This is a genomic window from Streptomyces sp. NPDC046465 (assembly GCF_040646035.1).
GTDB lineage: Bacteria > Actinomycetota > Actinomycetes > Streptomycetales > Streptomycetaceae > Streptomyces.
In genome coordinates, this window is the sequence record NZ_JBEYZK010000001.1 from 565,404 (window position 1) to 656,490 (window position 91,087).

The 91,087-nt window shown below is 71.3% G+C and carries 70 protein-coding genes and 2 tRNA genes (1 of these 72 running past the window's edge); 24 read left to right on the top strand and 48 right to left on the bottom strand.

Translation table 11 applies throughout. The features are described from left to right. From ABZ953_RS02555 to ABZ953_RS02620, 14 genes are all read right to left on the bottom strand, one after another. Positions 1-3,216: the 5' portion of an Rne/Rng family ribonuclease gene (locus tag ABZ953_RS02555; protein WP_361715384.1), read on the bottom strand. Its footprint begins 840 nt before the window's first position; the window shows 3,216 of its 4,056 coding nt (coding positions 1-3,216); its start codon is at positions 3,214-3,216; the stop codon falls past the left edge of the window. A gap of 233 nt (positions 3,217-3,449) precedes the next feature. Then, positions 3,450-4,250: a TIGR03936 family radical SAM-associated protein gene (locus tag ABZ953_RS02560; RefSeq protein WP_361715387.1), complete on the bottom strand. Its 801-nt coding sequence runs from the start codon at positions 4,248-4,250 to the stop codon at positions 3,450-3,452. Positions 4,251-4,297: 47 nt separating this feature from the next. After that, positions 4,298-5,662, bottom strand: a complete 1,365-nt coding sequence (locus ABZ953_RS02565) for a hypothetical protein (RefSeq protein ID WP_361715390.1) — start codon at positions 5,660-5,662, stop codon at positions 4,298-4,300. 6 nt (positions 5,663-5,668) lie between these two features. Continuing rightward, positions 5,669-6,229: a GNAT family N-acetyltransferase gene (locus ABZ953_RS02570; RefSeq protein ID WP_361715393.1), complete on the bottom strand. Its 561-nt coding sequence runs from the start codon at positions 6,227-6,229 to the stop codon at positions 5,669-5,671. Positions 6,230-6,270: 41 nt separating this feature from the next. Beyond that, entirely contained in the window at positions 6,271-8,193 is a 1,923-nt protein-coding gene (locus ABZ953_RS02575; RefSeq protein ID WP_361715396.1) for a TIGR03960 family B12-binding radical SAM protein, read from the bottom strand. 50 nt (positions 8,194-8,243) lie between these two features. After that, positions 8,244-9,848 (bottom strand): CYTH and CHAD domain-containing protein, encoded by a 1,605-nt coding sequence (locus ABZ953_RS02580; RefSeq protein ID WP_361715399.1) that lies wholly within the window; start codon positions 9,846-9,848, stop codon positions 8,244-8,246. An 80-nt stretch (positions 9,849-9,928) separates the two neighbouring features. Then, positions 9,929-11,125, bottom strand: a complete 1,197-nt coding sequence (gene rodA, locus ABZ953_RS02585; RefSeq protein WP_361715402.1) for a rod shape-determining protein RodA — start codon at positions 11,123-11,125, stop codon at positions 9,929-9,931. Beyond that, positions 11,125-13,305 (bottom strand): penicillin-binding protein 2, encoded by a 2,181-nt coding sequence (gene mrdA, locus ABZ953_RS02590; RefSeq protein WP_361715405.1) that lies wholly within the window; start codon positions 13,303-13,305, stop codon positions 11,125-11,127. Before mrdA ends, rodA begins: the two co-directional genes overlap by 1 nt. Positions 13,306-13,403: 98 nt before the next feature. Beyond that, positions 13,404-14,078, bottom strand: coding sequence for a rod shape-determining protein MreD (gene mreD, locus ABZ953_RS02595; protein WP_361715408.1), 675 nt, complete (start codon positions 14,076-14,078; stop codon positions 13,404-13,406). Positions 14,079-14,090: 12 nt separating this feature from the next. Continuing rightward, positions 14,091-15,044 (bottom strand): rod shape-determining protein MreC, encoded by a 954-nt coding sequence (mreC, locus tag ABZ953_RS02600; RefSeq protein WP_361715411.1) that lies wholly within the window; start codon positions 15,042-15,044, stop codon positions 14,091-14,093. A gap of 145 nt (positions 15,045-15,189) precedes the next feature. Beyond that, a complete protein-coding gene (locus ABZ953_RS02605) occupies positions 15,190-16,209 on the bottom strand; it encodes a rod shape-determining protein (RefSeq protein ID WP_030362602.1) in 1,020 nt (339 codons plus the stop codon). A 336-nt stretch (positions 16,210-16,545) separates the two neighbouring features. Further along, positions 16,546-16,959, bottom strand: a complete 414-nt coding sequence (gene ndk, locus ABZ953_RS02610) for a nucleoside-diphosphate kinase (protein WP_361715415.1) — start codon at positions 16,957-16,959, stop codon at positions 16,546-16,548. 155 nt (positions 16,960-17,114) lie between these two features. Continuing rightward, the gene (locus ABZ953_RS02615; protein WP_361715418.1) at positions 17,115-17,459 is read right to left on the bottom strand and encodes a DUF4233 domain-containing protein; all 345 of its coding nucleotides are present in this window, start codon (positions 17,457-17,459) and stop codon (positions 17,115-17,117) included. A gap of 5 nt (positions 17,460-17,464) precedes the next feature. After that, a complete protein-coding gene (locus tag ABZ953_RS02620; protein WP_361715421.1) occupies positions 17,465-18,985 on the bottom strand; it encodes a folylpolyglutamate synthase/dihydrofolate synthase family protein in 1,521 nt (506 codons plus the stop codon). A gap of 166 nt (positions 18,986-19,151) precedes the next feature. Between ABZ953_RS02620 and ABZ953_RS02625 the strand changes: the two genes are divergently transcribed. Next, on the top strand, positions 19,152-20,168 hold the full coding sequence (locus ABZ953_RS02625; protein ID WP_361715424.1) for a rod shape-determining protein: 1,017 nt from the start codon (positions 19,152-19,154) through the stop codon (positions 20,166-20,168). Between the two features lie 371 nt (positions 20,169-20,539). Here ABZ953_RS02625 and ABZ953_RS02630 read toward each other — a convergent pair whose 3' ends face one another. Continuing rightward, a complete protein-coding gene (locus tag ABZ953_RS02630) occupies positions 20,540-21,706 on the bottom strand; it encodes a histidine kinase (protein WP_361715427.1) in 1,167 nt (388 codons plus the stop codon). Between the two features lie 169 nt (positions 21,707-21,875). Here ABZ953_RS02630 and ABZ953_RS02635 point away from each other — a divergent pair, with 169 nt between their 5' ends. Next, on the top strand, positions 21,876-22,502 hold the full coding sequence (locus tag ABZ953_RS02635) for a hypothetical protein (RefSeq protein ID WP_361715430.1): 627 nt from the start codon (positions 21,876-21,878) through the stop codon (positions 22,500-22,502). A gap of 78 nt (positions 22,503-22,580) precedes the next feature. Here ABZ953_RS02635 and ABZ953_RS02640 read toward each other — a convergent pair whose 3' ends face one another. Continuing rightward, positions 22,581-25,205, bottom strand: coding sequence for a valine--tRNA ligase (locus ABZ953_RS02640; RefSeq protein WP_361715433.1), 2,625 nt, complete (start codon positions 25,203-25,205; stop codon positions 22,581-22,583). A gap of 136 nt (positions 25,206-25,341) precedes the next feature. On the opposite strand from ABZ953_RS02640, the gene ABZ953_RS02645 reads away from it, so the two are divergent. The 3 genes from ABZ953_RS02645 (at position 25,342) to ABZ953_RS02655 (ending at position 28,715) form a co-directional block, all read left to right on the top strand. After that, positions 25,342-26,286: a hypothetical protein gene (locus ABZ953_RS02645; RefSeq protein ID WP_361715436.1), complete on the top strand. Its 945-nt coding sequence runs from the start codon at positions 25,342-25,344 to the stop codon at positions 26,284-26,286. A gap of 210 nt (positions 26,287-26,496) precedes the next feature. Next, positions 26,497-27,546 carry a hypothetical protein gene (locus tag ABZ953_RS02650; protein ID WP_361715439.1) on the top strand — a complete coding sequence of 350 codons (1,050 nt, stop codon included), beginning with the start codon at positions 26,497-26,499 and terminating at the stop codon, positions 27,544-27,546. A gap of 119 nt (positions 27,547-27,665) precedes the next feature. After that, complete coding sequence (locus tag ABZ953_RS02655; RefSeq protein ID WP_361715442.1) at positions 27,666-28,715, top strand: hypothetical protein; 1,050 nt, start codon at positions 27,666-27,668, stop codon at positions 28,713-28,715. A 109-nt stretch (positions 28,716-28,824) separates the two neighbouring features. Here ABZ953_RS02655 and clpX read toward each other — a convergent pair whose 3' ends face one another. The 5 genes from clpX to ABZ953_RS02680 all read right to left on the bottom strand — a co-directional run bounded on the left by clpX (position 28,825) and on the right by ABZ953_RS02680 (position 33,655). Beyond that, positions 28,825-30,111: an ATP-dependent Clp protease ATP-binding subunit ClpX gene (gene clpX / locus ABZ953_RS02660; RefSeq protein ID WP_361715445.1), complete on the bottom strand. Its 1,287-nt coding sequence runs from the start codon at positions 30,109-30,111 to the stop codon at positions 28,825-28,827. A gap of 167 nt (positions 30,112-30,278) precedes the next feature. Continuing rightward, positions 30,279-30,974: an ATP-dependent Clp protease proteolytic subunit gene (locus tag ABZ953_RS02665; RefSeq protein ID WP_361715447.1), complete on the bottom strand. Its 696-nt coding sequence runs from the start codon at positions 30,972-30,974 to the stop codon at positions 30,279-30,281. Positions 30,975-31,035: 61 nt separating this feature from the next. Next, a complete protein-coding gene (locus tag ABZ953_RS02670; RefSeq protein WP_361715683.1) occupies positions 31,036-31,641 on the bottom strand; it encodes an ATP-dependent Clp protease proteolytic subunit in 606 nt (201 codons plus the stop codon). Between the two features lie 422 nt (positions 31,642-32,063). Next, entirely contained in the window at positions 32,064-33,452 is a 1,389-nt protein-coding gene (gene tig, locus ABZ953_RS02675; RefSeq protein ID WP_361715450.1) for a trigger factor, read from the bottom strand. Between the two features lie 126 nt (positions 33,453-33,578). Beyond that, positions 33,579-33,655 (bottom strand) — tRNA-Pro (locus tag ABZ953_RS02680). Between the two features lie 142 nt (positions 33,656-33,797). On the opposite strand from ABZ953_RS02680, the gene ABZ953_RS02685 reads away from it, so the two are divergent. The 3 genes from ABZ953_RS02685 to ABZ953_RS02695 all read left to right on the top strand — a co-directional run bounded on the left by ABZ953_RS02685 (position 33,798) and on the right by ABZ953_RS02695 (position 36,990). Continuing rightward, positions 33,798-33,868, top strand: a tRNA-Gly gene (locus ABZ953_RS02685). A gap of 394 nt (positions 33,869-34,262) precedes the next feature. After that, positions 34,263-35,651, top strand: a complete 1,389-nt coding sequence (locus tag ABZ953_RS02690) for a family 2B encapsulin nanocompartment shell protein (protein WP_361715453.1) — start codon at positions 34,263-34,265, stop codon at positions 35,649-35,651. Continuing rightward, complete coding sequence (locus tag ABZ953_RS02695) at positions 35,644-36,990, top strand: cysteine desulfurase (RefSeq protein WP_361715686.1); 1,347 nt, start codon at positions 35,644-35,646, stop codon at positions 36,988-36,990. Before ABZ953_RS02690 ends, ABZ953_RS02695 begins: the two co-directional genes overlap by 8 nt. Positions 36,991-37,103: 113 nt before the next feature. On the opposite strand, the gene ABZ953_RS02700 is transcribed toward ABZ953_RS02695, so the two are convergent. Then, positions 37,104-37,298: a hypothetical protein gene (locus tag ABZ953_RS02700; protein ID WP_361715456.1), complete on the bottom strand. Its 195-nt coding sequence runs from the start codon at positions 37,296-37,298 to the stop codon at positions 37,104-37,106. Positions 37,299-37,881: 583 nt separating this feature from the next. On the opposite strand from ABZ953_RS02700, the gene ABZ953_RS02705 reads away from it, so the two are divergent. After that, the gene (locus ABZ953_RS02705) at positions 37,882-39,093 is read left to right on the top strand and encodes an acyltransferase family protein (protein ID WP_361715459.1); all 1,212 of its coding nucleotides are present in this window, start codon (positions 37,882-37,884) and stop codon (positions 39,091-39,093) included. A 9-nt stretch (positions 39,094-39,102) separates the two neighbouring features. On the opposite strand, the gene ABZ953_RS02710 is transcribed toward ABZ953_RS02705, so the two are convergent. The 3 genes from ABZ953_RS02710 to ABZ953_RS02720 are packed head-to-tail and all read right to left on the bottom strand — an operon-like array spanning position 39,103 to position 42,844. Beyond that, on the bottom strand, positions 39,103-39,564 hold the full coding sequence (locus ABZ953_RS02710) for an HD domain-containing protein (protein WP_361715462.1): 462 nt from the start codon (positions 39,562-39,564) through the stop codon (positions 39,103-39,105). Then, positions 39,561-42,017, bottom strand: a complete 2,457-nt coding sequence (locus ABZ953_RS02715) for an FtsX-like permease family protein (RefSeq protein ID WP_361715465.1) — start codon at positions 42,015-42,017, stop codon at positions 39,561-39,563. Before ABZ953_RS02715 ends, ABZ953_RS02710 begins: the two co-directional genes overlap by 4 nt. Beyond that, positions 42,017-42,844, bottom strand: coding sequence for an ABC transporter ATP-binding protein (locus ABZ953_RS02720; protein WP_361715468.1), 828 nt, complete (start codon positions 42,842-42,844; stop codon positions 42,017-42,019). The genes ABZ953_RS02715 and ABZ953_RS02720 overlap by 1 nt, the downstream gene beginning before the upstream one ends. Positions 42,845-43,261: 417 nt before the next feature. Between ABZ953_RS02720 and ABZ953_RS02725 the strand changes: the two genes are divergently transcribed. Then, a complete protein-coding gene (locus tag ABZ953_RS02725; RefSeq protein WP_361715470.1) occupies positions 43,262-44,473 on the top strand; it encodes a cation:proton antiporter in 1,212 nt (403 codons plus the stop codon). A gap of 33 nt (positions 44,474-44,506) precedes the next feature. On the opposite strand, the gene ABZ953_RS02730 is transcribed toward ABZ953_RS02725, so the two are convergent. Then, positions 44,507-45,691, bottom strand: coding sequence for a PP2C family protein-serine/threonine phosphatase (locus ABZ953_RS02730; protein ID WP_361715473.1), 1,185 nt, complete (start codon positions 45,689-45,691; stop codon positions 44,507-44,509). 151 nt (positions 45,692-45,842) lie between these two features. Here ABZ953_RS02730 and ABZ953_RS02735 point away from each other — a divergent pair, with 151 nt between their 5' ends. Next, positions 45,843-47,072: a GNAT family N-acetyltransferase gene (locus ABZ953_RS02735; RefSeq protein ID WP_361715476.1), complete on the top strand. Its 1,230-nt coding sequence runs from the start codon at positions 45,843-45,845 to the stop codon at positions 47,070-47,072. Between the two features lie 38 nt (positions 47,073-47,110). Here ABZ953_RS02735 and ABZ953_RS02740 read toward each other — a convergent pair whose 3' ends face one another. After that, positions 47,111-47,923, bottom strand: coding sequence for a DNA-formamidopyrimidine glycosylase family protein (locus ABZ953_RS02740; RefSeq protein WP_361715479.1), 813 nt, complete (start codon positions 47,921-47,923; stop codon positions 47,111-47,113). Between the two features lie 180 nt (positions 47,924-48,103). Beyond that, positions 48,104-48,589, bottom strand: coding sequence for a ribose-5-phosphate isomerase (locus tag ABZ953_RS02745; RefSeq protein ID WP_361715482.1), 486 nt, complete (start codon positions 48,587-48,589; stop codon positions 48,104-48,106). Between the two features lie 184 nt (positions 48,590-48,773). Here ABZ953_RS02745 and ABZ953_RS02750 point away from each other — a divergent pair, with 184 nt between their 5' ends. Next, positions 48,774-50,303 carry an amino acid permease gene (locus tag ABZ953_RS02750; protein WP_361715485.1) on the top strand — a complete coding sequence of 510 codons (1,530 nt, stop codon included), beginning with the start codon at positions 48,774-48,776 and terminating at the stop codon, positions 50,301-50,303. A gap of 234 nt (positions 50,304-50,537) precedes the next feature. Next, positions 50,538-51,797: an FAD-binding oxidoreductase gene (locus ABZ953_RS02755; RefSeq protein ID WP_361715689.1), complete on the top strand. Its 1,260-nt coding sequence runs from the start codon at positions 50,538-50,540 to the stop codon at positions 51,795-51,797. Positions 51,798-51,810: 13 nt separating this feature from the next. Here the strand turns inward: ABZ953_RS02755 and ABZ953_RS02760 are convergent, their stop codons facing one another. After that, positions 51,811-52,389: a biotin transporter BioY gene (locus tag ABZ953_RS02760; RefSeq protein ID WP_361715488.1), complete on the bottom strand. Its 579-nt coding sequence runs from the start codon at positions 52,387-52,389 to the stop codon at positions 51,811-51,813. 369 nt (positions 52,390-52,758) lie between these two features. Between ABZ953_RS02760 and ABZ953_RS02765 the strand changes: the two genes are divergently transcribed. The 3 genes from ABZ953_RS02765 to ABZ953_RS02775 all read left to right on the top strand — a co-directional run bounded on the left by ABZ953_RS02765 (position 52,759) and on the right by ABZ953_RS02775 (position 56,498). Further along, entirely contained in the window at positions 52,759-54,075 is a 1,317-nt protein-coding gene (locus ABZ953_RS02765; RefSeq protein ID WP_361715691.1) for an amino acid permease, read from the top strand. Positions 54,076-54,210: 135 nt separating this feature from the next. Beyond that, entirely contained in the window at positions 54,211-55,635 is a 1,425-nt protein-coding gene (locus tag ABZ953_RS02770; RefSeq protein WP_361715491.1) for an amino acid permease, read from the top strand. A gap of 212 nt (positions 55,636-55,847) precedes the next feature. After that, complete coding sequence (locus ABZ953_RS02775) at positions 55,848-56,498, top strand: superoxide dismutase (protein WP_361715494.1); 651 nt, start codon at positions 55,848-55,850, stop codon at positions 56,496-56,498. 186 nt (positions 56,499-56,684) lie between these two features. Here ABZ953_RS02775 and ABZ953_RS02780 read toward each other — a convergent pair whose 3' ends face one another. After that, complete coding sequence (locus ABZ953_RS02780) at positions 56,685-57,326, bottom strand: DsbA family protein (protein ID WP_361715497.1); 642 nt, start codon at positions 57,324-57,326, stop codon at positions 56,685-56,687. Between the two features lie 157 nt (positions 57,327-57,483). On the opposite strand from ABZ953_RS02780, the gene pepN (ABZ953_RS02785) reads away from it, so the two are divergent. Further along, complete coding sequence (gene pepN / locus ABZ953_RS02785; RefSeq protein ID WP_361715500.1) at positions 57,484-60,060, top strand: aminopeptidase N; 2,577 nt, start codon at positions 57,484-57,486, stop codon at positions 60,058-60,060. Positions 60,061-60,268: 208 nt separating this feature from the next. Next, entirely contained in the window at positions 60,269-61,312 is a 1,044-nt protein-coding gene (locus tag ABZ953_RS02790) for a hypothetical protein (protein WP_361715503.1), read from the top strand. Between the two features lie 137 nt (positions 61,313-61,449). Here ABZ953_RS02790 and ABZ953_RS02795 read toward each other — a convergent pair whose 3' ends face one another. From ABZ953_RS02795 to ABZ953_RS02810, 4 genes are all read right to left on the bottom strand, one after another. Further along, a complete protein-coding gene (locus ABZ953_RS02795; protein WP_361715506.1) occupies positions 61,450-62,451 on the bottom strand; it encodes a serine hydrolase domain-containing protein in 1,002 nt (333 codons plus the stop codon). 239 nt (positions 62,452-62,690) lie between these two features. Further along, entirely contained in the window at positions 62,691-63,956 is a 1,266-nt protein-coding gene (locus ABZ953_RS02800; protein ID WP_361715509.1) for a serine hydrolase domain-containing protein, read from the bottom strand. Between the two features lie 129 nt (positions 63,957-64,085). After that, on the bottom strand, positions 64,086-65,942 hold the full coding sequence (locus ABZ953_RS02805; RefSeq protein ID WP_361715512.1) for a TIGR03767 family metallophosphoesterase: 1,857 nt from the start codon (positions 65,940-65,942) through the stop codon (positions 64,086-64,088). 257 nt (positions 65,943-66,199) lie between these two features. Beyond that, on the bottom strand, positions 66,200-66,676 hold the full coding sequence (locus ABZ953_RS02810) for an NUDIX hydrolase (protein ID WP_361715515.1): 477 nt from the start codon (positions 66,674-66,676) through the stop codon (positions 66,200-66,202). A 302-nt stretch (positions 66,677-66,978) separates the two neighbouring features. Between ABZ953_RS02810 and ABZ953_RS02815 the strand changes: the two genes are divergently transcribed. After that, positions 66,979-70,263 carry a S8 family serine peptidase gene (locus ABZ953_RS02815; RefSeq protein WP_361715518.1) on the top strand — a complete coding sequence of 1,095 codons (3,285 nt, stop codon included), beginning with the start codon at positions 66,979-66,981 and terminating at the stop codon, positions 70,261-70,263. Between the two features lie 88 nt (positions 70,264-70,351). Here ABZ953_RS02815 and ABZ953_RS02820 read toward each other — a convergent pair whose 3' ends face one another. Together ABZ953_RS02820 and ABZ953_RS02825 are read right to left on the bottom strand one after the other, a co-directional pair. After that, complete coding sequence (locus ABZ953_RS02820; protein ID WP_361715521.1) at positions 70,352-71,122, bottom strand: hypothetical protein; 771 nt, start codon at positions 71,120-71,122, stop codon at positions 70,352-70,354. 1 nt (position 71,123) lies between these two features. Beyond that, the gene (locus ABZ953_RS02825; protein WP_361715694.1) at positions 71,124-71,591 is read right to left on the bottom strand and encodes a sigma-70 family RNA polymerase sigma factor; all 468 of its coding nucleotides are present in this window, start codon (positions 71,589-71,591) and stop codon (positions 71,124-71,126) included. A gap of 299 nt (positions 71,592-71,890) precedes the next feature. Here ABZ953_RS02825 and ABZ953_RS02830 point away from each other — a divergent pair, with 299 nt between their 5' ends. After that, complete coding sequence (locus ABZ953_RS02830; RefSeq protein WP_361715524.1) at positions 71,891-72,913, top strand: aspartate-semialdehyde dehydrogenase; 1,023 nt, start codon at positions 71,891-71,893, stop codon at positions 72,911-72,913. Positions 72,914-72,989: 76 nt separating this feature from the next. On the opposite strand, the gene ABZ953_RS02835 is transcribed toward ABZ953_RS02830, so the two are convergent. Next, positions 72,990-74,219, bottom strand: coding sequence for an MFS transporter (locus ABZ953_RS02835; RefSeq protein WP_361715527.1), 1,230 nt, complete (start codon positions 74,217-74,219; stop codon positions 72,990-72,992). A 144-nt stretch (positions 74,220-74,363) separates the two neighbouring features. Here ABZ953_RS02835 and ABZ953_RS02840 point away from each other — a divergent pair, with 144 nt between their 5' ends. Further along, positions 74,364-75,233, top strand: a complete 870-nt coding sequence (locus tag ABZ953_RS02840; RefSeq protein ID WP_361715530.1) for a LysR family transcriptional regulator — start codon at positions 74,364-74,366, stop codon at positions 75,231-75,233. On the opposite strand, the gene ABZ953_RS02845 is transcribed toward ABZ953_RS02840, so the two are convergent. Further along, complete coding sequence (locus ABZ953_RS02845) at positions 75,230-75,772, bottom strand: DUF1203 domain-containing protein (RefSeq protein ID WP_361715533.1); 543 nt, start codon at positions 75,770-75,772, stop codon at positions 75,230-75,232. The genes ABZ953_RS02840 and ABZ953_RS02845 overlap by 4 nt on opposite strands. Before the next feature lie 205 nt (positions 75,773-75,977). Then, positions 75,978-77,255, bottom strand: coding sequence for a flavin-dependent oxidoreductase (locus ABZ953_RS02850; protein ID WP_361715536.1), 1,278 nt, complete (start codon positions 77,253-77,255; stop codon positions 75,978-75,980). 278 nt (positions 77,256-77,533) lie between these two features. Between ABZ953_RS02850 and pepN (ABZ953_RS02855) the strand changes: the two genes are divergently transcribed. Continuing rightward, the gene (pepN, locus tag ABZ953_RS02855) at positions 77,534-80,101 is read left to right on the top strand and encodes an aminopeptidase N (RefSeq protein WP_361715539.1); all 2,568 of its coding nucleotides are present in this window, start codon (positions 77,534-77,536) and stop codon (positions 80,099-80,101) included. 60 nt (positions 80,102-80,161) lie between these two features. Here the strand turns inward: pepN (ABZ953_RS02855) and ABZ953_RS02860 are convergent, their stop codons facing one another. From ABZ953_RS02860 to ABZ953_RS02880, 5 genes are all read right to left on the bottom strand, one after another. Then, complete coding sequence (locus ABZ953_RS02860) at positions 80,162-81,031, bottom strand: methyltransferase (protein ID WP_361715542.1); 870 nt, start codon at positions 81,029-81,031, stop codon at positions 80,162-80,164. A gap of 113 nt (positions 81,032-81,144) precedes the next feature. Then, a complete protein-coding gene (locus ABZ953_RS02865) occupies positions 81,145-81,726 on the bottom strand; it encodes an XRE family transcriptional regulator (RefSeq protein WP_361715544.1) in 582 nt (193 codons plus the stop codon). Positions 81,727-81,755: 29 nt separating this feature from the next. Next, on the bottom strand, positions 81,756-82,685 hold the full coding sequence (locus ABZ953_RS02870) for a LysR family transcriptional regulator (RefSeq protein ID WP_361715547.1): 930 nt from the start codon (positions 82,683-82,685) through the stop codon (positions 81,756-81,758). Then, positions 82,682-83,587 (bottom strand): DMT family transporter, encoded by a 906-nt coding sequence (locus tag ABZ953_RS02875; protein WP_361715697.1) that lies wholly within the window; start codon positions 83,585-83,587, stop codon positions 82,682-82,684. The genes ABZ953_RS02870 and ABZ953_RS02875 overlap by 4 nt, the downstream gene beginning before the upstream one ends. Positions 83,588-83,816: 229 nt before the next feature. Next, positions 83,817-85,280, bottom strand: coding sequence for an FAD-dependent monooxygenase (locus tag ABZ953_RS02880; RefSeq protein WP_361715550.1), 1,464 nt, complete (start codon positions 85,278-85,280; stop codon positions 83,817-83,819). Positions 85,281-85,379: 99 nt separating this feature from the next. Here ABZ953_RS02880 and ABZ953_RS02885 point away from each other — a divergent pair, with 99 nt between their 5' ends. Further along, on the top strand, positions 85,380-86,021 hold the full coding sequence (locus tag ABZ953_RS02885; protein ID WP_361715553.1) for a TetR family transcriptional regulator: 642 nt from the start codon (positions 85,380-85,382) through the stop codon (positions 86,019-86,021). A 95-nt stretch (positions 86,022-86,116) separates the two neighbouring features. On the opposite strand, the gene ABZ953_RS02890 is transcribed toward ABZ953_RS02885, so the two are convergent. The 4 genes from ABZ953_RS02890 to ABZ953_RS02905 all read right to left on the bottom strand — a co-directional run bounded on the left by ABZ953_RS02890 (position 86,117) and on the right by ABZ953_RS02905 (position 89,521). Continuing rightward, positions 86,117-86,350, bottom strand: coding sequence for a hypothetical protein (locus ABZ953_RS02890; protein WP_361181082.1), 234 nt, complete (start codon positions 86,348-86,350; stop codon positions 86,117-86,119). A 20-nt stretch (positions 86,351-86,370) separates the two neighbouring features. Beyond that, positions 86,371-88,530: a 4-alpha-glucanotransferase gene (malQ, locus tag ABZ953_RS02895; RefSeq protein WP_361715556.1), complete on the bottom strand. Its 2,160-nt coding sequence runs from the start codon at positions 88,528-88,530 to the stop codon at positions 86,371-86,373. Then, a complete protein-coding gene (locus tag ABZ953_RS02900; RefSeq protein ID WP_361715559.1) occupies positions 88,530-88,772 on the bottom strand; it encodes a hypothetical protein in 243 nt (80 codons plus the stop codon). The genes malQ and ABZ953_RS02900 overlap by 1 nt, the downstream gene beginning before the upstream one ends. Positions 88,773-88,984: 212 nt before the next feature. Then, complete coding sequence (locus tag ABZ953_RS02905) at positions 88,985-89,521, bottom strand: HNH endonuclease (protein WP_361715562.1); 537 nt, start codon at positions 89,519-89,521, stop codon at positions 88,985-88,987. Between the two features lie 316 nt (positions 89,522-89,837). On the opposite strand from ABZ953_RS02905, the gene ABZ953_RS02910 reads away from it, so the two are divergent. Continuing rightward, complete coding sequence (locus tag ABZ953_RS02910; RefSeq protein ID WP_361715700.1) at positions 89,838-90,908, top strand: mechanosensitive ion channel family protein; 1,071 nt, start codon at positions 89,838-89,840, stop codon at positions 90,906-90,908. Positions 90,909-91,087: the final 179 nt, after the last annotated feature.

The window sequence follows — 91,087 nt, forward strand, 5'->3', positions numbered from 1 at the left end:
GCCGGCCGGAGCCGATGCCCGCCGGGTCGCCCGGCGCCGCGAGCGGCCACCGCGGGAAGCGGCTGCCTCCGCCTCGGCCGCGCTGCTGTACAGCTCCTCGTCCGCGACGAACTCGGGCTCGGGCAGCGCCACCGGGGCGGCCACCTCGGCCTCGACCTCGGCAGCGGACTCGGCGCTCTCGGCGTTCTCGGAGTAGGGCACCTCGTGCTCGTGCTCGTGCTCGTGACCGTGGTCCTGCTGGTCCGAGCCGCCGCGCCCGCGCTTCTTGCGCTTGCCGCCGCCACCGGCGGAGGTCGGCTGCTCCATGTGCACGATGACGCCGCGGCCGTTGCAGTGCACGCAGGTCTCGGAGAAGGACTCGAGGAGCCCCTGGCCGACGCGCTTGCGGGTCATCTGGACCAGGCCGAGCGAGGTGACCTCGGCGACCTGGTGCTTCGTACGGTCGCGCCCGAGGCATTCGAGCAGGCGCCGCAGGACCAGGTCCCTGTTGGACTCCAGGACCATGTCGATGAAGTCGATGACGACGATGCCGCCGAGGTCCCGCAGCCGCAGCTGCCGCACGATCTCCTCGGCCGCTTCGAGGTTGTTCCTCGTCACGGTCTCTTCGAGGTTGCCGCCCTGGCCGGTGAACTTGCCGGTGTTGACGTCGACGACGATCATCGCCTCGGTCTTGTCGATCACCAGCGAACCACCGCTCGGCAGCCAGACCTTGCGGTCGAGCGCCTTGGCGAGCTGCTCGTCGATGCGGTACGTCGCGAAGACGTCCACCTCGGACGTCCACCGGGAGAGGCGGTCCGCCAGGTCCGGCGCCACGTGCGAGACGTAGCCGTGGATGGTCTGCCACGCGTCGTCGCCGCTGACGATGACCTTGGAGAAGTCCTCGTTGAAGATGTCGCGGACCACCCGGACGGTCATGTCCGGCTCCCCGTACAGCAGGCTCGGGGAGCTGGTGGTGGACATCTTGGCCTTCTTCTGGATGTCCTCCCACTGCCCCTGGAGCCGCTCGACGTCACGGCGCAGCTCGTCCTCGCTCGCGCCCTCGGCCGCGGTGCGCACGATGACGCCCGCGTCCTCGGGGACGATCTTCTTGAGGATGGTCTTCAGCCGCGCGCGCTCCGTGTCGGGCAGCTTGCGGCTGATGCCGGTCATCGAGCCCTCGGGCACGTAGACCAGGTAGCGGCCGGGCAGCGAGACCTGGCTGGTGAGGCGGGCGCCCTTGTGGCCGATCGGGTCCTTGGTGACCTGCACGAGGACCGACTGGCCGGACTTCAGGGCGGATTCGATGCGACGGGGGCCGTTGGCCATCCCGAGCGCCTCGAAGTTGACCTCACCGGCGTACAGGACGGCGTTGCGGCCCTTGCCGATGTCGATGAACGCGGCCTCCATGGACGGCAGCACGTTCTGGACCTTGCCCAGGTAGACGTTGCCGACGTACGAGGTGGCCTGCTCCTTGTTGACGTAGTGCTCGACGAGCACGTTGTCCTCGAGGACGCCGATCTGGGTGCGCTCGCCGTTCTGGCGGACGACCATCACGCGCTCGACGGCCTCACGGCGGGCCAGGAACTCGGCCTCGGTGATGATCGGCACGCGGCGGCGGCCCTGCTCGCGGCCCTCGCGGCGGCGCTGCTTCTTGGCCTCGAGACGGGTCGAGCCCTTGATGGACGTGACCTCGTCGACGCCGGTGCCGAGCTCGCGCTCTTCCTTCTTGCGCGGCTCACGGACCTTGACGACCGTGCGCTCGGGGTCGCTGTCGCCCGGCTCGCCCTCGGCGGAGTCTCCGGCGCGACGACGGCGACGGCGGCGGCGACGGCTGCTGCTCGAGCCCGAACCGGAGTCCGCGGAGTCGTCGGCGTCCTCGTCGTCCTGCTCGGCGGTGTCCGCCGCGTCGTCGTCGCCCGCGCGGTCCGCCTGCTCGGCGGCGTCATCGGACTCGCCCGACGCGTCGTTCTGCTCGCCGTCCTGGTCGGCGGAGTCACCGCGGCGGCGGCGACGGCCACCACGACGACGGCGACGGCCCTGGCGCTCGCCGGAGTCCTCCGTGTCGTCGTCGGACTCGGCCTGCTCGACGGGGTCGGTGTCGGTGTCCGCGGGAGCGTCGGCCTGCTGATCGGCGGCGGCCTTGACGGGCTCGCGCTCCTCGGCGGCCGCGGGCTGCTCGTCGGCGGCCCGACGGCGACGGCGACGGCGCGGGCCCTGCTCCTCCTCCGCCACGGGGGCGGCGGGGGCGGCGGGAGGCGCTGCGGCGACGGGCGCGGCGGGTTCCGGCTCCGGCTCCGCGGCCGCGGCGGCGGCCGCCGCCGCGGCGCGCTCCGGGGTCTGGAACATCGGCTCGGCGAACACGGGGGCCTGGAAGACGGCGACGGCCGGGCGGGGCTTGCGACCGCCCTCATCGCCGGACTCGTCGTTGTTCCGGGCCTTACGGGCCTTCTGTCCCGCGGGGGCCGAGAATCCGGCGGCCGCGGTCTTACGGGTGGCGCGGCGACGGCGCGGGGCAGGTGCCCCGTCCTCGGCGGCGGCTTCCTCGGCGGGGGCCTGCTTCTCGGCGGCCACCGGCTCCGGGGCCTTCTTCGCGGCCTTCTCCGGCGCCTTGCCTGCGGGCTTCTCCTCCGCGGCGGCCTGCGGCTCACCGGCGGGCGCGGAGGCGCCACGGGTGGCACGGCGGCGCGCACGGCGCGGTGCGGCCTCCTCGGCGACCGGCTCGGGCGTGGTCTCGGGCTCGGCCGCGGCGGGGGCTTCCGCCACCGCGGGTGCCGTCTCCTCGGTGGCGGCCTGCGGCTCACCGGCGGGCGCGGAGGCGCGACGGGTCGCACGACGGCGCGCACGCGGCGCCGGAGCGGCCTCGGCCTCGGGCTCGGCTGCTACCTCGGCGGGCGCGGGGGCCTGGGCCGCCGCGGGCTCCGCCACCTCGGTGGCGGCCTGCGGCGCACCGGCCGGAGCGGAGGCCCTGCGGGTCGCACGGCGGCGCGCACGCGGCGCCGGAGCGGCCTCGGCCTCGGGCTGCGCCGGAGCCTCGGTGGACTCGGCCACCTCTTCGGTCTCTTCGGTGTCTTGGATGTCTTGGGCGGCGGGGGTGGCCGGTATGGCCGGAGCCGCTGCTGCGGCGCCCGTCGGCGGGCCCGCGGGACGCGAGGCGGCGCGGCGCCTGCGGCGCGGCGGCAGGGTGTCGCTGGGGGTGTCGTTCTGCGAGCCCTCAGTGGGTTCGTTCGGCTCAAGCATGCGGGCGGTTCTCCCGTCACGCTCCCGGGCGCCGCGCCTGGTCCGGTGATGGCCGCGGCTCGCGCTAGATGCGCGGGGCCGCCATCCGGGGCGTGGGCGCCGCACGGGAGCTCTCTGTCTTGTCTCGCCGGTTCCGTACGCCCAAATGCGGACGGCCTGGCGAAAGTCTCGGTCAGTGCGCTGCCCGACCCAGGTGGCTCCCGAGTACGAGGGCTGCGCGGTGACGTACGTCCTTACCGGGGGCCTTCCGGCGCCGGCACCTTCGCGGCGGCAGTTACGGCGGCCGTGGATGATGCGGCCGTGACTGCCTCGCGGTCGGGCGCGAGCGGGTCGGTCACCGTGCCGGTCTCTTCATCGAAAAGCCCCTGCGCCAGCCTGGTCACCGCTGCGGGGACCGGCGGCGCCAGGTCGGCCACAGCTCGGAGACCGGACAGGACGTCGTCAGGTCGTACGGCAGGTGTCACGTGCCGAACAACCAGCCGCAGTATCGCACAGGGCTTGTCGGTCGGCCTATCAGCGTCGGCCGTGATCGGTTCACCGTCGGTGACCGTCGCCAGGCTCACGACGGCCTCGCGGGCGTCGAAGGTGCGCATGCCGTTCTTCGTGCGGCGCTCCACCTCGACCTGCTCGGCAGCCGTGAACAGCTCGGCGGCACGCTCGGCCGTCGCGGGCTCCACACCGTCCAGACGCAGTTCCCAGACGGACGCCGTCAGCCGGTCGGCGAGTCCGGACGTGCGGGACTCGACGGCGTCGACGATGTCGAGCCCGGTGGGCATCGATTCGTCGAGGAGCTCACGGAGCTTGTCCGGGTCGCGCTGCGCGGTGAGCGCGATCTCCAGATACTCGGCTTCACTGCCCGTGCCGGTGGGTGCGGCATTGGCGTACGACACCTTCGGGTGCGGGGTGAACCCCGCCGAGTACGCCATGGGCACCTCGGCGCGGCGCAGCGCACGCTCGAAGGCGCGCTGGAAGTCACGGTGGCTGGTGAACCGGAGGCGGCCGCGCTTGGTGTAGCGCAGTCGGATTCGCTGCACCGCGGGTGCGGGCGGCGGGCCTACGGGCTGTCGCTTGCCCAGTTCTCTCAGTCCTTCGTGAGTGCGGTCGTACTGCTACCTAGAGTACGTGTCGGCGGCGCCGCAGGTTCCCGCCGGGCCACCGGTACCGGTGCCGGCTCCTTCGGCGCCCCGAAGAGCATCCGCCGCACGTCGGCCCGGGCCTGGCGCACGCTCTCCCGCGCCGAGGCGACCGCCTGCCGTGCCGTGCGGCCGACGCTGCGGGCGGCCGCGGCGGCGGGGCGCCACACCGCGTCGCGGAGGACGTGCCCGACGGGCGTGAGCACCGAGCGGTAGGCCCACCGCACCGGCTCGACGAAGATCCACCGAAGGAGTCGGCCGAGGAAGCGGCCGACGACGAGGGAGATGTGCCCTGCGATGCGCCAGGCGTGGCCGAGGGCGTCGCCGATCTCCCGCGCGACGACGGCGACCGCACGGCCGAGGGGGGCGAGCACCCACCGCCACACGGCGACGGCGGGCACGACGAAGATCCAGCGAAGGAGCGTGGCGCAGACGGTCCAGATGCCGTGCGCCAGCCATCCGATCCCGGCGCCGATGCCGCGCGCCAGCCAGGCGATGCCGTGTCCGATGGGGGTCAGCACGCGCGCGTAGAGCCACACCGCGGGGATGACGAGCAGCATCCGGCCCAGCCAGCCGAGGCCCTTGCCGATCGGCACCACCACGTACCGCCACAGGCCCACCCACGGCCAGACGAACACCGCCTTGAACAGCCAGACCAGGACGAGTCCGATGCCGCGTCCGGCAGCGGCGGCTCCGGTGCCGAGTCCCCGGGCCAGCCAGGCGATGCCGTGCCCGATCGGCGTCAGCACGCGCGCGTACAGCCACACCGCGGGGACCACGAGCAGCATCCGGCCCAGCCAGGCGAGGCCCTTGCCGATGCCGATCACCACCGCGGTGACGCTCTCCCTGAGCCGGCTGATCCCGGCGCCGAGCCCCCTGGCCACCCAGGCGATGCCGTGCCCGATCGGCGTCAGCACGCGCGCGTACAGCCACATCAAGGGGATGACGAGCAGCATCCGGCCCAGCCAGCCGAGACCCTTGCCGATCGGCACCACCACGTACCGCCACAGGCCCACCCACGGCCAGACGAACACCGCCTTGAACAGCCAGGTCAGTACGGCGGCGATGCCGCGTCCGACCGGGCGCAGCGCGTTCTTGTACAGGAACTTGCCGCAGACGGCGAGCGCGTCCCAGACCAGGCGCACGGGCACGACCAGGACGAGCACCACGATCCGGACCGGGATGCGGATCGCGACGGCGAGACAGCCCTCTGCCTGATGGTGCGCGGGCGCCGAGGGCCGCGCGGCCACCTGTTCGGGCGGCTGGTGAGGCTGCTGAGGCCGTTTTTCCAGGTCCATGTTGTCCAGGTCCATGTTGTCCTAGACGCCCGAGGCGCCGGTTCGGATCCTTCCCGTCGCGATCCAGTACCGCAGCTTTCCGCCCCGCTCGTCCTCGAAGGTGCCGCCCACCGCCTCGATGACCTTGCGCGAGCCGGTGTTGTCGGTGTCGCAGGTCACCAGGACGGATTCCAGGCCCAGTTCGGCCGCGTACGGGAGGCAGGCGCGCAGCATGTCGGTGGCGTGGCCGCGGCGGCGGGCGGTGGGGCGGACGTCGTAGCCGATGTGGCCGCCGTACTCGCGCAGGAAGCGCGTGGCGACGCTGTGCCGGATGGTGATGCGGCCGAGGTAGTGGGTGCCGTCGACGTACCAGAGGGTCGTGACGGGGACGGCGAGCGGTTCGGCGGGGTAGGCGGCGGCGCGGACCTCGGCCACGTACGACGCGAAGACGGCGCGGTCCCGCCAGCGGGTGCCGTACTGGCGCAGGGTGCTGCCGAGCGTCGTGTCGTCGCCGGGCCCGCCCTGCCCCTCGGCCCGGAGCTCCTCCATCGCGGCGATGTAGGAGCGGTGCACCAGGGCGGTGGGCAGGACGAGACGGGGCATCTGCGGGCCGCTCGACGCGTCGGCTTCGGTACCGGTCTCCGCTACTTCACGACCGTCAGCGGCAGGAGCTTCTTGCCGGTGGGGCCGATCTGGATCTCGGTCTGCATCTGCGGGCACACGCCACAATCGAAGCACGGCGTCCAGCGGCAGTCCTCGACCTCGGTCTCGTCGAGCGAGTCCTGCCAGTCCTCCCAGAGCCAGTCCTTGTCGAGACCGGAGTCCAGGTGGTCCCAGGGCAGGACCTCTTCGTACGTGCGCTCACGCGTCGTGTACCAGTCGACGTCGACGCCCACCTCGGGCAGCGTCTTCTCGGCGCAGCGCATCCAGCGCTCGTAGCTGAAGTGCTCGCGCCAGCCGTCGAAGCGGCCGCCGTCCTCGTAGACCGCGCGGATGACGGAGCCGATGCGGCGGTCGCCGCGCGAGAGCAGGCCCTCGACGATGCCGGGCTTGCCGTCGTGGTAGCGGAAGCCGATCGAGCGGCCGTACTTCTTGTCGCCGCGGATCTTGTCGCGCAGCTTCGCGAGGCGGGCATCCGTCTCCTCGGCCGACAGCTGCGGGGCCCACTGGAAGGGCGTGTGCGGCTTGGGCACGAAGCCGCCGATGGAGACCGTGCAGCGGATGTCGTTGCCCGCGACCTCGCGGCCCTTGGCGATGACGTTCGCCGCCATGTCCGCGATCTGCAGGACGTCCTCGTCGGTCTCGGTGGGCAGGCCGAGCATGAAGTACAGCTTGACCTGGCGCCAGCCGTTGCCGTACGCGGTCGCGACGGTGCGGATCAGGTCCTCTTCGGAGACCATCTTGTTGATGACCTTCCGCATCCGCTCGCTGCCGCCCTCGGGCGCGAACGTCAGACCCGAGCGGCGGCCGTTCCTCGTCAGCTCGTTCGCCAGGTCGATGTTGAAGGCGTCGACGCGGGTCGAGGGGAGGGACAGACCGATCTTGTCCTCCTCGTACCGGTCGGCGAGGCCCTTCGCGACGTCGGCGATCTCGCTGTGGTCGGCGGAGGAGAGGGAGAGCAGGCCCACCTCTTCGAAGCCGGTCGCCTTCAGACCCTTCTCGACCATGTCGCCGATGCCGGTGATGCTTCGCTCCCGCACGGGGCGCGTGATCATGCCGGCCTGGCAGAAACGGCAGCCGCGGGTGCAGCCGCGGAAGATCTCCACGGACATGCGCTCGTGGACGGTCTCGGCGAGCGGGACGAGGGGCTGCTTGGGGTAGGGCCACTCGTCGAGGTCCATGACGGTGTGCTTGGACACGCGCCACGGCACACCGCTGCGGTTGGGAACGACGCGGCCGATCCGGCCGTCCGGGAGGTACTCGACGTCGTAGAACCCCGGGACGTAGACCGAGCCGGTCCTGGCGAGCCGGAAGAGGACCTCCTCGCGGCCGCCGGGGCGGCCCTCGGCCTTCCAGGCGCGGATGATCTCCGTCATGTCGAGCACGGCCTGCTCGCCGTCGCCGATGATCGCGGCGTCGATGAACTCCGCGATCGGCTCGGGGTTGAAGGCGGCGTGGCCGCCGGCGAGCACGATCGGGTCGCCCAGGGTGCGGTCCTTGGCCTCCATGGGGATGCCCGCGAGATCGAGGGCGGCCAGCATGTTGGTGTACCCGAGCTCGGTGGAGAAGCTGAGGCCGAAGACGTCGAAGGCGCCGACGGGGCGGTGCGAGTCGACGGTGAACTGGGGGACCCGGTGCTCGCGCATCAGGGCCTCCAGGTCGGGCCAGACGCTGTAGGTGCGCTCGGCGACGACGCCCGCGCGCTCGTTGAGGACCTCGTAGAGGATCTGGACGCCCTGGTTGGGCAGCCCGACCTCGTACGCGTCCGGGTACATGAGCGCCCAGCGGACGTCACAGCTGTCCCACGGCTTGACGGTGGAGTTCAGCTCACCGCCGACGTACTGGATGGGCTTCTGCACATGCGGGAGCAGAGCTTCGAGCTGTGGGAAGACCGATTCGGCAGACATCGCGGACCTTCATGAGCTGGCAGGGGTGACCATCAAGCGTACCCCGCTGCTCAGCCGCCCAACGCCGCCCGCACCTTCTTGCGGGCGGCCGCGGCCCAGGTCTCTGGCAGTTCCCGCTCCCGGTCCGCGCCCGCCGCCTCCTCCTGGCCGTACAGAAGCCCCCAGGTGAAGGCGGACTCCCCGGCCAGATGGGCCTGGATCGCCAGCGCCCGCAGGGCCTCGCGCGCGACCACGCTGTCCTGGTGGTCGCCGAGGACGCTCTGCACGGCCTTCATCCTTTTGGCGAACCGTTGCGCGGGCTTGCCGAGCGCGGGGACCGCCGACTCGCCCGCGTACCTGGCGCGCTTGGCGGCCTTGCGGGCGGCGTGCAGGGCGAGGTCGCGCTCGTGGCCCGGGGGCAGTTCCAGGGCGTGTTCGATACGGGTGGCCAGGCGGGCGTAGTCCTTGAGTGCCGCCTTGGGCAGCGCCTTCTTGGGCGCTGTGGCGGCGGCGGGGCGCAGCGGGGGTGCGGCGAGCAGGGCGTCGAGCGTGTCCAGGAGCGCGAGGTAGCGCTTGCTCTCCAGGACGGTGACCGTCCGGTGCCGCGCGCCGGTGCGGCGCGCCACGTCCCAGATGCGCAGCCGTCCGCGCACCGGGCCGAGGACGAGGGTCCGCGGCAGCGCGCCGACGCGGGCGGCGAGCCGTTCGTTGAGGACTTCCTGGTCGCGGGCGACGCCCAGTTCGCCCGCGAGCCATTTGAGTTCGTCGCCCACGGGGTCGGTGGCCGTGCGGTCGAGGATCTTCCGGTACGACTTGAAGGCGCTGCGCAGCCGCCGGGTGGCGACCCTCATCTGGTGTACGGAGTCGGGCAGTTCGCGGCGGACCGCGGGGTCGAGCGAGACGATCGCGTCGCGCTGGGCGCGGAGGTAGGCGAGGACGTGGTCCCCGGTGCGGCCGGGTCCTTCGCCGACGGTCTCGTGCACCTCCGCGGCCACGGCCTCGCCCTTCCCGGCCTTCTTGCCCCTGCGCACGGACGTCTCGGGCCGCGCCTTGGCGGCGGTGTGCTCCCGCGGCTCGGTCTCGGCGAGTGCCCTGGCCAGCTTCGAGGTCGCCGCGGAGCGCCGCACGCCCGCCTTCTTCAGCTTCTTCTCGACCTTGTCGAGGAGCGCGGGGTCACCGCCGTCCGCCAGCTCCACCTCGGCCTCGGTCCAGTCGACGGTGCCGACGCCGCCGGCGAGCCGCTCGGCGATGACCCGGTCGACGCTGACCTCGGCGAGCAGGGCGCCCGACGCGTCGAGGAGGTGGCAGCGGGTCCTCGCGGTCAGCAGCCGTACGACGGGGACGAGTTCGGCCCCGCGCACCCGGGAGTGGACGAGGCCGGTGAGCTCGCGCGGCACCGTGTCCGAGAGCGGCGCCTGGATCTCGTCGCGCACGCCCTCGGCGAGCGACACGGGCAGTTTCAGGTGCCAGCCCTCGTCGGCGCCGCCGGTGCGGCGCCGCAGCGTGACCGATCCCGCGGCCAGGCGCTGGTCGGTGGTGTCCCAGTAGACGGCGTCCAGTTCGACGACGCCTCTGTCGACGGCGTCCGCGACCCCGGCGACCCCGGACAGGTCGGGCAGCGTCGCGTCAGGCCCGATGTCGTACTTCCGCTCGATCTCGCGCTTCGTCTCCGCCATGAATTGAATCTAGACGCGAAATGCGAGGGCAAACATGTCTACGACAGGACCTTGGCCGACCCAGGCCGGTCCAGGCCGCTCTAGGCCGACATCGGACGCTGCACCTTGATCGACTGGAGTAGCCCCACGGCCACCCAGACCGCGAACATCGACGAACCTCCGTACGAGACGAAGGGCAGCGGGAGACCGGCCACCGGCATGATGCCGAGCGTCATGCCGATGTTCTCGAAGGCCTGGAAGGCGAACCAGGCGATGATCCCGGCGGCGACGATCGTGCCGTACAGCTCGGTCGTCTCACGGGCGATGCGGCAGGCGCGCCACAGGACGAGGCCGAGCAGGAGCAGGATCGCTCCCGCGCCCACGAAGCCGAGCTCCTCCCCCGCGACCGTGAAGACGAAGTCCGTCTGCTGTTCGGGGACGAACTGGCCGGTGGTCTGGGAGCCCTTGGTCAGCCCGGTGCCGGTCAGGCCGCCGGAGCCGATGGCGATGCGCGCCTGGTTGGTGTTGTAGCCGACGCCCGCCGGGTCGAGCGCGGGGTTGGCGAAGGCGGCGAAACGGGCGATCTGGTAGTCGTCGAGGACGCCGAGCTGCCATATGGCGACGCCACCGGCGACGCCGGTGCCGAGCAGTCCGAACACCCAGCGGTTGGAGGCGCCGGAGGCGAGCAGCACACCGAGCACGATCATCGCCATGACCATGACCGAGCCGAGGTCCGGCATGAGCATCACGATCGCCACCGGCACGGCGGCGAGGCCGAGCGCCTGCACGACCGTCCGCTGGTCCGGATGCTCCCGGTCGCCCGCGTCGACGCGGGCCGCGAGCAGCATCGCCATCCCCAGGATGATCGTGATCTTCACGAACTCGGAGGGCTGGAGCGAGAAGCCGCCGCCGAGCACGATCCACGCGTGCGCGCCGTTGATCGTCGCGCCGAGCGGGGTGAGGACGAGCAGCACGAGGAAGACGGAGAGGCCGTAGAGGATCGGCACGGCCGTGCGCAGCGTGCGGTGGCCGAGCCAGACGGTGCCGATCATCAGGGCGAAGCCGATGCCGGTGTTCAGGACGTGCTTGAGCGCGAAGGACCACGGGTCGTCGCCGACGAGCTCGGTGCGGTTGCGGGTCGCGGAGTAGACGAGGGCGGTGCCGATCCCGGAGAGCGCGATCGCCGCGAACAGCATCGGCCAGTCGAGCCGGCGCACTATCGAGTCGCGGGCCAGGAGCCGCGACATCCCGGAGCGCTCGGGTCCGTACCCGGAGACGGAGAATCCGCTGCCGGTCATCAGTCCCGCCTCCAGTTCTCGGCCGGTGGCCCGGCCAACTGCTGCTCCTCGGCCGGCGGCTTGGGCGCCTCGGGCTTGTACGGCTTGATCCTCGGGGAGTCGATGGAGCCGTCGGTCTCGATCTTCGGCAGCTTCTTCTGCGGTTCGGGCAGGAGGGCCTTCTTCATGTCCTGCTTGCCCTCGTCGTCGAGGCCGTAGATCGCGTTGTAGATCTGCCGGACCGCGGGCCCCGAGGCGCCGGAGCCGGTACCGCCCTGGGCGATCGTCATGACGATCGTGTAGTCCTTGGTGTACGTCGCGAACCACGAGGTGGTCTGCTTGCCGTAGACCTCGGCGGTACCGGTCTTGGCGTGCATCGGGATCTTCTTCTGCGGCCAGCCCTGGAAGCGCCAGGCCGCCGTGCCGCGCGTGGCGACGTCGGCGAGGGCACCGTCTATTTTCTTCTGCAGCTTGGCGTCGAAGGGCAGCTTGCCGTGCGACTTGGGCGCGATCTCCTCGACCTGCTTGCCGTCGGCGCTGACGATCGCCTTGCCGACGGTGGGGTCGTGGAGGGTGCCGCCGTTGGCGATGGCGGAGTAGATCGTGGCCATCTGTATCGGCGTGACGAGGGTGTCGCCCTGTCCGATGGAGTAGTTGACGGAGTCACCGGCGCGCATCTTCATGCCTTCGAGGCAGTTCTCGTAGGCGATGCGCTCGGCGTAGTCGCCGCCGCTCTTCTTGCCCTGCCTGCACCAGGCGTCCTTGTTGGCCTTCCAGTAGTCCTTCTTCCACTGGCGGTCGGGGACGCGGCCGGTGACCTCGTTGGGGAGGTCGATGCCGGTCTCCTTGCCGAGGCCGAACTGGTGAGCGGTCTTGTAGAACCAGTCCTTGGGGTGCGCCGCCGGCTTGTTCCCGCCGTCCTTGCGCCACTGGTCGTGCGACAGCTTGTAGAAGACGGTGTCGCAGGAGACCTCGAGGGCCTGGCCGAGGCTGATGGAGCCGTGGCCCTTGGACTCGTAGTTCTTGAAGGTCTGGCCGCCGACGGAGTACGAGCTGGGGCACGGGTAGCTGCCGTCGAAGTCGTAGCCCGCGTTGACCGCCGCGGTCGTCGGGATGACCTTGAAGATCGAGCCGGGGGCGGCCTGGCCCTGGATGGCGCGGTTGAGCAGCGGGTAGTTGGACGTCTTGCCGGTGAGGCGCGAGTAGTCCTTGCCGGAGATGCCGCCGACCCAGGCGTTCGGGTCGTACGACGGGTTGGAGGCCATGGAGACGACGCGTCCCGTCTTGTTCTCCATGACGACGACGGCGCCCGCGTCGGCCTTGTAGTTCTCGCTGGTGTTCTTGTCGAACTCCTTGCGGGCCTTCTTCATCGCGTCGTTCAGCCAGTACTCGGAGACGGCCTGCACGCGCGCGTCGATGCTGGTGACGACGTTCGCGCCGGACCTGGCGTCGTCCGACTCGGCCTTGCCGATGACGCGGCCGAGGTTGTCGACCTCGTAGCGGGTGACACCGGCCTTGCCGCGCAGCTGCTTGTCGTACGTGCGCTCCAGGCCGGAGCGGCCCACCATGTCCGAGCGCAGGAACGGCGAGTCGGTGTTCTCGGCCTTGTTGATCTCTTCGTCGGTGACGGGCGAGAGATAGCCGAGGACCTGCGCGGTGTTGGACTTGCCGGGGGCGGCGTAGCGGCGCACGGCGGTGGGCTCGGCGGTGATGCCGGGGAAGTCCTCGGAGCGCTCGCGGATCTGCAGGGCCTGGCGGGGCGTGGCCTCGTCGGTGATCGGGATGGGCTGGTAGGGCGAGCCGTTCCAGCAGGGCTGCGGGGTCTTGGCGTCGCAGAGGCGGACCTTGCCCGCGACGTCCTCGGGCTTCATGTCGAGGACGTCGGCGAGCTTGGCGAGGACCGCCTTGCCGTCGTCCTTCATCTTCATCAGGTCCGTGCGGGACGCGGAGACGACCAGGCGGGTCTCGTTGTCGGCGATCGGCACGCCGCGGGCGTCCAGGATGGAGCCGCGCACTGCGGGCTGGACGACCTGCTGGACGTGGTTGCCGGAGGCCTCCTCGGCGTACTCGTCGCCGTTGCGGACCTGGAGGTACCAGAGGCGGCCGCCGAGGGTGAGCAGGAGGGAGACGACGAGGATCTGGATGACGATGAGGCGGATCTGGACGCGTGGGGTCCGTCCGGTCTCGGGGATGTTGGTCACTGCTGCTGCCTCCCCCTCTCAGTGTGCGTACGGGTAGTACGTGTACACGCCCAACCTGTGCGTGTACGCAGGCGCTCGCGGGTCCTGCCGGGTGGCGTTCACAGGCGCTTGACCCCCTTGATGCGTCCGGCGCGGGCGACTCTGGCCTTGGCCGCCTTCGCCCGCAGGCCGCCGCCGCGCTGGTTGCCGATGCTCAGCCCGGTGCCGGAGGAGAGCCAGCCGGAGGAGACGTCGGCCGCCTTGTTCACGGGCGAGTTCTCCCCGAGCGGGTCGTTCTCGGCGCGCCGGGCGACCGCGATGATCAGCGGCACCGTGAAGGGCGCGAGCAGCAGGTCGTAGAGCGCGGCGGTGAACAGGAGCCCGATCAGGCCCACGTGGCGGGCGGCGGTGTCCCCGACGAGGGAGCCCACGCCCGCGTAGAGCAGCGTCGATCCGATGGCGGCGCTGACGACCACGACGAGCGGCCCTGTGGCGGAGCGGAGCCGGCCGTTGTCGGGCTTGGCGAGGCCCGCGAGGTAGCCGACGACGCAGAGCACGAGCGCGTACCGCCCGACGGCGTGGTCGGCCGGCGGCGCCAGGTCGGCGAGCAGCCCGGCGCCGAAGCCGACGAGGGCGCCGCCCACGTGGCCGTAGACGAGGGCGAGACCGAGGACGGTGAGCAGGACCAGGTCCGGCACCGCGCCCGGCAGTTGGAGCCGGGCCAGGACGCTGACCTGGATGACCAGGGCGACGACGACGAGGGCGGTGGACAGCAGGATTCGGTTGAGGCGCATGGGTCCGGTCTCCTACTGCTCGTCGCCGGTGTCGGCGCCTTCGGCGGGCGGCCGGCCTGACGGGGTGGCCGTGACGGTCACCGTCGGGGTCGGCTTGGGCTTCTCGGGCTTCTTCGGCAGGACCGTGTCGCGCGGGTCCTCGCGGGGCGCCTCGACCACGACACCGACGATGTCGAGCTTGGTGAACCCGACGTACGGCTTGACGTAGACGTTGCGGGTGAGGTCACCGCCCGAGGGGTCGACGCGGACGATCTCGCCGACCGGTACGCCCGGCACGAACGGCTTGTCCTTGCGCGAGCCGAAGGTGACCAGGCGGTCGCCCTTCTTGACCTTGGCCTTGCCGTTGAGCAGCTGGACGGAGAGCGGACGGTCGCCCTGGCCGGTGGCGAAGCCGAGCTCGTCGGTCTTCTCCATGCGGGTGCCGACGGTGAAGTCGGGGTCGTTGGCGAGCAGGACGGTGGAGGTGTTCGGGCCGACCGTGGTGACGCGGCCGACCAGACCGTCGCCGTTCAGGACGGTCATGTCGCGCTTGAGTCCGTCGTTGGCACCGGCGTCGATGGTGACGGTCCAGGAGAAGCCCTGGGCCGCTCCTATCCCGATGACCTCGGCGCCCTTGATGCCGTACTGGCCGGCTCCGGCCTTCTTCAGCATGCTGTCGAGCTGCTGCACCCGGCTGCGGTTGCGGTCGTCGCTGCCGAGCTTCGCCTTCAGGGCGGCGTTCTGGCGTTCCAGTTCGGCGATGCGGCTGTGGCGCTCTCCGGAGTCGCGTACCGCGCCGATGGCGTTGCCGATCGGGTCGACGGCGGAGGACATGCCCTCCTCGACCGGACCGAACACCGTCGCGGCGGCCCGGCGGGCACCGTCGACCGGTGAGTCCTCGCCGCCGCGGATGTCCACCGTGATCAAAGCGAACGCGATGGCGACCAGCAGCACCAGGAGCAGCCGGCTCTCTCGTGTGTCCCTCACGTGCGGCGGCGTGCCTTCCTCAATCGGATTCCGTGGAGTCTGCGGGTTCCACGGGTTTATGGGGAATTCTTCTGCCTTGCCTCTATATCAACGATCCGCCGCACGAGATGGCAGGCACTCGTACGGCGGATGTCGGCGCGTCAGATCATCTGCGCGGCTGGGCGTCAAGCACCTGCTGCAACGCCTCGAACTCCTCGACGCACTTTCCGGAGCCCAGCGCCACGCTGTCGAGCGGGTCCTCGGCGATGTGGATCGGCATGCCGGTCTCCCGGCGCAGCCGCTCGTCGAGGCCGCGCAGCAGGGCGCCGCCACCGGTGAGAACGATGCCGCGGTCCATCACGTCACCCGAAAGTTCCGGCGGGCACTTGTCGAGGGTGGTCTTCACCGCGTCGACGATGGCGTTGACCGGCTCCTCGATGGCCTTGCGGACCTCGGCGGCGGAGATGACGACGGTCTTGGGCAGCCCGGAGACCAGGTCACGGCCGCGGATCTCGGTGTGCTCGTCGGCGTCCATGTCGTACGCCGAACCGATGGTGATCTTGATCTGTTCGGCGGTGCGCTCGCCGAGGAGGAGGGAGTACTCCTTCTTGATGTGCTGGATGATCGCGTTGTCCAGCTCGTCGCCCGCGACCCGGATGGACTGCGCCGTGACGATTCCGCCGAGCGAGATGACGGCGACCTCGGTGGTGCCACCGCCGATGTCGACCACCATGTTGCCGGTGGCCTCGTGGACCGGCAGACCGGAGCCGATGGCCGCGGCCATGGGCTCCTCGATGATGTGCACCTGGCGCGCACCGGCCTGCGAGGAGGCCTCGATGACGGCGCGGCGCTCGACGCCCGTGATGCCCGAGGGCACGCAGACGACGACGCGCGGGCGGGCGAGGTAGCGCCGCTTGTGGATCTTCAGGATGAAGTAGCGGAGCATCCGCTCGGTGATCTCGAAGTCGGCGATGACGCCGTCCTTCAGCGGGCGCACCGCGACGATGTTGCCGGGCGTGCGCCCGATCATCTTCTTCGCCTCGGCGCCCACCGCGAGGATGCCACCGGTGTTGGTGTTGATCGCGACGACGGACGGCTCGTTGAGAACGATCCCCCGACCCCTGACGTACACCAGCGTGTTGGCGGTCCCGAGGTCGACAGCCATGTCACGGCCGATGAACGACATGTTGTTCCCCATGAGGATGCGTCTGGCCTTCCCTATTGGAGCGTTTGATGGCTTTTTAGGTAGGCGAGGTGGGTGCTGTGTGGCAGTGGAGGCTTCCATCGTAGTCTCGGCTGCGCGAACACGGCGCTAGGGTCTTCGCCATTGTCAGCAGATGATGCGCCGCCCCGCCTTTTCAGACGTGCCATCGGAGGCACGGGTTCCCCCGATTGGGGTTGCATATGCCAAGGGACGGCCGAATTCCTCCGGCCGTCCCCGTGCTGGTCCGACTCCGTCCTGACGCCGCGTCAAGAAACCATGACGAAGCCTTTGCGGATCAGCGGATCGCGGATCAGCGGATCAGACGGCGTCCGGGAAGAAGATCTTGAACTCGCGCTCGGCGGACTCCTCGGAGTCCGAGGCGTGAATCAGGTTCTCCCGGACGATCGTGCCGAAGTCGCCGCGGATCGAGCCCGGCGCCGCGGCGATCGGGTCCGTCGGACCGGCGAGCGCGCGCACACCCTCGATGACCCGCTCCCCCTCGACGACGAGCGCGACGACGGGACCCGACGACATGAAGGCGACCAGCGGCTCGTAGAAGGGCTTGCCCTTGTGCTCGCCGTAGTGCTGCTCCAGGGTCTCCTGGTCCAGCGAACGCAGCTCCAGCGCGGAGATCGTCCAGCCCGCCTTGCGCTCGATGCGGCCGATGACCTCTCCGATCAGCCCGCGACGGACGGTGTCGGGCTTCAGCAGGACGAGGGTGCGCTGGCTCATGTGCGGCTCCAAGAGGTGTTCTTCAAGAAGTGTTCTTCAAGAGGTGTTCTTACGATCTTTACGATCACGAGGGGTTGCCCGGCACGATACCGAGCCGCCGCGGCCGGGCGTGCCGCAGGGCAGGACGCCGGTCTCGGTGACCGGAACCCGTACGGTCAGGCCGTCTCGGCAGCCTGCGCCGCGAACCTCGCCTTTGCCTCGTCGATCTTGCGGCCGAAGTGGACCGACGCCCACCACAGGGCGGCGAACACCGCGCCGAGGAAGAACATCGTCGGCACCACGAAGCCGCTCACGATCAGGGCGATCTGCAACGCCCAGCCGAGCTGCACCCCGCCGGGCCGGGTGATCATTCCGCAGAGCAGCACGGACACCGCCATCGCGATGCCGCAGACCGTCCAGACCGTGCCCATGGACAGGTCATCGTCCTTCATGGCGACCAGACCCGCGAAGCCGATGACGAAGAACTCGCCGATCAGCGTCGAGGCGCAGAGCGTACGCACAGGAATCAGCCTCTCCCCAGGAGCAGTCGGGCCTCGCCGACCGTGATGACGGAACCAGTGATGAGCACGCCGCCGCCCGCGTACTCCCCCTCTTCCTCGGCGAGGGTGATCGCTGCCTCCAGGGCGTCGTCGAGGCGCGGCTCGACCTGCACGCGGTCGTCGCCGAACACCTCGACGGCCAGGCCCGCGAGCGTGTCCGCGTCCATCGCACGGTGGCTGGAGTTCTGCGTGACGACGACCTCGGCGAAGATCGGCTCGAACGCTTCGAGGAGCCCCTTCACGTCCTTGTCGTCGCTCGCGCCGACCACACCGATCAGCCGGCTGAAGTCGAACGCCTCACTGACCGCGGCGGCCGCGGCGCGCGCGCCCGCCGGGTTGTGCGCGGCGTCCACGACGACGGTGGGCGAGCGGCGCATCACCTCGAGGCGGCCGGGCGAGGCCACCGTCGCGAAGGCCTTGCGGATCGTGTCGATGTCCAGCGGGCGCGCGTGCTGCGAGCCGATACCGAAGAAGGCCTCGACCGCGGCGAGCGCCACCGCGGCGTTGTGCGCCTGGTGTTCGCCGTGCAGCGGCAGGAAGATCTCCTCGTACTCACCGCCGAGGCCGCGCAGCGTCATGAGCTGGCCGCCGACCGCGACCTGGCGGGCGACGACGCCGAACTCCAGGCCCTCGCGGGCCACCGTCGCGTTGGTCTCCACGGCCTTCTTCAGGAGCACCTGCGCGGCGTCCACCTGCTGCTGGGCCATGATCACCGTCGAGTCCGGCTTGATGATGCCGGCCTTCTCCTTGGCGATCTCGCCGGGCGTGGAGCCGAGGCGGTCCGTGTGGTCCAGGTCAATGGGGGTGATGACGGCCACCGAGCCGTCGATCACGTTCGTCGCGTCCCAGCTGCCGCCCATGCCGACCTCGACGACGGCGACGTCCACCGGGGCGTCCGCGAAGGCCGCGTACGCCATGCCGGTGAGCACCTCGAAGAAGGAGAGGCGGTACTCCTCCTTGGCGTCGACCATCTCCACGTAGGGCTTGATGTCGTTGTAGGTCTCGACGAAGCGCTCGGCCTCGACGGGGTTGCCGTCCAGGCTGATCCGCTCGGTGATCGACTGGACATGGGGCGAGGTGTAGCGCCCGGTGCGCAGGTCGAAGGCGGAGAACAGCGCCTCGATCATGCGGGCCGTGGACGTCTTGCCGTTCGTCCCCGTGATGTGGATCGAGGGGTACGCGCGCTGGGGCTCGCCCAGGACGTCCATCAGCGCGGCGATACGGCTGACGGAGGGCTCCAGCTTCGTCTCGCCCCAGCGGCCGGCGAGCTCCGTCTCCACCTCGCGCAGCGCCCTGTCCACCTCCGGGTCGGTGGGGCGGGCGGGGATGTCGCCCTGCGGCGGCCCCGCCTGGGCGCGCAGAGTGCGGCTGCCGGCCTCGATCACCGCGAGGTCGGGGTCACGGTCCGTCTCGGCGCCGACGATCTCCTCGAAGGCGTCGTCGGGCTCGGCGGGTCGGTCGTCGTCGTTCGGGGGGAGGTCACTCACGTACGCCAGTCTACGGAGCGGTGCCGACACTCGCCGTCAGGACCTCCACGTAGGGCCCAGGGACCTTCGCCGTAGGGCCCAGGTACCTTCGTCGGGACCTTCGGCCCGTCCGATTCGGGACCTTGGTCCCTCCGCTTCGCGGCGCCGCCGGGCAAACTTGGCGATCATGGACATAGGTATCGACCTCGGCACTGCGAACACCCTCCTCTACGTGCGCGGCAAGGGGATCGTGCTCAACGAGCCGTCGGTGGTCGCCGTGCGCGCGGCCAGGGGCGGCAAGAGCGGGGTGCTCGCCGTGGGGGCGGAGGCCAAGGAGACCATCGGGCGGACGCCCGGGTCCATCACCGCCATCCGTCCGCTGCGGGACGGCGTGATCAGTGACTACGAAGCCGCCGAGGAGATGATCCGGCACTTCGTGCGCAAGGCCGTGCCGGGACGCCGTCCCCGTACGCGCATGGTCGTGTGCGTACCGAGCGGGGTCACGCCCGTCGAGCGGCGCGCCATCGTGCACGCGTCGCAGCGGGCCGGGGCGCGGGCCGTGCATCTCGTGGAGGAGCCGATGGCCGCCGCGATCGGCGCGGGCCTGCCGGTCGCCGAGCCCCGCGGGTCGATGGTCGTCGACATCGGGGGCGGCACGACCGAGGTCGCGGTGATCTCCCTGGGCGGCATCGTCACGGCCCAGTCCCTGCGGGTGGGCGGCGACCGGCTCGACGCGGCCATCACCGACTTCGTACGCAAGGAGCACGCGCTGCTCATCGGTGAACGCACCGCCGAGGACATCAAGGTCGGCATCGGCTCCGCGTGGCCCGTGCCGGGTGAGGACACGCTGGAGATGCGGACGTTCACCGTGCGGGGGCGGGAGAAGGTGGGCGGTCTGCCCAAGACGGTGGACCTGACGACGCGTGAGGTGCGGGCGGCTCTGGACGAGCCGGTCGAGCAGATCATCACGGCGGTCAAGGCGACCCTGGAGGAGTGCCCGCCTGAGCTGTCCGGCGACATCATGGAGCACGGGATCGTGCTGACGGGCGGCGGCGCGCTGCTCCCCGGCCTCGACCTCCGGCTCGCCTCCGGTACGGGGATTCCCGTCTTCGTCGCCGACGATCCGCTGGACAGTGTCGCCATGGGGTGCGGGAAGTGTGTCGAGGACTTCGACGGTCTTGAGCGGGTGATGTCAGCGGCGTAGGCCTACCGGCCGGGGGGGGGTGATTCGTCTGCGGGTCGGCGAGGGCTGGTCGCGCAGTTCCCCGCGCCCCTTGAACGGCACGGGTGGGTGTTTCGTCTGCGGGGCTGTGGGGGCTGGTCGCGCAGTTCCTCGCGCCCCTTGAACGGCACGGGTGGGTGTTTCGTCTGCGGGGCTGTGGGGGCTGGTCGCGCCGTTCCCCGCGCCCCTTGAACGGCACGGGTGGGTGTTTCGTCTGCGGGGCTGTGGGGGCTGGTCGCGCCGTTCCTCGCGCCCCTTGAGCGGCGTCTTCGGTCGACGGCGAGGCAGGGTCACTCAGGGGCGCGGGGAACTGCGCGGCCCGCCCCCACCGGCCCGCGGTGGCGGACGCGCCCTCAGGGGGCCGTCAGTTCGCCCGCCGACAGCGTCGCCCGGACCTCGTACACGTCCCCCCGCGGCCCCGCCGCGAACGTGCCGCCGACCGCCCGGATCCGTTCCGCCATGCCCGTCGTGCCCGTGCCCGCCGAGACCGGGGCGGCGGGTGGGGCCGCGGCGGGAAGCGGGTTGGTCACCGTGATGTCCAGGCGGCCCGCGCGCAGGGCCACGCGGACCGTCACCTTCTCGCCCGGCGCGTGCTTCGCCGCGTTCGTCAGGCACTCCTGGACCACCCGGTGGACCGCCGCCTGGCGGAGCGGGGAGAGCCGGTGGGCCTCGTCGGCGATCAGGAGGTCGACGGGGCTGCCCGCGCGGCCGCTGCGCTCCGCGAGGCCGGGGAGCGCGTCGAGGCCCGGGGTCGGCGTCCCGTCCGTACCGCGCTGCACGATGATCTCGTTCAGCATCCGGTGCGCGCTGCGTGCCGTCTCCGAGAGGTCCTCGAAGTCGTTCTCGAAGGCACCGCCCTCGGCCCGGCGCGCAAGCACCTGGGAGCGCACGCTCAGCAGCGTGAGCTCACGGCCGACGAAGTCGTGCACGTCCCGCGCGATGCGGACCCGCTCCTGCTGGACGGCGTGCAGCGTGTCGGTCTCCGCGCGCTGCGCCGCAAGGGCCCGGACCAGGTCCTGCCGGTTCGCGGCGACGCCGACGCCCGCCGCGAGCACCCCGATCGGCACGACCAGGCTGAGGAACGAGCCGAGCGTGGACCCCCGGTGCACCGGCCAGCCCGGCAGGCTGAACATCACGTACGCGAAGGCGACGTACCCGATGACGCCGAGCGTCCCGGCCACCCGGCCCCGGTAGCGCGCCAGCGAGTAGAGCACGAACTGGGCCAGCGTCAGCTCGTGCAGCCAGCCCAGGAAGAGCAGCGCGACCCCGTACGTCACCCAGGGCAGCCTGCGCCGCAGCAGCAGCGTGGACGCGCCGGCCGCGAGGGTCAGGACGGCGAGCGGGCCGTTGAGGGAGTTGTCCGCCTCGGCGAGGCCGGGGACGTCCAGGCTCATCAGCGCGAAGGCGCTGACCGCCGTGAGCGCGTCCTGGGCCCGCGGCGCCTGGGACCAGCGCCCGCAGAGGCGGACGGCCGAGGCCGCCGCCTGGCGAATCGCCTGGGCGGCGGGCAGGTTGCGCATGCCTTCCATCATGCAAGGTCTTTCGGCCCGGCCCACCGGACTTAGGTCCTTGATTTGGTGATTTGCCGCACCCCGGTCGTTTGCGGGCGAACCATCGGGTGTGCACACAACGGGTGTACTTTCGGCGCGGCTGCCCGGCCCCGGGGCGCCCCGGGGGTCAAATCGGACCATGTGGTATGCCCAGAACCCCGCCAGGCGGACCCATCAGCTCGCCGGTGACGCCGGCATCCTCCTGTGGACCGCGCTGTGGGCCACGGCCGCCGTCCTCACGTACCGGCTGGCCTGCCTGCTCGCGGTCCCCCGTGCCCTGCAGCAACACAACGCGCCCCTGCCGCTGGTCGGCGGCCGCGTCGACACCGCGCTGCGCCGCGTCGCGGACGTCGTCGACGCCATGGATCCGGTGGCCGTCCGGACGGCCGTCGCCGTGGGCGCCCTCGCCCTCTTCGTCCTGCCCGTCGGCCTCGTCCTGGCCGCCTGGCTGCCGCGCCGGCTGCGCTGGGTCCGGCAGGCGGGCGCGGCCCGCGATCTCGCCGCCTCCGACGACGGCCGCGAGATCCTCGCCCTGCGCACCCTGCTCAGACCGCTGCACGAGGTGGCGGCGACCGCGACGAACATCGCGGGCGCCACCCCCGGCAGCCTCGCCGAGGGCTGGCGCAACGGCGATCCGCAGACCCTGGCCGCGCTGGCCGAGGCGGAGCTCGAACGGCTCGGCCTCGATCTGCTGCCGCGCGTCCCGGAGGAGCTCGGCCCCATCGGGCGGCAGGCAACGGGGCCGGTCGCCGAGTCCATCACGTAGCCGTACGCGTTTGCGTAGCCGTACGCGCGAAGGCCCCGGGACCGATGGACGGTTCCGGGGCCTTCGGGGTGTGCGGTGCTACGCGGCCGGCAGGGCTTCCAGTTGCGCCCGCAGCCGTGCGATGTCGGCCTCCGCCTTGGTGAGGCGGCCGCGGATCTTGTCGACCACGTTGTCCGGAGCCTTGGCGAGGAACGCCTCGTTGCCCAGCTTCGCCTCGGCCTGTGCCTTCTCCTTCTCGGCGGCGGCCAGGTCCTTGGCGAGGCGCTTGCGCTCGGCCGCCACGTCGATCGTGCCGGACAGGTCGAGCGCGACCGTGGCGCCCGAGACCGGCAGCGTCGCCGTCGCCGTGAAGGCGTCGCCCTCCGGCTGGAGGCGCAGGAGCTGGCGGATGGCGGCCTCGTGCGGGGCGAGCGCCGTGCCGTCCAGGGTCAGGCGGGCCGGCACCTTCTGGCCCGGCTGCAAGCCCTGGTCGGCGCGGAAGCGGCGGACCTCGGTGATGACCTGCTGGAGCGTCTCGATCTCGCGCTCGGCGCCCGCGTCGCGGAAGCCGCTGTCCGAGGGCCAGTCGGCGATGACGAGCGACTCGCCGCCGGTCAGCGCCGTCCAGAGCGTCTCCGTCACGAACGGGACGATCGGGTGGAGCAGGCGCAGCGTGACGTCGAGGACCTCGCCGAGGACGCGCGCCGAGACCTTCGCGCCCTCGCCGCCCGCCATGAACGTCGTCTTGGAGAGCTCGACGTACCAGTCGAAGACCTCGTCCCACGCGAAGTGGAAGAGGGCGTCCGAGAGCTTGGCGAACTGGTAGTCGTCGTAGAGCGCGTCGACTTCGGCGACCGTCGCGTTGAGCCGGGAGAGCACCCAGCGGTCGGTGGCGGACAGCTGCTCGGCCGGGGGCAGCTCGCCCTCGATCGTGGCGCCGTTCATCATCGCGAAGCGCGTGGCGTTCCAGATCTTGTTGGCGAAGTTGCGCGAGCCCTGGACCCAGTCCTCGCCGATCGGCACGTCGGTGCCGGGGTTGGCGCCGCGGGCGAGCGTGAAGCGCAGGGCGTCCGAGCCGTACTTGTCCATCCAGTCCAGCGGGTTGACCGCGTTGCCGAAGGACTTCGACATCTTCTTGCCGAACTGGTCGCGGACCATGCCGTGCAGCACGATCGTGTGGAACGGCGGGGTGCCGTCCATCGCGTACAGGCCGAACATCATCATCCGGGCGACCCAGAAGAAGAGGATGTCGTAGCCGGTGACCAGGACGGAGTTCGGGTAGAACTTCGCGAGCGAGTCGGTCTGCTCGGGCCAGCCCAGCGTGGAGAACGGCCACAGGCCCGAGGAGAACCACGTGTCGAGCACGTCGTGGTCCTGCGTCCAGCCCTCGCCCGTGGGCGCCTCGTCGTCGGGGCCGACGCAGACGACCTCGCCGTTCGGGCCGTACCAGACGGGGATGCGGTGGCCCCACCAGAGCTGGCGCGAGATGCACCAGTCGTGGAGGTTGTCGACCCAGTCGAAGTACCGCTTCTCCATCTCCTGCGGGTGGATCTTGACCTTGCCGTCGCGGACCGCGTCACCGGCGGCCTTCGCGAGCGGGCCGACCTTGACCCACCACTGCATCGACAGGCGCGGCTCGATGGTGGTCTTGCAGCGCGAGCAGTGGCCGACGGAGTGCGTGTACGGGCGCTTCTCGGCGACGATGCGGCCCTCGGCGCGCAGCGCGCCGACGATGGCGGAGCGGGCCTCCAGGCGGTCGAGGCCCTGGAAGGGGCCGGGGACCGTGATGACCGCGTGCTCGTCCATGACCGCGATGTTCGGCAGCGAGTGGCGCTGACCGATCTCGAAGTCGTTCGGGTCGTGCGCCGGGGTCACCTTGACGGCGCCGGTGCCGAACTCGGGGTCGACGTGCTCGTCGGCGACGACCGGGATCGTGCGGTCGGTCAGCGGCAGCTTGATCTGCTTGCCGACCAGGTGCTTGTACCGCTCGTCCTCGGGGTGGACCGCGACGGCGGTGTCACCGAGCATCGTCTCGGCGCGGGTGGTGGCGACGACGAGCGTCTCGTCCCCCTCGCCGTACTTGATCGAGACCAGTTCGCCGTCGTCGTCCTGGTACTCGACCTCGATGTCCGAGATCGCGGTCAGACAGCGCGGGCACCAGTTGATGATGCGCTCGGCGCGGTAGATCAGCTCGTCGTCGTAGAGCTTCTTGAAGATGGTCTGGACGGACTTCGAGAGCCCCTCGTCCATCGTGAACCGCTCACGCGACCAGTCCACGCCGTCGCCGAGACGGCGCATCTGCCCGGAGATCTGCCCCCCGGACTCCCCCTTCCACTTCCACACGCGCTCGATGAACTCCTCGCGCCCGAGGTCGTGGCGGGACTTGCCCTCCTTGGCGAGCTCGCGCTCCACCACGTTCTGCGTGGCGATGCCCGCGTGGTCCATGCCGGGCTGCCAGAGCGTCTCGTGGCCCTGCATGCGCTTGCGGCGGGTGAGGGCGTCGATGAGCGTGTGCTCGAAGGCGTGGCCCAGGTGGAGCGCGCCGGTCACGTTCGGCGGCGGGATGACGACAGTGTACGGGGGCTTCTCGCTCTTCTCGTCGGCGGAGAAGTAACCCCGTTCCACCCAGCGCTCGTACAGCGGCCCCTCTACCTCGGCCGGCGCGTACTGGGTCGGCAGTTCGGGAGTGGTCGCTGGGGGCTGCTGCTGAGCGTTCTCGGTCACGCGGTCAGTTTAGAGGGGTCACGGAGCGGTCCAGAAACCGGAATCTTCGATAACGGTTGCCGTCGGGCTCCCCACAAGGTCACGGCTTCGTCCAGGATGTCCCGGACACATCAATATTCACGGGGGGACCCACGTCATGAGCGACCACCAGCCGGGCCCGTACGGGCAGCAGCCACCGCAGCCAGGACCGTACGGACAGCAGCCGCAACAGCCCCAGCAGTCGCAGCAGCCTCAGCAGAGTTACGGCCAGCCCGGTTACGGTCAGTCCGGTTACGGCCAGCCGCAGCCCGGATACAGCCAGCCCCAGCAGCCGGGCCCCTACGGTCAGCCGCCCCAGGCCCCCTACGGCCAGCAGCAGCCTTACGGTCAGGTCCCGCCCCCTCCCCCGCCCGCGGGGGGCGGTGGCAAGAAGAAGACCGGCATCATCATCGGCGCGGTCGCCGTGGTCGCGGCGCTCGGCGTCGGCGCGTACTTCGTCTTCGGCGGCAGCGACTCGGTGTCGGTGGAGGACGACGGCGCGCACAAGCTGGTGCCGCCGTCCTCCGTGGACGCGTACAAGAAGGGCAGCGATTCGAGCGCCCCCGGCGACGGCCCGCTCGGCTCCGGCGACAAGAAGAACGCCGAGGCCATCGGCATCAAGAACCCCGAGAACGTATCGGCCTCCTACGAGTCGGGCGCAGCCCTCAAGGGGAAGCAGATGAGCTTCCAGGGGATGTACGGCGACATCGAAGACCCGGAGCGCGCCGTCGACGACGGCTTCGCCAAGGCCGACGAGAACACGGAGAAGGAGTCGGGCAAGTCCACCGACGCCGGTGATGAGGTCGATCTCGTCGGCAGCCCCGAGACCGTCGAGCCCGACGGCCTCGACAACGCCGTCATGAAGTGCCAGACCGCCAGCATCAAGGACGACGGCGACGAGACGAAGCTGCCGATCTGCATCTGGGCCGACCACAGCACGTACGGCATCGTGTTCGGCATCGACTTGGCGGCGATGGCGAAGGGCAAGGGCGGCGGCATGGTCGTGGACGACGTCGCCGAGTTCGCCGCCCACCTGCGCAAGGCCGCCCGCGTCAAGGCGTAGCGGAGCATCTGGGGAGGAAGGGCCCGGGGCGGTGCCACCGTCCCGGGCCTCGTATGTCCACCCACACATCCGCCCGCACGTCCGCCCGCACGTCCGGCCTCTGGCACAGCCCTTCAACAACTCCGCATCGATCCGACCCTAGGGCCCAACCCCGAGCGCCCATCCGACAGGATGTTCGGAACACATAAGCATCGGGAGGGACCCCCAGTAATGAGCTACAACCAGCCGGGCCCGTACGGCGGGCAGCAGCCCCAGCAGCCCGGGCCGTACGGCCAGCAGCCGCAGCAGCCTGGCCCCTACGGCCAGCCGCCGCAGGCTCCCCAGCCCGGCTACGGCTACCCCCAGCAGGCCCCGCAGGCCCCGCAGCAGGCCCCCCAGCAGGGCGGCTACAGCCAGCCCCAGCAGCCGGGCCCCTACGGGCAGCCGCCCCAGGCCCCCTACGGCCAGATGCCTCCGCAGGCCCCGTACGGGCAGGTCCCGCCGCCGCCCCCGGGTGGCGGCAAGAAGAAGACCGGCATCATCATCGCCGCCGTCGCCGTGGTCGCCGCCGCCGCCGTCGGCGGCTACGTCCTCCTCGCGGGAGGCGACGACGACAAGGGCGGCAAGAACGGCGGCTCCTCGGACGTCGCGGGCGGCGGAGGCGACGACGGCGGCATCAAGGACGACGGGCCGCACAAGCTGACCACGCCGATGACCGTCCTCGTCGACTACAAGAAGGACGCGGAGCAGTCCAGCGGCCTCAACAGCATCGACCTCGACAAGGCCGAGGCGGCGGGGGTGAAGAACCCCAAGGACGTGCACGCCGGGTACCAGTCGGGCTCCAAGGAGAACCCGATGGCGCAGAAGATCCTGAGCTTCGGCGGCGTGTACGGGGACATCGAGGACCCGGAGGGGGTCGTCGACCACATGTTCTCCAACGCCAAGAAGAAGAACGAGACGTCCGGCAGCGGCACCGGCCAGAAGGTCACGCTGGTCGGCGAGCCCAAGGAGTACAAGCCCGCAGAGCTCGACGGTGCCGTCCTGAAGTGCCAGGAGATGAAGATCGCGATGGGCAGCGGGGCGGGTACGTCCGGCTCCTCGGCCGGGTCCTCGGGTCCGAGCGAGATGTCCGCGGCGACCTGCATCTGGGGCGACCACAGCACCATCGGCTACGTCGTCACCACGGACGTCGCGAGTGCGGTGTCCGGCGCCGCCGCCGACCTCGACGAGGCCTCGACCACCACGGCCAAGTTCCGCGGGGAAGTCCGCGTCAAGAACTGACGCCCGCCGGGCGGTGGGTGGGCCCGGCAATTGCGAACGTATCGGGGCCCGGTCATGCGACCGGGCCCCGTTGCGTCAGGATGTCGGAAACACATAAAGCGTTTCGGAGGGGAACCCCCATGAGCTACAACCAGCCGGGCCCGTACGGCGGGCAGCAGCCCCAGCAGCCCGGCCCGTACGGCGGCGGGCAGCCCCCGCAGCCGGGGCCCTACGGGCAGCCCCCACAGCAGCCCGGCCCCTACGGCCAGCCGCCGCAGGCGCCCCAGCCCGGCTACGGCTACCCCCAGCAGGCACCCCCGGCGCAGCCCCAGCCCGGCTACGGCTACCCCCAGCAGGCCCCGCAGGCCCCGCAGCAGGCCCCCCAGGGCGGCTACAGCCAGCCCCAGCAGCCGGGCCCCTACGGCCAGTTCCCCCAGCAGGCCCCCTACGGGCAGGTCCCGCCGCCGCCCCCCGGCGGTGGCAAGAAGAAGACCGGCATCATCATCGCCACCGTCGCCGTGGTCGCCGCGGCCGCCGTCGGCGGCTACTTCCTCCTCGCGGGAGGCGACGACGACAAGGGCGGCAAGAACGGCGGCTCCTCGGACGTCGCGGACGTCGGCATCAAGGACGACGGACCGCACACGCTGACCACGCCCAGCAGGCTTCTCGGCGAGTACGAGAAGAACGAGGGCGACAGCGGCGGCTTCAACTCCAGCGACCTGACGGCCGCCGAGAAGGCGGGCGTCAAGAACCCCCAGGACGTGGACGCCGCCTACAAGGCGGGCGACGACAGCAACCCCCTGGCGCGGAAGGCGATCCAGTTCATGGGCGTCTACGGCGACATCGACAAGCCCGAGAAGGTCGTCGACGCCATGTTCGCCAAGCTCAAGGAGGACTCCCAGGGGAAGAGCTCGGAGACGGGCGAACTGGTCGGCAGCCCCAAGGACTTCAGCACCGGCGACGCGGCCCTCAAGTGCCAGGAGTCGGTGATCGAGAACGACAGTGCGAGCGGCGGGTCGTCCTCGGGGCCCAAGGAGATCCGGATGCCGGTCTGCATCTGGAGCGACCACAGCACCCTCGGCGTCGTGGTCCCCGTCGAGGTCGCGAACGCCATGGCGGGCAAGGTCTCGCTCAGCGGCGCCTCGGCCACCGCGCTCAAGGTCCGCAAGGAAGTCCGCGTGAAGGCCTGACCTCGTGTTGCACGCCTGACCTTGTTTGTGCACATGAGTACGCCGAAGGGGGCGCCCCGCGAGTGATCGCGGGGCGCCCCCTTCGGCGTACTGCGCAACCGGCGTGCGGTTACGCGGACTTCTGCTCGCCCGCGCCCGGACCGCGCGCCTCGCGCGGCACCAGCGTCGGGTTCACGTTCGAGCGGACGACGTCCGCCGTGATGACGACACGGGCTACGTCCTTGCGGGACGGCACCTCGTACATCACCGATTGCAGGACCTCTTCCATGATGGCGCGGAGCCCTCGGGCGCCGGTCTGCCGCAGGATCGCCTGGTCCGCGATGGCTTCGAGGGCCTCGCGCTCGAACTCCAGCTCCACGCCGTCGAGTTCGAACAGGCGCTGGTACTGCTTCACCAGTGCGTTGCGCGGCTCGACGAGGATCTGGAGCAGGGCCTCGCGGTCGAGGTTGTGGACCGAGGTGATCACGGGGAGGCGGCCGATGAACTCGGGGATCATCCCGAACTTCACCAGGTCCTCCGGCATGATGTCCTCGAACTGGTCCTTCTCCTCCATCTCGCGCTTGGAGCGGATGGTGGCGCCGAAGCCGATGCCCTTCGCGCCCGCCCGCGACTCGATGATCTTCTCGAGGCCGGCGAAGGCGCCGCCCACGATGAAGAGCACGTTCGTCGTGTCGATCTGGATGAACTCCTGGTGCGGGTGCTTGCGGCCGCCCTGCGGCGGTACGGAGGCCGTGGTGCCCTCCAGGATCTTCAGCAGAGCCTGCTGCACACCCTCGCCGCTGACATCGCGGGTGATCGAGGGGTTCTCGCTCTTGCGAGCCACCTTGTCGATCTCGTCGATGTAGATGATCCCGGTCTCGGCCTTCTTGACGTCGTAGTCAGCCGCCTGGATCAGCTTGAGCAGGATGTTCTCGACGTCCTCGCCGACATAGCCCGCCTCTGTCAGAGCCGTCGCGTCCGCGATGGCGAACGGGACGTTCAGCATGCGCGCGAGCGTCTGCGCGAGGAGCGTCTTGCCGGATCCCGTCGGGCCGAGCAGCAGGATGTTGGACTTCGCGAGTTCGATCGCGTCGTCGCGGCCCTGTGCGCCGCCGTTCTCTCCGGCCTGGACCCGCTTGTAGTGGTTGTACACCGCTACCGAGAGGGCCTTCTTCGCGGGCTCCTGGCCCACGACGTAGCCCTCAAGGAATTCGTAGATCTCGCGAGGCTTGGGCAGTTCCTCCCAGCGCACCTCGCTCGTCTCCGCGAGCTCTTCCTCGATGATCTCGTTACAGAGGTCGATGCACTCATCGCAGATGTACACACCGGGGCCTGCGATGAGCTTCTTGACCTGCTTCTGACTCTTTCCGCAGAACGAGCACTTGAGCAGATCGCCGCCGTCACCGATGCGTGCCACGAGGTGCTTCCCCTTCGCCTGGGAGACGCCACGTTCAGCGGCTCCTGGTGCCTCATATCCGACGGTACCTTGCCGGGCCCCCCGTTCGGGCCCCCCTTGGCACGGTTCACTTCGACGTGAGTCGTGCACAAACCATGCCAAGGAGCGGCAGATGCTACAGCGCTGGGTCAGGCGACCGAGGCGTTGTTCATCTTCCGGGTGGAGATGATCTGGTCGACCAGGCCGTACGCGAGCGCGTCCTCGGCCGTGAGGATCTTGTCGCGCTCGATGTCGTCGCGGATCTTCTCGATCGGCGTCGTGGAGTGCTTGGCCAGCATCTCCTCCAGCTGCGCACGCATCCGGAGGATCTCGTTGGCGGCGATCTCCAGGTCGGAGACCTGGCCGCGGCCGGTCTCGCTGTAGGGCTGGTGGATCAGCACGCGCGCGTTCGGCAGGGCCATGCGCTTGCCCGGCGTACCGGCCGCGAGGAGCACGGCGGCGGCGGAGGCGGCCTGGCCCATGCACACCGTCGAGACGTCCGGCTTCACGAACTGGATCGTGTCGTAGATGGCCGTGAGGGCGGTGAAAGAGCCGCCCGGGCTGTTGATGTAGATCGAGATGTCGCGGTCCGGGTCCATCGACTCCAGGCACAGGAGCTGCGCCATGACGTCGTTGGCGGACGCGTCGTCGATCTGCACGCCGAGGAAGATCACGCGCTCCTCGAACAGCTTCGCGTACGGGTCGTACTCACGCACGCCCTGCGAGGTGCGCTCGACGAAGCGCGGGATGATGTAGCGGGACTCGGCGCTGGCGCCGGTGAACTCGGCCTGGCCGCTCTCGGCCTGCGCGCGTCCGTAGAGGCCGCTGCCGGGGAAGTTGTTCATCTCTGGTTCTCCTGAGAAGGGAGGGGCTTGGGTGTCGGCTGCGGGACGCTGAGCACGGGGCTCAGGCTCCGGTGCCGCCCCCGCCCGGCATGCCGGCGGCGCTGGACATGATGTCGTCGATGAGGCCGTACTCCTTGGCCTCCTGCGGGTCGAACCAGCGGTCGCGGTCCGAGTCGCGCGTGACCTGCTCGACGGACTGGCCGGTGTGGTGCGCCGTGAGGTCGGCCATCTTCTTCTTGGTGAGCAGCAGCCGCTCGGCGTGGATCTTGATGTCCGACGCGGAGCCGGCGAGGCCGGCGGACGGCTGGTGGATCAGGATCTCGGCGTTCGGCAGGGCGAAGCGCTTGCCGGGCGTGCCGGCGCTGAGCAGGAACTGGCCCATGGAGGCCGCCATGCCCATCGCGATCGTCACCACGTCGTTCTTGATGTACTGCATGGTGTCGTAGATCGCCATGCCGGCCGTGATCGAGCCGCCGGGGCTGTTGATGTAGAGGAAGATGTCCTTGTCCGGCTCTGCCGCGAGAAGCAGCAGCTGCGCGGTGATCTTGTTGGCAATGTCGTCGTCCACGGCCTGGCCGAGGAAGATGATCCGCTCGCCGAGCAGCCGGTTGTAGACCTGGTCGCCGAGGCCACCACCGATGGAGGGGTCGCCGGCGGCGGAGGGCATCAGATTCGTCACGTATCCACCTGCTCGTCTTACGACGGCGCCGGGCCGTCTCACGTCTTCTTGGGACCTGGGACCCCGCGTGCTCGCCGCTCCGGGGCGGCTTCGGGGACTCCCCTGCCCTCGTATTCATGGACCCTAACGCGCGGGCCCCTTCGGGGAATCCCGGAGAGCTTGCTGTTCGCTGTGAGCGCAGGTTGCCGCGCTCGGCCTGGGCGGGCGGGTGACGGTGCCCCGTCAGGGGCGCGGGGAACTGCGCGGCCAGCCCCCACCGGGGTGCGGACGCGTCTGCCCGCCGCCGGCCTCACTGCGGGTGCGGCTTGTCGCTGGTTGCTCGCGCAGTTCCCCGCGCCCCCAAAAAGACACGGGGTCCCCGGAACCAGGCGGTTCCGGGGACCCCGTTGCGTTCAGCCGAGCGCGAGCGCTTACGCCTCGGTCTTCTCGGCCGGGGCGTCGGTCTGCTCGGCCTCGGCCTGCTCAGCCTCGGCGGCAGCCGTCTCGTCCTCGTCGTCGAGGTCCACGACCTCGCCGTTCGTGTCCTTGACCGTGGACGCCTCGACGACGACCGCGAGGGCCTTGCCGCGGGCGACCTCGCCGACCAGCATCGGGACCTGGCCGCCTTCGACGACGGCCTGGGCGAACTGGTCGGGGGACATGTTGGAGGACTGCGCGCGACGCATGAGGTGCTCGGTGAGCTCCTCCTGGTTCACGTTCAGCTTCTCCTTGTTGACGAGCTCGTCGAGGACGAACTGCGTCTTGATGCCCTTCTCGGCCTGCTCCTTGGTCTCGGCGTCGAACTCTTCCTCGGTCTTGCCCTGGATCTCCAGGTACTTCGCGAGGTCGAGGCCCATCTGGCCGAGCTGGTGGTTCACCAGGTTGTGCTTGCGGGTCTGGATCTCGTCCGCGAGGAGCTTCTCGGGGACGGGGACCTCGACCAGCTCGAGCAGCTTCTCCAGGACACGCTCCTGGGCCTGCGTCGCCTGGTCGTACTGCTTCATGTTCTCGAGGCGCTTGCGGCTGTCGGCCTTCAGCTCGTCGAGGGTGTCGAACTCCGACGCGAGCTGCGCGAAGTCGTCGTCCAGGGACGGCAGTTCACGGGCGGCGACCTGGGTGACCTTGACGGTGACCTCGGACGCCTTGCCCGCGGCGGAGCCGCCCTTGAGCTCGGAGGTGAAGGTGGCCTCGCCACCGGCCTCCAGGCCCTTCACGGCGTCGTCGATGCCCTCGAGGAGCTCGCCGGAGCCGATCGTGTAGGAGACGCCGGACGCGACGCCGTCCTCCAGGACCTCGCCGTCGACCTTGGCCTCCAGGTCGATCGTCACGACGTCGCCGTCCTCGGCGGCACGCTCGACCGGGGCCGTGGAGGCGAAGCGCTCGCGCAGCTCCTCGACGGCCTTGTCGACGTCCTCGTCGCTGACCTCGACCGCGTCGACCTCGACCTCGATGCCGGAGTAGTCCGGGATCTCGATCGCGGGACGGATGTCGACCTCAGCGGTGAAGTTGAGGGTCTCGTTGTCCTTCAGCTCGGTGATGTCCACCTCGGGCTGGCCCAGGACGTTGAGCTCGGCCTCGTTCACGGCCTCGGTGTAGAACTTCGGGAGCGCGTCGTTGACGGCCTCTTCGAGGACGGCGCCGCGGCCGAACCGCTGGTCGATGACACGGGCCGGGATCTTGCCCTTGCGGAAGCCCTTCACCGTGACCTGCTGGTTGATCTTCTTGTAGGCCGCGTCGAGGCTGTCCTTGAGCTCCTCGAAGGGCACCTCAACAGTGAGCCGAACCCGGGTCGGGTTCAGGGTCTCCACGGCGCTCTTCACGGTTCGGTCTCCTTGGGGCTGACTTCTTGGGATTGAGCCCGGCTCAGAGACACACGGGCACACAGCTTGCATAGTAACGGCAAGCGGAGGCCGACCCACAATGCGATCTTGTGAGGGAGATCGTGCTGGTCGGGGTGGCGGGATTTGAACCCACGGCCTTCCGCTCCCAAAGCGGACGCGCTACCAAGCTGCGCCACACCCCGTCGGTGCGACACGTAGGGTACATGCCCGCAGGCAGTGCGGCCCCCGGTTAAACGGGGGCAGTGAGGGGGGCGTGCGGCGAAGGCCCGCGACCCGCTACGATGCTGTGCGTGCCGCGGCTTCCCCGTCGTTGGCGCGATCTGTGCGGGTGTAGCTCAATGGTAGAGCCCTAGTCTTCCAAACTAGCTACGCGGGTTCGATTCCCGTCACCCGCTCTCGCGAGAAACCCCAGGCCGGACACGGTCTGGGGTTTTCTGCGTGCCGGACACCCACCGGACGCCCACCAGGCACCCACCGGACAACCACCGGACCGGCGCGGAGCACCGGAGGGCGCGGGTCCGTGAGAGGTCTTTGCGCCCCGCCCCATAACGGCTTCTTTGAGGGGCGCTAAGCCCGCCCTCAGGGACGTATCACGCCGGATACGCGGCCTTCGGAAGGGCCGCGTCCGGGTCCGCGACGGCAGCTGTGCCGCTCAGCGGGGCCGGGCCCCCGCGCCGACCGGCCGTTTCCGGCCTGTCGCCCTCAATCGTGACAAATGCCCCCCTTGTGGCTCGGGGATCACCCTCGGACGATCGGTCCGGCTTTCCCCCTACCCGCAAGGAGAATCCGATGACCGACCGCCTGTCCCTCGGACCGGATGCCGCACGGCAGCTGGCGACCGCGACCAAGACCGTTCCGCAGATGCGCGGCATCACGCCGCGGTACCTGCTGCGGGCGCTGCCCTGGGTCGACGTGGACTCCGGCGTCTACCGCGTCAACCGCCGCCGTACCTACGTACTCGGCGACGACCGCATCACCACGTACGACGAGAGCGGCACCGCGCGCGTGGTGCCCGGCGACTTACGCGAGGTGCCGTACCTGCGGGAGGCGGACGACGCCACCGTCGCCGAGCTGGCCGACGCCTTCACGGAGGTGACCTTCGAGCCCGGTCAGGTGCTCGCCCAGGAGGGCGACCCCGCCGACCGGCTGTGGATCATCGTGCGGGGGCGGGCCGAGAAGCGGGTCACCGGGCGGTACGGCGAGGACGCGCTGCTCGACGTCGTCGGCGACGGGCAGTTCTTCGACCTCGCCGCGTGGACGGCCGAGGAGCCGCTGCCGTACCGCGTGCAGGCCCTCACCCGCGGCACCGCGCTCTGCGCCGACCGCGCGGCGCTCACCGCGATCACCGAGCGCGACGAAAAGACGTGTACGGCGATGGCGGCCTATGTCGCCGACGACGGATCGCTGCCGGGCGGCGAGGTGCCGGTGGATCTGGCCTCGGGGCACGTGGGCGAGCCCGACCTGCCGGGGACCTTCGTCGACTACGAGGACGCGCCCCGCGAGTACCACATGACCCTCGCCCAGACCGTGCTGCGCGTGCACACCCGCGTCGCCGACCTCTACAACGGCCCCATCGACCAGACCCGGGCGCAGGCCAACCTGACCATCGCGGCGCTGCGGGAGCGGCAGGAGGCCTCGCTCCTGAACCACCCGGAGTTCGGCCTCTTCAACAGCGTCAGCGCCGGGCAGCGCGTGCAGGCCCGCACCGGGGCGCCCACCCCCGACGACCTGGACGAACTCCTGGCGAAGGTGTGGAAGCAGCCCGGCTACTTCCTCGCCCACCCCAAGGCGATAGCCGCGTTCGGGCGGGAATGTACGCGGCGGGGCGTGCCCCCGGTGACGGATACCCGGTTCGGCAGTCCGCTGCTGACCTGGCGCGGGGTGCCGCTGCTGCCGTCGGACAAGGTGCGGTTCAGCAACGGCGTGGGCGCCCACACGGGCACCACGGAGATCCTGCTGATGCGGATGGGTGAGGCCGAGCAGGGCGTGGTGGGGCTGCGTCCTGCCGAGGTCCCCGACGAGGTCGAGCCCGGCCTGTCCATGCGGAACATGGGCGTCGACAACAAGGGCATCACGTCCCACCTGATGACGGCGTACTTCAACACGGCGGTGCTCGTGGAGGACGCGATCGCCGTCCTGCAGAACGTCGAGGTGGGCAACTACCATGACTATGCGTGATCTTGTGAGTTCGGTGGGCTCGGCGGGATCGGTCAGCTCGGTGGCCGCGCCCGGCTCCGCACCACCGGCCGTCACGGAGCCCGTCGCCGCCCCGCAGGCCGCGGAGCCCGCCACCGCACCGGGCGCCTTCTCCGCCGAGGCGGTACGCGAGGACTTCCCGATCCTGCACCGCACGGTCAACGGGCACCCGCTCGTCTGGCTCGACAACGCCGCCACCACCCAGAAGCCGCGCCAGGTCATCGAGGCCCTCACCGCGTACTACAGCGTCGCCAACTCCAACATCCACCGCGGCGCCCACACCATGGCCCGCGAGGCGACGGAGCTGTACGAGGGCGGGCGGGCCGCCGTGGCCTCGTTCCTGGGGGCCGAGTCGCCGGAGACCGTGGCGTTCACGCGCGGCACGACCGAGGCGATCAACCTGGTCGCGCAGAGCTGGGGGCGGGCCAACCTCGGCCCCGGCGACGACATCCTCGTGCCCGTCCTCGAGCACCACTCCGACATCGTCCCCTGGCAGCTGATCGCCAAGGAGACCCGGGCCAGGGTGGTGCCCGTCCCGCTGGACGCCGACGGGCAGATCGACCAGGCCGCCTACGCCGATCTGCTGTCCTACCGGACCCGGCTCGTCGCGGTCAGCCACGCGTCGAACGTGCTCGGGACCGTGCCGCCGGTCAAGGAGATGACCGCGCTCGCCCACCGCTACGACGCCAAGGTGCTCGTGGACGGCGCCCAGGCGGTCGCCCACCTGCCGGTCGACGTGCAGGACCTGGGCGCGGACTTCTACGTCTTCTCCGGGCACAAGCTGTTCGCGCCCACGGGCATCGGCGCCCTCTACGCGAAGCCGGAGGTCATGACGGCCCTGAAGCCGTGGCAGGGCGGCGGCAACATGATCGAGTCCGTCTCCTTCGACCGGACGGTGTTCGCTCCCGCGCCGCACCTCCTGGAGGCGGGCACCGGGCACATCTCCGGGGCGGTCGGTCTGCTCGCGGCGCTGAACTGGCTGACCGGTTTCGACCGGGACGCCATCGCGTCGTACGAGAACGCGCTCATGGCGTACGCGCAGCAGGCCATGGCCACCGTGCCGGGGCTCTCCCTGCTCGGCGCGGCGCCCGACCGCATCGCGGTGCTGACCTTCACGCTCGCGGGCCAGGACCCGGCCACGGTCGCCGACTGGCTGGACCGCGACGGCATCGCCGTCCGCGCGGGCCACCACTGCGCGCAGCCCGCTCTCGCGCACTACGGCCTGGAGTCGGCGGCCCGTGCCTCGCTCTCGCTCTACAACACGTCGGAGGAGGTGGACCGGCTGGTGGCCTCGCTGCGGGGTCTACAGGAATCGTCCTGAAAGAAAAGTGCCGACGGCGCCGGGCCGTCCCGGGACACGACCGGGGCGGAACCGGCACCGCCCGGCGGCCCGCGCATGTCTTCACACGCCTCCGCGCGTCTTCCCGAAAGGCCTCAGAAGCTGATCGAGTTGATGGTCTGCGCCACTTCGTTCAGGAAGCGGTTTATGGAGGGCGCCATACCGGTCGAGGCGAGGAAGAAGCCGAAGAGCACCGCGACGATCGCCGGGCCCGCCTTGAGCGATCCCCCGCGGATCAGCACCACAAGGATGATCGCCAACAGCAGCACGACTGACAGCGAAATGGCCACACTGATCACACCCTTGGTCGGTCGCTCTCCCGGCCCGGGGGGTACGGCCCCGCACACCCCCGCCAGGGACCATCGTGCCACCAACAGGCCCGCTGTATGCGGCCGGTGACACATCGTCGGCCACGGCTTTCCGGATCACCGGTGCGCGGGCCGGGAATTCAACGCGATCGTTGCCGTCACCACACACAACGTTCGCAGGAAATTCGAATGGTAGCCAGAAACACACCCCGCAGGCGTAACATCACCGAACTCCCCGCCCGGCTCCCCCGCCTACCGGACATTTCACCAGAGTCCCCCGCAGGCGTTATGCACCATTTAAATCGGATGAGTGGTGACGTAACGGGCAGAATATGGCCGCATACAGCCGCATCTCACTGTCAACTCGGCCGATTCCCGGGCACCCGGTACCGGTTAAGTGGGATTCGCCTCCGCGATCGACAGAGATTGCGAAGACGAAAGCAACGAGGGTTTTACGAATACACCGCCCCGCCGCTAGGGTGCCTCAGATGTTCCACGCTGCCACCATCCCCCCAGGCGCAGTGCGGTCCCGGGTCGTCTCACCGAGCTCTAGGTGGGAGGGCCTGTGACCAACTCGGTGCACCCGCACGGACGCCACCGGGCGCCGCTCCCCCCGGTCCAGGTGCCGGTGGACGGAGTCCCGACTCCCCGCGCCCATCATCCGACCCCGCAGGCCGCCGCGGCTCCCCCCATCCCGAGCGGCCAGAGCACCACCCAGAGCGGATCGAAGCCCGCCAAGCAGCGCGACGCGTTCTTCGACAACGCCAAGTACCTGGCGATCGTCCTCGTGGCGATGGCTCACGCATGGGAACCGCTGACGGATCACAGCCGCGCCGCCGAGGCGCTGTACATGACCGTCTACACCTTCCACATGCCCGCGTTCATCCTGATCTCCGGCTACTTCTCGCGCAGCTTCGACATGCGGCCCGACCGCCTCAAGCGGCTGGTCACCGGCGTCGCCGTGCCGTACGTCATCTTCGAGATCGCGTACTCCCTCTTCAAGCGCTGGGCGGACGACGACCCGAGCCAGCCGATCAGCCTGCTCGACCCCTGGTACCTCACCTGGTTCCTGGTGGCGCTCTTCGTGTGGCGGCTCACCGTGCCGCTGTGGAAGATCGTGCGCTGGCCGGTGCCGCTCGCACTGGCCATCGCCATGCTCGCCGTGATCTCACCCGACATCGGCGACGACCTCGACCTGCAGCGCGTACTGCAGTTCATGCCGTTCTTCGTGCTCGGCCTCTTCATGAAGCCCGAGTACTTCCAGCTGGTGCGCCGCCGCGAGGTGCGGATCCTGTCGGTGCCGGTCTTCGCGGGCGCGCTGCTCCTCGCGTACTGGGCCGCGCCCCGGATGACCTCCGTGTGGTTCTACCGCCGGGACAGCGCCCAGGAGTTGGGCGTTCCGTGGTGGGTCGGCATCGTGATGACGCTGGCGCTCTTCGGCTGCTCCGTGGTCCTCACCGCGTGCTTCTTCGCGTGGGTGCCGCGCCGCAAGATGTGGTTCACGGTCCTCGGCGCCGGCACGCTGTACGGCTACCTGCTGCACGGCTTCATCGCCAAGGGCTCCCGCTTCTGGGGCTGGTTCGACACCTACGACTGGCTGCACCAGCCGGCCGGTGAGATCTTCGTGACGGTGGTCGCCGCGAGCGTGGTGACCCTCCTGTGCACGCCTCCGGTGCAGCGGATGTTCCGTTTCGCGATGGAGCCCAAGATGGAGTGGGCCTTCAAGCGGGACGCGGCGGCGCTGGCCCGGGAGCGGACCAAGACAAAGGTGACGTAGCGCGCGGCGCTACAGACCCAACAGGGCGCGCATGGCGGTGTACTTCACCGTCAGGCGCGCCCTTGTCGTCGCGTCGAGGACCGCGAGGCGGGCCGGGTCCGCGTTGTGCGCCAGGTCCGCCTCCTTCACGAGGCGGGCGCCGTCCGTCGCGAGGATCCGCGCGGCGTACGCCTCCTGGGGTTCGCCCGCGAGCTTGGTGAGCGCCAGGACGATGTCCTTCGTACGGCGGCTGAGCGGGGCGTCCCGCAGCCACCGCTCCGACAGGGCGTCGTCCTCGATGGCGTCGTGCAGCCAGGCCGCGGCGATCTGGTCGGCGTCGCCGCCCCGCGCCTCGACCCCTTCGGCGACGGCCTGGAGGTGTTCGGCGTAGGGGCGCCCGGCCTTGTCGGCCTGGCCCGCGTGGGCCGCACGGGCGAGAGCCGCCACCTCGGACAGAGGCAGCGGCTCCGGGTCGTTTTCCTCGGGTGTCATGTCGCCGACTTTAGGGCCGCCCTCGCCGGAAGAGTCGTCGCGGCGAGGCCGAGGACAAGGACCGCGGCCACGAACGACCCGTACAACATCGGTGGGATGTACGGGGATTCGCCCGTCAGGCCGTTCATCATCGGGACGAGCGTGGCCAGCGCGATGGCCGAGCCGATGACGATGCCCGCGCAGGTCACGAGCAGCGCCTCCCAGCGGATCATCCGCATCACCTGGCGGCGCGTGGAGCCGATCAGGCGCAGGGTGCCGAGTTCGCGGCGGCGGTCGAGGACCGTCATCACCAGGGTGTTGACCGCGGCGACGGCCGCGAAGCCGCCGAGGACGGCCGCCATCGTGGTGTTGGCCCAGGCGTTGAGCTCGCGGTCCAGGGACTGGGCGGTGGCGTAGCCGTCGCGGTCCTGGAGGGTGCCGAGCCCGGCGAGGGCCTGTGCGGAGCCGCCCCTGGTCCAGATCTCACCGGTGAAGGACGAGGTGAGGTGCTGCTTCAGGTCGGCCGCGGGCATGGTCACCTGGGAGAGGCCGAGGCCCCTGCCGTACGTCGCCACGATCTTCGGCGACGCCTTGGTGCCGTCGGGCATGCGGACGTCGACGCGGTCGCCCGTCCGTACGTGGGCGGAGTCGGCGAGGCGGGTGTCGATCGCGATCTCGCCCTTGCCGAGGGCGAGGGCGCCCGTCTCGACCTTCAGGTCCTGGACCCTCGCGAGGTCGGCGGCGGAGCCGGTGACGCCCTGCGTCGAGGCCGACTCCAGCCAGCGGTCGCCGCCCGAGCCGACCGGGACGAGGACGGACGTCTTGAGCAGGCCGACGGCCGAGGTGACGCCGTCGGCGTGCGCGGCCCTGGCCACCGTGCCGGGGGCGAGGCCCGCGTCGGAGGTGACGATGTGGTCCGCGGTGATGCCCGCGCGCTGCTGGTCGGCGGCGACCCTCTCCTCGCTGGTGTGCATGAAGACGAGGACGCTGGAGAAGGCCATGGCGAGCACGATCGGGGTGATCGCGGAGGCCAGGCGGCGGGCGTTCGTACGGGAGTTGGCGGCGGCCAGCGAGGCGGCGGCGCCCGCGCCGCGCAGCGGGAGCCCGAACAGGGCGGCGCAGCCGCGCGCCACCAGCGGGCCGAGCAGGGCCACGGCGAGCATGAAGAGCATGACGACGCCGAGCGCCGCGTTCGCCGCGTCGTCGCCGGTGTTGTTCGCGGCGAACCCGGCGAAGACCGCGCCGCCGGCCGCCGCTGCGATGCCGAGCGGGGTACGGATCCAGCCGAGCGGCATGCGTTCCGTGGCCGCCTCGCTGAGCGCCTGGCCCGGCTTGATGCGGGAGGGGCGGCGGGCGGCCAGGTACCCGGCGCCGAGCGCGGTGAGGAGGGAGACGCCGACGGCGGAGACGAGCGGGATGAAGGAGACCGACAGGTCCACGCCCTCGGGGACGGCGCCCTTCTCCTTCAGCTGCCCGAACCACCAGCTCGCCAGGGCGATGCCGGGCAGCACGCCGACCGCTCCCGCGAAGGGCGCGACGAGCAGCGTCTCGGTGGCGACGGTGCGGCGGACCTGGCGCGGGGTGGTGCCGATGGCGCGCAGGAGCGCGTACTCGCGGGCGCGCTGGCCGACGGAGAGCGCGACGGTACCGGCCGCGGTGAACACGGCGGTCAGGGCGGCGATGCCGCCGAAGGAGCCGCCGAGCGCGGTGAGGAGCTCCTTGGCGTAGGCGAGTTCGGAGCCTTCGGCGGCGCTGCGGTCGTCGCCGGTGTGGACCGTGGCCTTGCTGCCGAGGACCTTCGCCACCTGCGCCTTGAGGTCGTCGGCCGAGACGCCGCCCTTGGGCAGTACGGCGACGGCGTCGATGCGTCCGGGGTGGCCGGAGATACGGATGGCCTCGGAGTCGGCGAACCAGGCGGTGGGCGGGGCCTGTCCGCCCGTTACGGTGCCGGACACGCGGAAGTCGCGCGGTCCGTCCGCGGTGGTGAGCGTGGCGCGGTCGCCGACGTCGGCGCCGGGCGCGGCGAGGACGACCTCGCCGGGGTGCGGGGCGCGGCCCGCGGTCAGCTTCTCGCCGGTGAAGGCGGTGGAGGCCCAGCCGTGGGCGGTGACGTCCTTGCCGCCGGACTGCACGGGGAAGGTGACGTCGGGCACGGCGGTGCGCGCGCCGGGCACCGAACCCGCCTTGCCGACGAGGGAGTCGTCGATCCGCGCCCGGTCGGGCAGGGGCGTGTCCGACTCGGACTTGCTGTCGCCGCTGCCGGTGACGAAGTGGACGGACTGGTCGGCGGCGGCCACCACGGGGGCGCCCGCGTAGCGGGTGGGCGGCACGGTGGCGCGCAGGCCCGTCTCCAGGAGGATTCCGCAGGCGGCCACGATCAGCGAGGCCATCATCAGGGCGACGAAGGTTCCGGCGAACGCGGCGGGTTTGAAGCGGACGGCGGCGCGGGCGAGGCCGTTGGGCACGTACGCCATTACGCGGCCACCCCCGCGTACGCCGGGGCGGTCAGGCTCGTCATCCGGGCCGCGATCTGCGCGGCGGAGGCGCGTTCGAGGCGGTCGACGAGGGAGCCGTCGGCGAGGAAGAGGACGCGGTCGGCGTAGGCCGCGGCGGACGGGTCGTGGGTGACCATGACGACGGTGGCGCCCATCCCGTCGACGGCGGAGCGCAGCAGGCCGAGGATCTCGGTGGCGGTGGTGGTGTCCAGGGCGCCGGTCGGCTCGTCGGCGAAGATCACGTCGGGCTCGGTGACCAGGGCGCGGGCGATGGCGACGCGCTGCTGCTGGCCGCCGGAGAGCTGTCCAGGACGGCGGCGTCCCTTGTCACCGAGGCCGACGCGGGTGAGCATCTCGGCGGCCTTGCGGCGGTCGGGGCGGTGGCCCGCGAGGCGCATCGGCAGGACGACGTTCTGCTCGACGGTCAGCGAGGGCAGCAAATTGAAGGCCTGGAAGACGAAGCCGAGGCGGGTGCGGCGCAACGCGGTGAGCTTGTTCTCGCTCATGCCGGTGATCTCGGTGCCGCCGAGGTGGACGGTGCCGGTGCTCGGCCGGTCCAGGCCCGCGGCGCATTGCAGGAAGGTGGACTTGCCGGATCCGGAGGGGCCCATGACGGCGGTGAAGCTGCCGCGGGGCAGGGCGAGGTCGATGCCCGCGAGGGCGTGCACGGCGCCCGCTCCCCGGCCGTACTGGCGGCGGACTCCGCGCAGCTCGACGGCCCAGTCGCCGGGCATGCCGGTCGGCATCGGAGGCAGCGTGGCCGCCGTCGTGCCCTCTTCGGCCCGGTTCTTCCGTCGCAGCCCCATGGCTGTGCCCGCCTTCCGTTCGTACGCCGCCCACCGGCGTGCCCTGTCGATGTCTCGAACGTACGGATCAGGGGGTGGTGTGGACCATGAGGGCGGCTGGCGAAACGGGGGTGGGGAGAACCCCACCCCGGCCGTACGGAAAAGCCGGGCGCGGTCGGGCGAGGGGCCCGGCGCCGTACGGCAAGGGGCCCGGCGCCGTACGGCAAGGAGCCCGGCGCCGTACGGCAAGGAGCCCGGCGTCGTACGGCAAGGAGCCCGGCGTCGTACGGCAAGGAGCCCGGCGTCGATCGTTTGGTAACCTAAGTATTGACGCGTTCTTGACGTTCCCTTTGCCAAGGACGCTTCTTTTGCCCTGCCGACTCGCACCGACCCCACAGGAGGAACGGGCCCATCGGACACGCAGACACCTTGATAGCCATGGGCGGCGCCTTTCTCGCCGCCGCCGTCCTCGCCCGCCTGGGCGGCCGTATCGGACTCCCCACCATCCCCCTCTTCATCCTGGCCGGGATCCTCCTCGGCCCCCACACCCCCGGCGTGGTCCTGGTCTCCGACCCCCACGACCTGGAGATGCTCTCGGCGCTCGGCCTGGTCCTGCTGCTCTTCTACCTGGGCCTCGAGTTCCACCTGGACGACCTCAAGACGGGCGGCCGCAAGATGGCCCTCGCCGGAGGCACCTACCTCGCCCTGAACGTCGGCGCGGGCCTGGGCTTCGGATTCGCGCTCGGCTGGGGCACCTCCGAAGCGCTGGTCCTCGCCGGGGTCCTCGGCATCTCGTCCTCAGCGATCGTCACGAAGGTCCTGGTCGACACGGGCCGGCTCGGCAACCCGGAGACCAAGCCGATCCTCGGCATCATCGTCGTCGAGGACATCTTCCTGGCGCTCTATCTGGCGGCCCTGCAGCCCGTGCTCTCCGGCGCCGACAGCCTCGCCGCGGCGGTCATGGACGGCGGCAAGGCGTTCGGCTTCCTGCTGCTTCTCGCCCTCGTCGCACGCTTCGGCACGAAGGTCGTCGGGCGGCTCATGGACACCCGGGACGACGAGCTGCTCGTCATCTCCTTCCTCGGCGCCGCGGTCTTCGTCGCCGGAGTCTCGGAGTGGTTCGGCGTCGCCGACGCGATCGGCGCGTTCATGGTCGGTCTGATGGTCGGCAGCACGGCGTCCGGCGAGCGCGTCCGCAAGCTGGTGCATCCATTGCGGGACGCCTTCGGCGCGATCTTCTTCTTCGCGTTCGGCCTCTCCATCGACCCCGGCGACCTGCCGGTGGTGCTGTGGCCGGTCCTCGCCGCGGTAGCGCTGACACTCCTGATGAACGTCCTCGCCGGACTCGGCGCGGCCCGCGTGTACGGCTTCGGGGCGGGCCCCGCGGCCAACATCTCCACGACCCTGCTCGCCCGCGGCGAGTTCGCGCTGATCCTCGCCACGATGGCCGCGGGCGCGGGCCTGGACGAGCGGCTCTCCCCCTTCATCGCGGGCTACGTACTCCTGCTCGCGGTCCTCGGACCGCTGGCCGCGGGCCGGTCGGAATGGCTGGCCCGGGTGCTGCCCGGCGGCCGCGACTGCGCGGTGACCGCGGGCGGCCCCAGCTCATCCGGAAAGGAAGAACGGGCCTCGGCGAACAGCGTGCCGTAGTCGTTCAGGAGCCGCCCGCCGCGGAGTTGCCGCTCACGCCTCCCGGCAGATCAGCAGCAGCGCCCTGTCGTCGTTCACGTCCTTCGCCACCGCCTCGATGAGGTGCCATGCCGCGCCGTGGAAGCCGCCCGCCACATAGCGGTCGGCCTCCCCCGTCAGGCGGTCCATGCCCTCGGAGATGTCGCGGTCGGAGGTTTCCACCAGGCCGTCGGTGAAGAGCATCAGGACGTCGCCGGGGCGCAGGACGCCCTTGACGGGGTCGAACTGCGCGCCGTCGTAGACGCCGAGGAGCGGGCCCTGGCCCGTCTTCTCCTCCCAGCGGCCGCTGCCCGCGCTGAGCTGGAGGCCCGGCGGGTGGCCCGCCGAGAAGAGTTCGTAGTCGCCGGTCTCCAGGTCGAGGACGAGGTGGATGGAGGTCGCGAAGCCCTCGTCCCAGTCCTGGCGGAGCAGATAGCCGTTGGCGGCGGGCAGGAAAGCGTGCGGGGGCAGGGAGCCAAGGAGGCCGCCGAACGCACCGGACAGGAGCAGCGCACGCGACCCCGCGTCCATGCCCTTGCCCGAGACGTCGGTGAGCACGGCCTCCAGGGTGCGGCCGCCGTTCGTACGGGCGGCGACCACGAAGTCCCCGGAGAAGGACTGACCGCCTGCCGGGCGCAGCGCCATCTCGCGGTGCCAGCCGCGCGGCAGCTTCGGCAACTTGCTCTGGACGCGGATGCGTTCGCGCAGGTCGAAGAGCATCGTGCCGCCGCCTCGCCAGGGCACGCCGACCCGGCTGCGGAACTGGGCGATGAGGAGGCCGAAGAAGCCGCAGGCGGCGACCACGAGGACGGTGCCCGGGGTGACCCGGGAGACGCCCTCGGTGTACGGGCCGAGCTGGACGGACTCGACGATGAGGGCCACCGCCGACGCCGCGTACAGACCGAGCAGGCTCGCGGGGCGCAGGAGGAGGCCGCCCGCGACGATGGGCAGCACGAGTGCGGTCGGCGCGCACCATATGTTGTTGACGATCGTGCAGAACGTGATCACGGGGATGGTCAGGAGGAGGCCCGCCAGGGCGATCCAGTCGGAGCCGTCGCCGCGGAAGTAGTCGACCCCGGATTTGCGCAGCACGATGCGGACCCGGTGCAGACGCTTCTTCATCCGGGCCGTGAACGTCTCGGCTTCCGCACGCCGCTCGCCACGCTCGCGCCGTGCGCGCCCTTCTCTTCGTACCGCCATTGCTCGTGGACCTTATCCAGCGGGCCGCGCACTTCGCACGGGAGGTCCCAGTTGTCCCCCGTCACCGGCGCGCCGGGGACGGGCGGCGACAGGCTCTGTGGAGCGTGGAAATCCTGTCGCTACAGACCTGTTGCCCTGGTAGTCATGGCATATGACGACAGACGTGCGGGTGCTCGCCGAGGGCGACTGGGAGACGTGGTACAGGGCTCTGGAGGTCGCGTTCGGCGGCGTCGCCGAGTCGGACGACGAGCGGGAGCTGTGGCGCGTCCTCACCGAGCACGCCCGGTCGATCGGCGTGTGGGACGGAAAGGCGTGCGTGGGGACGGCGGGGGCCTTCTCCTTCCGTCTCGCGGTGCCGGGCGGCGCCCTGGTGGACGCGGCGGGCGTGACGATGGTCGGCGTCGCGGCCACGCACCGGCGGCGCGGGATCCTGACGTCGATGATGCGGCGGCAGCTGGACGACGTACGTGCGTGGGGTGAGCCGCTCGCCGTGCTCACCGCGTCGGAGCCGGTCATCTACGGCCGGTTCGGGTACGGCGCGGCCGCCCTGGAGATGAGGGCGGAAATCGACACGAGCCGGGTGAATCTGTCCGTCCCGGCAGGTACGGACGACGTACACCTTCGGTACGCGGAGCCCGCCGATGTCCACGACGCGTGTGAGGCGCTCTACGCACGCCGGGTAACGGGCCGCCCCGGAATGCTGGCCCGGCAGCCCGGCTGGGAGCGCCTCGGGCTCCTCGACCCGCCGGGCGAGCGGAGCGGCGCCTCACCGCTGCAGTGCGTGGTCGCCGAGCGGGCGGGCGAGCTCGTCGGGTACGCGCGGTACGCGGTGAAGCCCGAGTGGCACTGGCAGGGCCCCAAGGGCGTGGTCCAGCTGCGCGCTCTGGAGGCCCTTGACCCGGCGGCGTACGCGGCGCTGTGGCGGTTCCTGTTCGGCATCGACCTGACGACCTCGGTCCTCGCCCGCAACCGCCCGGTGGACGACGCCCTGCTGCAACTGGTCTCGGACGTCCGCCGCTGCGACATCTCGGTGCGCGACTCGCTGCACGTGCGGCTCGTGGAGGTGGGCGCGGCACTGGAGGCGCGCACGTACCAGACGCCGCTGGACGTGGTGTTCGAGGTCGAGGACTCCTTCTGCCCCTGGAACGCGGGCCGTTGGCGGCTCACCGGCGACGTGAAGGGCGCGTCGTGCGAGCGCACCGAGGACGCGGCCGATCTCGCCCTGTCCGTACGGGAGTTGGGCGCCGCCTATCTCGGCGGCGTGTCCCTCACGTCACTGGCGGCCGCGGGCCGGGTCCGGGAGCTGCGCCAGGGGGCGCTGTCCGAGGCCTCGGTGGCCTTCGGCTCTGACGTGGCGCCCTGGCTGCCGCACAACTTCTAGCCGGGGCGCGGAGCCTGTCTCCGCTGGGCCTGCGGCGCTCAGGCGGGCCGTTGGCAGGCCGGGCACCAGAAGAGGTTGCGGGCCGCGAGGTCCGCGGTGCGGATGTCGCCGCCGCAGAGGTGACAGGGCTGGTTCGCCCTGCGGTAGACGTACACCTCGCCGCCGTGGTCGTCGACGCGCGGCGGGCGGCCCATCGCCTCGGGGGTGTGCTCGGGCCTGACGGTGTCGATGCGGTTGAGGCGTACGCCCTCGCGCATCAGCCCGACGAGGTCCGCCCAGATCGCGCCCCACTGCGCCTCGGTGACGTCCTTGCCGGGGGTGTACGGGTCGATGCCGTGCCGGAAGAGGACCTCCGCGCGGTAGACGTTGCCGACGCCCGCGATGACCTTCTGGTCCATGAGGAGGGCGGCGATCGTGGTGCGGCTGCGGGAGACGCGGCGGTAGGCCTTCTCCGGGCCGTCCGTGCCCCTCAGGGGGTCAGGGCCGAGGCGGTCGTGTATCGCCTGCTTCTCGTCGTCCGTGATGAGGGCGCAGGTGGTGGGGCCGCGGAGGTCGGAGTGGTACGCGTCGTTCAGGAGCCGGAGGCGGACGGTGTCCGTGGGGGGCGGGGCGGGGGTCGCGCCGAGGGTGTACTTGCCGAAGAGGCCGAGGTGGATGTGGATCCACCCGGTGTCGGCGAACCCGAGGAAGAGGTGCTTTCCGTGGGCCTCCGCGGTGTCCATCACCTGCCCGGTGAGCAGGGCGGCGCTGTCGCTGAACTTGCCTTGCGGGCTCCGCACGGTGAGCGGTCCGCCGGCGAACCGCTCCCTGTGGTCGGCCGCCAGCCGGTGAATCGTGTACCCCTCCGGCACGGGTCCCTCCGGGGTTGCGCAGTGAAAAGAATCGCCTTCAGGGCTCGTCCTCAAACGCCGGACGGGCTGAACCACTGCGGGTCGGCCGCGGTGGTTCAGCCCCTTGGGGGTCCCCCCTGCTCCTTAAGAGCTTGGGGGAGATTGAGGAGCGGGGTCCGGGGCGGAGCCCCGTGGCGTCAACTACTGCTGGGGGTGCCCAGCGGGGATCGGGGGCAGCTCGCCGGACTCCTCGTACGCCGAGAGCATCTCGATGCGCCGCGTGTGACGCGCCTCACCCGAGTACGGCGTGCCGAGGAAGATCTCGACGAACTTCGTCGCCTCTTCCTCCGTGTGCATGCGGCCGCCGATCGAGATCACGTTCGCGTCGTTGTGCTCACGGCCGAGCGCCGCGGTCTGCTCGCTCCAGGCCAGGGCCGCCCGCACACCCTTCACCTTGTTCGCGGCGATCTGCTCGCCGTTCCCGGAGCCGCCGATGACGATGCCGAGTGCCTCCGGGTCCGCGGCGGTCTTCTCCGCGGCACGCAGGCAGAACGGCGGGTAGTCGTCCTGGGCGTCATAGATGTGGGGCCCGCAGTCGACGGGCTCGTGGCCGTGGCTCTTGAGCCATTCGACCAAGTGGTTCTTGAGTTCGTAGCCGGCATGATCCGAGCCGAGGTACACGCGCATGGGTCCGAGTGTGGCACGCCGGGAGGCGGGTAGCCGCGACCGGGGCAGGTCCTTGATCTCCCAGGTCGGGACTTTGGTCCAGGCCTTTCGTCGTAATACAACGATCCGGATTCAGGACTTCCGTCCCGTTCACCCCTGAGTTTGAATGCGGGGGCTCGTGACCCGAGAACTTAAGGATTCGTCCATGACCTCGCAACCCTCCCTTGCGAAGGCAGACAGCACCCCCCGTTCCCCTGGGGATCCGCGGTCTGGCGACAGTGGTGACAACGGCGACGGCCTGAAAGCGGGTCTCAAGAACCGCCACCTCTCCATGATCGCCATCGGTGGTGTGATCGGCGCCGGCCTCTTCGTCGGCTCCAGCTCCGGCATCGCCGCCGCCGGGCCCGCCATCCTCATCTCGTACGCCCTCGTCGGCACGATGGTCGTCCTCGTGATGCGGATGCTCGGCGAGATGGCCGCCGCACGGCCCGCCTCCGGCTCCTTCTCCACCTATGCCGACCAGGCGCTCGGCCGCTGGGCGGGCTTCTCCATCGGCTGGCTGTACTGGTTCTTCTGGGTCGTCGTCCTCGCGGTGGAGGCCACCGCGGGCGCCGTGATCCTGAACGGCTGGATACCCGCCGTCCCGCAGTGGGGCTGGGCCCTCATCGTGATGCTGGTGCTCACCGCCACGAACCTCGTCTCGGTGGGCTCCTACGGCGAGTTCGAGTTCTGGTTCGCCGGGATCAAGGTCGTCGCCATCGGCGGCTTCGTGATCATCGGTCTGCTCGCCGTCTTCGGCGTGCTGCCCGGGTCCGACAACCCCGGCGAGGGATTCGCGCACCTCACGGACGCGGGCGGCTTCATGCCCAAGGGCGCGGGCGCCATCCTCACGGGTGTGCTCATGGTCGTCTTCTCGTTCATGGGCTCCGAGATCGTCACACTGGCCGCCGGTGAGTCCGAGGACCCGCAGCGCGCGGTCACCAAGGCGACGAACAGCGTCATCTGGCGCATCGGTGTCTTCTACCTGGGCTCGATCCTCGTCGTCATCACCCTCCTGCCGTGGAACGACAAGTCGATCACCAAGGACGGCAGTTACGTCGCCGCGCTGAACTCGATCGGCATCCCGCACGCCGGTCAGGTCATGAACGTCATCGTGCTCACCGCCGTGCTCTCCTGCCTCAACTCGGGCCTCTACACCGCCTCCCGCATGGCCTTCTCGCTCGGCCGGCGCGGCGACGCGCCCAAGGCCTTCGCGCGGACCAACTCCCGCGGTGTGCCGCAGACCGCGATCCTCGGCTCCGTCGTCTTCGGCTTCGTCGCCGTCTGGTTCAACTACCAGTGGAAGGACACCGTCTTCGACTTCCTGCTCAACTCCTCGGGCGCGGTGGCCCTCTTCGTGTGGCTGATGATCAGCTTCACGCAGCTGCGGATGCGCGGGATCATCCTGCGCGAGGAGCCGGAGAAGCTCGTCGTGAAGATGTGGCTCTTCCCGTATCTGACGTGGGTCACGATCGCGATGATCTCGTTCGTGCTCGTCTACATGCTGACCGACGAGACCGGCCGCAAGCAGGTCCTCCTCTCGCTCCTCGCGGCCGCGTTCGTGGTCGCCTTCTCGCTCGTACGGGAGAAGGTCAGGCCCCGGGAAGCCGTCGCCGGAGCGGGTGTGGGCGCGGCGGCCACCGAGCAGGGCGCGGGCCTTGCCGGGGACCAGGCCGCCGACCAGACCGACTTCTGACCCGTCCACCGCTCTCCGCCCTCCGCCCTCCGCCCTCCGTCCTCCGTCCTCCGTCCACCGGAATTCCGGTGGAGTCACGGAGGAGTTGGCGGCAGGGCGCTGTGCCGGTGAGTAATGCTTTCCGTGTCGGACCAGACTGTGTCGGACCAGACAACGGAGGCTCCCGTGGACTTCACCGCACAGCGACTCGTGTTCCGGCCGGGCGAGGACGGGTACGACGACGAACTCGCCGGAATGCAGACCGGTTTCGTGACGCGGCCCGCCCTCGTGTTCGGCGCGGAGAGCGCCGATGACGTCGTCGCCGCGGTGTCGTACGCCGCCGGGGCCGGTCTGCCCGTCGGCGTGCAGGCCACCGGGCACGGCGTCCCGGGGCCCTCGAAGGGCGGCCTCCTGATCAACACCCGGCGGATGGACTCGGTCCGGGTGGACCCCGAGGCGCGCACCGTCACCGTCGGCGCGGGCGCCCGCTGGGGCCAGGTGGCCGAGGCCGCCGCTCCGCACGGCCTCGCCCCGCTGAACGGCACCGCGCCGAGCGTCGGCGTCGTCTCGTACACGCTCGGCGGCGGACTCGGCATCCTGGGCCGGGAGTTCGGGTACGCGGCCGACCACGTCCGCTCCGTCGACGTCGTCACCGCGGACGGCGTCCTGCGCCACGTCACGCGGGACAGCGACCCGGAGCTCTTCTGGGGCCTGCTCGGCGGCGGCGCGAACCTCGGCGTGGTCACGGGCCTGGAGATCGGCCTCGTGCCGGTGGCCAGGCTGTACGGCGGCGCCCTCACCTTCGACGGCACCGTGGTCGACCCGGCCGCCGTGCTGCGCGGCTACGAGGAGTGGACGAGGACCCTGCCCGACGAGCTGACGTCGTCGCTCGCCGCGCTCGTCTACCCGGACCTGCCGCAGCTCCCGCCCCATCTCAAGGGCCGCTACCTCGTCCTGATCCGGGTCGCGTTCACCGGCTCGCAGGACGAGGGCGAGCGCCTCGTGGCGCCGCTGCGTGAGCTCGGGCCCACGGTGTCCGACACGCTGCGCGAGATGCCGTACGCCGAGAGCCCCACCATCCACGGCGACCCGGACTTCCCGCACGCCTTCTACGGCGACAACGCAGTCCTGAGCAGCCTCGACGTGGCGGCGGCCGGGAAGATCCTCGCGCTGGCCGGGCCCCGTGCGGCCTCGATGCACATCCTTCAGGTCAACCACCTGGGCGGCGCCCTCGCGCGGCCCGCGCCGAACGCGGTCCCCTACCGCGAGGCGGGGTGGCTGATCCGGCTCCTGTCGCCGCTGGACGAGGCGGGCGTCGAGGTTCCCCGGAAGGTGCACGCGGAGGCGTTCGGGCTGCTCGCGCCGCAGATCCTGGGGCGCTCGCTCAACTTCGTCTTCGGTGGCAACGACCGGACGGAAGGGCTGTACGACCCGGAAACGCTGAAGAGGCTCGCCGCGTTGAAGGCCACGTACGACCCGGCGAACCTCTTCAGGAACAACTACGACATCGGCTGAACGGAGTGCGCGCTCAGCGGTCGAGGAACTTCCACGCCGTGGGCAGCGCGCCCATCGCGAGCGCGGCCTTCAGGGCGTCGCCGATCAGGAAGGGCGTGAGCCCGGCGGCGACGGCCTGGGTCAGCGACATGCCGGTGGCGGCGGCCAGGTAGGGGACGCCGACCGCGTAGATGATCGCGGAGCCGAGCACCATCGTGCCCGCGGTGCGCAGCACGGAACGGTCGCCGCCGCGGCGGGCGAGGGCGCCCACCACCGTGGCGGCGAGCAGCATGCCGAGGACGTAGCCGAGGGAGGGCGCGGCGGCGCCGGAGCCCGCCTGCGCGAACCACGGCATGCCCGCCATGCCCACGAGGGCGTACACCGCGAGGGAGAGGAAGCCGCGGCGGGCGCCCAGCGAGGTGCCGACGAGCAGCGCGGCGAAGGTCTGCCCGGTCACCGGCACCGGGGAGCCCGGCACGGGCACCGCGATCTGGGCGGCGATCCCGGTGAGCGCGGCGCCGCCGAGCACGAGAGCCGCGTCCTTCACGCGGGACGCGGGCAGCAGGTCGGCGAGGACCTGGCCGGGGCGATTGGTGGCAGCGGCGATGCTCATCGGGGACTCCGCGGGGACGTGGGCAGGTGGGACGCGTTGACGCTATCCCAGGCGCCGCCGCGGCAACACGGTCACCGGGTGACAACCCCGGGGCCGGGCCTTGGTGGGCTCCGTACAAAAGAATTCATGTACACCTCGGACGGCGTGATGCTCGTCACGGAGGTCGGCGGGTGGGTGCCCCGTTTTGCGCGAGGGGCCGCCACCCGGGGAGACTGTGGAGTCCCACCAAAGTCTTGTGATCCCGAGAGCAGCCTGAGCGACATGCACGACGCACCACCCGACGGACCGGTCAGCGCACTGCCGGATGCCGGTCCGGCCGAGGGTGGACGCGAACCGCTGTCCGGCGGCCTGAAACAGCGCCACCTCACCATGCTCGGCCTCGGCGGCGTGATCGGCGCCGGGCTCTTCGTGGGGTCGGGCGCCGGGATCTCCGTCGCCGGCCCCGGCATCGTCGTCTCGTATCTGATCGCGGGCGCGCTCGCGATGTGCGTGATGCGGATGCTCGGCGAGATGTCGGCCGCGATGCCCGCCTCGGGCTCCTTCTCCGTGCACGCCGAACGCGCGCTCGGCCGCTGGGCCGGTTTCAGCGTCGGCTGGCTCTACTGGTTCCTCCTTGTGGTCGTGCTCGCCGTGGAGGCGACCGGCGCCGCGCAGATCGCGAACGGCTGGGCGCCCGCGGTGCCGCAGTGGGCCTGGGTGCTGATCTTCATGGTCGTCTTCACCGGGGCCAACCTCGCCTCGGTGAAGAACTTCGGCGAGTTCGAGTTCTGGTTCGCGACCCTGAAGGTCTTCGCGATCATCGCGTTCCTGGTGCTCGGCCTGCTCGCCGTCTTCGGGGTGCTCCCCGACACGGACCCGGTGGGCCTGACGAACCTGACCGGGCAGGGCGGTTTCCTGCCGCACGGCTGGTCGGGCGTCGTCTCGGGCGTCCTCGCCGTCGTCTTCGCGTTCGGCGGCCTGGAGGTCGTGACGATCGCCGCGGCCGAGTCCGACGACCCGGTGCGCTCGGTGGCCCGCGCGGTGCGCAGCGCGGTCTACCGGATCCTCTTCTTCTACGTCGGCTCGATGCTGGTCATCGTGACGGTGCTGCCCTGGACGGCGCAGCGGGCCGGGGCCAGCCCGTATGTGACGGTCCTCGACTCGATCGGGGTGCCGTCCGCCGGGACGGTCATGAACATCGTGGTGTTCGTGGCGCTGCTCTCGGCGCTCAACGCCAACCTCTACGGCTCGTCCCGGATGGTCTTCTCGCTGGCCGAGCGCGGCGAGGCGCCGAGGGCCCTTCTGAAGGTGTCCGGGGGCGGGGTGCCGCGCCGGGCGGTCCTCGCGTCCGTCGCGTTCGGCTTCGTGTCAGTCGTGCTCAATCTGCGGTGGCCGGACTCCGTCTTCCTCTACATGCTCAACGCGGTCGGCGCGGTGCTCCTCTTCGTCTGGGCGCTGATCGCGCTCTCGCAGCTGCGCCTGCGCCGGCGCATCGAGCGCGAGGCGCCGGAGCGGCTCGTGCTGCGGATGTGGGCGTTCCCGTACCTGACGTGGGCGGCGCTGGCCGCGATGGCCGCCGTGCTCGTGCTGATGCTGACGGACGACGCGGCGCGGCCGCAGTTGCTCTGGTCGGCGGGGGCGACGGGGCTGGTCCTCGCGGTCGCGGGGCTGCGGGAATGGCGCGAGACGCGCATTAACAACAGGTGAACTTGTTGTGCGTATTCCTTCACAACGTGTGAGCGTCGTGTCCGTATAGCGGTCAGCTGTTCCCTGTCAGCGGTGCCGGAGCTCAGACTGTGGGCCGCTCTCTCCCCCGTCTCGGCTACTGAACAGGGCACGCCCATGTCTCGGACGTCCACCCCTCAGGACACTGCACCTGACGCAGCACCCAAGGCCGACTCCCCGCTCGTCCACGGCCTCAAGCAGCGGCATCTTTCCATGATCGCCCTCGGTGGCGTGATCGGCGCCGGACTCTTCGTGGGCTCCGGGGCGGGCATCGCCGCGGCAGGACCCTCGATCGTCCTCGCCTACGCGGTGTCCGGCGCGCTCGTCATGCTCGTGATGCGCATGCTCGGCGAGATGTCGGCCGCGAACCCCGCGTCGGGCTCGTTCTCCGTCCACGCCGAGCGGGCGATCGGCCCCTGGGCGGGCTTCACCGCCGGCTGGGGCTTCTGGTTCCTGCTCTGCGTGGCCGTCGGCCTGGAGGGCATCGGCGCCGCGAAGATCATGGTCGGCTGGTTCCCGGACAGCCCGGAGTGGGCGTGGGTCGCCCTCTTCATGGTGGTGTTCTGCGTGACGAACCTGACGGCCGTGAAGAACTTCGGCGAGTTCGAGTTCTGGTTCGCCGCCCTCAAGGTCGGCGCCATCACGCTCTTCCTCGGCATCGGCCTCCTCGCGATCCTCGGCATCCTGCCCGGTTCGGACACCTCAGCGCCCGGCCTCGGCAACCTCACCGGCGAGGGCGGCTTCATGCCGAACGGCACGGACGGTCTGATCATCGGCCTCCTCGCCTCCGTCTTCGCGTACGGCGGTCTGGAGACCGTCACGATCGCCGCCGCCGAGTCCGAGAACCCGGTCAAGAGCGTCGCCAAGGCCGTGCGCACGGCGATGTGGCGCATCGCCGTCTTCTACGTCGGCTCCATGCTCGTCGTCGTGACGCTGCTGCCGTGGGACAACAAGGAGGTCGTCGCCAAGGGCCCGTACGTCGCCACGCTCGACCACCTGGGCATCCCCGCCGCGGGCGAGATCATGAACGTCATCGTCCTGGTCGCCCTGCTCTCCGCGATGAACGCCAACATCTACGGCGCCTCGCGCATGTCGTACTCCCTGATCGAGCGCGGTCAGGGCCCCCGGGCGCTCGGCAAGGTCTCGGGCGGCGTGCCGCGCCTCGCGGTGCTCGCCTCCTCGGTCTTCGGCTTCGTCTGCGTGCTGCTCAGCTACTGGCGCCCGGACGACGTCTTCCCCTGGCTGCTCAACATGATCGGCGCGATGATCCTGATGGTCTGGATCTTCATCGCCGTCTCGCAGCTGATCCTGCGCCGCAGGACGGAGCGCGAGGCGCCCGAGTCGCTGGTCATCAAGATGTGGGCGTTCCCGTTCCTGACGTGGGTGGCGCTGGCCGCGATGGCGTACGTCTTCTATCTGATGACCGACCAGCCGGACACGCGCAAGCAGCTCCTCGCCACGGGCGCGCTGACGCTGGTGCTCGCCGTGATCGGCATCGTGCGGCAGAAGACGGCGGAGAAGCGGGCGGCGGCGGCCGTCTAGCCGCCGAACTGCCGACAGAGCCCCGGACCGCACGGTCCGGGGCTCTGTCGTATGCGCCGAAATTCCCGCCCGGACCTAGGACAAAGGGCTGATCAACTTCGCGCCGTTCCTGCTGCTAGCCTGCAGTTGCGAAAGACTTGCAATAAGTTGAGCAACGCAACAGTGCCACAACAGTGCACCACAGCAGAGCAGCAGTCGGAGGGCTCGGACTCATGGCCATTTACACGCTTCCTGAACTTCCGTACGACTACGCGGCGCTCGAACCTGTCATCAACCCGCAGATCATCGAGCTGCACCACGACAAGCACCACGCGGCGTACGTGAAGGGCGCGAACGACACCCTTGAGCAGCTGGAGGAGGCTCGCGACAAGGAGACGTGGGGCGCCATCAACGGCCTGGAGAAGAACCTGGCCTTCCACCTCTCCGGTCACATCCTGCACAGCATTTACTGGCACAACATGAACAGCCCGAAGGACGGCGGCGGCGGCGAGCCGACGGCCGCGGACGGCGTCGGTGACCTCGCGGACGCGATCACCGAGTCCTTCGGCTCCTTCGCCAAGTTCAAGGCCCAGCTGACCAAGGCCTCGGCGACGACGCAGGGTTCGGGCTGGGGCGTGCTCGCCTACGAGCCGCTCAGCAACCGCCTCATCGTCGAGCAGGTCTACGACCACCAGGGCAACATCGGCCAGGGCTCGACGCCGATCCTGGTCTTCGACGCCTGGGAGCACGCCTTCTACCTGCAGTACAAGAACCAGAAGGTCGACTTCATCGAGGCCATGTGGGAGGTCGTCAACTGGCAGGACGTGGCCAAGCGCTACGCCGCCGCCAAGGAGCGGGTCAACAGCCTGCTGCTGGCTCCCTGAGACACGGCCGTCGCCGAGCTTCCCCCGGCGACGGCCGTCGAACGTCCTGCCTCGTGATCGTCTTCTCAACCTTCCCGGGGCGGGCGGATGGAGGAAAGGCCCCCGTGAGGACATGACTCACGGGGGCCTTTCTGTTGCGCACTCACTTCTGTTGCGCACTCACTTCTGTTGCGCACCCCTCGGGGCTCACTCGAAGTTGGGGCCCTCGGTCCGGGTCCGCTTGATCTCGTAGAAGCCCGGCGTCGAGGCCACGAGCAGCGTGCCGTCCCAGAGCCGTGCCGCGGCCTCGCCCTTGGGCGCGGGGGTCACGACGGGGCCGAAGAAGGCGATCTGCGAGCCGTCGGCGCCGGGGACGGCGATGACCGGCGTGCCGACGTCCTGGCCGACCTTGTCGATGCCCTCCTTGTGGGAGGCGCGCAGCTCCGCGTCGTAGGTGTCCTTGTCCATGTGGTCGACGAGCTCCGCGGGCAGGTGGACGTCCTTGAGAGCGCCGACGACGGCCTCGCGGGTCACGCCCTCGCCCCGGTTGTGGAAGCGGGTGCCGAGCGCGGTGTAGAGCTTGCCGGTGATCTCCTCACCGTGCTCCTGCTGGGCGGCGATGACGACGCGGACGGGGCCCCAGGCCTTCGTCTCCAGCATCTCGCGGTACTCGTCGGGGAGCTCGTCCAGCCTGTTCTCGTTCAGGACGGCGAGGCTCATCACGTGCCAGCGGACCTCCACGTCACGGACCTTCTCGACCTCGAGCATCCAGCGCGACGTCATCCAGGCCCAGGGGCACAGCGGGTCGAACCAGAAGTCGACGGGGGTCTTGCTGCCGTTCTCGGACATGTCTCTCCCTAGGGAATGCGTTCGCATCTGGCCGGGAAAACGTCAGTGGCACACCGGGGCATTCCCGGATGTCGGCGGCAGACGGCACGTGCGAGGATCGTAGACATTCGTACGAGTCATGCGAGTCACACATGCGAGTCACAAGGGAGTGCCGCCCGTGCCCGGTGAGAATCTGTCCCGCGACGAGGCCCATGAGAGGGCCGCGCTGCTTTCCGTCGACGGATACGAGGTCTTCCTCGACCTGCGGTCGGCGGTCGGCGAGAGCGGTCAGGAACCGCGCACGTTCCGGTCGGTCACCACGATCCGGTTCCGCTGCGCGGAGCCGGGCGCCGCGTCCTTCGCGGACCTGATCGCCCCGAGCGTCACGGCCCTCTCCCTCAACGGCAGGGACCTGGACCCCTCCGAAGTCTTCGACGGCACCCGGATCGCCCTGGAGGAGCTGGCCGAGGAGAACGAACTGGTGGTGGACGCCCAGTGCGCCTACAGCCGCACCGGTGAGGGCATGCACCGCTTCGTCGACCCCGAGGACGGCGAGGTCTACCTCTACACGCAGTACGAGCCCGCGGACTCCCGCCGCGTCTTCGCCAACTTCGAGCAGCCCGACCTCAAGGCGCCCTACCGCTTCCAGGTACAGGCTCCCGAGGGGTGGACCGCCTGGTCCAACGGCGTGGGCGAACTGTCCGACGGCGTCTGGAAGTTCGCCGAGACGAAGCCGATCTCGACGTACATCACGGCGGTCGTCGCCGGCCCCTACCACTACGTGACGGACTCCTATGAGCGGGTCCTCGACGACGGCACCCGCCTGGAGATCCCCCTCGGCGCGATGTGCCGCAAGGGCCTCGCCCCGCACTTCGACGCCGACGACGTCTTCCTCGTCACCAAGCAGGGCCTGGACTTCTTCCACGACAACTTCGACTACCCGTACCCCTTCGGGAAGTACGACCAGGCGTTCGTCCCTGAGTACAACCTGGGCGCGATGGAGAACCCGGGCCTGGTGACCTTCCGCGAGGAGTTCATCTTCCGCGGCAAGGTGACCCAGGCGTCGTACGAGCGCCGGGCCAACGTGATCCTGCACGAGATGGCCCACATGTGGTTCGGCGACCTCGTCACCATGCGGTGGTGGGACGACCTGTGGCTCAAGGAGTCCTTCGCCGACTTCATGGGCTCCTTCTCCATGGTCGATGCCACCCGCTTCACCAACGGCTGGATCACCTTCGCCAACAACCGCAAGGCATGGGCCTACCGCGCCGACCAGCTGCCTTCCACCCACCCGGTCACGGCCGACATCCGCGACCTGGAGGACGCCAAGCTCAACTTCGACGGGATCACGTACGCCAAGGGCGCCTCGGTCCTCAAGCAGCTCGTGGCGTACGTCGGGCGTGACGCTTTCCTGGAGGGCGCCCGGCGCTACTTCAAGCGGCACGCGTACGGCAACACGGTCCTCGGCGACCTGCTCTCGGTCCTGGAGGAGACCTCCGGGCGCGACATGGCGGCCTGGTCGCGTGCTTGGCTACAGACGGCGGGCGTCAACTCCCTGACTCCGCAAGTCATTCTGAACGCGGAGGGCCGCATCACCGAGCTCTCCGTCCTCCAGGAGGCCGCCGAGTCCCACCCCGAACTGCGCCCGCACCGCGTGGCCGTGGGCCTGTACCGCAGGGCGGCCGGTGGCGAGCTCGAGCGGTACGCCCGCGCGGAGGCCGACGTCGAGGGTCCGCGCACCGTCGTCACCGAGCTGGCCGGTGCGGAGGCCCCCGAGCTGGTCCTGGTCAACGACGACGACCTGACGTACTGCAAGAGCCGCTTCGACGAGAACTCCCTCGCGACGCTGCGCGGCCATCTCGGCGACATCACCGACCCGTTGGCCCGCGCCCTGTGCTGGTCCTCGCTGTGGAACCTCACGCGGGACGGCCTGATGCCCGCCCGTGACTTCATCGGCCTGGTGCTGCGCTTCGCCGGGCGCGAGAGCGACATCGGCGTGCTCCAGATGCTGCACGCCTGGGCCAACTCCGCCCTCACGCACTACGCCGCGCCCACCTGGCGCGAGGAGGGCGGCCGGGACCTCGCCGAGGGCGCGCTGCGCGAGCTGCGTATCGCCGAGCCGGGCAGCCAGCACCAGCTGACATGGGCGCGGTTCTTCGCCACCGTGGCGTCGTCGGCGACCGATCTGCAGCTGCTGCAGGGCCTCCTCGAAGGCACCGCCAAGATCGACGGCCTGGACGTCGACCAGGAGTTGCGCTGGGCGTTCCTCTCGCCGCTGACCTCGCACGGCGTCGCGGGCGAGGACGTCCTGGCGGCCGAACTGGCCCGCGACGACACGGCTTCCGGCAAGCGGCACCAGGTGCGGTGCCTGGCCGCGCGCCCCTCGGCGGCGGTCAAGGCGCAGGCGTGGGCCTCCGTGGTGGAGTCCGACGCGCTCTCCAACGCGCTGGTGGAGGCGACGATCTCGGGGTTCGCACGGCCCTCGCAGCGGGAGCTGACGGCGCCGTACGTCTCCAAGTACTTCGCCGCCATCGAGCGGGTGTGGGCCGAGCGGTCCATCCAGATCGGCATGGACGTGGTGAAGGGCCTCTTCCCGCATCTGCAGGGCGACGAGGCGACGTTGGCGGCGGCGGACGAGTGGCTCACCGCCCATGAGTCCGGCGCGCCCGCCCTGCGCCGCCTCGTCCTGGAGGCGCGGGACGACCTGGCCCGTTCGCTGCGGGCCCAGGCCTGTGACGCGGGGGCCGCGGTCTGAGTGACGGGGTGCGGGGAGGGTTCAGGACGCGGCTCGGGTCGCGGCTCAGGAGGCCCTCCCCCGCCCCGGCGGCGCAGGTCAGGGCGGTGTCGCGCGCGGGAGCTCATCGGCAGTCGAACGTCCGTGCTTTAGGGCGAGCTTGTCCGGGTTTGTCGACGGGCGTGTAACACCGGTTAGCGGGGCGGCCGGGCGCGGGAACGACCGGGGCATGAACCACAACGCCCCGCTCTCACCCCTCCCCCTCCAGCACCTCGCCGACGTCCAGCTTCGCGTCATGAGCACCGCCCAGCTCGGCGAGCACGGCGTCACGGCGGCGGACGCCGGAACGCACTGCCGACCCGGCGGGCCCTGGCAGCAACTCCTCCCGGGCGTCTGCCTGTTGCACCCGGGCCCGCCGACCAGCGAGGAGCGGCTGCACGGCGCCCTGCTGTACGCGGGGCGCCCGCCGGTCCGCCCCGCCAGAGCCGTGCCCGCCCAGCCCCGCGCGGGCGAGGCCCACGCCCCGTACGCGGACGCGATGATCACGGGCCTCGCCGCCCTCGCCCTGCACCGCTTCTCGTCCGCTCCCCCGCTGCTCTCCCTGGACCGCGTCGACGTCCTGGTGCCCCGTACCCGCCGCCTGCGGTCCGTCGGCTTCGCCCGGCTCGTACGCAGCCAGGTGATGCCGACTCCGCAGCAGATCACGGGAGTTCCGGTGGCCCCGGTGCCGCGAGCCCTCGCCGACGCCGTGGCACAGCTCACCGACGCGGGCGCCGTGCGGCGGCTGCTCACCGAGGCGGTGCGCGGCGGGCACTGCGAACCGGCGGCCGTCGTACGGGAGTTGCACGACGCGGGGCTGCTGACCCGCCCGCACGTCGTGGACGCCGTCGACTCCCTGCTCGCCGAGGGGCGCGCCATCGCCGAGGACCGGCTGTACCGGATGGTCAGCGAACACGGTCTGCCCGACCCACTCTGGAACGTCGACCTGCGGCTGCCCGGCGGCCCGCAGCTGGGCGGCGTCGACGCCTACTGGCCCGACCACGCCGTCGCCGTGGAGCTGGACACGCGGGCGCCGCGCCAGGACGAGGACGCGATGTGGTCGGAGTACGTCCGCAAGCGCGAGCACCTGGAACGGCTCGGCATCACCGTCGTGCACCTCACCCCGAAGAAGCTCAGGGACTCCGCCGAACAGCAGGCGGCCGTGGTGCGGACCGCGCTGATGGCGTCGGTCGACCGTGACCCGGCGGCGTATGTGGTGGTGCTGCCGAGATAACGCGGGCGCGGACCGCCATATCGCAGGACCGCAGGACCGCAGGACCGCAGGACGGGGAGTGAAGGGGCGGAACGCCGTGAGGTCACGGGTTCCGCCCCTTCGCCGAGGCCCGACGGGAAGGTTTCCCGCCCGCTGTGTCACGTGCCGCAGAACTCCGCCGTCAGGACCGGGGCGTGGTCCCCCGCCCAGTCCCCGTTGAAGTTGTACGCCAGCGCGTGCCTGCCGTCCGGCGTGCTCACCGCGAAGGTCGAGCTGCCGTGCATATTGCCGTCGTGGCCCCAGAGCACCTTGCCGCAGGGCAGCTTGCGGCGTTCGAGGCCCAGGCCGTAGCGCGACCCGGGCGGGGTGCCCTCGCCCGTCGGAACGCCCTCCTTCATCTCGGCCAGTTGCTTCGCGGGCAGCAGCTTTCCCCGTAGCAGCGCCGTGTAGAAGCGGTTCAGGTCGGCGGCGTCGGAGATCATTCCGCCCGCCGAGCCCGCCAGGGAAGGGTTGAGCTCCGTCAAGTCGTACGTCCTGTCCTGCGGTTTTCCGTGCAGCTTCGAGTACGCCCTGCTGTGCGGACCCGGCAGGGTGGGGTCGGTCACGGGGGCGCTGGTGGACTTCAGGCCGAGCGGTTCGATGATGCGCTGCCTGATCTCGTCGCCGTACTCGTTGCCCGTCACCTTCTTGATGACCATCCCGGCGACAACGTAATTGGTGTTGGAGTACCGCCAGCTCGTGCCGGGCGCGAAGACGGGCTCGTGGCGCATGGCGATCTGCACCTGCCGCTCAGGCGTCCACGTCTCGTAGCGGTGCCGGAGGAACTCCTCGGTGAACACCGTCCGTCGGAACTCCGGGTCCGCCGAGACGTCGAAGATCCCACTGGAGTGGTTGAGGATCTGCCGGACCGTGATCCGGTCCCCGTCATGGCCGTTGCCCTCGACGACTCCCGGCAGCCACGTGCCCACCGTGTCGTCCAGGTCGATCCGCCCCTCGGCCTCCAGCTGGAGAAGGACCGTCGCCACGAACGTCTTGGTGATGCTGGCGACGCGGAAGCGGTCGTTGTCGCCGCGCGGCGTCCCGCGTTCCAGGTCCCCGAGGCCCGAGGTCCCCTTCCACTTCCCGTACGTGTCGCTCGCCTCGCCGGTGACTCCGGGCACGCCCTCCTCCACGGCCCCGTTGAACGCCCGTTGGGTGGCCTCGTGCCGGTGGCCGCCGTGTCCGTGTCCGTGTTCGTGTTCGTGTCCGTGTTCGTGTTCGTGTCCGGGGCGCGGTGACGCGGCGGACGCTGGGGCCGCGAGGGCGCCCGCCGCCAAGGCCACCGCCAGTGCCGCTGCCGCACCTGTCAGGCCTCTGTGCGCGCTGTGCCCTCTGAGCGCGCTGTGCCCTCTGTGCGGGGTCACGCGTCTCCCCCCTCGCCGCAGAACTCCGCCGTCACCACCGGGTCGACGTCACCCGCCCAGTCGCCGTTGATGTTGAGCGCCAGCGAGTGGCGGCCGTCCGGGGTCGTCACCGCCAGGGACGACGAGCCGTGGATGCCCCCGTCGTGGCCCCAGACCGTCCCCTCGCAGGGCAGCTTGAGGACCGAGATGCCGAGCCCGTATCCGGCGCCCTTGTCGCCGACGGGGACCGTCGTCTTCATCTCGGCGAGCTGCGCCTCGGGCAGCAGCCTGCCGCCGAGCAGCGCCGCGTAGAAGCGGTTCAGGTCCGCCGAGTCGGAGATCATCTCACCCGCCGAGCCCGCCCCCGACGGGTTGAGCTCGGTGACGTCGTAGACCTTGGCCTCGGGGTCCGCGGGGAGCTTGCCGTAGGCGCGGGAGCTGGGCTGCGGCACGGTGGGGCGGGTGCCGGGGACCGTGGTGGCGGTCAGGTGGAGAGGAGCGATGACGCGCCGCCTGATCTCGTCGCCGTACGCGTTCCCCGTCACCTTCTTGATGATCATCCCGGCGACGATGTAGTTGGTGTTGGAGTAGCTCCAGTCCGTGCCGGGCTCGAAGGTCGGCTTGTGGCGCATGGCGAGGTTCACCAGTCGCCGGGGCGTCCAGGTGTCGTAGCGGTGCTTGAAGAAGCCCTTGCCGAACACCTTCCGTAGGAACTCGTCGTCCGTGGTGTAGTCGGCGATCCCGCTGGTGTGGTTGAGGAGCTGCCGGACCGTGATCCTGTCCCCGTCGTGCCCGTGCCCCTCGACGACGCCCGGCAGCCACTTCCCCACCGTGTCGTCCAGATCGATGCGGCCCTCGGCCTGCAGTTGCAGCAGCACGGTCGCCACGAACGTCTTGGTGATGCTGCCGACGCGGAACCGGTCGTGCTCGCCGCGCGGGGTCTGCCGCTTGAGGTCACCGAGGCCCGAAGCGGCGTTCCAGGGCCCGTTCCCGTCCCGCACCTGGGCGGTCACCCCGGGCACGCCCTCGGCGACGATGCCGTCGAGCGCCCGCTTCGTCGCCTCGTGCCGGTCCGGCTGCGCGGCGGCGGCAAGGGCGGCTGAGGCAGGGGCAGCTGAGGCAGGGGCGGCTGAGGCAGGGGCAGCTGAGGCAGGGGCGGCTGAGGCAGGGGCGGCTGAGGCAGGGGCGGCTGAGGCAGGGGCCGTGAGCGCCCCCGCCGTCATCGCCAACGCCGTGGTCGTCATCGCCGCCGCACCCAGCAGGCGGCTTCTGCGCACTGACATGTGATGTCCCCTCGTTGTCGAACATGGTCGATCGCGCTCGATCGCGGTCGATCGTGGTCGACAGGGGGGACTGGGCGGCCCCGGGCCGAGGTTGAGACCGGTGCGCGGGTTGGGCGTGTTTCAGCCGACTCAGCCCTTCTTGAGGATCAGCTCCGTGTTCCTGTCCCCCGGCTCGCCGCCCAACGTGGCCCTCGCGCCGGGCGCGTTGAAGGACAGCTCGCGGTAGAGCGCGGCCAGGCCGGTCTGGGAGAGGTCGGCGAAGTCCGTGCGGTGCGGGGCCGCGGATTCGATGAGGGTGGTGAAGACGGAGATCGTTCCGTCGTGGTTGTCGCTGATCTCCACCACCCGCGCGAGCTGCGGGAAGTCGATGTGCGAGGCGGTGGAGACCTCCCAGAAGGAGCCGTGCGCGGTGCGGTGCGGGGTGATGGCGTTCTTGTGGCTGTGGCCGTTGACCCAGGCGAGGACGGAGGGGAAGCGGCCGAGCAGCGTCACGAGCTCGTCGCCGCCGTGCCGGGCCTCGCCGGGGCGCGCCGGGTCGTCGCGGAGGTTGCGCATGCTCTTGCTGGTGTGGTGGCTGAGGACGACGACGTACGACGGGCCGCCGTCGCGCTCCTCGTTGGTCTTCAGCTCCCGCTCCAGCCAGCGGAGTTGAGCGGTGCCGAGCGAGCCCTCGTAGTGGCCGCCGGGGTCGGTGGTGTCCAGGCTGATGCCGAGCACGTCGTCGCTGATGCGGAAGGAGTAGTACTGCGTGGCGGCGGCGAGGTTCTCCTGCGTGTAGCCGTGGCCGACGGGGCCGGGACCGGTGTGCGCGGGGTCGAGGTGCGCCTGGAGGTACTCGGCGGGCGTGAAGGGCGCGCGGGACGCGTCCGGCGTGACGGACCACATGCGGCGCGCCTCGCTCTTGAGGAGCTCCTTGAAGTGCGCGCCCTTGGGGTCGCGGCCCTTCTTCACCGCCTTCCACAGGGCGGCTCCACGCGCCTCGTCCAGAGACATCAGCTTCTTCCCGCCGGTGGCGAATTCGGTGAAGTACGGGTCTCTGGGCGCCCAGCAGCCGCCGGGCAGGGCGTCGTGGTTGCCGACCGTGGAGTACCAGGGCAGGCCGAGACCCGGGCTGTTGACCTCGCTGATCGCCGCGTCGAGGAAGCCGTGCAGGCGCGGGAAGCCGAGCCCCTTGTCGGCGTCGCGCAGGGCGTCGTCCGGGTGCCAGTACAGCTTGAGGCCGCTGCTCTGCACGCCTTCGTAGTGGCGCGGGTCGCCGGTATTGGGTGTGATGCGCCCGCCGCTCATCACCTTGAGGAACCAGTCCAGTTCGGACCGGGAGTTGTTGTCGGTGTTGTCGCCGGTCGTCACGACGCAGTGCAGGGGCGCGCCGGTGGCGGGCGCGCCGCGCAGGGCGTTGACCCGCTCGACGAGGGCGACGGCACCGGCCACGGAGAGGGACTCGTGGGGCCGCCAGGCGCTGGCGGTCTGGGCGCGCAGGTACTCGTAGCGCAAGGGGTGCTGGACGTCGACGAGGTGCAGGTCGGTGAATTGCACGAAGGCGGCGAGCGCGGTCCGCCGGTTCTCGCGGCCCGCCCCGGCCGCCGCGAGATCGCCCCGGACGACGCGGCGCCAGGCGGGCCCGTCGCCGAGCCGCCGGTAGCCGGTGCTGCCGCGCGGTGCGGCGACGGTGAGCAGAGTGGTGCCGTTCTTGTACGGCATGAGGGGCGCGGCGGGCGCCGGGCGGGAGCGCGGGACGGTGGCGTGGCCCGCGGGCGCGGCGTTGCCGGAGCCCGCGCCGGGGCCGAGGGCGTAGCCGACGCCTGCGGAGACGGTGACTGCTCCGGCTGCGGCGAGGAACGCGCGGCGGTCGAGCCCGGCCACGGCGGAGGCGGCGCGGGACGCCACGCCGGTTGCGGCCGTGGCAGTCTCGGCGATTGCGGTCTCGGCGATTGCGGCCGTGGCGGTTTCGGCGGTTGCGGTGGCGACAGAGCGTATGCGCGGCATGGCGCGGTCTCCCCGGGTGCGAACGCGTCGGCAGTGGTCGCGGGCGGCCCGGGCCTGACTGCGGCCTGCGAACTGCCCGCTCGTACTGGATCGTTGGCAGCGGGGATGACCTGCGCGTGAACGAGGCCGCAACGGCCGACGCAGATCACCGTACGTGGATCACCCGGCACCCTGCGCGGTCACGCACCCCTCTCCGGGCGGAGAGGAAGCGGTCACTCCACGTTCACCTTCCGGGGAAGGGAAGGCAGTTGGCGGGGTCAGTTCTCCGGTTCCGCGGCGTGGCCATGGCTGTGGCTGTGGCCGTCGGCGGGGCGGGTGCGCCAGAGGCTCAGGCCGATGTCGACGAGCCCGACGCGGTCGAGGTCGGGCACGGCGTCCAGGGGGTGCCAGGCCGCGAGGTCCGTGGACCCCTCGGTCTCGCTGCGCAGGGTGCCGCCGGTGATGCGCCCCTCGTACACGATCCGCAGGCCGTGGAAGTCGGCGACGGCGCCGAGTCGGCGCGGATAGCGGCGGCGCAGGGAGTCGACGCCGAGGAGCGCGACCGGCTCGACGACGTATCCGGTCTCCTCGTCGGCCTCCCGGATCACGGTGTCGTAGGGGTCCTCGCCGTGGTCCATGCCGCCGCCGGGCAGCGTCCAGCGTTTGCTGCCGTCGCCCGCGACCCAGCGGGCGAGCAGGACGTGGCCGTCGCGTACGCATACGGCGTAGGCCGCCACCCGGAGTTCTTTGTGCACGGGGTGACGCTAGGCGGTTCTTCGGGAGAACGCTCTCGGTCTGCAGGTTTGCCGTGGCTTGTCGTGCGGTTCCCCGCGCCTCTCCGGGGCACGCCAGGAGCACCCAATGTCCCTTGTGCTCACTCTTGTCCGCGATGGCGCATGGCGGAATTACGTCACACCCCGATCACAGCTCGGACAACTCTCCCCAAACACCTGTCACTTACGTAAGGGTGAGCGGTCATCCGGTCCCGATTTCCGGACCCTTCGGGGTTCCGGACGGGATCGACCCTCCTTCCCGACCTTCACGTACAGGGATGCCGATGCCCAGATCCAGTTCCAGCGCGAGACGCGCGCCCCGTCTCGCGATAGCCGTCGGTCTCACCGCCGCGCTCTGCGCGACCGGGGCCGCCCCCCTCGCCTTCGCCGCGGACGAGACCCCCGTCCCGGCGCCCAAGTCCGCGGGCGACAAGCTCGGTCCGGCCGACGCCGAACTGCTTGCCGACGCCCGCGCGGACGGCGAGAAGACCGTCACGATGATGGTCGCCACCGCGCCCGGCGCCACCGAGCAGGTCGCCGACCAGCTCGACGGCGTCAAGGGCGGCTCGGTGGGCCGCACCTACGACAAGCTCGGCTACGTCCGCGCGACCGTGCCGACCGCCAAGGCGGACGCCGCGATCAAGTCGGCCGCGAAGCTGTCGTCGGTGCACGCCATCGATCTGCGCCACGAGATCGAGCTGGACGACCCGACCCCCGCCGCGGACCGCGCCAAGGGCGCGAAGACCGCCGCCCGGGGGACGTACCCGGGCCCGGACAAGAGCACTCCGGCGAAGAACCCGTACAACCCGTCCGCCGAGACGGGCGCCGTCGACTTCGTGAAGAAGCACCGCAAGGCCGATGGCCGCGGCGTCACCATCGGCATCCTCGACTCCGGCATCGACCTGGGTCACCCCGCGCTGAAGAAGACCACGACCGGTGAGCGCAAGATCACCGACTGGGTGACCGCGACCGACCCGATCGTGGACGCCGACGCCACCTGGCGCCGGATGACCAACCCGGTCAGCGGCCCCGTCTTCACCTGGGACGGCGAGACGTGGAAGGCCCCGGCGGGCTCCTTCCAGGTCAACCGCTTCCGGGAGTCGGCCACCACCGGCGGCGACGCCAAGGGCGACATCAACCGCGACGGTGACACCACCGACAGCTGGGGCGTGCTCTACGACCCGGCCGCCGGCACCGTCCGCGTCGACCTGAACGACAACAAGGACTTCACCGACGACAAGCCGATGAAGCCGTACAAGGACGGCCACCAGGTCGCCTACTTCGGCAAGGACGACCCGGCGACCGACGTCGCCGAGCGCGTCCCGTTCGTCGTCGAGATCCGCAAGGACGTGCCGACCGACCCGTACGGCGGCGACTGGGTCGGCAAGAAGGCCGACTTCGTCAACATCGGCGTCATCGAGTCCGAGCACGGCACGCACGTCGCGGGCATCACCGCGGCCAACGGCCTGTTCGGCGGCAAGATGAGCGGCGCGGCGCCCGGCGCCAAGCTGGTCTCCTCGCGCGCCTGCACCTGGACCGGCGGCTGCACCAACGTCGCGCTGACCGAGGGCATGATCGACCTCGTGACGAAGCGCGGCGTCGACATCGTGAACATGTCGATCGGCGGCCTGCCCGCCCTCAACGACGGCAACAACGCGCGCGCCGAGCTCTACAGCCGCCTCATCGACACCTACGGCGTGCAGCTGGTGATCTCCGCGGGCAACTCGGGCCCCGGCGCCAACACCATCGGCGACCCCGGCCTTGCCGACAAGGTCATCTCGGTCGGCGCGGCCATCTCCAAGGAGACCTGGGCCGCCAACTACGGCTCGGCCGTGAAGAAGAAGTACGCGATGATGCCGTTCTCCTCGCGCGGCCCGCGTGAGGACGGCGGCTTCGCGCCCATCATCTCGGCGCCCGGCTCGGCCATCAACACCACCCAGACCTGGCTGCCCGGCGCCCCGGTCGCCGAGGCGGGCTACAGCCTCCCGGCCGGCTACTCCATGCTGCAGGGCACCTCGATGGCGTCCCCGCAGGCCGCGGGCGCCTCGGCGCTGCTGCTCTCCGCCGCCAAGCGCGAGCACATCGCCCTGCCCCCGGCGAAGCTGCGCACCGCGCTGACCTCGGCCGCGAGCCACATCAGCGGTGAGCAGGCGTACGCGCAGGGCACCGGCCTCATCGACATCGTCGACGCCTGGAAGGCCATCGAGGACGGCGCGAAGGCGCACACGTACACGGTGAAGGCCCCGGTCGACACCGCCCTTGAGCAGGAGCTGAAGAAGCCCGGCACCGGCATCTACGACCGCGAGGGCGGCCTGAAGACCGGCCAGAAGCGGACGTACGACGTCACGGTCACCCGCACCTCGGGCCCGGACCGCGCCATCCGCCACAGCCTGAAGCTGGTCAACAACCACGAGGGCACGTTCAAGCTGCTCGGCGACGACGAAGTGAAGCTGGGCCTGAACAAGCCGGTCACCGTCAAGGTCCGGGCGCAGGCCAAGTCGGCCGGGCTGCACAGCGCGATCCTCGCCGTCGACGACAAGCGCACCGAGGGCGTCGACCAGCAGATCATGTCGACGGTCGTCGTCTCGACGCCGCTCGCCAAGCCGTCGTTCACCTTCTCGGCGAAGAGCTCGACGCAGCGCAACAGCACCACGTCGTACTTCGTGACGGTCCCCAAGGGCGCCAAGTCCCTCGAGGTCGCCCTCGGCGGCCTGAAGGACAAGAGCCAGACCCGCTTCATCGCGGTGCACCCCTACGGCGTTCCGGTCGACTCCACCTCGTCGATCGTCTGCTACCCGAACTACGAGAACCCGGCCAACACCTGCCGCCCGGACCTGCGTGCGTACGCGGCCCCGCAGGCCGGTGTCTGGGAGATCGAGGTCGAGTCGCGCCGTACGTCGCCGATGCTCGACAACCCGTACAAGCTGAACGTCGCCGCGCTCGGCGTCGCCTTCGACCCGGCCGTGCAGACGCTGCCCGAGGCGAAGGTCGGCACGCCCGCCCCCGTCTCCTGGAAGGTGACGAACAACTTCGCGGCCGTCGACGGCAAGCTCAAGGGCGGCCCGCTCGGCTCCGCCAAGTCGGTGCGGCCCAGCATCAAGCAGGGCGAGACGCAGACCACCGAGGTCGTCGTGCCCGCGGGCGCGGAGCGTCTCGACGTCGCCATCGGCTCCCCCGCGGACGTCGCCGCCGACCTGGACCTGGCCGTCAAGAAGGACGGCGTCGTCGTCGGTTCGTCGGCGGAGGGCGACTCGGACGAGTCGGTCAGCCTGACCAAGCCGGCCGCCGGTACGTACACGATCGAGGTGGCGGGCTACTCGGTGCCGTCCGGCACGACCGCGTACGACTACCGGGACGTCTTCTTCTCCGGCGCGCTCGGCACCGTCACCGTCGACGAGTCGAAGCAGATCAAGCTCGGCAACGGCGCCTCGGCGCAGGTCGAGGCGAAGGTCGAGGCGAAGACCCCGGCCGCCGCGGGCCGTGAGCTGTTCGGCGAGGTGTCCCTGCTGAACGCGGGCGGCACGGTCGCGGGCAGCGGCAGCGTGAAGGTGGAGAAGGTCACGCCGTAACGCTTCGTAGGGATATAAGGATGATGAAGCCCCGCCGGGAGCCGCCTTCGGGCGGAGTCCGGCGGGGCTTTCCGGCACTGCCCCGCGCTCAACCCCCGGGCCCGGGGCCGTCACCGTCGCTGTCGCCGTCGCCGTCGCACCGGATCTTCTCCGACGCCGCCAGGGCCTTGCGGATCATCGCGCGCAGGCGGTCCCGTTCCTTGCCGACGGCCCAGTTGGCGGGCTCCGCCGAGCCCTTGTCGACCGTGACGAGGACCCGGTCGCCGGTCTTCAGGCGCGGGGCCGCGTCGCGGTCCATCGGGAACGTGACCGTGCCGCTGCCCGACTCCGGCTTCACGTACCGCGTCACGTCGACCGTGACGCGCTCCTGCAAGCCACCCGGCACCGGATCGACCGCGCTGACCGTGCCCTCCACGATGAGCCGCGAGCAGGCGACGAAGCCCTCGGCGCTCAGATCCGCGCCCCCGTCGCTCCGGTGTCCCCCGGCCCCGGGCGCCGCGCCCTTCGCGTCCGAGTCGCTCGCACCCGGCCCGGTGTCCACCACGAGCCAGGCGAGCCCGCCGACCATGGCCGCGGCCACCGTCGCCGCCACCGCGCCGAGGGCGACCGTCAGACGGCGCCGGGCCGCCGGGCGCGCGGGCCGGAACGGGGCGGGCCGGAACGGGAGCGCCCGTGCCGCGGGGGGCGCGTCCCGCGCGGCCAGCGTGTCGCCCACCGCGCCGAGCCGCTCCCGCAGCAGCGCGACGTCCGCCACGGCCGCCGCGTGGGCCGCGGCGGCGTCAGGGTCGCGCAGCGCCCCGTCCGGCACGGGCTCGTCCGTGATCGCCGTCATCAGCGCGTCGAAGTCCTCGTCCCGCACGTCACACCACCTCCCCTTCGTGCAGCCGGGCCCGCAGGAGCCGGACCGCCGTGTGCAGCCGACTCTTGACCGTGCCCTCCGGAATGCCCAGTTCATGCGCTATGTCCCGGACCGGGAGGTCCGCGTAGAAGCGCAGGACCACCACCTGCCGCTGGGCGTCCGGCAGCTCGCCGAGGCCCTGGGCCACGGCCAGCGAGGTGGCCCGCGCCTCCGCGCCGTCCTCGTCGGTGGCCTCCCGCCACAGGACCGCGAGCCGCTCGCCGAGCCGCTCCTGCCTGCGCCGGGAGCGGTGCCAGTCCATCGCGAGGTTGGAGGCCACGACGGCCGACCACGCGGACACGTCACGCGGCGCCTCGCGTCCGTCCGCGGCCCGCTCAAGGAGCTTCAGCCTGACCTGCTGCACCCCGTCCGGCAGATCGGCGTGCGGCACCCCGCCGAGCGCGAGGACGGCCCGGACCCGGTCCTCCAGTGCCGGACCGAGCGGGTCCGCCCCCCGCGTCTGTGGCTGCGCCTGTGGCTGCGTCCGTGGCGCGCGGCGCGCTTTTCCGCGCAGCAATGTGCCTCCCCTCCCCGCGTTCCCCCTACGACGCCCGGAGCGCCCGAAACGTTCACGGCGACGTGTCCGGCGATGTGCCCGCGACGTGCCCGGCGAATGTGGCGTCCCGCACCTCGGACAATGGATTGGACAGAGCCGCCCTGGACAGACGCATGATGGAGCCAAGCCCAGGCCGGGGTCACCAGGCCGCACGCACTACGGAGGAAGTCCCTGTGAAGGTCGGAATCGTCGGAGCCACCGGTCAGGTCGGCAAGGTCATGCGCAGGATCCTCGTCGAGCGTGAGTTCCCCGCCGACGAGCTGCGCCTGTTCGCCTCGGCCCGCAGCGCCGGGAAGGTCATCGACGGAGTGACCGTCGAGGACGCCTCCACGGCCGACTACACGGGCCTGGACATCGTGCTGTTCTCGGCAGGCGGCGCCACCTCCAAGGCCCTCGCGGAGAAGGTCGCCTCGCAGGGCGCCGTCGTGATCGACAACTCCTCGGCCTGGCGCCGTGACCCCGAGGTCCCCCTCGTCGTCTCCGAGGTCAACCCGCACGCGATTCAGGACCGCCCCAAGGGCATCATCGCCAACCCGAACTGCACGACGATGGCCGCGATGCCGGTCCTCAGGCCGCTGCACGCCGAGGCGGGCCTCGAAGCGCTGGTCGTCGCCACCTACCAGGCGGTCTCCGGCTCCGGCCTCGCCGGTGTCGACGAGCTCTTCGAGCAGGTCAAGAAGGTCGGCGAGGACGCCCCGAAGCTCACCCACGACGGCTCGGCGGCCGAGTTCCCCGAGCCGGACAAGTACGTCGCGCCGATCGCGTACAACGTCCTGCCGATGGCGGGCTCCGTCGTCGACGACGGTCTGAACGAGACCGACGAGGAGCAGAAGCTCCGCCACGAGTCCCGCAAGATCCTGGAGATCCCCGGCCTCAAGGTCTCCGGCACCTGCGTGCGCGTGCCGGTCTTCACCGGCCACTCCCTCCAGGTCAACGCCCGCTTCGCGCGGCCCCTGAGCCCCCAGCGGGCCACCGAGATCCTCTCCTCGGCCGAGGGCGTCGTCGTCACGGAGGTGCCCACGCCGCTTGAGGCCGCGGGCAAGGACGAGGCCTTCGTGGGCCGCATCCGGAACGACGAGACGGTCGAGAACGGCCTGGCCTTCTTCATCTCCGACGACAACCTCCGCAAGGGCGCGGCGCTGAACGCCGTGCAGATCGCGGAGCTGGTCGCCAAGGAGCTCAAGGGCTCCAAGTAGCTCACGGGCGCCACGGAACTCAAGGGCGCCACGGAGCTCAAGGGCTGAGCTCCTGCTGTACGCCGATGAGGGGCGGTCACCGTTCGCCGGTGGCCGCCCCCTTCGCGTACCCCGGCCGCGGCCGCCCGCGCCCCGCGCACGCCACCGCCACGAGCGCGAGCCCGGCGAGCCCGCCGCCGAGCCACAGCACGGCGCCCGCCCCCTGGCCGTCCGCGACCCGGCCGCCGGAGAAGGCGCCGAGCGCGATCGCCACGTTGAACACCCCCGCGAAGAGCGCCGACGCCGCCTCCCTGGCGTGCGGGGCGGCGGCCATCACCCAGTTCTGCGCGGAGACCGAGACCCCGCCGTACGCCAGGCCCCACGCCACGAGCAGCGCCACCGACGCGACGGTCGAGCCGCCCGCGGGTGCCATGAGCAGCACCACGGCGGTGAGTCCGGCGCAAATCGTGAGCAGCGCCCTGCGCGGGTCGCGGGCCGCCACGGCGCCGCCCGCGAAGTTGCCGACGATGCCGGCCGTCCCGTAGGCGAGGAGCAGCACGCTGATCAGGCCCGCGCCGATGCCGGGCACCCGCTCCATGACGGGGCGTATGTAGGTGTACGCGGCGAAGTGGCCGGTGACCAGGAGGGTGACGGCGAGGAGCCCGGCCCGCAGTCGGCCGATGCGCAGCAGCGCGGGGAACGCGCCGAGCCCGATCCCCTCGTCCGCGGGCAGCCGGGGCAGGACCGTGGCGAGCAGCCCCGCGACGGCCAGGGCGAGCACGGCGAGGGCCGCGAACCCCCAGCGCCAGCCCGCCAGTTCGCCCAGGAACGTTCCGGCGGGCACGCCGAGCACGGAGGCCACCGCGATCCCGCTGAAGATCACCGCCGTGGCCCGCCCCGCGCCCTCCTCGTGGACGAGCCGCACGCCGAGCCCGGCCGCGACGGCCCAGACCCCGCCGATGCAGACGCCCACCAGGACGCGGGCGGCGAGCAGCACGCCGAAGGCGGGCGCGAGCGCGGAGACGACGTTGGCGGCGGCGAGCAGGACCATCAGCACGGCAAGGACGCTCCGTCGGTCGGCGCGGCGCGCGGCGACCGGCAGCAGCGGGGCCGCGAGCCCGGCGACGATGCCGGGCAGGGTGACGGCGAGTCCCGCGGTGCCGTGCGAGACGTGCAGGCCGGAACCGACGGAGGTGAGGAGGCCGACGGGGAGCATCTCCGTGGTGACGACGGAGAAGGTGGCGGCGGTGACCGTGAGGACGGCGAGGCGCCCGCGCGGGGGCGGCGACGCGACGGTCTGCGCGGGCATATGCGTGCTCTGTGACATGACAACCACCCTGTGGGGGCGCCCGCCCGGGAACAACGCGGAAGATCTCATCCTTGTATGAGCCGGATTCATCGATCCGGACGGTCGTCGGGGCGATCAGAGAATCAGGGCGATCAGGGCGATCAGGAGAGAGGGCCGCGCGGCATGAGTGGGTACGGGCTGGAGATACGGGAGCTGGAGTGCTTCCTGGTGCTCGCCGAAGAGCTGCACTTCGGGCGGGCGGGCGAACGGCTGTACGTGTCGCAGAGCCGCGTCAGCCAGTTGCTCGCGGCCCTGGAACGGCGGATCGGCGCGCGCCTGGTGGAGCGTACGAGCCGCCGGGTGGCGCTCACCACCTCTGGGGAACGGTTTCTTGCCGAACTACGGCCGTCCTACCGCGAGTTGGCCTCCGCGGTCGAACGGGCGCGGGCGGCGGCGCGGGGCGTCGCGGGCACCCTGCGGGTCGGCTTCCAGGGGGCCGCGGAGGCGCCTCTGATGCGGGCCATCGAGGCCTTCCAGGAGCGGCACCCGGGCTGTGCCACGGAGATCGTGGAGCTCCCGTTCGCCGACCCGTTCGGAGCGGTGCGGGCCGGTGGTGTGGACGCGGCGATCGTGCTGCTCCCGGTCGACGAGCCGGACCTCGTCCTCGGCCCCGTCTTCGCCGGTGAGCGGCAGACCGTCGCCGTGTCGGTGCGGCACGCCTTCGCGGAACGGGACTCGCTCGCGGCGGCGGAGCTGACCCGGACCCCGCTGATCGCGGCGGCCGCGCCCGCCCCCGCGTACTGGCGCACGGCCCACGCCCCCTCGGACGTGCCCGCCCCCGCGGTCCGCACGCTCCAGGAGGGCCTGACCCTGGTGGCGGCGGACCGCGGGGCGATGCTGCTGTGCCGTCCGATGGCGGAGTACCACGGCCGCAAGGACGTGACCTTCGTGCCGGTCGAGGGCCTTCCGGACTCGGTGCTCGGGATGGTGTGGCACCGGGACGGGGAGACGGAGCCGGTACGGGAGTTCGCGCGGGCGGTGGCAGGCTCCTAGTTCACCTTGCTCGGCCTGCGCACCTCGAAGTGGAAGCAGCCGTACTCCACGGCGCGCACGTGTACGAGGGCGACCTCCGGGTCGGCGAACGCCTCGGTGAACGCGGCGTCGAAGCCCTGTTCCTCGCTCTCCGGGATCTCCAGCAGGCGGCCCCCGACGATGCGTCCCTGCGCGCTGTACCGGCGGATCGTCCGCAGCGCTCCGGCCCGGGAGAAGGGGTAGCCCGCGCGCTCCTCCGTCGGCCCCTCGCAGGGGTCGGCGTGGATGAAGACCGGGCCCTGCTCGTCGTAGGCGCCGGGGGCCGCGCCGGTCTCGGCGGCCCAGCGGCGCAGCGGCGCGTACGACACGAGGGCGACGCGCTCGCCGGGGGCGGCGGGCCGCAGACAGCAGCGGAGCGGGTCGCCGCCCTCGTGGTCGACGTACGGGACGCAGGGCCGCCCGGCGTCGTCGGCGTCGCGCAGCCGCGCGAGCACGGCGGGCGCGATGGGGAGCGGGGCGTAGGTGGTGGGCGCGGTGGTGGTGGGCGCGGTGGTGGTCATGGGGCGAGCCTCGCGTACGGGCGAGGAGGAGGCTGGCGGTTTCCGGACGTGGAGGTCGAGCGGTTCTCGGGCGCGGAGGCCGAACGGATTCCGGGCGCGGAGGCCGAACGGCGAACCACAGCCACAACCGTCGCCGTCGCCGTGGCGGTAGCCGTAGCGGTAGCCGTAGCCGTAGCCACAGTCGTAACCGCAGCCGCAGCCCGTGTCACCCCACCCCCCACGACCCCCGCCTGTTCAGCTCCGCCACGTCCGTGCCCGTGGTCCTGCGGTACGCCCCGTGCAGCTCCGCCAGTTCGTCCGGCGTCAGGACGTCCTCGATCCGGTCGAAGCCGTCCGGCGCGCGCAGGGAGACCGCGTGGAGGATGTGGTCCGCGGGCATGGTGCGGTTGGCGAGGACGAGCGCGTTGGCGGCCTCGCGCCGCACCTCCTCGTACGCCCGCAGCCCCGCCTCCCGGTCCGGCGCCGTGTGCGCGAGGCAGCGGGCGAGGACGCGGGCGTCGAGGATCGCCTGGGAGCCGCCGTTCGACCCCACCGGGTACATCGGGTGCGCCGCGTCGCCGAGCAGCGTGACCGGGCCGCGGCCCCACTGGGCGAGCGGGTCCCGGTCGACCATCGGGTACTCCAGGATGTGCCGCGTAGCGGCGAGCAGCGCGGGCACGTCGAGGTCGCCGATGCGCCACCCCGCGAAGTGCGGCAGGACGTCGGAGAGCCGCCCGGAGCGGTTCCAGTCGGCGGGCCCGGCGATGCCGTGGTGGTACGCGGGCGGCAACCGCACCTCCGCCACCCAGTTGAGGAGCTCCCTGCCCCCTTCCCTGGCCCGCCGGGAGATCGGGTACACGACGAGTTTCGCGGCGGCGTTGCTGCCCGCGACCGCCACGGTCCTGCCACCGAGCACCGGGTGCCAGTCGGTGGTGCCGCGCCACATCCGGATGCCGTTCCACAGCGGCGGCCCCTCGCCGGGGTGCAGCACGGACCGCACCGTGGAGTGCAGCCCGTCGGCGCCGATCAGGGCCCGCACCCGGACGGCGTACTCCCTGGCGCGTGACATGTCCCGCAGGATGACCCGCAGCGCGCCGCCCTCGCGCTCGGCGAGCCGCACGAAGGCGGTGCCGGTGCGCACCGCGTAGTCGCCGAGCCGGTCGCGGACCGCGTCGAGGAGGAGCAGTTGGAGGGCCCCGCGGTGGACGGAGTACTGCGGCCAGTGGTAGCCGACGGCGAAACCGCGCGGCTCGGCCCAGATGCGGTTGCCGTGCCGGTCGAAGTGGACCATCGCCTCGGGGGCGACGGCGGTCGCCGCCAGCTCATCGCCGAGACCCAGCTCGGTCAACTCCCGCACGGCGTGCGGCAGGAGGTTGATCCCCACGCCGACGGGCCGCAGATGGTCGATGGCGTCCACCACCCGGACGTCGATGCCCGCCGCGTGCAGGCTGAGCGCCGCGGTGAGCCCGCCTATCCCAGCGCCCGCCACCAGTACGTCGGTCATGACCGCCGCGCGCGCGGGCCGGCGACCGGCCCCTCGGTCCCCAGCATTTCCGGCATCCCCCTGTGGTCCCTGACCGCCCGCTTGGACCGTGGTCGGCGGCCCGTGCGCGGCGGTGCGAACGCGCGGAGCGTAACCGCACGGCAGCGGGAGAACAATGGTCCGGGCGGCCATCCGGAGCCGCATGGAAGGATGGCCGGAAACACCATAAGTCGCACCCACCGACCACCCGACGCGTCGTGCCCACGAGGACCACACGTCGTACCCGAGGAGATGACCGCGTGCCCGGCACCAATCTGACCCGCGAAGAGGCGCAGCAGCGGGCGAAGCTGCTCACCGTTGACTCGTACGAGGTCGATCTCGACCTCTCCGGAGCACAGGAGGGCGGCACCTACCGGTCCGTGACCACGGTGCGCTTCGACTCCGCGGAGGCGGGCGCCGAGACCTTCATCGACCTGGTGGCCCCCGCGGTCCACGAGGTCGTCCTGAACGGTCACGCGCTGGACGCGGCCGCCGTGTTCCGCGACTCGCGCATCGCGCTCAAGCACCTGCAGGCCGGTCCGAACGAGCTGCGGGTCGTCGCCGACTGCGACTACACCAACACCGGTGAGGGCCTGCACCGGTTCGTCGATCCGGTCGACCAACAGGCGTATCTCTACACGCAGTTCGAGGTGCCGGACGCGCGTCGCGTCTTCGCCTCCTTCGAGCAGCCGGACCTGAAGGCCACGTTCCGGTTCACCGTGAAGGCGCCGAGCGGCTGGACGGTGATCTCCAACTCGCCGACGCCCGAGCCGAAGGACGACATCTGGTCGTTCGAGCCGACGCCCCGCATGTCGACGTACGTCACGGCGCTGATCGTCGGCCCATACCACTCGGTGCACTCCTCGTACGAGGGTCCGGGCGGCCAGTCGGTGCCGCTCGGCATCTACTGCCGTCCCTCGCTCGCCGAGTACCTCGACTCGGACGCGATCTTCGACGTCACGCGGCAGGGATTCGACTGGTTCCAGGAGAAGTTCGACTACCAGTACCCCTTCGCCAAGTACGACCAGCTCTTCGTGCCGGAGTTCAACGCGGGCGCGATGGAGAACGCGGGCGCGGTGACCATCCGCGACCAGTACGTGTTCCGCTCGAAGGTGACGGACGCGGCCTACGAGGTGCGCGCCGCCACGATCCTGCACGAGCTGGCCCACATGTGGTTCGGCGACCTGGTCACCATGGAGTGGTGGAACGACCTCTGGCTGAACGAGTCGTTCGCCACCTACGCCGAGGCCGCGTGCCAGGCGTACGCGCCGGGCTCGAAGTGGCCGCACTCCTGGACGACGTTCGCCAACTCCATGAAGACGTGGGCGTACCGCCAGGACCAGCTGCCCTCCACGCACCCGATCATGGCCGACATCAGTGACCTGGACGACGTCCTGGTCAACTTCGACGGCATCACGTACGCGAAGGGCGCTTCGGTGCTCAAGCAGCTCGTCGCGTACGTCGGCGAGGACGAGTTCTTCCAGGGCGTGCAGGCGTACTTCAAGCGGCACGCGTTCGGCAATACGCGCCTGTCCGACCTGCTCGGCGCCCTGGAGGAGACCAGCGGCCGCGACCTGAAGACCTGGTCGAAGAAGTGGCTGGAGACGGCGGGCATCAACGTCCTGCGTCCGGTCGTGGACGTCGACACGGCGGGCGTCATCACGTCCTTCGCGGTCAAGCAGGAGGCCCCCGCGCTGCCCGAGGGCGCCAAGGGCGAGCCGACGCTCCGTCCGCACCGCGTCGCGATCGGCCTCTACGACCTGGACGAGGCGTCCGGCAAGCTGCTGCGCACGGACCGGGTGGAACTGGACGTCGACGGTGAACTCACCGCCGTGGACGCCCTGGTGGGCAAGCGCCGCCCGGCCGTGATCCTCCTCAACGACGACGACCTGTCGTACGCGAAGGTCCGCCTGGACACCGAGTCGCTGGCCTTCGTCACGGACCACATCGGCGACTTCGAGGCGTCGCTGCCGCGCGCGCTGTGCTGGGCGTCGGCGTGGGACATGACGCGCGACGCGGAGCTGCCGACGCGGGAGTACCTGAACCTCGTCCTGTCCGGCATCGGCAAGGAGTCGGACATCGGCGTCGTGCAGTCGCTGCACCGCCAGGTCAAGCTCTCCCTCGACCTGTACGCGGCGCCCGCGGGCCGCGAGGCGGCGCTGACCCGCTGGACCGAAGCGACCCTTGAGCACCTGCGGGCCGCCGAGCCGGGCAGCGACCACCAGCTGGCGTGGGCGCGGGCGTTCGCGGCGACGGCCCGTACGGACGCCGACCTCTCCCTCCTGGAGCGGCTGCTCGACGGCTCGGAGTCGGTGGACGGCCTCGCGGTCGACACGGAGCTCCGCTGGGCGTTCGTGGCCCGGCTCGCGGCGACCGGCCGCCTCGACGAGGCGGGCATCGCGGCGGAACTGGAGCGGGACAGGACCGCGGCGGGCGAGCGGCACGCGGCGTCCGCGCGGGCGGCGCTGCCGACCGCGGAGGCGAAGGCCGCGGCCTGGGCCTCGGTCGTCGAGTCCGACACCCTGCCGAACGCCATCCAGGAGGCCGTGATCGGCGGCTTCGTCCAGACCGACCAGCGCGAACTCCTCGCCCCCTACACGGAGAAGTTCTTCGCGTCGGTCAAGGGCGCGTGGGACTCCCGCTCCCACGAGATGGCCCAGCAGATCGCCACGGGCCTGTACCCGGCGCTCCAGGTCTCCCGGGCCACGCTGGACGCCACGGACGCCTGGCTCGCCTCGGCGGAGACGTCGGCGGCGCTGCGCCGCCTGATCACGGAGTCCCGCGCGGGCGTGGAGCGTGCCCTGCGGGCCCAGGCCGCGGACGCGTAGCCCTCTGGCCGGGCGGGGGGACGGTCTCTCCCTTCCCCCCCCCGCCCGGAACAGCAGGCCTCAGCGGCGGGCCGCCCAGACCGTGCGTTCGGTGCGGACCACCAGGTCGGTGCGGTGCAGGACGCCGTGCGGGCTCTCCGTGTCGAGCAGCCGGTCGAGCGCGGCGAGGTCACCGGGCGAGAGCGCGTCGGTGACCGTGCCGCGCAGGCGGCGCAGGCTCTCCAGGGCGTAGCGGCCGACCGCTTGCGAACGGGCGTTCTCGATGTCGACGGTGACCGTTCGCTCGCCCTCGACGGTGAACCCGGCGGCGGTGAGCATGGGGCCCCAGTCCGCCCCGCGGTGCGGCACGTGCGTGGCGTGGTGGCTCTCGCTCGCGGCGTGGGCGCGCTCTTCGAGGCCCGGCGCCTGTGCCGGGGCGTCCTCGGGCAGGAACCGGGGGAAGCCCGCCAGCTCGACGACGGCGAACAGGCCGCCCGGCGCGAGGGTGTCGTGGACCTGACGCAGGGTGCGTACGGGGTCCGCCATGTGGTGCATCGAGGCGGACGCCCAGACGAGATCGGGCGCGCCGAGATCGGGCGCGCCGAGGTCCGGCCACGCGGTGTCGAGGTCGGCCAGTACGGTCCGCACCCGGTCGTCCACACCCTGTGCGGACGCCTTCTCCCGCAGGCGGCGCAGGTGCGCGTCCGAGGAGTCGACGGCGGTGACGTACGCCTCGGGGAAGCGGTCGAGGAGAGCGAGGGTGCCCGCGCCGGTCCCGCACCCCAGGTCGACCACCTGGCGCGGCGCGTTCCCGACCGGCAGCCACCGGATGATGGACGCGATGTGCTCGGCGAGCACGTCCGCGTCCAGGTCGAGGATCTCCGCCTGATCGGCGTCGAGCCGGTGCTCGTGCCGGTGCTCGTGTGCGTGGGGCGTGGGGTGGTGGGTCATGCGTGCCACGCTAAGTCGGTCCCGGGCCGGTAACGCCCCCCGTTGCCGAACGCGCAAGACAATGCCTCGCCCGCGGACCGAAACGGCAAGGCGCGCCCTGTGAAACAGCAGGCCTAGATCCGCGTACCGTCATCCGCCCCGCGCTGGTGACCGCGCCGGGCGTCGCGGTCGAAGATGCCCAGGAGCTCGCACGGTCCCCCCTCGGCGCCGATGGCATGCGGCAGCATCGTGGGGAACTCGGCCGCCTGGTTGGTCTCCATCCGGAAGCGGCGGTTGCCGAGCAGCAGGGTGGCGGTGCCGGACAGGACGACGAGCCACTCCCGGCCCGGGTGCGCGCGCATGGCCGAGGGGTTGTCCGGCGGCGGGTCGGTCAGGCGTTGGCGGACGACGCTCACCCCGGGGTCGGCCTTGACGGACCAGCGCATCCGGGCGTGGGCCGCGTCGATCACCGGACTGGAGACGACGTCGTCGGCGGCCGTCTCGACGAGCTGGTCGAGGGAGGTGTCGAGCGCGCGGGCGAGCGTGACCAGCTGGTCGAGGGCGAGCCGGCGCCGGCCGTTCTCGATGCGGCTGAGCGTGGACTGGCTGACCTTGGCGCGGGCCGCCAGCTCCTCAAGGGACCAGCCCTGCGCCAGCCGCAGGGCCCGGATCCGTCTGCGTACCAGGCTGTCGAGCTCGCCGTCTTCTTGCGTCATGGGCAACACCGTAGGCCGGATGGGCGTCGCTACCGCGACAGCGTCGGCACCGCTTCCCGCGTCGGCACCGCTTCCCGCAGGGACGTCAGGACGCGGGCCACCGCGGCGCCGGAGGCCCCGCCGCGCCGCACCGCCGCGATCACATGGCGGCGCGGGCGGTCCGCCGAGAGCTCCCGCATCACGACGCCGTCCCGCCGCGCCGCCGCGAGCCGGGGGACAAGGGCCACTCCCATCCCCGCCTCCACCATCGCGAGGATCGCCGTCCAGCCGGACGCCGAATGCGCCTGCTCCGGCGCGAACCCCGCGCCCTCGCAGGCCGCCCGGGTGATCTCGGACCAAGGCCCGCTGCCGCCGAAGATCCACGGCTCGGCCGCCAGATCGGCGAGCCGCAGCCCCTCGGCGGACGCCAGCGGGTGGTTCCCCGGCAGCGCCACGTCCAGCGGGTCGGCGAGGAGCGACTCCCGGGTGAAGCGTGTGTCCGCGTCGGCCGCGGCGGGCGCCTGGACGGCCAGGGAGAGGGCGATGTCGACCTCTCCGGCGGCGAGGAGCTCGTACGCCTGCGCCGCCTCGGTCTCCCGCACCCGTACGGAGATGCCGGGCGCCGCCTCCCGCAGCGCCCGGACGGCCGGCACGACGAGCGCGGGGACGGCCGTCGAGAACGCCCCGACCCGCACCTCTCCCGCCTCACCCTGCACATAGGCGGTCAACTCGGCGTCCGCCTGCTCCAGTTGGGCGAAGACGGCCTCCGCGTGCCGCAGCACCAGGTGCGCGGCGTCGGTGAGGCGGACCCGTCGCCCATGTGCCTCGAGGAGCGGCACGCCCAGCTGTTTGGCGAGGTTGGACAGCTGCTGGGAGACGGCGGACGGCGTCATGCGCAGCGCCTGCGCCGTCGCCGTCACGGTGCCCCGTTCGCTCAACGTGCGCAGGATCTGCAGCTTCTTGATGTCCCACTCGCTCATGAGGCCAACGTACGGGACTCCGTACGGGACTTCGTACGGGACTTCGTACGGGCCGAACCCAGCACGACCCCGCCCAGGATCAGGCCCATGCACACCACCTGCAGCGGCCCCATCGCCTCATCCAGGAGCGCGAAGGAGAGCAGGGCGACGCAGACCGGCTGGAGGTAGTAGACGACTCCCGCGCGGGCGGCCCCGATGATCGAGATGGCCTTGTTCCAGGCGAAGAAGGCGACCGCCGAGGACACCACGCCGACGTACAGGAGCGGGGAGACCGTGCCGAGGGTGGGCTCGAAGCCGCCCTGGACCGCGTAGCTGACCACGAACACCGGCAGCAGCATCAGCGCGCCGAGCACGAACGTCGAGAAGAGGAAGGGGAGCCCGCCGATCTCCACGGGCTTGCGCTTGAGCAGCGCGCTGTACGAGCCGAAGGAGAGCGCACCCGCGATGATCCACAGGTCGCCGACCGCGAAGTCCATGGCGAGGGAGCCCTTGCTGACCAGGAGGAGGACCCCGACGCAGGCGACGAGCATGCCGGTCACACGGCGCGCGCCGAGCCGGGTGCCGCCGAGGCGTTCGTGGACGGCCATCAGGACCGGCGACGCGGCCATGATCATGCCCATGTTCCCCGCGGTGGTCGTCATGCCCGCCTGGTTCACCAGGGTGTTGTAGACGGTGACCCCCAGCAGGGCGGCGACCAGCAGGAACTTGAGGTGCTGTCGGAGCAGTTTCCGCTGCCGCCAGGTCTGCCGCGCCGCGAACGGCGCGACCGCGGCGATGGCGATGATCCAGCGCCAGAACGCGTGCTGGATGGGCGGCACGGTGTCGTGCAGGGCCCGCGAGGTGACGAAGCTGCCCGACCAGACGACCGTGGCGAGGGCCGCGAGGGCGAGCCCGATGCCGATGGGGCGCGCGGCCGGGTGAGCAGCCCGGTGAGCGGTCGGCGCGGTGTGAGCGGGGGTCCGGTCCAGGACTGCCACGGGGTATCCCCTGCCTCTCTCCCCCGCGGCGGCGGGGGTGTCTCGGTGCGTTGCGGGACTACCGTGACACCTCGACACCCATCAGGTCCATCGAATCTTTTCGCTGCCTCCGTTAAGGAAAGTCGAACGTTAATGAGAACGGCGACCGGTCACGTCAGGCAATCCCCCGCGCCCCCAGCGCCGCCGCCACCGCCCCTGCGTGCGCACCCTCGGCCGCCCACGCCACGTACCCGTCGGGGCGGACCAGGAGCGTCGTGCGGCGGTCGCTCGCCCAGTGGGCCGGCACCGCGCGCCCCGTCGCGCGCTCCTCACCGGCCGGAGTGACGAGGACGAACCTGCCCGCACGCAGCGCCCCGTACAGCCGCCCCTCCTTGAGTGCCACGTCGGGGGCGCGGCGGCCGACGAGGCGGTGGGCCCCCTTCGGCGCCGGGTAGGTGATGCCGACACCGGTGATCTGGCCGAGCGCCTTGGTGCGTGCCGCGGGCGCCCTGTTCACGACGGCGGCGACCGCGGAGCGTGCCGCGCGGGTCCACGGGCGCTTGGCCATCGCCAGCCTGACCAGGCCACCGCTACTGCGGAGCACCGCCTTGCCGACCGGGTGCCGCTCGGCCTCATAGGTGTCCAACAGCCCGTGCGGCGCACGGCCGCTGACGGCGGCGGCCAGCTTCCAGCTGAGGTTCGCGGCGTCCTGCAGCCCGGTGTTCAGGCCCTGGCCGCCGGCCGGGGAATGCACGTGGGCGGCGTCCCCGGCGAGGAAGACGCGACCCACCCGGTAGGCGGGGGCCTGCCGCTCGTCGCTGTGGAAGCGGGACATCCAGCGGGCGTCGTGCATCCCGAAGTCCCGGCCGAGCGCCCGCCGGACGATGTCCTTGACCTCGGCGAGGTCGAGCGGCTCGCTGTCGGGGACGTCGCGGCGACGGTCCCAGCCGATCACGCGGTAATAGCCGTCGGCGAAGGGCGCGATGAACGCGAAGGTGTCACCGGCGGCGCTGACGGTGAGCAGCGTCTCCGGCTGCTCGGTGAGCCTGACGTCGGCGAGGACGAGCGAGCGGATGACGGACCGGCCGGGGAAGGGCAGGCCGACCGCCTCGCGCACCCCGCTGCGGAATCCGTCGGCGCCCACGACGTAGGCGGCTCGCAGGGTGTCCGACTCGCCGCCGGGACCGCGGAGTTCGAGCGTGACCCCGTCGGCGTCCTGAGTGAGCCCGGCCACTTCCCTCTCGTACGAGAAGCGCACCCCGGCGTCGACCGCGCGCCGCTCCAGGACCCGCTCGACCTCGTCCTGCCCGAGGATGAGGACGTGCGGAAAGCGGGAGGGCAGCCGCGTGAGGTCGAGCGAGAGGCGGTCGAAGAGGCTCAGCCGGTCGAGCGCCTCCCCCTTGGCCTCCAGCTCGTCGGCGAGGCCGCGGGCGTCCAGCTGTTCGAGGGTGCGGGCGTGCAGGATCATGGCGCGCGACAGGTTGCTGATCCCGCGCCCGCGCTTCTCGACGAGCGTGACGGGGACGCCCGCCTCGGCGAGGTCCCCGGCGAGCAGCAGCCCGGTGGGCCCTGCGCCGACGACCACGACGGCGCCCTCGGTGTACCTGGTGGTGCCCGTGTTTCCGGTCGTACCGTTCATGGCGGCCTCCTGATGCCAACGCCTGTTGGTCAACGCTTGTTGGCCAAGTTAAGGCCGTCACCATGGACTGTCAACGACTGTTGGCCTACGGTTGTTGTCATGACCGGACCCAGTGACGGCACGGCGGAAAGAACCGCCGACGCCCCCGACACCCCCGACGCCCCCGCCTCCCCCGACGCCGACCTACCGCCCCGCCGCTCCGACACCACCCGCGCCGGCATCCTCACGGCGGCCCGCGAACGCTTCGCCGCGGACGGGTACGAGCGCGCGACGATCCGCGCCATCGCCAAGGACGCGCGGATCGACCCTTCGATGGTGATGCGCTACTACGGCAGCAAGGAGGGACTCTTCGCCGCTGCCACCTCCGTGGACCTGCGGATGCCGGACCTCTCGCGGGTGCCCCGGTCGGACGCCGGACGGGTGCTCGTCACCCACTTCCTCACCCTCTGGGAGGACGGCGAGGTGCTCACCGCCCTGCTCCGCTCGGGGATCACCAATCAGGCGGGGGCCGAGCGCATGCGGGCGGTCTTCACCGAGCAGCTGCTGCCGGTCGCGCGGGAGATCTGCCCCGACCCGGCCGAGGCGCCGACGCGGGCCGCGCTCTGCGCCTCCCAGGTACTCGGCCTGGCCCTGACGCGGTACGTCCTGCGGTTCCCGCCGTCGGCCGCGCTGTCGCGCGAGGAGGTCACGCAGTGGCTGGCGCCGACGCTCCAGCGCTATCTGACGGCCGAACAGCCGTGATGGCGGCCGAACAGCCGTGAGCACGCCGAGGGCGCCCTACGGCGATGTCCGTAGGGCGCCCTCGGCGTGCGGAGTCGACCGAGTACTACTGGGGGTCAGCCCTGCTTCTGCTTGCGGGACTTGTCGCCGACCATCACGAGACCTGCGATCACCAGGAACAGCACGATGGGCGCGGCGACATAGAGGCCGAGCGTGTCGATGACGCTCAGGCCGGGGCCCGGGTCGTCACCGTCGTCGCGGGCCGCGAAGGCGGGGGACGACATGAGCAGCATCATCAGCGTCGTGCCGGAGGCCAGGGCGCCGGCGCGCAGTGCGTTCTTCTTGTCCACGGTGCCAACGTAGCGAACTCCTAAACGGCGTGCGCGCCCGGGGGTGCCGTACGGGGCCCGGGCCCCCCTCCCGCGCCCTCGCGGAACACCGCCATGAGCCCGTGCAGGCGCGGCGATGCGGCGAGTTCCTCCAGGGTGACGGGGCGTCCGCGGGCGTCGGCGACGGGCAGACGCCAGTTGGGGTACTGGTCCCAGGTGCCGGGGAGGTTCTGCGGACGGCGGTCGCCGACGGCGTCCGGCAGCCAGACGCCGATCATGCGGGCCGGGGTGGCCAGCAGGAAGCGGTGCACGGCGCGGATCTCATCCTCCTCGCTGCCCGTACCGCCGGGCAGCATGCCGAGCCGGGAGAGCAGGCCCAGCCATTCGCGTACGTCGGCGGCGGCCTCGGCCCGCTCCTCGGCCAGCGGGCGGGTCAACAGGCCCAGGTCGTGGCGGAGTTGGACGTGCTCGCCGGTGAGCCGTGCGGCGGTCGGGGGCAGGTCGTGCGTGGTGGCGGTGGCCACGCAGTCGGCGCGCCAGGCTGCGGCGGGCAGCGGCCGGCCCGTGCCCTCCCAGTCCCGCTCGAACCAGAGCACCGAGGTGCCGAGCACGCCGTGCTCGCGCAGCGCCTCGCGGACGCCCGGCTCGACGGTGCCGAGGTCCTCGCCGATGACGAGGGCGCCCGCGCGGTGCGCCTCCAGGGCGAGGACGGCGAGCATCGCCTCCGCGTCGTAGTGGACATACGTTCCCTCGGTCGGCTCGCGGCCCTGCGGGATCCACCAGAGCCGGAAGAGGCCCATGACGTGGTCGATGCGCAGGGCGCCCGCGTTCCGGAGGAGGCCGCGCAGGAGCGCGCGGTACGGCGCGTAACCGGACTCGGCGAGACGGTCGGGGCGCCAGGGCGGCAGACCCCAGTCCTGGCCGCGCGCGTTGAAGGCGTCCGGCGGGGCCCCGACGGTCATGTCCGGGGCGAAGTGCCGCCGCTGGGCCCAGGCGTCCGCGCCGCCGGGGTGCACGCCGACCGCGAGGTCGTGCACGAGGCCGATGCCCATGCCCGCTTCGCGCGCGGCGCGCTGGGCGGCGGCCAGCTGGGTGTCGGTGAGCCAGGCGAGGCGGCTGTGGAAGTCGACGCGGTCCATCAGCTCGCGCCGGGCGCGGGCCGTGCCGGGCGAGGCCGGGTCGCGCAGGGCGGCGGGCCAGGCGTGCCAGTCCGGGCCGTACGCCTCGGCGAGCGCGGACCAGGTGGCATGGTCCTCCAGGGGCGCGCCCTGCTCGGCGAGGAAAGCACTGTAGGCGGCGCGGCGGCCGGGGCCGAGGGGGACCTCGTGGAGCAGTTCGAGGGCCTCGCGCTTGAGGGCCCAGACCGCGTCGCGGTCGATCAGCCCGCCGTCGCGCAGGACCGCTTCGCGCAGGCGGGCGGCCCGGCGGCGCAGCTCGTCGACCCGGTCGCGGGCCTCGCCCCGCAGCTGTGCGAACTCCGGGACGTCCTCGATACGCAGGTGCACCGGGTCGGGGAAGCGGCGGGAGGAAGGGCGGTACGGCGAGGGGTCGCTGCCCGGCCCCTGGGGCGTGCGGGGCACGGCCGCGTGGAGCGGGTTGACCTGGACGAAGCCGGTCCCCAGGTCCCGCCCCGACCAGGCGGCGAGCTCGGCGAGGTCACCGAGGTCGCCCATGCCCCAGGAGCGGCGGGACAGCAGGGAGTAGAGCTGGACGAGGAGGCCGTACGAGCGGCTCTCGGGGGTCCTGATCCGGCGGGGGGCGGTGATGAGGTGGGCCGCCGCCTCGCGCCCGTCGGGGGCGCGCACGGACAGCCGGTGCACGCCGTGCGGCAGCCGCGGCCCGCCGCCGTCCGGCGCCGTCTCCCACTCCTCGGCCCCGCCGCCCTCCAGCTCCACCCGTACGTACGTCCCCGGCGGCAGTCCGGCGAGCGGAGTGGGGGCGGCGGGGGTGCCGGAGGCGGCCGATCGTCCTGGGCCGGGCCCGTCCGTCCAGACCACCACCGTCGGCGGCAGCAGGCGCGCGGCCAGGGCGGCCTCGCGCGCGGTCAGGGCGGACCCGGCCGCTTCCGGGGTGCTCGCGTCCACGTCCAGTGCGGCGAGCGCCGCGATCACCGCGGCGTCGGCGGCCGGGACGGTACGCCCCGGGGACGGGGAGTGGGAGGTGGCCACCCCGTACGAGGCGGCCAGCCGGGCAAGGGCCATCAGACCCCCATGAAGTCCAGGCTCAGGCCGGAAGCCGTACCGGTGGAGGTGGGCTCGCTGGTCAGCGGGGCCGCGTCGGCGAGGGGCGGCTCGCTGGTCAGCGGCGCGGCGTCGGCGAGCGGCGGTTCACTGGTGAGGGGCGGCTCGATGCAGCCGCAGGAGCAGGAGCCGTCGAGACCCGAGTCGGGGTGGGAGACCTGTTTGGAGAGCGCGTCGAGCAGAAGATTCGCTGAAGCAGCCACGTGGGAGCTCCTTGTCAGGGGGCAGGTTTCGGCAGCCCTACCCAATGCGCGGGTTCGCAGACGTATACGGTGCCCCAACGTGTCCTGGGTCACACTTCGTTCCCGTCGCGCAAGTCGTCTCCCGGGGGTGGCCCGCTCCCGCAAGAACGGGCCCCGGGCCCGCCGCCCCCGGGAAGATCGGCGTCCACGTACAACAAAGCCCGGATCGGTGGCTAGGCGGAAATGCCGTCGATCCGGGCCATCGCGTCGTCCGCGCCGAATGGCTGCAAGTAGGGCAGCCAGCGCGGATCCCTATGTCCGGTCCCGATGATGCGCCACGCGAGGCCCGACGGCGGAGCGGGTTTGTGCCTCAGGCGCCACCCCAGTTCCAGCAGGTGGCGGTCGGCTTTGACGTGGTTGCAGCGGCGGCACGACGCCACCACGTTGTCCCAGGCGTGCTGGCCGCCTCGGCTCTTGGGAATGACGTGGTCGACGCTGGTTGCGACGCCACCGCAGTACATGCACCGACCGCCGTCACGGGCGAACAGCGCCCGCCTGGTCAGCGGAACAGGCCCCCGGTAAGGGACCCGGACGAACCGCTTGAGGCGGACCACGCTGGGTGCGGGGACGGTGCGAGTCTCGCTGTGCATGAAGGCGCCGGATTCCTCGAGGCAGAGAGCCTTGTTCTCCAGGACGAGGACGAGCGCGCGGCGGAGCGGTACGACGCCGAGGGGCTCGTACGACGCGTTGAGGACCAAGACATGCGGCACGGCGGATGCCTCCTTGTACGCCGGCGGCGCGTGGCTCGCGCCGGGACGATCTGGCTGTCAGTCTCCCCTCATGCCTGGTCGTAGCGCCAGCATGTCCCCGTAACGGCCTTGAAGTGTTTTCGACCACAGCGGGCGCGCGACGGAGACGTCACTTGGTTCTTCCCCAGGTGAGCACCGTCTCTCCCTCGAACATGACAACGATCCTCACACGATGCCCCGTTAGTGTGGTGGGTCTGCCCGGCACCCCCGGTTCGTCTCCGTCGAGTCGTTTTCCCTCCCGGGCAGGCCGCGATACCTGGAGGTACCCGCAGTGCTCTTGTCCGTCCTGTCGGCAGCCGGAACGGACCCGGACGACAAGCCGACATCGAAGCCGCCCACGTTCGAGGACGCCCAGGAAGGCGCCACGAACGCGGCGAGCTGGGTCGAGCAGAACTGGTCCACGTGGCTCGGCATCGGCCTGCGCATCGTGCTCATCGTCGCGATAGCTCTCGTCCTGCGCGTCCTGGTGCGCCGCGCCATAACCAAGCTGATCGACCGCATGAACCGCACGGCGCAGGCCGTCGACGGCACGGCGCTCGGCGGACTCCTGGTGAACGTGGAGCGCCGCCGCCAGCGCTCGCAGGCGATCGGCTCGGTGCTGCGCTCGGTGGCCTCGTTCCTGATCCTCGGCACGGCCGGGCTCATGATCCTCGGCACGTTCGACATCAACCTGGCGCCGCTGCTCGCCTCCGCGGGTGTGGCGGGCGTCGCGATCGGCTTCGGCGCCCGCAACCTGGTCACGGACTTCCTCTCCGGCGTCTTCATGATCCTTGAGGACCAGTACGGGGTCGGCGACTCCATCGACGCGGGGGTGGCCTCCGGCGAGGTCATCGAGGTCGGCCTGCGCGTCACGAAGCTGCGCGGCGACAACGGCGAGATCTGGTACGTCCGCAACGGCGAGGTCAAGCGCATCGGCAACCTGTCCCAGGGCTGGTCCACGGCGGGCGTCGACGTGACGGTCCGCCCCGACGAGGACCTGGAGAAGGTCAAGGCGGCCCTTGCCTCGGTCGGCGAGACCATGGCCAAGGACGAGCCGTGGAACGAGCGCCTCTGGGGCCCCGTGGAGGTCCTCGGCCTGGACAGCGTGCTGCTCGACTCCATGGTCGTCCGTGTCTCGGCCAAGACGATGCCGGGGAAGTCGCTGGGGGTCGAGCGGGAGCTGCGCTGGCGTATCAAGCGGGCGTTCGACGAGGCGGGCATCCGCATCGTGGGCGGCCTGCAGCTGACAGTGGCGGAGGACCCCGCCGACCCGTCGGCAGGTGTCGCGGCCCCCTCCGCCTACGCCTCGGCGACGTCCCCGCAGTCCCTGGCGGCGTCCCCGATACCGCCGCCGAACCTGTCGAAGTAACTCACCCCAAAAAACCTCTCCGCACTGGACCGGGCCGGAGCCTTGGCGACTTGCCGGGGCCGCCCGGTTTTTTGCGGAGTGTGGCGGCGGCGGGGCGGCCCCCGCCCCCAAAAGACCGGGGGCCCCGGGGAGCCCTGGCATGGCCCCGCCCCCCAAACACAACCCCCCCCCGCAGAGCC

Coding starts and splice junctions, on each gene's coding strand:
- ABZ953_RS02565 (WP_361715390.1), bottom strand. CDS start 5,662: ATGGACCTGGACAACATGGACCTGGAAAAACGGCCTCAGCAGCCTCAC.
- ABZ953_RS02570 (WP_361715393.1), bottom strand. CDS start 6,229: ATGCCCCGTCTCGTCCTGCCCACCGCCCTGGTGCACCGCTCCTACATC.
- ABZ953_RS02575 (WP_361715396.1), bottom strand. CDS start 8,193: ATGTCTGCCGAATCGGTCTTCCCACAGCTCGAAGCTCTGCTCCCGCAT.
- ABZ953_RS02580 (WP_361715399.1), bottom strand. CDS start 9,848: ATGGCGGAGACGAAGCGCGAGATCGAGCGGAAGTACGACATCGGGCCT.
- rodA (WP_361715402.1), bottom strand. CDS start 11,125: ATGACCGGCAGCGGATTCTCCGTCTCCGGGTACGGACCCGAGCGCTCC.
- mreD (WP_361715408.1), bottom strand. CDS start 14,078: ATGCGCCTCAACCGAATCCTGCTGTCCACCGCCCTCGTCGTCGTCGCC.
- ABZ953_RS02605 (WP_030362602.1), bottom strand. CDS start 16,209: ATGTCGTTCATCGGCCGTGACATGGCTGTCGACCTCGGGACCGCCAAC.
- ndk (WP_361715415.1), bottom strand. CDS start 16,959: ATGAGCCAGCGCACCCTCGTCCTGCTGAAGCCCGACACCGTCCGTCGC.
- ABZ953_RS02625 (WP_361715424.1), top strand. CDS start 19,152: ATGGACATAGGTATCGACCTCGGCACTGCGAACACCCTCCTCTACGTG.
- ABZ953_RS02630 (WP_361715427.1), bottom strand. CDS start 21,706: ATGCGCAACCTGCCCGCCGCCCAGGCGATTCGCCAGGCGGCGGCCTCG.
- ABZ953_RS02635 (WP_361715430.1), top strand. CDS start 21,876: ATGTGGTATGCCCAGAACCCCGCCAGGCGGACCCATCAGCTCGCCGGT.
- ABZ953_RS02645 (WP_361715436.1), top strand. CDS start 25,342: ATGAGCGACCACCAGCCGGGCCCGTACGGGCAGCAGCCACCGCAGCCA.
- ABZ953_RS02650 (WP_361715439.1), top strand. CDS start 26,497: ATGAGCTACAACCAGCCGGGCCCGTACGGCGGGCAGCAGCCCCAGCAG.
- ABZ953_RS02655 (WP_361715442.1), top strand. CDS start 27,666: ATGAGCTACAACCAGCCGGGCCCGTACGGCGGGCAGCAGCCCCAGCAG.
- ABZ953_RS02665 (WP_361715447.1), bottom strand. CDS start 30,974: ATGAACAACTTCCCCGGCAGCGGCCTCTACGGACGCGCGCAGGCCGAG.
- ABZ953_RS02670 (WP_361715683.1), bottom strand. CDS start 31,641: ATGCCCTCCGCCGCCGGCGACCCCTCCATCGGTGGTGGCCTCGGCGAC.
- ABZ953_RS02690 (WP_361715453.1), top strand. CDS start 34,263: ATGACCGACCGCCTGTCCCTCGGACCGGATGCCGCACGGCAGCTGGCG.
- ABZ953_RS02695 (WP_361715686.1), top strand. CDS start 35,644: ATGCGTGATCTTGTGAGTTCGGTGGGCTCGGCGGGATCGGTCAGCTCG.
- ABZ953_RS02710 (WP_361715462.1), bottom strand. CDS start 39,564: ATGACACCCGAGGAAAACGACCCGGAGCCGCTGCCTCTGTCCGAGGTG.
- ABZ953_RS02715 (WP_361715465.1), bottom strand. CDS start 42,017: ATGGCGTACGTGCCCAACGGCCTCGCCCGCGCCGCCGTCCGCTTCAAA.
- ABZ953_RS02720 (WP_361715468.1), bottom strand. CDS start 42,844: ATGGGGCTGCGACGGAAGAACCGGGCCGAAGAGGGCACGACGGCGGCC.
- ABZ953_RS02725 (WP_361715470.1), top strand. CDS start 43,262: ATGGGCGGCGCCTTTCTCGCCGCCGCCGTCCTCGCCCGCCTGGGCGGC.
- ABZ953_RS02730 (WP_361715473.1), bottom strand. CDS start 45,691: ATGGCGGTACGAAGAGAAGGGCGCGCACGGCGCGAGCGTGGCGAGCGG.
- ABZ953_RS02735 (WP_361715476.1), top strand. CDS start 45,843: ATGACGACAGACGTGCGGGTGCTCGCCGAGGGCGACTGGGAGACGTGG.
- ABZ953_RS02745 (WP_361715482.1), bottom strand. CDS start 48,589: ATGCGCGTGTACCTCGGCTCGGATCATGCCGGCTACGAACTCAAGAAC.
- ABZ953_RS02750 (WP_361715485.1), top strand. CDS start 48,774: ATGACCTCGCAACCCTCCCTTGCGAAGGCAGACAGCACCCCCCGTTCC.
- ABZ953_RS02755 (WP_361715689.1), top strand. CDS start 50,538: ATGCAGACCGGTTTCGTGACGCGGCCCGCCCTCGTGTTCGGCGCGGAG.
- ABZ953_RS02760 (WP_361715488.1), bottom strand. CDS start 52,389: ATGAGCATCGCCGCTGCCACCAATCGCCCCGGCCAGGTCCTCGCCGAC.
- ABZ953_RS02765 (WP_361715691.1), top strand. CDS start 52,759: ATGCTCGGCCTCGGCGGCGTGATCGGCGCCGGGCTCTTCGTGGGGTCG.
- ABZ953_RS02770 (WP_361715491.1), top strand. CDS start 54,211: ATGTCTCGGACGTCCACCCCTCAGGACACTGCACCTGACGCAGCACCC.
- ABZ953_RS02775 (WP_361715494.1), top strand. CDS start 55,848: ATGGCCATTTACACGCTTCCTGAACTTCCGTACGACTACGCGGCGCTC.
- ABZ953_RS02780 (WP_361715497.1), bottom strand. CDS start 57,326: ATGTCCGAGAACGGCAGCAAGACCCCCGTCGACTTCTGGTTCGACCCG.
- ABZ953_RS02790 (WP_361715503.1), top strand. CDS start 60,269: ATGAACCACAACGCCCCGCTCTCACCCCTCCCCCTCCAGCACCTCGCC.
- ABZ953_RS02800 (WP_361715509.1), bottom strand. CDS start 63,956: ATGTCAGTGCGCAGAAGCCGCCTGCTGGGTGCGGCGGCGATGACGACC.
- ABZ953_RS02805 (WP_361715512.1), bottom strand. CDS start 65,942: ATGCCGCGCATACGCTCTGTCGCCACCGCAACCGCCGAAACCGCCACG.
- ABZ953_RS02815 (WP_361715518.1), top strand. CDS start 66,979: ATGCCCAGATCCAGTTCCAGCGCGAGACGCGCGCCCCGTCTCGCGATA.
- ABZ953_RS02835 (WP_361715527.1), bottom strand. CDS start 74,219: ATGTCACAGAGCACGCATATGCCCGCGCAGACCGTCGCGTCGCCGCCC.
- ABZ953_RS02840 (WP_361715530.1), top strand. CDS start 74,364: ATGAGTGGGTACGGGCTGGAGATACGGGAGCTGGAGTGCTTCCTGGTG.
- ABZ953_RS02845 (WP_361715533.1), bottom strand. CDS start 75,772: ATGACCACCACCGCGCCCACCACCACCGCGCCCACCACCTACGCCCCG.
- ABZ953_RS02850 (WP_361715536.1), bottom strand. CDS start 77,255: ATGACCGACGTACTGGTGGCGGGCGCTGGGATAGGCGGGCTCACCGCG.
- ABZ953_RS02860 (WP_361715542.1), bottom strand. CDS start 81,031: ATGACCCACCACCCCACGCCCCACGCACACGAGCACCGGCACGAGCAC.
- ABZ953_RS02865 (WP_361715544.1), bottom strand. CDS start 81,726: ATGACGCAAGAAGACGGCGAGCTCGACAGCCTGGTACGCAGACGGATC.
- ABZ953_RS02870 (WP_361715547.1), bottom strand. CDS start 82,685: ATGAGCGAGTGGGACATCAAGAAGCTGCAGATCCTGCGCACGTTGAGC.
- ABZ953_RS02880 (WP_361715550.1), bottom strand. CDS start 85,280: ATGAACGGTACGACCGGAAACACGGGCACCACCAGGTACACCGAGGGC.
- ABZ953_RS02885 (WP_361715553.1), top strand. CDS start 85,380: ATGACCGGACCCAGTGACGGCACGGCGGAAAGAACCGCCGACGCCCCC.
- malQ (WP_361715556.1), bottom strand. CDS start 88,530: ATGGCCCTTGCCCGGCTGGCCGCCTCGTACGGGGTGGCCACCTCCCAC.